This is a genomic window from Burkholderia sp. A2 (assembly GCF_001729305.1).
GTDB lineage: Bacteria > Pseudomonadota > Gammaproteobacteria > Burkholderiales > Burkholderiaceae > Burkholderia > Burkholderia sola.
In genome coordinates, this window is the sequence record NZ_LZXX01000092.1 from 1 (window position 1) to 111,432 (window position 111,432).

Sequence of the window (111,432 nt, forward strand, 5' to 3'; positions counted from 1 at the left end):
TGCGATTGCAGACCGGTGTGCGAATCGCGAATCGTCGACAGCAGGTCGTTCGAGCGTTGTTCGAACGTCGACGCCTGTGCAGCAAGGTCACGCGTCGTTTGCGCCAGCGCGTCGCAGATTTCCTGCTGACGGCCCGCACTATGCGCGCCCGCACGCTGCCATTCGTCGCCCAGCTTCGCGGCCATCGCGGCCAACGAATCGTTCCACGCCGACAGACGCTCTTCGTCGCGTGCGGCGAGTTGCGATTGCAGACCGGCATGCGACTCCTGCATCGCGGCGAGCGTCGCGGCCGAATGGCGTTCGAACGTCGCGGCGGCCTCACCCAGCGCGCGCGCATGCTGGCCGGCCAGCGTCTCGCCAACCTGCTCCTGGCGCGCCAGCGCGTCGCGCCATGCGTCCGACAGGCGGCCTTCCGTCGATTCGAGACGCGCCGCGACGCCGTCGAGCAGAGCCGACGAACGCTGCGCGAACGTGTCGGTGAACTGGCCGAGCGTCGTCTGCAACTGCTGCGCGACGGCGTTGCCCGCCTGACGTTGTTCGTCGATCGCGCGGTTCCAGACAGCCGTCACGTTGCCGGTGGTCTTCTCGAAGCCGTCCGTCAGACCGTCGAGCTGACGCTGCACCGCGCCCGTCACGGTATCGCGCAGCGCGGCCATCTCCTGCGCGAGCCCCGCCATCGTCGCGGCGACGACCGGCTGCAACGCGGCACCGGCCACGCGCGCGCTTTCGGCGGCGCTTTCCTTCAGCGCGTCGCCGACGTTCGACGCCAGGCCCGCATACGCCCGCTCGGTCCGGTCGAAAAACGCCTGCTGGCTTTCGAGCTGACGATCGTGCAACGCGACGCTGCGCGCCTCGAGCGTCGTCATCATCGTCTGCAACCGGTCGACCAGCGCCGGCATCACGTCGGCCTGCCGCTGCAGCAGCCGGAACGATTCGTCGCGCTGGTGCGCGGACGAATGCACGCGCAGCGTCGTCGCGATCTTCGCGTCGAGCTGCTGGGCCGCGTCGATCCGCTCGCGGCGCACGAGCGCGGACAACAGCCCGAGCATCGCGGACGTCGCGACGCCGGCGATCGACGTGCCGAACGCGAACCCGAGCCCCTTCACCGGCGCGATCAGCGACGCGCGGATCGCATCGAGATCGGTCGCGCTTTCGAGCGCGGCGCCCGTGCCCTTCAGCGTGACGACCATCCCGAGCAGCGTGCCGAGCATGCCGAGCAGCACCAGCAGGCCGACGAGGTAAGGCGTGAGCGCCGGGCCCGGCAGCGCGACGCGCGCGCCTTCGACGCGGGCGCGCACCGCGCCGCGCAGGCCCGGATGCAGCGTGTCGAGCCACGTGTCGAGCTTCGCGGGCGGCTCGGTCAGGCCGGCGACCGCGCGCGACAGCGTGGCGGTCGCCTGCCGGTAGCGCAGTAGCTCCCATGCGCCGGCGACGTAGCACGCGCCGATCAGCAGCGTGACGGCCGCCGCCAGCGGGTTCGACGCGACATAGCCGGCACCGATCCAGCCCACAGCGAGCAGCCCGGCGACGAAGACAACGAGATCAAGGCGAATTCTGGACATAGCGTGTTGATTAGCAGGTGCGAAGGGCCGCGAGCAGCCCGTCTACCGTTTGAAACCGGACTTCGAGTTCGGCAAGCAGGATGCTTTGCATCTCGTCGCGAAACGTATCGAGCCATGCGCCGGGCACGATCGCCGCGACGGTCGGGGTATCGGCCACCGGGCCTTCATCGGCCGGAGCCGATGCGTCGGCGGCGTCGGGCGCAGCAGCGACCGCAGCTTCGGCCTCGGCCAGCGCCTGCCGCTCCGCTTCGCGCAGCCGCGCGAAGCGCGTGCCGAGCAGCGCGGGCACGGCCGACAGCAGGCTGCGCTCGCGCGCGCCGAGCACGCGCTCCATGATCGTGTCGAGCGTCGCGAGCCGCGCCATCCCGGACGAGCGCGCGGCGAGCGCGACGCGCAGGCGGCCGCGCAACTGGCCGATCGCCGTTTCCATGTCCTGCTGGAGGGTCAGATAACGTTGGCGAAAGTCCGCGAAATCGGCCGTATCGGCGGCCGGCGGCGGCAGATCGCCGGGCCGGCGCCGCGCCCGCTGCCGGTTGGTGGCCGTGATCGCCTGCGCGAGGTCGTGGCGCACCCGCGCGCAGTCGCGCTCGGCGTCGTAGCCGCGCACGCCGGCCGCGACGCCCGGCGGGCTCGCATTCAGCGCGGACGACAGCGTGATCGCGTCGGTCCAGCCGAGCCACTGGCTCAGCCGGTCGGACAGCGTCTGCCGGGATTCCGCGACGTCGGCATCGGCCAGGCGCGCGAGCAGCCGGACGAGCGTCGGACCGCTCAACGCCGGGCGCGGAGATGCTTGCACCATGCTGCAAACCGTCAAAAAAGGCAGCAGTTTACACGTCGTCGGGCGCTGGACCGCCAGAATCGGGGAAGCGGCGCGGTCCGGCGTGCCGCGCGACAGACGGGAACGCCCGTCACGCAAGGCTCGGCGGGCGGTGGGAGGGGCGGGAAACACGGTCGGCGGCGGCCGGCGAGCGGCCGCGCCATCGGGAAGTCATGCGTCGTGTGTGTGCAGTGCCGACCCGGCATGAACGACGAAGGGGCCGAGCCGCCGCGACGGGTGCGGGCATTCCGCAAGACGCGCCCGACCATGGCCGAACGATGAACCGGTAATCATGGAATTCGGGACGCCGGCGGGCGCTCGGGCGAGCGGCCGGGGCGGTTTCCGCCGCTAACCGGCGACGGCCATGGCCGGCCGCCGCCACGTGCCGATAAAGAAGCGCTCAGATCCCCGCTTTCGGCGCATTCAGGATCAGCCGCAGCCCGAGCAGCGTGATCGCGCCGGCCGCGATGCGGTCGACCCATTTCTTCGCGCGCAGGTAGAGTTCGCGCGGCCGGCGCGTCGAAAAGCACAGTGCGACGAGCGTGTACCAGCCGAATTCGACCGCGAACACGAGCGGCGGCAGCACGAGGTAGCACCACAGCGGCGGATGCTGCGGGAGCAGCGCCGCAAAAATGCTGCCGTACCAGATAGCCGTCTTCGGGTTGCTGAGCTGGGTCGTGAGGCCGGTCCAGAACGACTTGCGCGCGCTGCCGCCGGCCATCGCCTGCGGATCGTCCATCGCGATCGGCCGGTCGGCGCCGCGCCAGATCTTCGACGCCATGTAGATCAGGTACACGCCGCCCGCGACCTTGAGGCCCACATACAGCCATTCGACGGCCTGCAGCAGCGTGTAGAGCCCGGCCAGCGCGACGCCGCCGAACACGATGCCGCCGATCCCCATGCCGAGCGCGGTGGCGAGTCCGTCGCGGCGCGACAGCCCGATCGAATTGCGGGCCACCAGCACGAAGCTCGGCCCCGGAATCATCGCGCCGAGAAACAGCGCAGCCAGGATGGCAAGTACGGCAGCCGATGCGGTCATCGAAGTCTCCTTGATCAGCGACGCCGCTGCGCCGGCGCCTGCGTGTCGTTTCCGACGGTCGGAGCGCCGATTCTGGCACGCTTCGCGCATGGCCGAAAGCGGCCGTGCGCTGCTATGCTGGCCCTCTTTCCCGTCATTCCGCGCCGCCCCATGATCGAGATCCGCGCCGCCCGCCATCCCGACGCTGCCGCCGCCGTCGCAGCGATCTTTCGCGAGTACGTCGCGGGCCCGACCGCCAGCGTCGAATTCCAGGACTATGCGCTCCGAAATCCGGCGTCTGGCGCTGAATTTCCCGGGCGCGATCTGTAACGCCGCGCGGCTGATCGTCATTCATCTTTTCGACCGGACCGCCCGCCATGCGCGCTCTTCGCCTTTCCATCCTGCTGCTCCCACTGCTCGCGGCCCTCTCGTTCGGCGCCCGCGCCGACACCCTGCCGAAGTCGATCGCCGCGCAACTGCCGCCCGGCTACCAGCCGCTGCTCGCGCAAGCCGGCCCCGATCTCGACAACGGACGGCACAGCTTTCTCGTCGTCGTGCATCGCGCGGTCGACACGCGCGATCAGCCGTCGCCGCGCCCGCTGCTGATCTATGAAGAACAGGCCGACCGCACCTACCGGCTCGCCGCCCGCAACGACCAGGTCGTACTGCGCGCGAACGAAGGCGGCCAGTGCGATCCGTTCGATCCTGAAGACGCGGCCGACAACGGCTTGTCGGTGAAGGGCCGCTATTTCACCGTGCAGAACTTCGTCGCGTGCGGGCAGCACTGGACCGACTACATCACGTTCCGCTACGACCCGCGCACGCGCGGCTGGCTCTTTTCGAACCGGATCGTCACCGAATCGTTTCCGCTCGACGACAAGCCCGACCACGTCACCGTCACGCGGGCCGACGCGCACCGGCCGGTGTCGTTCGGGCAGTGGAAACGCAACGACTAGCCGCCCGGTACGCATCCACGCCCGCGGCGGTGCCGGTTTTCAACGCGACGCGCGGTCCGCCCGCCGCTCGCGGCGTCCGGCCAACAGGTCTACCATAGGCGCTCGTCGCCCGCGCGACCGCCGGCACGGCATGCGGCTTGCGCCTACCCCTTTCCTCGTTGCCCCCGCACAGGAGGACGTCATGACGCAACACTTCGATGCGATCGTCATCGGCACCGGCCAGGCCGGGCCGCCGCTCGCCGCGCGGCTCGCCGGCGCCGGCATGAAAGTCGCGATCGTCGAGCGCGGCCGCTTCGGCGGCACCTGCGTGAACACCGGCTGCATCCCGACCAAGACGCTGATCGCGAGCGCGTACGCCGCGCAGCTTGCACGACGCGCCGGCGAATACGGCGTGTCGGTCGGCGGCCCCGTCACCGTCGACATGAAAGCGGTGAAGGCGCGCAAGGACCAGATCTCGGGCCGCTCGAACCACGGCGTCGAGCAATGGGTGCGCGGCCTCGACAACACGACCGTCTTTCAGGGTCATGCCCGCTTCGAACGCGCGAACGCGGTGCGCGTGGGCGATGACGTGCTCGAAGCCGAACGCATCTTCATCAACGTCGGCGGACGCGCGCAGGTGCCCGCGATGCCCGGCCTCGACTCGGTGCCGTACCTGACCAACTCGACGATGATGGACGTCGACTTCCTGCCCGACCATCTCGTGATCGTCGGCGGCAGCTACGTGGGGCTCGAATTCGGCCAGATGTACCGCCGCTTCGGCTCGAAGGTCACGATCGTCGAGAAGGGCACACGCCTGATTCGCCGCGAGGACGAAGACGTATCGCAGGCCGTGCGCGAGATCCTCGAAAAGGAAGGGATCGACGTGCAACTCGACGCGAACTGCCTGAGCGCGCGCCGCGACGGCGACGGCATCGTCGTCGGCCTCGACTGCGCGGGCGGCGGCCGCGAAGTCGCGGGCTCGCACCTGCTGCTCGCGGTCGGGCGCGTGCCGAACACCGACGATCTGGGGCTCGACCGCGCGGGTATCGACACCGACGCGCGCGGCTACATCACCGTCGATGAACAGTTGCGCACCAACGTGCCGGGCGTCTGGGCGCTCGGCGACTGCAACGGGCGCGGCGCGTTCACGCACACCGCGTACAACGACTACGAGATCGTCGCGGCGAACCTGCTCGACGACGATCCGCGCAAGGTGTCCGACCGCATCACGGCCTATGCGATGTACATCGATCCGCCGCTCGGCCGCGTCGGCATGACGCTCGCGGAAGCGAAGCAGACGGGCCGCCGGCTGCTGGTCGGCACGCGCCCGATGACGCGCGTCGGCCGGGCGGTCGAGAAAGGCGAGAGCCAGGGCTTCATGAAGGTGATCGTCGACGCGGACAACCATGCGATCCTCGGCGCGTCGATCCTCGGCGTGACCGGCGACGAGGTCGTGCACGGGATCCTCGACGTGATGGCCGCCGGCGCGCCGTACACGACGATCAGCCGCGCGATGCATATCCACCCGACCGTGTCCGAGCTGCTGCCGACGCTGCTGCAGGACCTGCATCCGGTCGAGTGACGCACGGCAGGCGGGCGGCCGCGACGTGGAGGGGTGTTCGCCACGGCGCGCGCCGCCCGTCAGCTTTCGAAATACCGCGGCCGGTCGATATCGGCCAGCAGCCGCGGCTGCGTCGGCGCCCAGCCGAGCGATGCCCGCGTGCGCTCGCTGGTTGCGGGCGCATCCATCCCCGCAAATATCGCGAACCAGCCGAAGTGCTCGCCGGCCTCCGCCGCCGACTTCGCGACGACCGGCACGTTCAGCCGCCGGCCGATCACCTCGGCGATCTCCCGGAACGGCACGCCCGTATCGTCGACTGCGTGATAGCGCGCGCCGGCCGCGCCGCGTTCGATCGCGAGCCGGTACACGCGCGCCGCGTCGAGCCGGTGCACGGCCGGCCAGCGGTTCGCGCCGTCGCCGACGAACGCCGATGCGCCCTTCTCCCTCGCGAACGCAATCAGGCGCGGCACGAAGCCGTGATCGCCGTCGCCGTGCACGGACGGCGGCAGGCGCACGACCGACGCATGCACGCCGCGCGCCTCGAGCGCGACCGCGGTCGCTTCGGATGCGCGCGGATAGTGCGCCGACACCGGCACGTGCGGATCGTCCTCCGTCGCCGCGCGACCGGGCGCGACGAGCGCAAGGCCGGACGTGACGACGAGCGGCCGCGCCGAGCCGGCGAGTACCGCGCCGATCGTCTCGATCGCGCGGCGGTCGAGTTCGCAGTTCTGCGCGAAGCGCGAGAAATCGTGATTGAATCCCGTGTGGATCACCGCGTCGGCGGCGTCGGCGCCGCGCGTCAGGCTGTCGAGATCCTCCAGCGACCCGCGATGGACGTCGGCCCCGACCGCGGCGACCGCCGCCGCGGCCGCATCGGACCGCGCGAGCCCGAGCACCGAGTGCCCGGCGGCCACGAGTTCGGCGACGACGGCCGAGCCGATGAATCCCGACGCTCCCGTAACAAAGACACGCATGTTCAGCACCTCCGGATGAAATGGAGGCTTACTATCTGTCGATGGCCGCTCGCGGTGAAGTCGTGACGGTTTACTAGTAAACGAACTAACAGGATATGGCTGACGCTCCCGACAATCTGCTCGGCGCGTACCTGCGGGACCGCCGCGAGAAACTCGACCCGGCCGCGCTCGGGCTGCCGGCCACGCGCCGCCGCACGCCGGGCCTGCGGCGCGAGGAAGTCGCGCAGCGCGCGCACGTGAGCGCCGCGTGGTACACGTGGCTCGAACAGGGCCGCGGCGGCGCACCGTCGGCCGACGTGCTCGACCGGCTCGCCCGCGCGCTGATGCTCAACGACGCCGAACGCGAGCACCTGTTCCTGCTCGGCGTCGGCCATCCGCCCGAAGTGCGTTATCACGCGCCGGCCAGCGTGACGCCGCGCCTGCAGCACGTGCTCGATTCGCTCGACGCGAGCCCCGCGATCATCCGCACCGCGACGTGGGACGTCGCCGCGTGGAACGACGCGGCGGCCGCGACGCTCACCGACTATGCGACGCTGCCGCCGGCCGCGCGCAACATCCTGCGGCTGATCTTCGTCGACGCGGGTGTGCGCCATGCACAGCCGAACTGGGAGCGCGTCGCGCGGTTCGCGGTCGGCGCGTTTCGTGCGGACGTCGCGCGCAGCGGCGCGACCCGGAGCGTGCAGGCGTTCGTCGACGAAATGCGCGCGACCAGCGCCGAATTCGACGCGATGTGGCGCGACCACGATATCCGTACGCACGACGAAGGCACGAAGGAGATTCGCCATCCGCAAGCCGGCCGGATCGCGCTTGAATACTCGGCATTCTCGGTCACCGGCAGCCCGGACCTGAGCCTCGTGATCTTCACGCCGGTCACGCCGGCCGACCGCGCGCGGATCCGGGAACTCGTCGGGGCCCGCGAACAGGCCCGCGCGGCGCAGGCGCCGGCTGTGTAACCGCGCACGGCTTTCTCGCGCGCCTGATTCAGAGCGGCACGTATCAGCGGATCAGGCAGGAATCCTTCCGATTCGATATCGCCCCCTGACGAACGTGCGCGAAAAACGCAAAGGGGCGTCGCGCACGAATGCGCGACGCCCCTGGTTCGCTCACGGAAAGTGCCGACTATGCCGCGCGCTGCAGCAAATCCGTGGCGAAAGACTTCGCATGCGCGACGGCTTCTTGCGCGTCGCCGAATACGCCGAGCTGATCCCAGTGCTCTTCGGCCGCGTAGGTGCCTTTCACGGCGAGCGCCCGCTGGACGCTCAACTGCGCCGCGTATCGACCGTCATCCAGCGGCCGGGCCGTCGCGACGACCTTGTGCGGCGGACTGGCCCGCTCCGGCTGAACCAGCTCGACAGGGCCGCTGACCGTGCCGACATTCATCAACTCGTTTCGGGTGTTGCAGTCCGGGCAGTAGAAGCACCAGCCCGCCCCCTCCTGATGGGGCCTGACCTGCCCGCGAGCCAGCACGGCACGACATTCGACGTTTTCGCAGATGAACGGCATCGCAGTCTCCGGAGTTGTTTGACGGAAATCCTAGCATGTCCGACGGCGGTCAACCATCGGCGTCCGCATGATTGCCGCACCGGAGGTTTCGGTTGGTTACGTGCGCGGCAGGGTAAGCGCGCCGCGTTTCGCTGCGCTGCAAAATCGGCGCTTTCCCGCCGGATCGCGCCGACGCGTCTGCTCGACATCGCCCGCGATAAACTGTCGGCCCGACACCGAACCGAGAAAAGCTCAATGTTGATCCGCGTTGCAACCCTGGCCGATGCCGTCCCGCTTGCCGAATTGAAGCGCGATACGTTTCGCGAAACCTTTCTGCAGGACGGATTCGGCATCGACTACCCGCCGGACGATCTGGCCGAGTACGAAGCCCGCACCTACTCGGTGGCAGCGATCACGAAGCAGCTGGGCGACCCGCAGTGCCGCACGTGGGTCGCGGAAGGCGACGGCGGCACGCTGGTCGGGTATGCGCACGCGGGGCCGTGCAAGCTGCCGCACCCGGAAGTGGCGGACGGCTCGGGCGAGATCCATCAGATCTACCTGCGACGCGGCACGCAGGGAACCGGCGCCGGACGCGCGTTGTTCGACACCGCGCTCGCGTATCTCGCCGCGACGCGCCCCGGCCCGGTATGGCTGGGCGTGTGGTCGGGCAACGCGAAAGCCATCGCGTTCTACGAGAAGGCGGGTTTCAAACGTGTCGGTACGTACGATTTCAAGGTCGGCGAATCGACCGATCTGGAGTTCATCTACCGTCGCTGATCGTCGCTTCCTGTCGACACCGCATCGGTGCGACACCCACGAATACAGTTGATCGACGACGGCGTAAACGACGTTTTTCCCTCGTTTCGAGTCAAACGACACAATTCGACGGTCCCCCGGTAAAATCCGCCATTCCGGGGTTATCGATCAATCGCTTCGTCATGCATCGAATTGGATTCTTCGTTTGCCGCGGCTACGATGCGCTCGATCTCGGGGGACCATTGTCGGCCTTCAATCAAGTCGCCACGGCCGCCGGCCACACACCTTACGATCTTCACGTCGTCTCGCCATCCGGCGGCCCGATTCCCGGCAATACCGGCCTTTCGATCGACACGAAGCCGATCGGAAGGCGTGCGTTCGACACCGTCGTGTTCGTCGGCGGCAATATCGCACGGATGCAGACATCGGACAATATCGCCGCCGCGAGCAAACTGGCCGCCAAGGCGTCGCGCGTCGCAAGCGTGTGTACGGGCGCATTTCTGCTTGCTGAAACCGGCGCGCTCGACGGTTTGAGAGCGGCAACGCACTGGCGCTACGCCGCGCAATTGCAGTCGCGCTTCCCTCGCACGCGGGTCGACGGCGACAGCATCTATGTCGTCGACGGCCGCGTCTGGACGTCGGCGGGCATCGCGTCCGGCATCGATCTCGCGCTCGGCATGATCGAACGAGACATGAGCACGGAGATTGCGCGCGAGGTCTCGCGGCTGCTGGTGGTTCCGTATCGGCGGCCCGGCGGGCAGTCGCAGTTCTCCGCGATGTCGCAGATGGAGCCGGAATCGGATCGCATCCGCATCGCGCTGAATTTCGCGCGGGAACATCTGGCCGAGACGTTGCCGGTCGAGCGGCTCGCCGATGCGGCAAGCCTGAGTGTGCGGCAGTTCGGGCGCGCCTTTCGCCGGGAAACCGGTGAAACGCCCGCGAGGGCCGTCGAGCGCCTGCGCGTCGAAGCCGCGAGGCTGCGCCTGCAGGGCGGCAGCGAACCGATCGAGCAGATTGCGCTGGCGGTCGGCTTCACCGATCCGGAACGGATGCGCCGCGCCTTCATCAAGCTGCTCGGGCATCCGCCGCAAGCGATTCGACGCGAGAGCAGATCGAACGCAGCGCGCTGACCGACCGCCGGCCGATCAGCGCGCTGCCGGGTCGACGTCTCGCCAACGGGTGATTGGCGCGCGGCTACGCCACGCGCCATTTCGCCGGACGTCGATAATCGTCGTCAATCCTTGACGCTCGGGTAAGCGTTCCACATGTCGCGATGCAGCTTCCACGTGCCGCCCTGCTTCAGGAAGACGAGCGTCTGCTTCGCGCGGACCTTGAGCTTGCCGTCACCGTCGCGAACTTCCGCATCCGATACCTCCGTCACGACCCGGTCATCACCGTAGAACTCGTAGTTGCCGAACGATACGGTGCCGGGCTTCGATCCCGCATATCCGTTCGTGAAGTAGTCGGTGATCGCGCGGCGGCCGATGACCTTGTCGCCTCCCGGCGGCAGGAGCGCGCCGTCGTCGGTATAGAGGCGACCTATCGCGTCGTAGTCGCCTCGCGCGAACGCATCCGCCCATCGCGCGTTTTCGGCCTTGATGGCCGCTTCCGGCAGGCGTTGCGCACCGCCGGCGACAGCCGGCGCCGTGAATGCAAAAAAGGACACGCACGCTGCGAGCGCAGCCGTACAAAGATGAATCTGTCGCATCGAATGAATTCCGAATCGGGTTTGAATTGAAGAGGCGGCGACGCTGCACGCGTCGCCGGCAAGCGCGTCAGCGGACGCCGGGAACGCGTGCGAGTCCCTTTGATGCGCCGGGCAGCTTCTTGTCGACCATCGCGACGAGTTCGGGCCGAGCATCTCTCGGATGACCGGAGTGGAACGGCGGGTCGGGATCGTATTCGACGACGAGTTGCGTGTATTCGGCAGCCTGCCGGCCGCGCAGCTTCGCCGCCACGCGCAGCGCGAAGTCGATGCCTGCCGTCACCCCGCCGCCGCTCATGAAGCGGCCGTCGTCGTCTTCGACGAAGCGATCGGGAACGGGAATCGCGCCGTATTCGGCCAGCTTGTTGACGAACGCCCAATGGCACGCGCTGCGCTTGCCGTTGAGCACGCCCGTCGCGGCGAGCACGAGCGAGCCGTTGCACACCGACGTCACGTGTTTCGCGCTTTCCGCCAGACGCCGGATCTGCGCCTGATACGCCGGTCGCATCGGCGCCGACAAATCGGAGCCGCCGGGCACGAGGATCACGTCCGTCTTGTCGATGTCGGCCAGCCGTTCGGTCTTGCCATACACGACGCCGAATTCGAGCGTCACGTTGCCGCCATCGAGGCTCGCATAGCGAACGTTCGTATTCGGCAGCCGGTGGAAAATCTCGCTGGGGCCCGCGAAGTCGAGCAGCGTGCCGCCGTCGTAATTGACGATCAGGATGTCGAGCGGCGCGTTCGGCGCGAGCAGCCCGGCGCTGCCCGCCTGCGCCGGCGCAGGCGTGGCGTGCGCGAGCAACGCGCCGCCGCCCAATACGGCGCCGAGCGTGGCGGCGCTGCCGAACTTCAGGACATCGCGGCGCGACCGGCCTGCCCGCGTGAGTTGCCTGGCAGAGGCATGGTTATCGCTACTGTCGGTCAAGATGATTGCTCCTTGCACTTCGGCCCATGGGCGAGCGCAACCCCGCCGGGCCGGATCGAATAACCGCCACCGCGAACGGCGTGGCGGACGTGAAATCGGAATGAGGAGGAGCCGGGACGACGTGCCGGGCTCGGGAAGCGTGACGCGCCGGCTTAAAGCTGCGACGCACCGCCGTCGACGACCAGCTCGGTGCCGATGACGTACGAGGATTCGTCGCTGGCCAGATAAAGCGCCGCGTACGCGATATCGTCGGCCGTGCCCATGCGGCCCGCCGGATTCGCTTCCGCGAATTCGGCCTTGCGGTCGCGCACCCATTCGTCGGGCTTGCCCCACCTCGAAAGCAGCGGCGTATCGATCGGGCCGGGCGCGATTGCGTTGAAACGGATTTTCCGGTCGAGAAATTCATACGACCAGCTGCGGGCCAGCGATCGCACGGCGGCCTTCGCCGCCGCGGTCAACGAGATGCCATGCTTGCCCGTCTGATCGACGAACGAGGTATTGAGGATCACCGACGAACCTTCGCGCAAGTACGGCAACGCTGCCTGAAGCGTGAACACCACGCCCTTGACGTTGACGTCCATGATGTCGTTGTAGAGCGTGTCGTCGATGTCGTCGACGGCGGACGGGAAAGCCCAGCCCGCGTTGGCGAACACGACGTCCAGGCCGCCGAACGTCTCGTCGACCGCGGCGGCAATCGCGCGCATGTCGTCGAGTGACCGTACGTCGCCCTTGAGCACGACCGCATGCGCGCCGAGCTCCGCCTTCACGCGCTCGAATACGGCTTCGTCGCGCCCCGTCACCGCGACGCGCGCGCCTTGCGCAATGAACAGCTTCGCGGTGGCCAGACCGATACCGCTGGTGCCGCCCGTGATCAACGCCGATTTACCCTTGAGTCGCATCTTCCGTTCCTTTTCATGAGGTGAGTGAGCAGGCCTGATACGCGACACGCGATGGTGGTCGCATGCTTGTTCCGGCCTGATCGTTCACGTGCAGTATGGAACGGGAGGCGGATGTCTCAAAGGTCGTATAACCCTCGAAAAGCGTCATTCGAGGTGCGCAAGCCAGCGCCGCTAAGAAAACAAAAGCGCGCAGGGCCACTGGACCCTGCGCGCCTTGACCGGACGGGAATGGCTTGCGCACGCGAACCAATGAAACGGCAGCGCGCGACGCGGCTACACGGTTTTCCCCGATAACCCGTGCATCGGCCGCCGCAACGCGGCGTCGAACGGATTGGTGCGCGGTCCGATCGCATCGGCCTGCCGCCGCAGCAGTTCGACGACCATCGGCATCCGGTCGTCGCCGAGCCGCGACGCGAGCGTGCCGACGCTCAGCGCGCCGACCGGATAACCGGTGCGATCGAGGATCGGCACCGCGACGCCGGCCATCCCGTCGAGCACGCCGCTGTTGCGGCCCGCGTAGCCGAGCTGCCGCACGCGTTCGATCTCCGTGCGCAGATACACCTCGTCGAGCACGCCGTAGCCGCGGATGCGCGGCACGTTGAAACGGATCACTTCCTCGCGTTCGGCCTCGGGCAGGAACGCGAGGATCGCGAGGCTGCCCTGCCCGACGCCGAGCGCGATGCGCCCGCCGATGTCGCCGGTAAACGAGCGGATCGGAAACGGCCCTTCGCACAGGTCGAGACATACGGCGTCGAAGCCGCTCTTCACGAGCAGGAAGATGGTTTCGCCGAGGCTCGCGCACAGCCGCAGCAGCGCGGGCCGGCACAGCGTGCGCATGCTGCTCGGGTTGCCGGCCAGCGCGGCGAGCGCGAAGAAGTCGACGCTCAGCCGGTACAGCTTCGACTGCTCGTCCTGTTCGACCATCCCTTCGGCGATCAGCGATTGCAGGATCCGGTGCGCGGTGCCCTGCGTGAGGCCGACGGCTTTCGCCAGATGCGTGACGCGCACGCCGTCCTGCTGCATGCCGGCCAGCGCGCGCAGGATCGCGAACGCACGCTGCAGCATGCCGGTGCCCGGCGCACCGGCCGCATCGGCCGGGTCGACGGCGTCCTCGTCCGGGCGCGGCGTCCGTGCAGCCGGCGACGTTCCGGTCGAATGGGGTTCCTGCATGCCGGCTCTCCTCGACGATTTCATTGAACGGAATACGATAGACCCGATTGTCGTCCGGCCGAAAATCCGCGGGCATCCGGGTGTGCACGGGATTGACGCGCGCGTTTCACCGGTCGGCCGCCCTTCATCCATCGGAACGATTCGCGGGCGATTTTCGCGTTCATTCCATTGAATGGAATTTTTCAGAAATTCATCCCGTTCAGCAGAATTCGAAATTGACGCTCCGAAATATGGCTGGCTAGAGTCCGCGTCATCGGCGCACCGGCCATGCGGTGTGCGAACCCGGAGCTCCCCATGTCGTTTCTCACGCTTACGGATCTGACGAAAACGTTCGGCGAGCTCACCGCCGTCGCGGACGTCAACCTGTCGGTCGAGCAAGGCGAATTCGTGTCGCTGCTCGGGCCGTCCGGCTGCGGCAAGACCACCACGCTGCAGATGATCGCCGGCTTCGTCGACGTCACGCGCGGGCGCATCGCGCTCGACGGGCAGGACATCACGCACCTGAAACCGAACCGCCGCGGGCTCGGTATCGTGTTCCAGAGCTATGCGCTGTTTCCGCACATGAGCGTCGCGGAGAACGTCGGCTTCGGTCTCGACATGCGCGGCGTCGACAAGGCCGAACGCGCGGAGCGCATCCGCGCGGCGCTGGCGCTCGTGCGGCTCGACGCGCTCGCGCACCGCTTTCCGCGCGAACTGTCGGGCGGCCAGCGGCAGCGCGTGGCGATCGCGCGCGCGGTCGTGATCGAGCCGCCGGTGCTGCTGCTCGACGAACCGATGTCGAACCTCGACGCGAAACTGCGCGAGGACATGCAGTTCGAGCTGCGCGCAATCCAGCGCAAGATCGGCACGACGACGATCATGGTCACGCACGATCAGTCGGAAGCGCTGTCGATCAGCGACCGCGTGGTCGTGATGGAAGCCGGCCGCATCACGCAGACCGATACGCCGTACCGCGCGTACGAGCGCCCGGAGAATCATTTCGTGTCGCAGTTCATCGGCAAGGCGAACCTGCTGCCCGGCACCATCGTCGCGCACGACGGCCACGCGATCCGCATCGACCTCGGGCACGATCTCGCCGAGACCGGCCGCACCGCGCACCTGCCGCCGCGCGAGCGCGACATGCGCGTCGGCGATGCGGTGTCGGTCTGCATCCGCCCCGAGAAGCTGCGACTGTGCGCGCCCGACGCCGGCCGCTTCGCCGCGACCGTCACGAGCCGTTTCTTCCTCGGCAGCCAGTGGCTGTACCGCGTCGACAGCGCGCTCGGCGAAGTGCTCGTGTGCTGCCAGAACGAAGGCGCGGAGCCGCTCGCGGAAGGCGCGCCGGTCGGCATCGACTGGCACAGCGACGCCGTGCGCGTGATGCGCCGGGAGGCCTGAATGGGACAGCCTTCCCGCCCGCTCTCGACCGACGGCGCGCCGGCCGGGCTCGCGGCCGCCCCGGCAGCCGCCGACGCAATGTCGCCGCGCGCCGTCGGCGGCCACGCGCCGCGCGCGAGCTGGCGCGCCCACGCGCCGCTGTGGCTGATGTGCACGCCCGCCTTCGCGCTGTTCGCCGCGCTCGTGCTCGTGCCGCTCGCGATGACGTTCGTGCTGACGTTCTACCGCTTCGACCCGGCCACCGGCCCGATCGCCGCGTTCCAGTTCGGCAACTACGCGGAAGTGCTCGGCTCGTCGTACTTCCACACGATCTTCGCACGCACGTTCGGGATCGCCGCGCTGACGACCGCGATCTGCGTCGCGATCGGCACGCCGGAGGCGTACGTGCTGTCGAAGATGCGCGACCCGTGGCGTTCGCTGTTCCTGCTCGCGATTCTCGCGCCGCTGCTCGTGTCGGTGGTCGTGCGCGCGTTCGGCTGGAGCATGCTGCTGAACACCAGCGGCCTCGTGAACCAGGCGCTCGCGCTCGTCGGCCTCGGGCCGTACAAGCTCGAATACACGACGTTCGCGATCGTGATCGCGCTGGTGCACGTGATGCTGCCGTTCATGGTGATTCCGGTGTGGACCGCGCTGCAGCGGCTCGATCCGCAGACCGAACACGCGGCGCTGTCGCTCGGCGCGTCGCCGTTCACGACGCTGCGCCGCATCGTCGTGCCGCAACTGATGCCGGGCGTGCTGTCGGGCAGCCTGATGGTGTTCGGGCTGTCGGCGAGCGCGTTCGCGATTCCGGGCCTGCTCGGCGGCCGTCGGCTGAAGGTCGCGGCCACGGCCGTCTACGACGAATTCCTCGGCTCGCTGAACTGGCCGCTCGGCGCGACGATCGCGGTGCTGCTGCTCGCCGCGAACCTCGTCGTGATGCTCACCTACTACCGCGTGCTCGAACGCCGCTACGCGCGCAGCCTCGGAGGCGCATCGCGATGAGAAAGAACGGCCCCTTCGCCCTTGCCTTCCACACGCTCGTGATCCTGTTCGTGCTCGCGCCGCTCGCGATCGTCGTGCTGGTCGCGTTTACGCCCGACGAAACGCTGACGCTGCCGACCCGCGGCGTGTCGCTGCGCTGGTTCCGCGCGATCCTCGACTATCCCGACTTCGTCACCGCGTTCGTCAACAGCGTGAAACTCGCATTCGCGTCGGCGACGCTGTCGCTCGCGATCGCGTTGCCGGCCGGCCTCGCGATCGGCCGCGCGACGTTTCCCGGCCGCGCATTCCTGAACGGGCTGCTGCTGTCGCCGCTCGTGATCCCCGGCCTCGTGCTCGGCATCGCGCTGCTGCGCTTCTTCGCGCTGATCGGCGCGACCGGCTCGTTCGCGTGGCTGGTGCTCGCGCACATGATCGTCATCACGCCGTTCGTGATGCGGCTCGTGCTCGCGTCCGTCGCGGGCCTCGACCGCAGCATCGAGCAGGCCGCGTGTTCGCTCGGCGCGGACCCGTGGACAATCTTCCGCCGCATCACGCTGCCGATGATCGTGCCCGGCATCACCGGCGGCTGGCTGCTCGCGTTCATCAACAGCTTCGACGAGCTGACGATGTCGATCTTCGTCACGTCGCCGCAGACGGTCACGCTGCCCGTGCGCATGTACATGTACGCGACCGAATCGATCGACCCGATGATGGCGTCGGTGTCGGCGCTCGTCATCTTCATCACCGCCGGCGCGATGCTGCTGCTCGATCGCGTGTACGGCCTGAACCGCATCCTGATCGGCCAACATTGATGACGACTCCCGTTTCCCGTTCCACCGGCATCGCCGACGACGGCGCGCAGTTCGTGCGCATTGCCGAACGCGAGCGCGCCGCCGTCACGTTCACGCTCGACGGCCGCCCCGCGCACGCGCTTGCCGGCGACACCGTGCTCACCGCGATCCTCGTCGCGCAGCGTCGCGTGCGCGTCAGCGAATTCAGCGGGCAGCCGCGCGCGGGGTTCTGCCTGATCGGCGCGTGCCAGGACTGCTGGGTGCGCACCGAAGCCGGCGCGCGCGTGCGCGCGTGCTCGACGCCGATCGCCGAAGGCATGCGGATTCTCACGACCGCCCGACCGGCCGCGACCGGAGACGCATCGTGAGCGCCGCACTGCAACCGGTGATCGTCGGCGCGGGGCCGGCCGGCGTGCGCGCGGCCGAGGCACTCGTCGACGCCGGGCTGCGCCCGGTCGTGATCGACGAGAACGCGCGCTGGGGCGGACAGATCTATCGTCAACCGCCGGCCGACGCCGCGTTCGTGCGCGGCAAGCGCACACTGTACGGCTTCGAGGCCGCGAAGGCCGACGCGGTGCACCGGACGATGGCCGCGCTGCTGCCGCACGTCGACTATCGGCCGAACACGCTTGCGTGGTCATGCGGCATGGGCCGCGTCGACACGCTGCAGGACGGCCGCGAAGTGACGGTGCCGTACTCGCACCTGATCGTCGCGAGCGGCGCGACCGATCGCACGCTGCCCGTGCCGGGCTGGACGCTCGCGGGCGTCTATACGCTCGGCGGCGCGCAGGTCGCGCTGAAGGCGCAGGGCTGCGCGATCGGCCGACGCATCGTGTTCGCGGGCACGGGGCCGCTGCTTTACCTCGTCGCTTACCAGTATGCGAAGGCCGGTGCACACGTCGCGGCCGTCCTCGACACGAGCCCGCTGCGCCGCCAGGCCGCCGCCGCGCCCGCGCTGCTGCGCATGCCGTCGATCTTCGCGAAAGGGCTCTACTACAACGGCTGGCTGCGCGCGCATGGCGTCGCGATCGAAACGGGCGTCACGCTCGAGCGCGTGCTCGGCGACCAGCACGTGACGGGGCTCGCATGGCGCACCGCCGGCAACGACGCACAGCCCGCGTCGCCGCGCCTGCTCGATTGCGATGCGCTCGGCCTCAGCTTCGGCCTGCGCGCCGAAACGCAGCTCGCCGATCTCGCCGGCTGCCGGTTCGAATTCGACCCGCGCAATCGCGCGTGGCTGCCCGAACGCGACGCGGCCGGTCGCACGTCGGTACGTGGCATCTACGTCGCCGGCGACGGCGCGGGCATCGCGGGCGCGGACGCGGCCGAAGCGTCGGGCCGGCGTGCGGCGCTCGCGCTGCTCGACGATGCCGGCATCGCATCGCGCTCGCCGTCCGGCCAGCCCGGCGCGGCGGCGCTCGACCGCACGCTCGCCCGCATCGGCGCATTCCGCGCGGGCCTCGAGGCGGCGTTCGCGCCGCCGGCCGAACAGGTTGCCCGCTGCCCCGACGACACGATCGTGTGCCGCTGCGAGGAGATCGACGCGGGCACGCTGCGCCGCTGCGTGCGCGACGGCGCGGCGACCGAATTGAACCGGCTGAAGGCGCTGACCCGCGTCGGCATGGGCCGCTGCCAGGGCCGCATGTGCGGCGACGCGGCCGCGCTCGTGCTGGCCGTCGAAACCGGCCGGCCGCTCGCCGACGTCGGCCGGTTGCGTGCGCAACCACCCGTGAAGCCGTTTCCGATCTCGGCGGCGCTCGCGGGCGACGACGTCGCGGCGATTCCCGACGAGGCGCGCGATGAGTGAGATCCGGCATTACGACGTCGCGATCGTCGGTGGCGGCCTCGTCGGCGCGTCGGCCGCGCTCGCGCTCACGCGCCGCGGACTGCGCACCGGGCTGTTCGAGCGGCGCGACTGCGGCGCGCAGGCGAGCGGCGTGAACTACGGCGGCGTGCGCTGCCAGGGCCGCCCGGTCGAGCAATTGCCGCTCGCGCTGCGTGCACGGCGCATCTGGGATCGCCTGCCCGAGCTGATCGGCATCGACGGCGAATTCGTCGTGTCCGGCCACTTGCGGCTCGCACGCAGCGACGCCGATCTCGACGCGCTCGACGCATACGCCGTGCTCGCCGGCGAACACGGCTTGCCGCTGCGGCTGATGCGCGGCGGCGCGTTCCGCCGCCGCTACCCGTGGCTCGGCCGCGCGGCGCTCGGCGGCTCGCTGTGCGAGACCGACGGCCATGCGAACCCGCGCCTTGTGTCGCCCGCGTTCGCGCGCGCGGCCCGCGCGGCGGGCGCGGACGTGTTCGAGCACACTGCTGTCGACACGGTTCATCACGACGGCACACGTTTTCACTTGCAGGCGGGCGGCCGCGCGCACACCGCGACGTGGCTGATCAATTCGGCCGGCGCGTGGGCGAACACGATCGCCGAACGCTTCGGCGAGGCCGTACCGATGGAGCCGATCTACCCGAACATGTGGGTGACCGAACCGCTGCCGCCATTCATCACGCACAACCTCGGCGTGTACGGCGGCGGTGTCTATGCGCGCCAGGTCGCGCGCGGCAACTGCGTGATCGGCGGCGGCCGAGGCCGCGGCGACGGCGAGTTCGGCCAGCCGTCGGTCGACACGACGCGCGCGGTGATGCGCGATGCGTGCGCGCTGTTGCCCGCGCTGCGCGACGCACTGCTGATCCGCACGTGGAGCGGCGTCGAAGGCTGCACACCCGACCACAACCCGATCATCGGCGCGAGCCGGACGACGCCGAATCTGCTGCATGCGTTCGGCTTTTCCGGCGGCGGCTTCCTGCTCGCGCCGGGCGTCGGCGACGTGCTCGCCGATCTCGTCACCACCGGCGAAACCGTCACGCCACTCGATGCATTCTCGATCGGCCGCTTCTTCCCGCAAGCCGCGCCGACCGCCCCTTTCCGTCAAGAGGAGATCCAAAATTGACGTCCCCCTGCGCCTAAAGGCGAAGGATTCCCACAGCTGGCGATGCACGTCCGCATCGGAGAATGATCAGCGCAGCATTGGTATCACGATAATGTGCGACACCACATCTACAGCAAGCTCACTCTCTTATTCGCAGTCCTGCGATACCTTTCAGCCGCGTCGTGCTGTCTTTCGATTCGCACGCCGAGCAAGACTGGGTAGAACCGCTTCCTTCGACTTTCTTGAACGTGGCTCCGTGCGTAATCGCCTTGTAGCAGAGCTTGTCCCGGAAAGACGACCAGAACGCGTCGTAGACGCTTTTCGCCATCCTGGTATTGGCGAGTTTCGTGGCCGACACGAGCCCATTCAAGTCGAATCCGTCGATCACCTCTTGTTCCACTTGAGCGCATGCTTCCGCGTGTCGTTGCAGAGGTTCCAGACGTAGTTCTCTACGCGGCTCGTTCAGCAAACCGTCGAGCGACTTCACCCGGTAGCTGTAGACAAGAACCATACCGGTGATCTTAACCCGTGGAAGAAGCTGCCTGTCAACAGCAATCCTTTCACTCCTCGCCACACCCCCAAAGGAAGTCCCCTTGGGAGAAAGGCCGGGGTTTCCAGGAGTAAATTTTGATGAAACTGCTCGGAACGATCGCGGCGGCCGCCGCACTCTGCGTGGCAGGCGCCGCCGCGCCCGCGATCGCGCAAACGAAGACGATCTACGTCGGCATGAACGGCGGGCCGATGGAAAAGGCCTATACGAGCCAGGTGCTGCCCGACTTCGAGAAGGCGAACAACGTGAAAGTGGTGATCGTGCCCGGCACGTCGTCGGACGTGCTCGCGAAGCTGCTCGCGAACCGCAACAAGCCGCAGATCCACGTCGCGTTCCTCGACGACGGCGTGATGGCGCGCGCGGTGAGCCTCGGCGTGTGCCAGAAGCTCGACGATTCGCCGGTGCTGAAGGAGCTGTACCCGTTCGCGCGGATGAAGGACGACGTCGGCGCGGGCGTGCAGCTCGGAATGACCGGCATCGCGTACAACAGGAAGCTGTTCGCCGAGAAAGGCTGGGCGCCGCCGACGTCGTGGATGGATTTCGCCGATCCGAAATACAAGGGCAAGGTCGTGTTCCAGTCGGCGTCGAGCAGCACGTTCGGGCTGCACGGCTTCCTCGCGATCAACCGGCTGCTCGGCGGCAACGAGCAGAACGTCGAGCCCGGCTTCGGCAAGTGGGCGAGCACGGTCGGCCCGAACGTCGTCGAGTACATCCCGAACTCGGCGAAGATCTCCGAGATGGTGCAGACCGGCGAGGCCGGCCTGTTCCCGCTGACGCCGACCGGCGTCGGCGACCTGCAGGACAAGGGCATCCCCGTCGCGTATGCGAACCCGAAGGAAGGCCCGGTGCTGCTGCTCGTCGACCTGTGCGTGGTCGCGAACAATCCCGATCCGCAACTCGCGCAGAAGCTCGCGCAGTTCCTGCTGTCCGCGCCCGCGCAGACGAAGGCGGCCGAGGCCGGCAAGCAGATTCCGACCAACCGCCTCGCGAAGATGCCGGCCGCGATGCAGCAGAGCCTCGGTAACGTCGATGATCTGGTACGCAAGGTGACGGTGGTCGACTGGACCGCGATCAACGCGCGTCGCGCGCAGTGGGATACGCGCTGGAACCGGCAGATCGAGCGGTAAGGGGCGCAGGCGCGCGCCGGCACGGAGCCCGCGCACCACGACCATCATTTGCGGGAGTGATGACACTCCCCTTTTTCTGCGGATTTGACCGGGGAGCGGTGGGCCGACAACACTAGCCCGCAGTGCCGCACAAGACGGCACGCGCCCGCCTCCCCCTTCAGAGTCCGCCATGTACCCGACCGACACCGTGCAATCCCCGAGCGCCGCCCGGCCGCTCGCCGACCGGCAGCTACGCCGGATCGTCATCGCCTCCGTCGCCGGCAACGCGATGGAATGGTATGACTTTTTCGTCTACGGCACGGCCGCGGCGCTCGTGTTCGGCCACGTGTTCTTTCCGCCCGGCGCCTCGCCGCTCGCCGGCAGCCTCGCCGCATTCGCGGCGTTCGCGCTCGGCTTCGTCGCGCGGCCGCTCGGCGGGATCGTGTTCGGCCACGTCGGCGATCGCTACGGCCGCAAGGCGTCGCTCGTGTGGACGCTGCTGATCATGGGTGCGTCGACGTTCGCGATCGGCCTGCTGCCGACCTATGCACAGATCGGCCTGTGGGCGCCGGCCGCGCTCGTCGTGCTGCGCCTGCTGCAGGGCATCGCGTCCGGCGGCGAATGGGGCGGTGGCGTGCTGATGATCAGCGAGAACGCGCCGCCCGAGCAGCGCGGCTATTACGCGGCGTGGAGCCAGCTCGGCGTGGGCGGCGGCTTCGTGCTGTCGTCGGCCGCGTTTCTTGCCGCGCAGGCGCTGCCGGACGACATGTTCCGCACGTGGGGCTGGCGGCTGCCGTTCCTCGCAAGCATCGCGATCTTCGCGATCGGCATCTATATCCGCCGCCATCTGCCGGAAAGCCGCGACTTCGAGCAGGCCGGCAAGCGCGGCGCGCATACGCATTTGCCGATCGTCGAGTGCATCCGCCGCCATCCGAAGGAAATCCTGCTGGCGATGGGGCTGCGCGTGGCCGAGAACGGGGGCGCCTACATCTTCCTCGCGTTCTCGCTCGTCTACGGCAAGTACGTCGGGATTCCGAACGGCACGATGCTGACCGGCGTGATGATCGCGATGATCGTCGAGATGGGCGCGATGCTCGCCTGGGGCCGTTTGTCCGACCGGATCGGCCGCAAGCCCGTATACCTGATCGGCGCGCTGAGCCTCGTCGCATGCGCGTTTCCGTTCTTCTGGCTGCTCGACACGCGCGTGACGCCGCTCGTGTGGCTCGCGCTGACGGTCGGCACGGCGGTGAGCCACGGCGCGATGATCGGTACGCTGCCCGCGCTCGTCGGCGAGCTGTTCAGCACCGAGGTACGCTACTCGGGCGTCGCGCTGGGCCATGAAGTCGCGTCGATCTTCGCGGGCGGGATGTCGCCGCTGATCGCGACCGCGCTGCTTGCGCGCTATCACGCGTCGTGGCCGGTGTCGCTGTTCCTCATTGCGCTCGGCCTCGTCACGGTCGCGACGCTGTGCGTGATGCGCGAGACGCGCACCACGCCCCCCGACGGTTCGCGCGGCAACGAGGCATGACCACGCGACGCTCAGCGCCCGGCGTCGCGCCGCGCGCTGTCGAACGCCGGCGCCAGCCCGAGATGGTCGAGCAGCCGCGCGAATTCGCCGAGCCGCTGGCGCATGTACGCAGGCACGTCGACCGCCGCATAGTCGTGAAAGCCGGCGCCCGTGCGCACGCCGTCGCGCCCGGCTTCCATGTTGCGCACGACGCTCGCGGCCGGCGCGAAACGCGGGCCGATCTCGCCCGCCAGGTACTGCGACGCGTAGTACAGGATGTCGCAGCCGCCCCAGTCGATGAATTCGAGCAGCCCGAGCACCGCGAAGCGCGGGCCGAAACCGGTGCGGATCGCGGTGTCGATGTCCTCGGCGCTGGCCACGCCCTCCTCGACCATCCGCGCGGCCTCGTTCATCGCGAGCGCCTGGATGCGCGGCACGATGTAGCCGGGCGCCGGCCCGCAGATCACCGGCTTCTTGCCGACGCGTTCCAGCAGCGCCGCGAGCGCGTCGACGACGGCCTGATCGGTCGCATCGCCGCGGCTGACCTCGACGAGCGGCATCAGCAGCGCGGGATTCAGCCAGTGTGCGTTCAGCATTCGCGCCGGGTGCGCAACGTGGCGCTGCAATTCGGTGACGACGAACGTCGACGTGGTCGACGCGATCGTTGCGTGCGCATCGACGTGTTCGCCGAGCCAGCGCAGCGCGTCGGCTTTTGCATCGAGCACTTCGGGCAGCGCTTCGAACACGATATCGGCATCGCGCACCGCATCGGCCGCGCCGTCCCGCGCCACCAGTGCGATACGCGCGACGACGGCGTCGGCCTGCACGGCATCGATGCGGCCCAGCGCGAGCTGCGCATGCAGCGGCCGGGCGATCTCGTCGCGCGTGCGATCGTCGAACGCGCGACGGCCGGCCGCATCGCGCGGCTTGAAATCGATCAGCGTCACGTCGAGGCCCGCGAACGCGAACACGAGCGCGATGCCCTGCCCCATGCGTCCCGCGCCGAGCACGTGGATGCGCGTCACATCGGCGGCGGCCTTCATGCCGCGTACCCCACGTCGAGCAGCGCGCGCAGCGCGTCCTTCGACAGCGCCGCGAGCCCGAGCCGCTCAAGCGTGCGGCCTTCCGCATACAGGTCGCGCACCGCGACCACGCTCGCGACGCTCAGCAGCCCCTGCGCGACGGGCGTCGGCACGCCGGCCCAGCGCCCGCACGACACGATGAACGACAGCCCGATCCGGGTGTCCTCGAGCATGTAGCGATGCGTGCGCAGATCGATCTTCTCGCGCCAGTCGCCGCTATCGGTCAGCTTGCCGTGCGCGCCGCGCCCGTACATCCATTCGTCGCCGTCGGTCGCGTAGTGATCGGCGAGCGGGAAATGCGGCGCACGGTAGCCGAGCGCTTCGCGCACCGCGATGCGTTCGGCGTCGAGCGCGTTCGTCACGCGGCGGATCGACGGCTGCGTGCCTTCGTTGTGGATGTCCCACGCGTCGAAATGTTCGAGCGGCCCGGCGTTCATCAGGATCAGCGGCGGATGGATCACCGGGCCCGCATTCATCAGCGCGCCGGACAATGCATCCTCGACCGGCTCGACCGACGGATAGCCGGCGCGCAACACGTCGAACGCCCAGCCGGCTGCGTTCGCCGGCCACACGCCGGTCGGCAGGCGCGTCGCGTACGCGCTGATCACGACATCGTTGTCGCGATGCTTGCGCACCAGGTACGGCAGCGTGCCTGTTTCGGCGAACGCAACGCGCGAACGGTTACCGGCGTCGGCCGCCGCGCGGGCGAACACGACGCTGCCGAACGTGCCGGGCGGCAGGAACACGACCTGGCCGTCCTCCAGCAGCGGCGCGACCTGCGCGGCGAGCGCGTCGTGCGACGTGGCCGGCAACGGCACCACGACGAGCCGCGCGCCGTGCAGCGCGGCGGGCAGATCGTCGGTCAGGCGGATCGCGCCCGGCGCATCGCCGAGCGGCACCGCGCGCTTGCCGCGATAGTCGGTGACGTTCAGCACGCCAAGCGCGCGCAGCCGCGCGTGCGGCTCGCGATCGCGCCGCCACCACGTCACGTCGTGGCCTTTTTCGAGCAGGTCGATGGCCGCCGCATGGCAGCCGTGGCCGCCGCCCAGAACACATACCTTCATCGTCTTCTCCTGGTGATCGAGTACGTCCGAGACTACGCGGCCGCCTGCGCCGCGTCGCTTCAAAACACGCAACGACGCGCCCGTTCGCGCAACGCAATCGCGAGGCCGCGCAAGCCGACGCGCCCCTGCATCCGCTACGAGGTCTATCAATGGACATCGCCCTTTCCCGCCATGCGCCGAACCGGCTCGGCACACTGCACGCCCCCGACGAAGTCGAACGCGCGGTCGCGCACCGGCTCGGGCCGCACCGGATGGCCGCGTGCGGCCGCGATCCGTTTCGCGCGGAGCTGTACGAAGTGCCGCTGCGTCACGGTGCGCTGCTCGAACTCAGCTACGGACGCGAAACGCGCATCGAATTCGGCGACGACGCCGATCACTTCCTGTTCCGGCTGACGCTCGCCGGTGCGTGCGAGCTGCAGGCCGGCAGCGTCGTCGCGCGCGCCGGCCCCGGCGAGTTGACCGTGTCGTCGCCCGCGCTCGCGAGCCGCCTGCGTACGAGCCCCGATTGCCGCAACCTCGTGCTGCGGCTCGAGCGCGGCGCGCTCGAACGCAAGCTGCAGGACATGCTTCACGCGCCGCTCGCGCGACCGCTGCAGTTCGACGTGGCAGCCGGTGGCGCCGGCGCGGGCGGCGCGCTCGTGCTGCCGACCTTCGAATACCTGTGCCGGCTGGGCGCGCAGCCGGGCATCGGCACCGCGTCGCCGGTGTTCGGCGCCGACCTCACCGCGTGGCTGATGTCGCTGCTGCTCACGCACCTGCCGCACGCTTACAGCGACGCGCTGCTGCGCGGCACGCCGCCGCTGCCGGCCCATGTGCGGCGCGCGTGCGCGCATGTCGATGCACACCTCGGCGAACCGCTCGCGCTCGCCACGCTGGCGGCCGTCGCGGGCGTCGCGCCGCGCACGCTGCAGCATGCGTTCCGCGCGTTCCTGCACACCACGCCGGCCGCGTACGTGCGCGAACGCCGGCTCGCCGCCGTGCATGCGGCGCTGCAACGCGGCAACGCGCGCAGCGTGACCGACGTGCTGATCGCGCACGGCATCCATGGCTTCGGCCATTTCGCGAAGGCGTATGCGCGGCGTTACGGCCACGCGCCTTCCGTCACCGCGAGGCAGACACGATGACGCTCTCCGCTTCCGGCCGCCCGGCGGCCCCGGCCCGCCCCGAACCCGCGCCGCACGACAGCGACTCCGCCGACGGCCTGCGCGTGCAGGATCTCGATCTCAACCTGTTGAAGACGTTTCGCGCGGTGTATGAAGAGCGGCACGTCGGCCGCGCGGCGCTGCGGCTCGGCGTCACGCAGCCGTCGGTCAGCTACGCGCTCGGCCGGCTGCGGCTGATGTTCCGCGACGCGCTGTTCGTGCGCACCGGCACCGGCGTCGAGCCGACCCCGCGCGCGCAACGGCTCGCGATCTCGGTCGACAAGGCGCTCGCGATCCTGCAGGACGTGCTCGACGAAGGCTCGCGCTTCACGCCCGACAGCACGCAGCGCGTGTTCCGCCTGCACATGAGCGATTTCGCGGCGAGCGCGTTCCTGCCGACGCTGCTCGGCGCGCTCGACCGGCGCGCGCCGGGCGCGGTGATCGAGACGCTGCACGTCGACGAATGCCAGCTCAACGTCGCGCTCGAATCGGGGCGCATCGACTTCGCGCTCGGCCATTTCGCCGATGCGTCGAGCCACTTCCAGCGCACCGCGCTGCTGCACGAGCGCTGCGTGCTGCTGATGCCGCGCCGTACCGCGCAGCGCGCAGGGTTGCCCGACGGTTTCGTGCTCGACGGCACGGCGCCCGATGCGCTGCGCTTCGTCGCGGTCACGTCGCATCCGCAGTCGATGCAGCTGCTCGAACGGCACGAACTGATGCCGCGCGTGCGGGCGGCGCTGCCCGACTTCATGGTGGTGCCGGCGCTGCTGCAGGACGGCGATTACGCGCTGATCCTGCCGGAAACGATCGCGATCACGTTCGCGGCGCGCCAGCCGTGCGTGCTGTACGAGATCGCCGGCGCCGGCGAATGGGCCGTCAACGCGTACTGGCATCGCCGCTTCGACGCGGACCCCGGCCATCGCTGGCTGCGGGCGCTGCTGCTCGAGCTGTTCAACATCGGCGAGCAGGCGCCGTTCGATGCGTGGCTCGCGCCGCAGCCGCCCGCCTGCGCGTAGCGGCGCGGGCGGGCCCGCCGACACGCTCAGAACGACGTGAGAATGCCCGCGACGAGCGAGCTCGCGGTCGCGCCCGGCTTCGCCACCGCGACACCGCCGCCCGCCGCGCCGTTGACGACGAAGCGCGCATGCGCGCCGTTGCGCACCATCGCGGCGCCCGTGTACAGCACCGTGCGCTTCGACAGCGGGTAGTCGAAGCGGATGCCGTACGAATCGGCATTGCCGTCGCTATCGGCCACCTTCCGGTAATGGCCGACGCTCAGCAGCAGCGATGCGCGGCCGATCGGCACCGTCGCGCTGAGTTCGACGATGTCGCTGTGCGGATACGCGCTCTGGCTGTCGATCGCGGTCGCGACGTCGGGGCCGCCGCGATGGCGCATATACAGCGCGGCGATCTTCACGACGTTGAAGTCGTACGAAATCGCACCGAGCGTGTAGTTGCCGTTCGCGGCCGTGCTCGTGGCGCCGAGCGTCGATGCGGCGACCGGGCTGAACTTCTGCTGCATGGTGTCGACGTCGACCGACAACCCGCCGCGCACGTAGTTGATGCCGGCGCCGTACGTATCGCCGAGCGTCGCCGGCTGCCCGGCCGCGCCGTTGGCGCCGCGCGCGGCCATCGCACGCAACAGGAAGCCCGCGTAGCGCGGCGACGTGTAGCGCATCGAGTTGCGCACGCGCAGGAACGCGGGCCCGACGAAGTTGTTGGTCGCGTTGCCCCATGCGAGCCCCGCGCCGAGGCCTGGCAGGCTGTACGTGACGAGCGTCGTATGCAGGATCGTGTACAGCTCGCCGAACTGCACGCCGCCGAACGGCCCCGTGATGCCGACCCACGCTTCGCGGCCGAACAGCGCGCTGCTGTTCGACAGCGCGCCGCTCGCCGCGTTGAAGCCGTCCTCGAGCTTGAAGATCGTCGCGTAGCCGCCGCCGAGATCCTCGACACCCTTCAAGCCCCACTGCGACGCCCACAGGTTGCCGCTGCCCATGCGCGTCACGTGGTTCGGCCCGGCGTTCGCGTATTCGATCGCGGTGTCGATGCGGCCGTAGAGCGTCACGCTCGATTGCGCGACGGCAGGCAGCGCGTTGCACGCGAGCAGCGCGGCGAGCGGTACGGCAAGCCGGAAGGCCCGCCCGTTCGAATGGTTCATCTGCGTCGTCCCGTAGAAGTTGCGGCGCCTGTCGGCATCGCGCCGCTTGATGTGAAGCGCGTTCGCTTTCAGATACGAACGCTGCCGATCAAAACCGGCCCGAGTCTAGGAACGACAATTTCGGACGTCGACGCAATGCGCTCTATAACGCTTATAGACGCGCCGCATGACGCGCACGGGCCCCGCCGCACGCGCGCTGCGCGGCGGGCCGCGCGCACGGCCTCGGTGTTTTCTTTATCCGGGTCGGTAGATGTCCGTGTGGCGCGGCTGTCACTCCGGCTATGGCGGCCGAATTTGGCCGACTACGCTGCGTCACCGATCGTGTCATCCGCACGCTTTCGCGCCCGCGACGGCGCCCGGCCCGCGAGGCCGATGCCGCGCTTTTCCACCGCCCGCTCCTGGAGAACCCGCATGTCCGCATCCACGGCCCGCGCTGCCGACGGCAAGCGCTATACGTACGAATGGTATGTCGTCGTCATCTGCATGCTCGCGTACATCTTTTCGTTCGTCGACCGCCAGGTCCTCGTGCTGATGATCGAACCGATCAAACGCGACCTGCACCTGTCCGATACGCAGTTCAGCTTGCTGAACGGCTTCGCGTTTTCGCTGTTTTATGCGGTGATGGGGCTGCCCGTCGCGTATCTCGCCGACCGCTATGCGCGCCCGCGCATCATCTCGCTCGGCATCGCGCTGTGGAGCGTCGCGACCGCCGCGTGCGGGATGAGCCAGCACTTCGTGCAGATGTTCGTCGCGCGGATGGGCGTCGGCGTCGGCGAGGCCGCGCTGTCGCCCGGCGCGTATTCGATGCTCGCCGACTACTTCCCGAAGGAGAAGCTCGGGCGCGCGATCGCCGTGTATTCGCTCGGCTCGTTCATCGGCGGCGGCATCGCGTTCCTGATCGGCGGCTACGTGATCGCGCTGCTCAAGCACGCGAGCGCGTTCACGCTGCCGGTGGTCGGGCAGGTGCATGCGTGGCAGGTCACGTTCCTGATCGTCGGGCTGCCGGGCATCCTCGTCGCGCTGCTGTTCGCCGCGACCGTGCGCGACCCGCAGCGCAAGGGGCTCGCGCAGGATCGCTCGGGCGCCGTGCGGCGCGTGTCGATGCGCGATTCGCTGCGCTTCGTCGGCATGCACCGCGCGACCTTCGCGTGCCACTACCTCGGCTTCTCGTTCTACGCGATGACGCTGTACTGCCTGCTGAGCTGGACGCCCGCGTTCTATATCCGCCGCTTCGGGATGACGGCCGTCGAAGCCGGCTACACGCTCGGCATCGTGCTGCTGGTCGCGAACACGGCCGGCGTGTTCTGCGGCGGCTGGCTCAACGACTGGCTGCTGCGGCGCGGCCGCGGCGATGCGCCGATGCGTGCCGGCGCGATCGGCGCCGCCTGCATGGTGATTCCCGCGACGCTGTTCACGCAGCTCGACAGCCTGCCGGCGTCGCTCGCGATGCTGGTCGTCGCGATGTTCTTCGCGTCGTTCCCGATGCCGACGTCGACCGCCGCGATGCAGACGCTCGCGCCGAACCAGATGCGTGCGCAGATCTCCGCGCTGTTCCTGCTCGTGTCGAACCTGATCGCGCTCGGGATCGGCACGACCGTCGTCGCGCTGTTCACCGATCGCGTGTTCGGCGCGCCGGCCGCGGTCGGTCATTCGATGTCGATCGTCAACGTCGCGGCGGCGACGCTCGCCGCGCTGCTGCTCGCCGTCGGCTGCCGCCACTATCGCCGCAGCCTCGAGCGTGAACGCGGTCATGCATCGGCATCGGCTTCGGCTGATGCTGCCGTCGACGGCGGCAACGCCATTGCCGCTCGCTGAAGTCGCGCGGTTCACCAATTGCGTGGTCGGCGCACCGGCCGCGCGATTGCCGCCCCGCTGAGCGGCGACGATCGGCACGCCTACCATCATCCATATCACTTATCCCAACATCACTTTTTAATCGATTTGATTTATGCGACGCCCGTCCCTATTCTCGACTGCATGACGGCGCGGGGCTCTGCCGCGCCGCGTTCTTCTACCCCACGGAATTTCCCCATGCAAGCGAACCGCCACCAGGTCCGGATCGACGCGCTGATCGACGCGGCGCAGGACATCCGCTGTTTCCGGGTCTCGCGCGTCGACGGCCAGCCGTTCGACGCGTACGAACCGGGCGCCCATATCGATGTCACCGCGCCGTCCGGCATCACGCGGCAATACTCGCTGTGCGGCAACCCCGACGAGCGCGGCAGCTATCTGTTCGCGGTGAAGAAGGAAGCGCAGTCGCGCGGCGGCTCGCGTTCGCTGCACGATGACGTGAGCGTCGGCGCCGAATTGTCGATCGGCACGCCGCGCAACCTGTTTCGTCTGGCCGATGACGCGAGCGAGCACGTGCTGGTTGCGGCCGGCATCGGCATCACGCCGCTGCTGTCGATGGCGTATGCGCTGCGCCAGCGCGGCGCGCGTTATCGACTGCACTATTTCGCGCGCAGCCGCGACCATGCCGCCTTCGTCGACGAACTGTCCGCCGAACCGTTCGAATCGCACGTGACGTTCCATTACGGCGTCGAGCCCGATGCACTCGCGGCCGAACTCGGCCGCTGCATCGAGTCGATCGACCTGGAAGCGCATGTCTATACGTGCGGCCCCGGGCCGTTCATGGATGCCGTTGTCGCAGCCGCGGCCAGGCGAATCCCGGAAAACGCGATTCATCTCGAACGCTTCGCGGCGGAGCCGTCCACATCCGTCACCACCGCGGACGCCGCGCCGGCAGAGGGCTTCGAAGTGCGCCTGCAACGCAGCGGCCAATCGGTGCGCGTCGCGCCCGGTACGTCGATCGTCGACGCACTTGCAAAGATCGGCGTCGAAGTCGATACGTCATGCGGCGAAGGCGTATGCGGCACCTGCATGGTGCCCGTCATCGACGGCGAACCCGATCATCGCGATCACTGCCTGAGCAAGGCCGAGCGCGCGAGCAACACCGTGATCTGCTGCTGCGTGTCGCGCGCGCGCTCGGCGGTGCTCGTGCTCGATCTCTGATGCGCCGAGCACGCCGACGTGCTGCCGCACGGATCCACTGATTGACTGACGGAAGGCGCCCGGGCGATGAACATTCAGCCACGACGGTAGCATCACGCGCGAGCCGCCTGCCGCACACCGCCGATCGTCATTCGTCGAAACGCTCGACGATTTCGGCGAGCAGCGCGCGCATCCACGCATTGCCTTCGTCCTCGTGGAAATGCTCGTGCCAGTGCATCGTCACCGGCGCGGGCGGCAGCGTGACCGGCAGGTCGTACAGGCGGAATGCGTTGTCGCGGTTCAGGATCTGCGCGAGCCGCCTCGGCAGCGTCGCATACAGATCGGTGACCGACAGCACACTCGGCAGCGCGACGAAGTGCGGCACCTCGAGCGCGATGTTGCGCCCCACGCCCTGCGCGCGCAACGCGTCGTCGAGTGCGTGGTGGCTATGCTCGACCGATTTCACGTTGACGTGCGCGGCGCGCACGAACTGCTCGAGGCTCAACGCGGCCGCCGCCGGCAGCCCGCGCCGGCGCCCCGTCATGCACACGTAGGTTTCCTCGAACAGCACCTGGTGGCGCGTACGCGGCATCAGCTCCGGCAGGTTGCCGATCGCGAAATCGAGCCGGCTCGCGCGCAGCGCCTCCTCGATCTCCTCCACCGGCAGCGGCTGCACGCTCAACGTCACGCGCGGCGCGCGCTCGCGCAGCGCCTGGCAGATCGCCGGCAGGTACGCCATCTCGCCGGCATCCGACAGCGACAGCCGGAACGTGCGCGTGCTGGTGGCCGGATCGAAGCGCTCCGCATAGCGCAGCGCGACGCGCACCATGTCGAGCGCCTTGCCGACGATGCCCGCGAGTTCGAGCGCGACCGGCGTCGGCTGCATGCCCGAACGCGTGCGCACGAACAGCGGATCGTCGAACAGCGTGCGCAGCCGGCCGAGCGAATAGCTGACGGCCGGCTGCGACAGCGCGAGCCGCTCGCCGGCCTTCGTCAGGCTGCGTTCGTCGACGATCGCCTGGAATACGCGCAACAGGTTCAGATCGAGATGATCGACCGATGTCATCGTGACCTCCATCATTTGCCGCATTTATTTGATTATCAATTTTAGATCAATTTGACCGATATGCGACAGAAGACGAGACTCGTCTCCGGACGCTGCGCACGGCGCGGCCCGATTTTCGCGACTCTTTCCCCACGACGACGATGAGCGACATTGCCTACCAGACGATCGACACCCGCGCCTTGCAGGGTCTCGCGCAGCCCGACCGCATCGCGCCCGCGATGTATCACGATCCCGCGCTGTTCGAAGCCGAGCTCGACCGCATCTTCTACCGCACCTGGATCTGGGTCGCGCACGAAAGCGAACTGCCGAACCCGGGCGACTTCATCACGACGACGATCGGCCGCCAGCCGGTGATCGTCGTGCGCGACAAGACCGGCGAGATCAACGTGCTGCAAAACCGCTGCCGCCATCGCGGCGCGACCGTGTGCGAATCGCACAAGGGCAACGCGAAGGGCTTCACGTGCCCGTATCACAGCTGGTCGTACGCGCTCGACGGCACGCTGCGCGCGCTGCCGTACGGCGACGGCTACGAAGGCGTGTGCGACAAGGGCGACCTGCCGCTCGTGAAGCTGCGCGTCGGTGTGTACCAGGGGCTCGTGTTCGCGAGCTTCAACGACGCGATCGAGCCGCTCGAGGATTTTCTCGGCGGCGCGAAGCCGTGGATCGACCTGTTCATGAAACAGGGCGCCGGCTACCCGATCAAGGCGAACGGCGAGCACAAGTTCAAGTTCAAGGGCAACTGGAAGATCCAGCTCGAGAACACCACCGACCTCTATCACTTCCCGGTCGTGCACAAGTCGTGGATGAAGTCGATCGACGACGAGACGGCCGCCGCGATCACGAGCTTCATGACGAGCGAGGACGCGTTCTGCCGCGCGCTCGGCAACGGCCACAGCCTCGCGGTGCTGATGCCCGAACTGATCGATCTCGACGACGACGACGGCGCACCGCTGCCCGAACGCTTCGCGCCGCTCGCGGCGAAACTCGCCGAACGTCACACGCCCGAGGAGGTGCGCCGTATCGTGCGCTCGCTGATGGGCGTCGGCTTCAACCTGAACCTGTTCCCGAACCTCGCGCTGTCGATGGCGTTCTTCCGCGTGCTGCGGCCGATCTCCGCGAACGAAACCGAGATCCGCCACGTCGCGCTCGCAATGGATGGCGGCCCCGACGAAGCGAACCGCGAGCGGCTGCGCATCCACGAGCACTTCCAGGGCCCGTTCGGCTTCGGCAGCCCCGACGATGCGGAAGCGTGGGAGCGCGTGCAGCGCGGCGCGCAGGCGGGGCCCGACGTGCCGATCCTCGTGAATCGCGGGCTGAACCGCGAGACGACCGCCGCGAACGGCGAAAAGACCGCGCATGCGACCGACGAGACCGGCATGCGCGAAGCCTACCGGCAATGGCGCAACATGATGGAGCAGCAATGATGGACGACCGCAACGCCCTCTTTTCCGAGCAGACCTTCGCCCGCGCGGTCGAATTCGTGTGGCGCGAAGCCGAGATGCTCGACCGCCGCGACTACCGCGCGTGGCTCGACCTGTGGGACCCGGCCGGCCACTACGTGGTGCCGATCGATCCCGACGCGACCGATTTCGCGGCGACGCTGAACTACGTGTTCGACGACCGGGACATGCGCGAGAAGCGCGTGCAGCGGATGGTGTCCGGCTATTCGGCGTCGGCCACCGACGCGGCGCGCACGGTGCGCACCGTGTCGCGCTTCACGCGGGAAAGCGGCAGCGCCGATACCGTCGAGCTGAAATCGGCGCAGGTCGTGGTCGCGTACAAGCGCGGCGTCGCGACGCTGTTCGCGGCCGACGTCACGCACAAGCTGCACGTCGATGCCGAAGGCGAGATGCGGATCGCCGAAAAGGTCGTGCGCCTGATCGACTCGACCGAAGCGCTCAGCGCGATCGGCTTCCTGCTGTAAGCCGCGGCCGGTTCACCGTCGCCAACGCAACGGTGAACCGGGCACCTTCACCTGTGAGCGGCTGCCGGTTCGCCGTCTCCCGCGCAAAGGTGAACCGGTCACCTTCACCTTTCCGGACCCTCATGCCCACACTCGAAGTTTTCCTGCCGGCCGGCCACGACGACGCACGCAAGGCCCAACTGATCGCAAGGCTCAGCAACGCGACCGTCGACGCGATCGGCGCACCGATCGAATCCGTGCGCGTGCTGCTCACCGAGCTGCCCGCGACGCATATCGGCCTCGGCGGCCGCAGCGCCGCGGACGGCGCGCCGCCGTCGCTGCCGGTGATCGTCGCGATCCTGATCGCCGGCCGCACCGACGCACAGAAGCGCGCGCTGATCGCCGCGCTGTCCGATGCGGGCGCGGACGTGCTCGACGCGCCGCTGCAGGCGACGCGCGTGATCATCAAGGACATTCCGAACACCGACTTCGGCATCGGCGGCCAGACCGCGCGGGCGCTGGGGCGGTGACCATGCGTCGCGCGTCGCCGCCCCGCCGCACTGCGCCCAAGCGGTTGCGCTTACCCGTCGGCGAGCGGCAGCGTCACGCGGCAGTCGAGCCCGCCGCCCGCGGCCGGGCTCGCGGCGATCCGCCCGCCGTGGCGCGTGACGATGCTCTTGCACAACGACAACCCGATTCCGTTGCCGCCCGCCTTCGACGACGAGAAACCGTCGAACAGCCGGTCGTGCGCGCCGGCGTCGATGCCCGGCCCATTGTCGATCGCATGCAACTCCGCATGGCCGGCCACGTTCGCGGTGCCGAGCGTCAGCGTGCGCGGCACGCGCTCGCAACCGGCGAACGCCTCGATCGCATTGAACGCGAGATTCAGGATCACCTGCCCGATCAGCACGCGCTCGCAGCGGATCGGCAGCGGCGCGTCAGCCTGCACGATCGCCACCGTCACGCCGGCCTCCTTCGCGCGCAGCTCGATGAAGTACGCGACGTCCGCGAGGATGTCGCGCAGGTCGGCCCGCGCGACGACCGGCTCGCGCTTCACGATGAATTCGCGCACGCTCTTGATGATCAGCGCCGCATGCTCGGCCTGCCGGTCCGCGCTGCGCAGCCCCCAGATCGCGTCGTCGACGGCGCCGTTGCCGTTCAGCCGCCGCACCGCGCCTTCGATGAAATTGCGCACGGCCGCGAGCGGCTGGCTCAGTTCGTGCGCGATCACGGTCGCCATCTCGCCCATCGCGTTGTAGCGGCCCGCGTATTCGAGCATCCGCGCCTCGGCGCGCCGCGCGTCCTCGATCGCGACTTCGTCGCTCACGTCGCGAAACTGCACGAGCAGCCCGTCGAGATCGCCTTCGATCTCGACCTGCCGGCACAGGATGCGCAGCCAGCAGGCGGAGCCGTCGCGCCGCACGATCCGGTAGCGCTGCGGCGCGGACGGGCACGCGGACGGCGCGTCGCGCAACTGCGCGACGAGCCGGTCTCGATCGGCCGCGGAGCAATAGTCGAGTACCTCGCCGAGCGGCTCGTCGGGCGCGAGCCCGAGCACGCGGCGGCCCGACTCGCTGATGAACTGCACGCCGCCGTGCGGCGTCACGACCGCGATGCCTTCGTCGAGATCCTGCATGAACTCGCGCAGCCGCGCCTCGTAGCGGCGCAACTGCTGGCGGACCGCCTCTTCCGCGCTGATGTCGCGGAACTGCACCATCACGACGTCGCGCCCGCGCAGCGGCACGTAGGTCGCGGTGGCCTCGGACAGCATGTCGACGCCCGTACGCGAGCGATAGCACCATTCGTACACCTGCGGGCCGTCGACGAGCGCGCGATCCCATGCGCTCACCGCGATCTCGCGCCGGTACTTCGGCTCGGGGCGCGTCATGTCCGGCGCCTTCAGCGGCAGCAATTCCTCGACGGAAAAGCCGAGCGCGATGCACGCGGCGCGATTCGCCCATACGATCGCCCGGGTGCGCGCGTCGTGCAGCAGCACGCAGGTGGTCAGCGCGTCGAGCAGCCGGTGGAAATCGTCTTCGTCGGGAAAACTCATGATCGGATTCGGAGGAAGGCGCGCGGCATCGCGCGGCCGGAAACCCAACATAGCACCGGCGCGCGCCGATCGCATCTGAAGATTTCTTTAGGCCGGCACGGAGCGTCACCAGTCGCGCGGCCCAACGCACCAATTGCTGCGTGTTTTCGGCGTTTCTAGACTGGCTGCACAGTCTTGCCCCCGCAACCGACACCGGAATCGCCCCATCCCCAGGAGACTTTCATGCCGCAAGCCGCCCTCGCCATCGAATCCGCGCCGACCTCGCCGCGCGCGGCCAGTCCCGCGGCCGCGCCGTTGTCGCCGCTCGACGCGGTGATCGAAACCGTCGCCGCGCGCCGCGACGAATTCGACCGGCTGTCGCACGTGCCGCGCGACGTGATCGCGCTGTTCAAGCAGGCCGGCATCTATCGCGCGGGCACGCCGCGCCGCTTCGGCGGCGATGCGCTCGCGCCGACCGCGTTCCTCGACATGATCGAACGGATCGCGACCGCCGACGGCTCGGCCGCGTGGGTCGCGAGCTTCGGCTCCGCGAACGTCTACCTCGCCGCGCTGCCGCTCGACACGCAGGCCGAGCTGTACGCGAGCGGCCCCGACCAGGTGTTCGCGGGCGGCCTGTTCCCGGTGCAGCCCGCGCAGGCCGCGCCCGGCGGCTGGCGCGTGAACGGCACATGGAAATTCGCGAGCGGCTGCAAGGGCGCCGACTGGCTCGGCGTCGGCATCGCCGTGCCGGGCGCGCAGGACGCCGCGCCGAACAAGCCGCGCACGGCCGTGTTCCGTGCCGCGGACGTCGAGATCGTCGAGAACTGGAGCGTGGTCGGCATGCAGGGCACCGGCAGCCACGACCTGCGCGTGAACGACCGCTTCGTGCCCGAGGCGTGGACCTTCGTGCGCGGCGGCGAACCGACCGTCGACGAGCCGCTGTACCGCTACCCGACCGTCGCGTATGCGGCGCAGGTGCTGGCCGTCGTCAACCTCGGCCTCGCGCGTGCGGCGCTCGACGTCGTGAACCGGATGTCGGGCGGCCGCCAGACGACGACCGGCGCACCGCGTCTCGCCGATCGCGCGTATTTCCGCATCGAGCTCGCGAAGGCCGAAGCGCAACTGCGCTCGGCGCGCGCGTTCTTCTACGACGCGACCGATTCGGTGTGGCAATCGATCCTCGCCGGCAACCCGGTGACGCCCGACCAGGTGAGCCTGCTGCGGCTCGCGGCCACGCAGATCGCCCGCGAAGGCGCGAGCGTCGTCGAACGCGCGTACCGCCTCGGCGGCACGGCGGCGATCTACCGGTCGCATCCGCTGCAGCGGCTGCTGCGCGATGCGATGGTCGTCACGCAGCACGCGTTCCTCGCCGAAGGCAACTTCGACGGCGCGGGCGCGGTCTTCACCGGCGTCACGCCGTTTCCCGGCTATCTGTAACCGGCATCGCCCGACACTTTCGCTGAACGCGCATGCACCCGCCGCGCCGTCGCCGGCCGGCTCATGCGCCCGACCGATTCCTCTGGAGAACCCGATATGTCCGATTCGAATCCGCTGCCGCTGCGCGTGCTGTTCTGCTGCGGCGTGTCGCAGAATTTCTTCGACCTGCCGCGCGAGAAGATCGGCGAAGTGTGGCAGGCGTACGGCGCGATGCTCGCGGCCGTCGAAGCGATGCCCGGCGTGCGCGTGCTCGGCGTGATGGACGACGACCGTCTCGTGGTCGGCCAGGCCGACGGCGCGCCGTGGACCTTCTACATCATGGCCGACGTCGCCGATTTCGACACGACGGTCGCCGTGTGCAACCTGTACCGCACGACGCCCGTCGGCGAATACAACCTGTGGCGCTACGGCAAGATCGAGGCACGTGTCGGCCGCGCGCTGACCGTGCCGCCGGCCGCGAAGCCCGCGACGTGAGGCGCGCGATGACCGATCTGTCTCCCGCTGCGGTCGACGTGCTCGCACGGCGCGTCGCGGCGCTCGACGCCGAGCGCGCGGTGCGCGCGACGATCGCGCGCTACATGGCGCTGTGCGACGTACCCGAAGCGGCAGGCGAAGGCCCGTCGCTGGCCGAGCTGTTCACGGCCGACGCCGTGTGGGAAGGCATCGGCCCGCAATACGCGCGGAAATTCGGCCGCCTCGAAGGCCCGGCCGCGATCGTCGCGATGCTCGGCCGCTATCTGCCGCCCGACCCGCATTTCTCGGCGAACCTGCACTTCCTGACGTCGGAGTCGATCGAGATCGGCGCCGGCCATGCAAGCGCGCGCGGCCGCTGGATCATGCTGCAGGCGTCGCGCTACGCGGACGGCTCGGCCGAGCTGATCGCCGCGCGGCTGACGATCGATTTCGCACCGGCCGCCAACGGCGCCACCTGGCTGATCCGCCATTTCCGCACCGAACGCGTGCTCGACGGCCCGTGGCCGCTCGCCGCCGCGCCACGGTCCTGATGTTTCCCGCTGCTTTCGCACGATACCGACCATGACAGGCTTCATCGACACCTTCACGCCAGGCGGCCCCGGCCCGACGATCGCGATCAAGGACACGATCGACATCGCGGGCCATCCGACCCGCGCGGCGAGCCGCGCGCTCGCCGATGCGCCGCCTGCCGCGCAGCATGCGGACGTGGTCCGCCTGCTGCTCGACGCCGGCTGGCAGATCGCCGGCAAGGCGAACATGCACGAGCTCGCATTCGGCATGACCGGCATCAACGACTACACGGGCACACCCGTCAATCCGCAGGACGCCACGCGCATTCCGGGCGGCTCGTCGAGCGGTTCCGCGTCGCTCGTCGGACTCGGCGCCGTCGACGCGGCGCTCGGCACCGATACCGGCGGCTCGATTCGCGGGCCGGCCGCGTGCTGCGGCGTGGCCGGGCTGAAACCGACGTTCGGCCGCGTGTCGCGGCGCGGCGTCGCGCCCGCGGACACCACGCTCGATTGCGTCGGGCCGTTCGCACGGGAGATCCGCACGCTCGTCGCGGTGATGGCCGCGATCGCTCCGGGCTTCGAACGCGCGCAAGCAGAAGCGTCCGCGGCAGGCTGCACGATCGCGCAACTCGGCGTCGACGCCGATCCGGCGATCGCCGCCGCGCTCGACGCGGCCGTTCGCGCGTCGGGCCTGCGTTCGCATACGGTCGTGCTCAATGAAATGCCGGCCGCGTTCGCGGCGGGGCTCACCGTGATCAACGCGGAAACGTCGCGCGCGTTCGGCCATCTGGTCGCGACCGGCAAGCTCGGCGCCGACCTCGATACGCGATTGCGTGCGGCCGCAACGACCGCGCCTGCGGCATTGAAGGAAGCCGAAGCCGTGCGCGCACGCTTCACCGCGCAGGTCGATGCCGCGCTCGAACACGCGGACGTGCTGGTGCTGCCGACGCTGCCCGCGTTGCCGATCACGCTGCAGCAGGCACGCGACGGCGTCTCGGTGATCGCGATGTCGTCGCTGATCCGGCCGTTCAACCTGAGCGGCCATCCGGCCCTCAGCCTGCCGCTGCCGCTCGCCGGTTCGCGGTTGAAGGCCGGCTTGCAGATCGTCGGACGCAAGGGCGCGGACGAACGGGTCTGCGCGATCGCGGCACACTTCGAAGCGGCGTTGGCCGCATGAACCACGATGCGGGCGCCGCCGCCACAGGCGTGCGCCCGCGAACCACGGAACTTTCACACCATGTCAGACCGAGTCGTTCTCGTCACCGGCGCCGCGCGCGGGCTCGGCGCCGTCATCGCCGAACGCTTCCATGCGGCCGGCTATCGCGTCGCGCTCGCCGACATCGCCGCCGACGCCGTTCACGCGCATGCGCGCGAGCTCGACCCGAGCGGCGAACGCGCGATCGCGCTGCCGCTCGACGTCACGTCGAAACGCGATTTCGAAGCCGCGCGCGATGCGCTCGTCGTGCGCTGGGGCACGATCGACGTGCTCGTCAACAACGCGGGCGCATCGAAGGTCGTGCCGGCGATGGAGATCACGGCCGAGCAGTTCGACCAGGTGATCGACGTGAACCTGCGCAGCGTGCTGTTCGGCTGCCAGGTGTTCGGCCAGTATTTCGCGCAGCGCGGCGCGGGCCGCATCGTCAACATCGCGTCGCTCGCCGGGCAGAACGGCGGCTCGGCGACGGGCGCGCACTATGCGGCCGCGAAAGGCGGCGCGCTGACGCTGACCAAGGTGTTCGCCCGCGATCTCGCCGCGCACGGCGTGACCGTCAACGCGATCTCGCCGGGCCCGCTCGATCTGCCGATCGTGTACGAAAGCGTCGCGCCGGAAAAGCTGCGTCAGGTGCTCGCGAGCCTGCCGGGCGGCAAGCTCGGGTCGGCCGGCTTCGTCGCGGACGCGGCCGTGCTGCTCGCCTCGGGCGACGCGCATTTCGCGAACGGTGCATGCTGGGACATCAACGGCGGACTGTACATGCGCTGAACGCGCAGCACCTCAGCGCGACGACGCCCCGTCGTCGCCCCACACGACCATCACGTCGCGCACGAGCGCGGCGATCGACGTCGCGCCGAGCTTCTCCTTGATGCTCGCGCGATGCACGTCGACGGTCTTCACGCTGATCGACAGATCCGACGCGATCTGCTTGCTGCCCTTGCCGTCCACGACGCCGCGCAGCACTTCCTTCTCGCGCGCGGTCAGCGCGTCGAGCCGCTGGCGCAGCGCGCGGTGGCGCTGGCTCACCGCATGCCGCTGCTGCGCGAGCCGCAGCGCGCGCTGCACGCGCTCGAGCATCTGCTGCGAGTTGTACGGCTTCTCGACGAAATCGATCGCGCCGTTCTGCAGCGCGCGCACCGACATCGGAATGTCGCCGTGTCCGCTGACGAAGATCACCGGCAGCGTCGCGCCGCGCGCATTCAGTTCGGCCTGCACGTCGAAGCCGCTTTTCTCCGGCATTCGCACGTCGAGCACGAGGCACGCGGGCAGGTTCACGTCGAAGCGCGCGAGAAAGTCGGCCGCGTTCGCGAACCCTTCGGATGCGATGCCGACCGATTCGAGCAACCACGCGAGCGACGTCCGCATGCCGCCGTCGTCGTCGACGATGTATACGATCGGTGCGGGTGACGTCATCGCGGGGGTCTCGCTGAATGTCGGTATCGGTATCGCACGCGCCGCGCGCAACGCCGCTGGCCGGCGTGTCGCGAGCGCCGCTCGCTGGGGGTGTGCGGCACATCATAACGAGCCGAAAACCCGCTGCAAACCCCTTCATCTGCCGCACGAACGCGCCATCACGGTTTTTTTCGCGCGCGATGGCGCGCATCTAGGTAGAACCTTTAGACACGTTGGCAGGAACGCCATCCCGATCGTCAATCGTGCGAATGGTCGGCTGCATTTTCGCGGCGTACGCTTGGATCATCGTCGGCCAAGCGATGCTGCATCGGCAGCGCCCGCGATCGCCGCTTTCGTCCAACCAGGAGCGCCCATGTCTTCCACGACCGATATCCAGCGACCGGCGCGCGTCGAGCCGACCGACGCGCAAAAGGCCTTCCGCCAGGCGATGGCCCATCTCGGCGCGGCCGTCAACGTGATCACCACCGCGGGGCCGCACGGCCGCTGCGGGATCACCGCGAGCGCCGTGTGCTCCGTCACCGACGCGCCGCCGACGCTGCTCGTGTGCCTGAACCGGTCGAGCGCGATGCATGCGACCTTCGAGCGCAACCGGCAGGTCTGCATCAACGTGCTGCCAGCCGAGCACGAGCTGCTCGCGCGACACTTCGCGGGGCTCACCGACCTGCCGATGGAACAGCGCTTCGCGTTGCCCGTGTGGGATCGCGGCGAACAGGACGTGCCGGTGCTGCGCGATGCGCTCGCGAGCCTGCAGGGCACGATCGCCGAGATGAAGGAAGTCGGCTCGCATTCGGTGATGTTCATCGAGGCGACGTCGATTCGCGTGCGAAACGACGGCGACAGCCTCATCTACTTCAGCCGTGCGTTCCATCGCGTGTCGCGTACCGCCTGCGTGCGGTGACGGGCGCTTGACTACGCGGACGTGCTGCGCAGCGCGCGCTGCCCGGCCGCGAATGCCGCGCCCGCGAACAGCGTCAATGCCGAATACACGAGCCCGCGCGCGAGCCCCGCACTGTCCGACACCCAGCCGATCGCAACCGGCCCCGCGATCTGCCCGAATGCGAAGACCGTCGTGAATGCGCTGATCCCCTTCGCCCAGCCGTCGGGCGGCAGGTTGTGCCGCACGAAGGCCGTCGTCGACGCGACCGCCGACAGGAACGTCGCGCCGAACAGCAAGCCCGATGCGAATGCGGCAGCCGGGTGCACGAGCAGCGCGGGCATCAGCGTCGCGACCCCGAGCAGTGCGTTGAGCACGGCGAGCGCCTGGCCGCCGCGCATCCGGTCGAGCAGCCCCGACCACAGCCGCGCCGACACGACGGTCGCGACGCCGAGCATCACGTAGAACGCGGCGACGACCGTGCCGCTCATCCCCGCGCCGCGCAGCAGCGCGACGATGAACGTCATGTAGCCGATATAGCCGACGCCGAACAGCGCATAGCCGGCCAGCGCGAGTGCGAAGCGGGCCGGGCTCGCGGTCGCCGCCTGTTTCGCACCGTCGGCCCGCGCGGCGGGTGCCGCATGTGCCTGCTCGATGCGGCGCGCGGCCGACACGGCTACCGCCGAGAACAGCACGCACGCCGTCGCGAGTGCGAACCATGCGGGCTGCCAGCCGTGCACGCGTGACACGAGCGTGGCCGGCACGAGCAGCGACGACGCGACGATGCCCCATCCGGTGCCGCCGTAGTAAAGGCCGAGCAGCAGCCCCGCATCGCGCGGCGACGCGGAAGCGAGCCGCGCGGCCAGCACGCCGCCGCTGATGAAGATCAACGCGCTGCCGCCTCCCGTCGCCAGCCGCTGCGCGAGCAGCGCGTGCATGTCCGACGTGAGCCCGCCCGCGGCCATCAGCACGGCGGTCAGCGCGCAGCCGGCCGCGAGCAGCGTGGCCGCGCGCCAGCGCCGCGACAGCAGCGGGAATGCGAGCGCGCCGATCAGGTAGCCGGCCGCGTTCGCGGTGTTCAGCGCGCCGGCCTGCGCGAACGTCCAGCCGAGATCCGCCTTCATCGGCGGCAGCAGCAGCGCATACGAAAAGCGCGCGAGGCCGAGCGCGATCGCGCTGCCGAGCGACAGGCAGATCGCGAGCCGCCACGCGGCCATGCGGCCGGGATCGGTTGCGCCGGCGTCCGGCCGCGAGCGGCCGGCACGCTCCGGTTGCGGCACTGCACGCATCGGGGTGTCTCCTTCGTTGTTCGATTCCGGGGCTTGCGCCGCCGTCGCTCGATCATACTGGAGCCGCCACGAAATCGGCACGCGCGGCAGCAGCACAACCGCGACGGCCGCCGCGCCCGGTTCCCGCTCCCCGACACGACGGCCGGAAAATGCGGGAGGCCAGCCGGCGCTGGCACGCGCTACCGCCCGAGTCCGGCCGCAAACGCCGCCAGCAGCGCGCGCCCTTCGGGCCATCCGGCCAGCCCGGACGCCGCGTTCAGGTGGCCGCGCGCGCCGAGCAGAAGCGGCGCCGCACCCTGTTCCGTTGCCCATTGGAGCGCGCGCCCCGACGGATCGTACGGATCGTCCGCGCTCGCGATGGCCAGCACCGGCAGGCGCCCGAACCTGCCGTTCGGCAGGTTCGCGAACGCCGCGGCGGCAACCGGAAAGCACGGTCCTGCCGGGTCGGGCACGGCCACGAGAAACGCGCCGCGCACCGCGCGCGCCGACACGGCATGCCAATGCGCGAACAACAGACAGCCCAGCGAATGACACACCACGAGCGGCGGCGCCCCGGCGTTCGCGACGGCCTCGTCCAGCGCGGCCATCCAGTCGGCCAGGTCGGGCGCGTCCCATGAAGCCGGCGCGATGCGCGCGGCGCCGGGCAACGCCGCCTCCCAGTGACTCTGCCAATGATCCGGTCCCGAATTGCCGATACCCGGCACGATCACGATCGCTCGATCCATCATTCCCTCCGTCAACTGAAGCCCAGAGTGTGACTACGCGTCCGTCGGCATGGAATGGCAAGTCATCGGTTATTGAGACAAAATGCCGATGAATCAACGGTACGGGAGGACCGTCATGCCGGACGAAGCACTCGATCGCCTGGATCTTGCGATCCTCGAAGCGCTGCAGGACAACGCGCGGACGCCGCTGTCGGAAGTCGGCAGGCGCATCGGGCTGTCGCAGCCCGCCACGTCGGAGCGCGTCAAGCGGCTGGAAGAACGCGGGATCATCGCCGGTTACGGCGCGCGGATCGATCCGGCGGCGCTGGGGCTGGGCATGATGGCCATCATCCGGCTCAAAACCACTCACGAGCACATCCAGCCGGCGCTGCGCACGTTTGCCGAGATGCCGCATGTCATCGAGGTCCACCGCATGACCGGCGAGGACTGCTTTCTGCTGAAGGTGCTGGTGCCGACCCCGGGCCAGCTCGAAACCCTCATCGACGCGATTGCGCGCTTCGGCGCGGTCACGACTTCGCTGGTGCTGCGCTCGGAACCGACGAAGGCGATCGGAAAGGCGCTGCTCGGATGACGTGCGGAGGTGGACCGACCGAGCGACGCGTGAAATCGGCACACCGGTTCGAGCACCGGGCGGTCGTGCATACGATTTTCGTGAACGACATAAATCGCATCAATCCGCTCAATTAAATTCAAATTAGAAATAACCGAATTAATTTCGCCGCCACCATTCCATTTTTCTAAAAAAATGACGTGCGATCTGTCGCTCGTTTTACCCATTTTTTCCAATATGTGGGCCGGGGATTCCCTTGTTTAGCACGTCTCGGCTAAAAACATTGCGACGCATTGCATTCGTAAATTCATCAGAATAATATCGACGCCACTCGCCCGGCATTCACAAAATTCCGAACGAGGAGCGGCAATGTTTTTGCCGCGCTTTCATGTTGAATCACTCATGTTCACCACAGGAGAATTGACATGCAGGAAACCCAGCAAATCGAATTGCTTGACTGGATGCAGGAAGACACGCACCCCGAGGCCGTCGACATGATGGTCGAGGACGCCGTGGTGCCGTTCGGCACCGCGCTCTGGCCGGTCTGAGCGGGCCACCCGTTCTCGCGGAGGGGCCTCGGCCCTTCCGCCGCTTCCGGAGATACGCATGCTGAACCTGCACCGCGCGCTCGGTTTTCACCCGGCGCTGCGCGACAAGCTGGCACGCGGCGAATCGGGAAAACTGCTGGTCGGCTATGACACCCGCAACCGCGACACCGCGTTGCGCGCCTTTTCCGCCCTGCCCGATTCGCTCGACGCGACCACCCTCTGCCTCGAAAGCACCGCGCCCGCCGACATCGCCGCCGCGCTCGACGACGCCGACCTGTTCGTGCTGCTGTACGACTCGTCGTGCCTGCCGACGCCGTCGCCGAGCGGGCCGCCATTTCTCGCCGCGATCCGCCCCGCGATCGTCGAACACTGGAGCAAATCGGTTTTATTCAAGGATTACGGCCCGCACCTCGACGAGGCGTTCGCCGAATCGCTCGACGACATCGCCGCGCGCAACGGCCGGCTGATCGAGGCCGCCGCACGCGCGTCGCAGATCCGCTTCATCGACGAAGCCGGCAACACGCTGACGGGCTCGCTCGCGCCGGACCAGAAATGGACGAGCGTGGACGGCATGGGCAACCTCGACGTCGTGCCCGGCGAGATCGCGACGCACGTGACCGACCTGAACGGCACCGTCGTGTTCAGCGGCACGTTTCTCGGCACGGTCCCGTTCGCGATCAAGTACAAGGTGGCCGAGCGGCTCGCGACGCTGCATGTCGAGCACAGCACGATCGTCGATTTCGACACCGACGATGCAGGCTTCCGGCGCGATTTCACGACCTATCTCGACCGGCACGCGAATCACCGGCGGATCGAGGAATTCGGCATCGGCACGAACCTCGGCATTCGCGGCCTGTACGGCCGCAACGCGGGGTTCGAGGAACGCCATCCGGGCCTGCATCTCGGCCTCGGCGGCGGCGAAAACGGCAGCCACCATCTCGACCTGATCTTCGCGCGCGGCACGCTCGCGCTCGACGAACGGATCGTGTTCGACGGCGCGTTCGCCGTCTGACGCGGCAGCGGGTTGCTCAGGCTTCGGCGGCCGCCGCGTCGCCGAGCCACTTGAACATCACGAAGCAGTCGACGAAGCCGAGCCGCGCGTGACGGTATGCGCGCGGCACCCGGCCGACGATCTCGAATCCCAGCTTCTGCCACAGCGCGACCGCGACCTCGTTCGTCGCGACCACCGAATTGAACTGCATCGCGAGGAAACCGCGCTCGCGCGCCACCTGCTGCGAGTGCTCGCACATCAGGCGCGCGACGCCGCGTCCGCGCGCGGCCTCGCTCACCATGTAGCCGCAGTTGCTCACGTGCTTGCCGGGCCCGGCCGCGTTCGCCTTCAGGAAATACGAGCCGAGCACCACGCCGTCCTCTTCGGCGATCCACGTGCAGAGCGGCGCGTCGAGCCACTGTGCGCGTGCGGCTTCCCGGGTCGGCTCGGGATCGAATGCATAGGTTTCCTGAGCAGCGACGATGGCGCGGTAGGTCGGCCAGAAGCGCGCGAAATCGTCGTCGGTCATCGGGCGAATCGTGATCATGCGGGGGCTCTCTCGTGAGGGTGATGTCGGCAGGGCCAGACGGGCGAACGAGCGATCGTACCGCGATTCATCGCGGGTCGCGTTATCGCTGCGCTGCGATACGCGACCGGCGGTGCGCCGTATCAGCGCTTGGACGCCTGACGGAAACTCGACGGGTTGACGAAGCCGGGCCGCACGGCCTGCCGCCGATTCTGATCCACGCTGACAGCCATGCAGTGCTGTTTTCCGACGTGCGGTGCACCGTCATGTGTTTCATCTGCAGGCGTTTTATCTACGCTCGGCGCAAGATACATTGCGCACGCTCGGTTTGCGTAGGGGTAGGTCGGGCCACGCAGACACGTCTGCATTGGCCGATTCGCGAGCGCTACTTCGTCTCAATCTGAACCGACTGAGTCCACGCCACCGCACGCCATTCATGCCTCCCCGACCACTCTGACAATCTGCAACAATCTACCGCCATTCCATCTCAATAATACGGCATTTCGCTACCTTCCTGCCTTATCATCAGCACCCCAAATTGATGGAGAAAACTGCGGAATGGCCAAGTAGAAGTGGTTCTCCCATCTGCCTGGTTCGACGTCGGTCGGCGCTTGCTGCCGTCAATTCTCGGCAACCGTGGGGCGGCGTCGAACATGCGACAACAAACACTAGCAAAGCGGGGAACTCCAATGAGAAAGGCGGCTGTCCGGGATAACGATCCGACGACAACACGCGGCTTCGTCATCGCAATTTCTTCGACGATTTACGACAAAGGAAAACGTGTCGCATTGAGCGGCGATAAAGCGACATGCGGAAATTGCGAGGGTACCTTCGAAATTATCGGATCCGGACAGGGCATGTCAGAAACCGGCCGAAACGTCGTGGTCGACGGTGACCGGGTAACCTGCCCATGCATGAAAAATCGCGTCATTGTAGGCCGCAACCCCGGGATATTTCTAAAGTCGTCGGGAAACGCGCCGCTCGCGGAATCGAGTTCCTTCCACCGGTGCCCCGCAGCGCCCGCACCGGCAGTTCACGACGAGCAGATCCGGTTGATCGATCGATTTTCCGGATGGCCGCTCGCCGACATCCGTTATCGAATCACGGATTCTTCAGGTCGGCTCGTCGAGGGACGGACCGACGAAAAAGGTCTGACATGCCGGGTCGAGACATCCGGTCACGACGTAATCGACATCGAGATATATCGGGGAACCTAACCAATGTGCAATAGAAATACGGATCCGCTGCACGACGACGGATGGGAATCCGTCGGCACCGTTGCCACGAATACGACAGCGGACTCGATCCGGGATATCGAACTGGATCTGACACCGATATGCCAAAACATGTCGAACAAAACATTCCGGTCATCGATCGTCCGACTTCGCGACATGGCCATTCCTTTGATTCGGGATCGCGTTGCCGGGCTGGCGCGATGGGACGACGCCGAGCAGTCGCGCGCACGGAAGTGGTTCGGCCGAAGCGACGACATCGCACGCGATACCCTGCGGCTCGGAATGCCGAAGCTGTTGGACGTCATGCAATCGCTCAAACCGGAGAACGTCATCAGGTGGGATCAGCAGAAACAACGAAACATCACGTGCACCGTCTTCCCGGACAACGGCCACACGGATGCCGCAGTATGCAAGCCCGATTCCGAGAAGCGTATCATCGCGATCTATTCGCGTTTTTGCACATCGCCGCCAGCGCAACGCTGGCGAGGATGCCAACTACTCACACTCATTCACGAATGCACGCACTTCGCGGATGTGTTCGACTCCACCGACGAAATGTATGGCGTGTCAATCGGTTTGACCTTCTGGGCACAATCCAATCCCGACAAAGCAATTCGCAACGCGGACAGTCTTGCGTGCTACGTCGGCTTCGACGGATAAGGAACTCGCGTGATGCGCCCCATTCTCTTTGCGCACCTGTCCGCGCTTTCGATATTCGTCGCAACACCGCTCGCATACGCATGCACGATTTCGACGGACATGGCGGATACGTTGCCGCTGAATTCCACCGACATCCCCAACAAGGCACGGATACGGATCGCTGAAATGGTTCTGGAGGCCCGCAACTGGCCGAACGTCGGTATTCGTGGAATCGTCTACGCAGGAGGTTACATCCGGGAACGGGATCCGGCCGCCCTCGCTCACCGGCGAGCCGCTGCACTGAAGACCTACCTTATTCAGCTGGGCATCGGTGAACAGAACATCTGGGTAGATACAAGGACCATCAAGCACCCGGACGTCGACAACGACGGACGCCTTTCGCTCAATCAGATTGCCGTGACGCTGGTCCCGATATGCGACGGAGGGTGCGAGCGCTTGTGCGCCGATCCGCGCGTGACGCCGACATCCCAGCCCATTCGCTAGCCCTGTCCCAACCCATACATCAACGAAGCGACCATGAACCCATCCAACGGCGCTGTATCGCATCACGACGCGGAAGTCGTCGAACTACGCACCGACCCAGAGCTTTCAGCCGCCTATTTGAACGTCGCGGCTGAATCGCTCGGCGATCCCGACAATCACGCCGCGGCCCTCCTCGCACTGCAAGCGGTCATCGAAGCAGGCAATCTTTCCCGTCTTCCCGCTGCTCGCCCGCAAACCTGAACGCCCCTCACGGCTGAACCATCCACACCAGCAGCATCTCATCCGGCGCGGCCGTCATCCCCGCCGGCGGATGCGCGATCGCCGGCTCGACCGCCAACGCGTGCGCGATCGCCGCCGCATCATCGATCGTCGTCGTGTGCACGATCGTCATCAGCCGCGCCGGCCGGCGCAGCGTTTCGCGATACAGCGCGCCATACCACAGCGGCCGCATGCCGAGCGCATCCTGCAACACGTACGGATAACGCCACAGCCGCAGCACGAAGCGGCTTTCCGGGTGGGCCGGATCGACGCGGACGAACACGCGCCGCGTGCTCTCGCCATGCGTATAGCGCGGCAGCACGGGCAGCGTATCGGCGGGCGCCTGCGGCAGCAGCCAGCGCAGCGCGGTGGCCGGCGACCACGGCGTCGCGCGCTGCCAGCCGGCCTGCGCGAGATGGCGGTCGAGCGTGTCCGACGTCGCGCTCCATTGCAGCGGCAGATATTCCTCGCGGTCGCCGCCGATCTCGGTGCGCCGCGCCGGCACGCGCTGCCACCCGCCGCGCAGCCACTGGTCGACGGTCATCGCGACCACATCGCCGACATGCGGACGCGCCGCGCGATCGAGCTGCCACTGCGCGGGCACCGTCCATACGCCGGCCGTCGCGAGCACGACGACGACCGCGACGAGCGCGCCGCGCGGCTGCACATGCTCGCGCACACGCCAGTATGCATAGGCGCCGGCGAGCAACGCGAACCATGCGAGACCGAGGCTCCACCCGCCCAGCAACCCCGACAACCAGGTATCGCCGACGTACAGCCGCGCGAAGCCGCCGAGCACGATCCACAGCACGACCGCCGTCACGACCGGAATGCGCCACGGCGCGGGCCGGTCGCGCGCCAGCACCCAGCCAAGGCCGCTGCTCGCGAGGATCGCGAAGGCGGCGTCGCCGTCCGGCAGCGGCACGTGCAGCGCGCCGGGCGGCAGGCTCGCGGGCGTCGCGCCGGGCGCGCCCGCACCGAACACCGGCACGAGCACGACGGCGACGCCGATCGTCGCGAGCCACCATGCGGCCGTCAGCCAGCAGCGATGGATCATCAACCAGACGAGAAACGCGGCCGCGACGATCAGCCCCGTGTCGTGTCCGTGCAGCACGGCGAACGCGCTCATCGCGGCGTCGGCGGGTGGCGTGCGCAGGCGCTGCAGGAACGCGTACAGCGCGATGTCCGCATGCATCAGCGGATCGTTCGCGACGACGTCCTGCACGATCCCCGCGAACAGCCACACGCAGCCGATGAACAACAGCGCGAGCACGGGCACCGCGCCCGGCAACCCGCGCAGGTACACGATCCCGTCGTGCAGCCGCGCGCCGAACCGCGGCCAGCGGTGCACGCACGCTTGCACGGCTTCGGCGAGCCCACGACACAACAACGGCCAGCCGCGCCGCAGCGCGACGCGCACGCCGATCCACACGAGCGCGACCAGCGCGGCCACGACCAGCAGGATCGCGGCGACCCGCACGCTGATCGCCGCGGCCAGCGCGGCCGACGCGCCGAACAGGATGCCAGGCGCGACGTGCACGGGCGCCCACACGAGCGCCGAGATCACGTTGACCGGATAGAACGACCGGCGCGGCAGCGTCGCGCAGCCAACGACGACCGGCACCACCGCACGCACCGGCGCGAGAAAGCGCGCGAGCACGATGCTCTTCATGCCGTGACGCAGCACGAATTCCTCGCCGCGTGCGTACGCGTTCGCAGAGCCGAAGCGCGCCCACGCACTACGGATCATCCCGCGGTAACGTCGTCCGAGTTCGTAGCTGATCCCATCGCCGATCACCGCGCCGACGGCCGCGACGCCGATCGTCGCCCATGCGTCGAGCGCGCCCGCGCCGATCAGCGCGCCGGCCGCGAACATCACGGCGCCGGCCGGCACGACCGTGCCGATCAGCGCGATCGCCTCGGCGCACGCGGCCACGAACACGATCGCCAGCACGAGCAGCGGATGCGCGCCGATCGCGCCGATCCACGCGTGGATCGTGTCGCTCATCGCACACTCCCGAAAGGTGCGGCCCGGTGCACGAACATCGGGCCGGCAGCGGCCTTGGATACGTTCATCGCGGCATGCGCACGCTCGCGCCGGCGTCGCAGGCCAGTGTCAATCGAACTCGTGTTGCCGCGCGTCGGCCTCGAGCGGCGCGTCGTGGTAGCCGACCGTCGCGATCTCGTGCAGGTAGCGCGCAAGAAACGCGCCGATCGAGCCGGCGGCCTCGTATTGATGCACATGACGGAACTCGTGGGTCAGCAGCCGGCGCGTGTCCTGCCCGCGCAGCACGTACACCGCATGACCGAGCGTGAGACCGATCGTCGCGGGTGACAGCAGCCCCGTGTCGCGGGCGATCGCGGCAAGCGTCGGCGTGTCGGGAAACGGCATGCGCTCGACCGCCATCACGCGAATCCGGTCCGGCTGCGCGACGCCCACCGTGCGCGCATCGTCGGCTTGCCCGGGCGTCAGCGGCGCGCCTAGCGCGAGCCCGCGCGCCGCCTCCGCTTCGGCCCAGGCGACCGCGGCAGGCAGGGCGGACGGCAGGATATCGGCCAGGTCGATCATTGCAGGGCTCCTCGGTTCGCGCGAATGGCATCGGGCACCAGTTTAGTCCCGAATCGGAACGGTTCGCGGAGCGGGCCCGCCGATGCCGCGCCGGCCCGCGTCGGGTGCAACGATCATCCGGGAATACCCTGATTCGCGCGGGCTGCGCATGATGCGCTTTCCAATGAATTATTTCGTTGCAGTATGCATTCCGTGATCGACGCTCCTGAAAATTTCGCGAACGAGTACCGTTTTCGGGTTCGGCGGAATATATTGGTCAGAAGAACGGCCGCGGCGACAACCGGACAGCAACGACGGCAACGCGCGGTGTCATCCCGAAGAGGACCGCTGGAAGATGATCAGGGTAATTCTGGCTGACGATCACGCAGTCATGCGGGACGGACTGCGTCACATTCTGGAGATGGCCGGCGGCTTCGAGATCGTCGGCGAGGCGAGCGACGGCGCGGGCACGCTCGCGCTGGCCGAGCGCGCGGCCGCCGACGTGCTGCTGCTCGACCTGTCGATGCCCGCGCCGACCGGCATCGAGCTGATCCGGCTGGTCAAGCGCCAGGCGCCGTCGCTGCGCACGCTGGTGTTGACGATGCACGCGGAAGCGCAGTACGCGGCGCGCGCGTTCAAGGCCGGCGCCACCGGCTACCTGACGAAGGACAGTGCGACCGCCGAGCTCGTCGAGGCCGTCGGCAAGGTGGCGGCGGGCGGCGTCTACGTGAGCCCGTCCGCGGCGGAGAGCCTCGCGCACACGCTGCGCGCGCCGGCTCACGCCCTGCCGCACGAGCGACTGTCCGCGCGCGAGTTCGACGTAATGCGCCGCATCGTCGCCGGTCAGACCGTCACGCGGATCGCGTCCGAACTCGCGTTGAGCGCGAAGACGGTCAGCACGTACAAGACGCGAATCCTCGAGAAGATGGGGCTGCCGCACGAAGCCGCACTGGTCCGCTACACGGTGCGCCACGATCTCGACCTCGGGGCCGACGACGCATGATGGCCGCCTTCCGCTTCCCGCCCGCGCCGCCGCCGTCGGATAACGACGATCCGGATACGTCGCGCCTGTTCATGTCGTCGCTGCCGCCGGGGCGGCGCGAACGGCGGCTCGCGCTCGCGACGGTACTCGTATCGGCCGTGATCTTCGCCGCGCTCGCGCCGTTCGCGGCGATGCCGCTCGCGCCGGGCTGGGCATTCATTCCCGTGTACCAGTCGGCGATCGTCGTCAACGACATGGTGACGGCCGGCCTGCTGCTCGGTCAGTACGCGATCCTGCGCGAGAAACCGCTGCTCGTGCTGGCGGGCGGCTATCTGTTCACGGCGTTCATGGCAGGCACGCACATGCTGACCTTCCCCGGCCTGTTCGCGCCGACCGGCCTGCTCGGCGCCGGCGAACAGACCACCGCATGGCTGTACCTGTTCTGGCATGGCGGCTTTCCGCTGTCGGTCGCCGCGTACGCGCTGCTGCGCGCGACGTCGCGCGGGCGTCCGGCTCCGGCCCCGGCCCCGCCGCGCCGCGCGGCGATTCCCGTCGGCCTCTGCATCGCCGCCGCGATCGGCGCGACGGCCGCGCTCGCGCTGTTCGCGACCGCCGGCCACGACCTGCTGCCGCGCATCATGAGCGGCAACCGGATGACCGCGACGATGACGAAGGCGATCACGGTCGTCTGGGGGCTGAACCTGGTCGCGCTGATGCTGATGTGGCGGCAGCGGCGCCGCCATTCCGTGCTCGACCTGTGGGTGATGACGGTGCTCGTCGCGTGGCTGTTCGACATTGCGCTGTCGTCGATGCTGAACCACGGGCGCTTCGATCTCGGCTTCTACGCAGGGCGCGCGTACGGCCTCGTCGCGTCGGGCGTCGTGCTGTTCGCGATGCTGTTCGAGAACGGCCGGCTGCACGCGCAGACGGTGCGGGCGCTGGCCGGCGCACGCTTCCAGCATCTGCTCGTCGTGCAGAAAAGCGCGCAGTTGAACGATGCGAACGAACGGCTCGAACAGCGCGTCGCCGCGCGCACCGCGCAGTTGAGCGCGTCGAACCGCGACCTGCGGCGCGAAGTCGAGGAGCGCGTGCGCGCGGAGCGGGCGTTGCAGGCGTCGCGCGAGGAGCTGCGCGAGATCGCCGCGATCAGCGCCAGCGCGCGCGAAGCCGAGCAGCGCCGCATCGCGCGCGAGCTGCACGACGAACTGGCGCAGTCGCTCGCGGCGCTGAAGAACGATCTCGAATGGCTGATCGATCGCGTGCCGCAGGACGACGCGTCGCTCGCACGCAAGATCGCGGCGATGCATGGGCTCGCGCGCGGCGCGGTGGCCGCGACGCGCCGCATCGCGTCGGACCTGCGCCCGCTGATGCTCGACGATCTCGGCTTCGCGGCGGCGATGCAATGGCTCGTGGAGGATTTCCGGCACCGTCACGGGATTGACTGTTCGCTGCACGTCGAGCCGCCCGAGCTGCAACTCGACGAGCCGTATGCGACCGCCGTGTTCCGCATCGCGCAGGAAGCGCTCGCGAATGTCGCCCGGCACGCGGCCGCGTCGCACGCGGACGTCGAGCTCGTGTACGGCAGCGAAGCGATCGCGCTGACGATACGCGACGACGGCGCGGGCTTCGATCCCGCGGTGCCGCGCAAGTCGGCTTCGTTCGGGTTGGTGGGGTTGCGCGAGCGCGCGTATCTGGTCGGCGGCACGCTGCGGATCGCGACGACGCTCGGCGAAGGCACGACGGTCGAGGTCGAGATTCCGCGGGCGCCGGTGCCCGTGGCGCTCGCGCATGGCGGGCACGGGAGTTCGCGGGGCTAGATGGAGGGCGGCGGAAGCCGCCGCACGACGACGACTTAGTCGACCGCCTTCGTCGAACGCGCCGCTTTGAGCATGCGCCCGAGTTCCGCGCGGACGATTGCCGCATCGATGTATTCGCCGGTCTGCCGTGCCTCGTCACGCGATGCCAACCCGCGTGCGACAAACTCGCGCTGCGCGGGGTGCGCAACGCCATCGCAGGACATGTTCCTCGTCGTCACTTTCTTCATTGCCGGCTCCATTCGTCGCATGTACACCGCATGGTAGCGCGCTCGATTACTTGCCGTCGAACCCGCACGCGGCGCCCGGTTTCAGGATCATCCGAAACCGGCCGACGCTGCGATAGCGCCGCACGCCATCACGCCCGCGCCGCGACCATTCCCCGCTCCGAGCGCGTCCACGCGACCAGCGCGCCGACGCCGAGCAGCGCGAGGCACACGATCGGCACGATCATCGGCCCGAACGCGGTGCCCGTCACCTTGCCCGCGAACGGCATCAGGTTCTGGCTGAAGAAGCCGCCGAGGTTGCCGATCGAGTTGATCGCCGCGACGCTCGCAGCCGCCCGCGCACCGGTGAAATAGCGCGGCGGCATCGACCAGAAGCACGGATACAGCAGCGGGATGCACGCGCCGCCCAGCACGAGCGCGATGAAGCGCAGCGGCGTCGACGGCAGCACGAGGCTCAGCAGGAAGCCGAGCGCGCCGAGCGCCGCGACGATCGCGATCGTACGCAGGATGCTCTTCGCGCGGCGCAGCTTCGCCGGCAGCCATACCAGCAGCACCACCGCAAGCGCCCACGGCAGCATGCTCAGGAAGCCGTTCGTCGTGCTCGACACGCCGAACGATTTCACGAGCGTCGGCAGCCAGTACGTGACGCCGTACAGCGACGTCGACATCAGCATGTAGGTGGCCGCGAACAGCATCACGCGCGGATCGAGCAGCGCCTTCCAAGGCTGACCGTGCTCGGCCTGCGCCGGCTTCTCGCGCTCCAGCGCGGCCGCGACGATCTGCTTCTCGCGCTCGTCGAGGAACGGCGCTTCGCGGAACGATGCAGGCAGCACGCGAAACACGACGATCGCGACGACCACGGCCGGAATGCCCGTCGCGACGAACACCCACTGCCAGCCCGCGAGCCCCCACACGCCGTTCAGGCTCAGCAGCAGGCCGCCGACCAGCGAGCCGAGCATGTTCGCGAGCGCGCTGCCGAGCGTGAAGATGCCGAGCACCTTCGCGCGGTAGCTCTGCGGAAACCACAGCGTCAGGTAATAGATCACGCCCGGATAGAAGCCGGCCTCGGCGATGCCGAGCAGGAAGCGCAGCGAGCAGAACGCGGGCATCGACGTCGTGAAGCCCATCAGCACCGTGATGAGCCCCCACGTCAGCATGATCCGCGCGAGCCACACGCGGGCGCCGTAACGATGCAGCGCGAGCGTGCTCGGCACCTCGAACAGCAGGTAGCCGATGAAGAACAGCGACGACGCGAGCCCGAACGCAGCTTCCGTCATCCCGAGGCTGTGGACCATCTGCAGTTTCGCGAAACCGACGTTCTGCCGGTCGATGAACGCGATCAGGAACATCACGACGAGAATGGGCAGCAGGCGCCGCGCCATCTTCGACATGATGCGCTGTTCTTCGGCGGACGCAGGGTCCAGGGTGTCGGTAGCGTTCACTTCAGGCTCCTTGGGTGATTCGGTTGCGTATCGGTTGAATCGGTTGAATCGGTTGAATCGGCGCCGCGCTTGACGAACGCGCAGGCGTCAGGTGGTTCGATGAATGGCATCGGATCGCGACCGGGCGGCTCAACCCGACCGGTAGTCGTCGAGCATCGGCGCGAACATCTCATGCCACGTGCGCGGCTTCGCCTTGATCGTGCCGGCGAGGGACAGGAATTCGACGTAGTCCATCAGTTGGTTCGGCCGCACCGAGAAACGCGTGTCGGGCGCGGCGAGCATCCGCATCACGTCGTCGTGCGACACGCCGACGCCCGACGACGCCGCATAGAGCGCGGCCGCCGCGCGCGGGTCCTGCGCGATCAGGCGATTCGCTTCGTCGAGCGCGCCGAGAAACGCGGCTGCGAGCACCGGCTCCGCATCGACGAGCCGCTTCGGTGCGAACACCACGTCGAGCGTCAGCGGGCCGAGCACGTCGACCGAATTCACCACGCGATGGATGCCCGGCTGCCGCAATTCGAGCGTCGAGAACGGCGGCGACGTGAAGTGCGCGGTCACACCGCTCTCGCGCCGGATCAGCGCCTGCATCGCCTGCGGATGCGGCAGGTTCACTGTGATCGAATCGAGCTGCGCGAAGTGCGTCGGGCCGAGCTGCCGGCTTGCGACCATCTGCAGCACGACCGCCGACAGCGACGTGCGGATGCCCGGCACCGCGATCCGGTCGGACGGCGTGAAGTCGCGCAGCGACACGAGGCCCGCGCGATTCGCGTTCAGCGACAGCGACGTGGTCGACAGCCCGCTGATGCCGATCACCTCGACGTTCGGAATGCCGCGCGCCCGCGCCCACAGCTCGATGAAACCCGGCGCGCCGGCGGCCGCGAAATCGAGCGTGCCGGCCATCATCGCGTCGTTGACGGAATTGCCGCCGTCGAGCAGCACCCATTCGACCGCGACGTCGCGCACGCCGCGGCGCGCCGCATGCCGCTCGAACAGCCGCTGCTTCTCCATCACGAGCAGGGGCAGGTACAGCACGCCATAGCCTTTCGAGATCCGCACCGTGCGCGGCTTCGCGCGCACGAGCGCCGGCGCCCCGAGCACGCCCAGCATGCCGAGACCGGCTGCGATCAACGCGCGGCGGCGCGGCAGCGTGGTCATGCACGCGCCGCCGTGCGGCGGACGGCCGGCGGCCACGCGCAAGCCGGCGTGGCGCCGCGGCGCGTTCGTCGTGCCCGTGACATGCTGCATGTTGCCGTCTCCATGAATATTTCTGGTATTAATGCCGTCCTTGCATCCCGCTTCCGGCTCGACACAGGTTATCGGCCGAGTCTGAGAAAATGCTGACATCCCGGCCCCGGGAAAACCCCTAACTCACCTACCTGCGAACGGCACCATGCGCATTCTCGTCGTGGAGGACGATGCCGAAATCGGCGCGGCGATCCGCAGCCGCCTGGCGCGGCTCGGCCACGCCGTCGATCTCGAAACCGACGGCGCGACCGCGAACGGGCTGCTGCGCGTCGAGCGCTTCGATCTCGTCGTGCTCGATGCGAACCTGCCCGGCATGGACGGCTTCACGGTACTGCGCAACCTGCGCGCGTCCGGCAGCACGACACCCGTGCTGCTCGTCACCGCGCGCTCGGCGATCGACGACCGCGTGAGCGGCCTCGGCCTCGGCGCCGACGACTACCTCGTGAAGCCGTTCGACTACCGCGAACTCGACGCACGCGTGCAGGCGCTCCTGCGCCGCAACAGCGGCCACGCGAACGACGTGCTGACGCTCGGCGGCCTCGTGATCGACCGCAGCAGCCGCCTCGCGGAACTCGACGGGCAGCCGCTGTCGCTGTCGCGCCAGGAATTCGCGCTGCTCGAAATCCTCGCGAGCCGTCCGCAGCGCATCTTCTCGAAGGAAGAACTGCTGAATCAATTGTTCAGCTTCGGCAACGAGCCGACCGCGAACGCGGTCGAGCAATACGTGACGCGCGTGCGCCGGAAGCTGCAGGGCAGCTCGGTCGAGATCCGCACCGCGCGCGGGATGGGGTATCAGATTGCCGCGCATTGACTGGTTCCCGAAGACGCTGTTCGGGCGCACGCTGCTGTTCATCGCGCTCGTCGTCGCGACCGGCGCGCTCGCGCTGGCCGCGATCGCGCGCTACTACGCAGGCGTCGCGGCCGAACGCGCATACGATCAGCTGCTCGCCGGCGCGTCGATCCAGGTCGCGGAAAACCTGTACGTGCAAGGCGGCGTGCTCGCGCTGAATCCGCCGGTGGCCGCGTTGTCGACGCTGTCGCGCTACGACCTCGTCTACTACAAGGTGGTCGATTCGCGCGGCGTGGTCGTGGCCGGCTATCACGATCTCGCGAGCCCCGCGACGCTCGCCGCCGCGAAACAGGGGCCCGCGTTCGCGAATGCCGTCTACCAGGGGCACCGGGTGCGCACCGCGACGATCGCGCGCTACATGCCCGAGGAAAGCACGCCGGGCTGGGCGCGCGTGACGGTTGCGCAGACAACCAACGCGCGTCAGCAGCTGACAAACGACATGAGCATCAAGGTGTGGACGCTGATCCTGTTGATGAGCGTGCTCGCGATCGGCGCGAGCGGCCTCGCGATCCGGCGCGGGCTGCGCCCGCTCGCGCAGATCGGCACGATCATCGCCGCGCGCGACCCGGCCGACCTGCGGCCGGTGGCCGTCGATACGCCGAGCGAAATCGACGCGATCATCGGCTCGATCAATGGCCTGATGCACCGCCTCGCCGAGCGGATCAACGCGATGCAGCGCTTCATCGCCGACGCCGCGCACCAGATGCGCACGCCGCTCGCTCGGCTCGACGCGCAGATCGAGCTGCTCGACGGCGAATCCGATCCCGCGCGTCACGCGGCGCGGCTCGATGCGCTACGCGCGACGTCGTCGGACGTCGGCCGGCTCACCGGCCAGTTGCTCAATCATGCGATGGTGATTCATCGCACCGAGGCCGTGCCGCTGCAACCGGTCGAACTCGTCGCGCTCGCGAAAGAGGTCCTGGGCCGCACGATTCCGCTCGCCGGCGAGCGCGACGTGGCCGTCGCGTTCGCGAGCGACGCGCCGCACGCATGGATCGACGGCGATGCGATCAGTCTGCAGGAAGCGCTGTCGAACGTGCTGCACAACGCGCTGCTGCACGGCCATGCGGACGACATCGTCGTGTCGGTTGCGACCATGGGCAACGCGGATCAAGCGGTGACGCTGACCGTCACCGACAACGGGCGCGGGATACCGCGCGAGCATTGGGACGCGGCGTTGCAGCCGTTCGTGCGGATCGCGCCGGACGGCAGCGAGCGACGTACGGGGTCCGGGCTCGGGCTCGCGATCGTGCAGGAAGTGATGAAGGCGCACGGCGGGCGCGTCGGGTTCGCGTTTCCCGATGCGGGCGGGTTCGCGGTGGTGCTGACGTTTCCGCGCGCGGCGACGACGCCCGCCGCAAGCGACGCTTAGGCAACCGCGGATCCAGCGCAGGCACGCCCGATCGAACGCCACCGGGTGGCGCGCGTTCAGTCGTCGCTGTTCCGATCGTCGTCGGCGTGGCGTTGCGCGTGTCGCGCAACCCGTTGATCCAGCTCGTCATACTGGCGGTCGCAGAACAACCGGCACAACGCATCGACGTCGACGCGCGTTCTCACGTCGATCGTGTCGACGTGCTGCTCCAGCTTGCCCTTGCCGATGCCGAAGAGCCCTTTCTTCATCCGCATGGACACCGCATTCAGCTGGAAGCCGTTCGAATGCGCATCCGTCAACGCAGTCACCCACAGCTCGCGCTGATCGTCGGCATGCTGCAGCACGAGCGCCGGGAGCGGGCCGTCCTGCGTCTCGTTCCATTCGACGTGCTGGGCCGCCCAAGGGAACGCATCGATCGCATGAACGAACGACGCGTAGTCGGTCGCGCCCTGCTGATCGAGCTGATTGAAATCGTAGCCGACTTTCTGGATGGAATAGGTCAACATGGCGCGGTGCTCTCCGTGGTGTCGATCGCGACAGAACGCCAATCTACTCCACATTTGACGACGGTTGGCAGCACCTGCTTGCGCCGCCTACGTCGCCACCGCCTCCCCACCGAGATACGCATCGCGCACGCGTTCGTCGTCGAGCAGCGTTTTCGCGGGCCCTTCCAGCACGACGCGCCCCGTCTGCAGCACATACCCGTAGTGCGCGATCTCCAGCGCGAGGCTCGCGTTCTGCTCGACCATGAACACCGTCACGCCTTGCTTGTTGATCGCGTCGATCAGCTCCAGCACCTTGTCGACGTAGAGCGGCGACAGCCCCATCGTCGGCTCGTCCATGCAGATCAGTTTCGGCCGCGCCATCAACGCGCGCGCCATCGCGAGCATCTGCTGCTCGCCGCCCGACAGCGTGCCCGCGCGTTGCGTCAATCGTTCACGTACACGCGGAAACAGATCGAGCACACGCTCGTAGTCGTCGGCCACCGCCGCACGATCGCCACGCGTGTATGCGCCCATCAGCAGGTTCTCGCGCACGCTCATGTCGCCGAACAGCCGCCGCGCTTCCGGCACCGCCGCGATCCCGCGCCGCACGCGCTGCGGCGTCGCGAGCGCGGTCACGTCGTCGCCGTCGAAACGCACGACGCCGCGACGCGGATGCATCAGCCCGAGGATCAGCTTCATCGTCGTCGACTTGCCGCTCGCGTTGCCGCCGAGCAGGCTGACGATCTGCCCGCGGCCGACTTCGAAATTCACGTCGAAATGCACCTGCACCGGTCCGTAGAACGTGTCGAGATGTTCGAGTTTCAGCAGCGCGTCGGTCATGGTCGTATCAGGCACGGAAGATTGCACGGTCATGCGGCCGCCTGCGCGGTGCGCTCGGCCGGTGTGCCGCCCGCGTGGCGGCGGCCGAGATAGGCTTCGATCACGCGCGGATCGTGCCGCACGTCGCGCGGCGCGCCTTCGGCGATCTTCACGCCGTTGTCGAGCACCATCACGCGGTCCGACACGCGCATCACGAGTTCGAGCTTGTGCTCGATCAGCAGGATCGTCAGCCCGCGCGCTTTCAGCGACTGGATCAGCTGCAGCATCTCGGCCGTCTCCGTCTCGTTCATCCCGGCCGTCGGCTCGTCGAGCAGCAGCAGGCGCGGATGCAGCGCGAGCGCGCGGCCGATCTCCACGCGCCGCCGGTTCGCATACGACAAGCTGTGCGCCGGATGATCGATGCGCGGCGTGAGCCGTTCGCCGAACCCGGCGACGATTGCGCGCGCCTCTTCACGCAATGCCGCTTCCTCGCGCCGCACCGACGCGGGCCGCACCAGCGCGCGCAGCACTTCGGCGGCCGCGCCGAGCGCCGGCCAGCCGGGCCGCGCCGCACGCAGCCGCGCGTGCGCGCCGATCAGCACGTTGTCGAGCACGCTCAGGTTGCCGAACACGCGGCCGTGCTGAAACGTGCGCGCGATGCCAAGCGCCGCGAGCCGCTCGGGCGCGGTGCCCGTGATGTCGCGGCCGTCGAACGTCACGCGGCCGGCGTCGGGCCGGTCGGCGCCCGCGATCAGGTTGAACAGCGTCGACTTGCCCGCGCCGTTCGGGCCGATCACGCTCAGCAGTTCGCCGTCCGCCAGCGTCAGGTTCGCGCCGTCGAGCGCGGTCACGCCGTCGAAGCGGCGCGTCAAACCCCGCACGTCGAGCAGGGGTCGAGTGGTCGTCATCGCATTCCTCCTCACACCGTGCCGAGCAGGCCCTGCGGCCGGAACCGGACGAGCAGCAGCAGCACGAGGCCGTAGATCAGCATCCGGTAGTCGGCCGCCCAGCGGAACAGCTCGGGCAGCCCGATCAGCGCGATCGCGCCGACGATGCCGCCGAGCACGTTGCCGAGCCCGCCGAGGATCGCCATCGTCAGCGCGAGGATCGACACCTGCGAATCGAAGGTCTGGTGATTGATGTAGCTGTACAGATGCGCGGCGATCCCGCCGCTCACGCCCGCCGCGACGCCGCCGACCGCGAACGCGATCGCCTTGTAGCGGTTCGGCGCGATGCCGTGCGCCCGCGCGGCGACGTCGTCCTCGCGCACCGCGCGCAGCGTGCGGCCCAGATGCGAACGCAGCAGCCTCACCTGCACGAGCGCGAACACGACGAGCACCGCGAACGTGAACCAGTACGCGGCGCGCGCGGTCGTCGCCCACGGCAGCGGCGCGATGCCGGTGATGCCGAGCGGGCCGCGCGTCAGGCCGTCCCAGTTCAGGATCACGAGGCTCACCACTTCGCCGATGCCGAGCGTCGCGATCGACACGTAGTGTCCGCGCAGCCGGAACGCCGGATAGACGAGCAGCGTGCCGAGCACGGCGGTGATCGCGCCCGCGCACGGAATCGTCACGGCCGGCGACCAGCCGAGATCCGACGACAGCAGCGCCGACGCATACGCGCCAATCACGAGCAGCGCCGCATGACCAAGCGAGATCTGCCCGACCGTGCCGGCAACGAGCGTGAGGCTCAATGCGAGCAGCCCGTACAGCCACGCATTGGTCAGCGTCTGCAGCACGTAAGGCGATGCGCCGAACCACGGCAGCACGGCCGCCGCCGCGATCAGCGCGACGAGCGCCGGGCGCGGCACGCGCACGGCTTTCGCGGCGGCGAGGAAGGTGCCCGTCATCGGCTCGGGCGGCAGCGCGCGGTTCGCGCTGAACAAGCCGTTCGGCCGCCACACGAGGAATACGATCAGCAGCCCGAACGCGAACAGGTCGCGATAGCTGGTGCCGAACAGCGCGACGCCGTAGCTTTCGACGAGACCGAGCAGCAGGCTGCCGGCGATCGCGCCCGGCACGTTGCCGAGCCCGCCGATCAGCAGCGCGACCACGCCCTTCAGCGTCGCCTGGAAGCCCATCGCCGGATCGATGCTGTTGTAGTACATGCCGACCAGCAGCCCGCTCACGCCGCCGAGCGCGCACGCGATCGCGAACACGGTCTGGTTCACGCGATCGACGTCGACACCCATCTGCAACGCGGCATCGCGATCCTGCGCGGTCGCGCGCACGGCCCAGCCGAGCCGCGTGAAGCGCAGGAAGCCGTACAGCAGCGCGGCCGCCGCGATGCCGATGCCCGCGATCAGCAGGTCGAGCGAGCCGAGCGTCGCGCCGGCGATTCGCACGTGCCAGTCGGGCAGCGGCGTCGGCACCGCGCGCGGGTCCGCGCCGAACGCGAGCTGCGCGAGCTGATCGAGGATGAAGCTGATGCCGATCGTCGCGAGCAGCGGCGCGATGCGCGCGGCATGGCGCAGCGGCCGCAGCCCGATCCGTTCGATCGCGATGCCGAGTGCGCCGCACCCGACCACGACCGCCGCGAGCGCCATCGGCAGCGGCAGCCCGAAGCGCGTCAGGCACAGCCAGCCGATGAACGCGCCGACCATGTACACCGAGCCGTGCGCGAAGTTGATCAGGTGCGACACGCCGAAGATCAGCGCGAGCCCGACCGCGAGCAGCGCGTAGATGTTGCCGACGATGAGGCCGTTGAGCGTGTAGTCGAGCCAGGAAGCCATCACGATGCGTCCGTCAGGTGCAGGCGGTTCATGTCGGGGTCAGCGCGCCGCGAGCTGCGGCTTCGCGCCGTCCCACAGCGCCCACTGCCCGTGCTTCACGACCAGATACACGGTGCGCGCGCCCGCGACGCGGCGCGTCTGCGGATCGAAGCGCACCTTGCCGAAGATCACGCTCGGCACGTCGCTGATCTTCGCGAAGCCGTCGTGCGCGGCCTGGCGCGTCGTGCCGTAGCGGCGCAGCACTTCAGCCGACAGGATCAGCGCGTCGTACGCGCGCGCGACGAATGAATCGGGATCGGCGTGGAATTTCGCGCGATATCGCTGCACGAACGCCTGCACCTCGGGGCGCGGTTCGGCCGGGAAGAAGTTCGATTCCGTATAGACGCCTTCGACGGCCGTACCGCCCAGTTCGAGGAACTTCGGCGAATACACGGAGCCCACCGCCGCGATCGGCAGCGCGACGCCGGACGTGCGCGCCTGGCGCACGATCTGCGCACCGTCCGCGTAGTACGAGATCAGCACGATCGAATCGGGCTTCGATTCGCCGATCCGCACGAGCGTCGAGCGGAAATCCTTCTCCGCCGGCTGGTAGCCCTCGGCCGCGACGACCTGCGCGCCGAGCCCCGTCACCGCCTTCGCGAAGATGTCCTTGCTGGTGCGGCCCCAGTCCGTGTTCAGGTACAGCACCGCGATCCGCTTGAAGCCGAGTTCCTTCACCGCATAGCGCGCGAGCAGCGGCTGTTCCTCCGCCTGGCTCAGCGCGGTGCTCCACAGATAGTCGCCGCCCTTCGTGAAATCCGGATGCGAATTCGTGAAGCCGAACTGGATCAGTTGCCCGCGCTGGTAGATCGGCGACGCGGCCATCGACGTCGCGCTCGAGAAGTCGCCGAGCTCGATCGCGATGCGCGGATCGGCGACGAACTTCTGCGCGATCGCCACCGCCTGGCGCGGGTCGCTGCGGCTGTCCTGGAAGTCGATCGCGAGCGGCCGGCCGTGAATGCCGCCGCTGCCGTTGATCTCGTCGAGCGCGAGATCAAAGCCGCGCTTCCACTGCTCGCCGTATTGCGCGTCCTGGCCCGTGAGCGGCCCGCTCACGCCGATCACCACCGGCTCGCCCGACACGCCGGCCGCGAGCGCGCCGCCCGTCGACAAGCCCCATGCGGCAGCGAGCGCCGCCACCGTGCCCAGCACGCGCCGCCATGCGCCGCGTGCGTCGTTCCCCGAAACGTTCATGCGTCCCCCAGCTTCCGTCAATCGAAAAGAGTGAGGGCATGTAACCATCGGGTTCGGGACGATCCAACGAAGTTTTGCGCATATCGATATCGCCTGCGGCGCGAAGCGGATGACGCTCATGATCGATCGTGGCTGCCCGCTGCCTCGATCGACATGCCGGCATGCATCGCATCGCGTTGATTCGATTGGCGTTTCGTTCTCGTCACCCCGCGCAGCCGGCGCGCATGCGCGCATGGCCGGCCGCCGCGACGCTCGCCTGCTTCGCAGTTTTCCCGCTGTCGATAGCAAAAATCATTATATGAATCGTGCATGCTCACGCCCCTACAATGCGCAAATCGCATCATCGGAACGCGTCATGGAGTTGCATCAACTCGAAGCCTTTTCCGCGGTCATGTCGGCCGGCAGCGTGACCGGCGCGGGCGAACTGCTCGGCCGCTCGCAGCCGGCCGTCACGCGGCAGATCCAGGAACTCGAAGCTGATCTCGGCTACGCGCTGTTCGACCGGCACGGCCCGCGCGTCACGCCGACGCGGCGCGCGTTCCTGCTGTACGAGGAAGTCGAACGCTCGCTGGTCGGCTTGCGCGCGATCGAGGCGCGGGCCCGCGCGCTCGGCGACGAAACCGCCGAACCCGTGCGCATCGCGGCCACGCCGTCGCTCGCGGCCACGCTCGTGCCGGCCGCGCTCGCCGCGCTGCCCGACGACGCGCATGCGCCGCACTACCAGTTGCGCAGCGAATCGGCCGAGCATGTCGTGCACGAGGTGCTGGCCGGCACGGCCGATGTCGGCGTCGTCACGCTGCCGATGGCGCATGCCGGGCTCGACGTGCACTGGATCGCGCAGACGCCGTGCGTCGCCGTGCTGCCAGCCGGCGATCCGCTCGCCGCGAAATCGCACATCGCGCTGCGCGACCTCGCGCGGCGCCGTATCGTGACGGTCGCGAACCGGCACCGGCTGCGCCAGCGGATCGACGCGGCATTCGCGGCCGCGCGTGTCGAGGCGCGCGTGTTTATCGAAACCAATGCGTCGCTGAATGCGGTGATGGCCGCGCGCGCGGGCATCGGGATCGGCATCGTCGATCCGGCTACCGGCGTCGCGCTGCCGGTGGACGGCGTCGTCGCACGCCCGCTCGACGTCGACATCCCGTTCGCGTTCGGCGTCGCGACGCCGGCCGGCAAGGCGCGCTCGGCGGCCGTCGATGCACTGCTCGACGCGCTGCGCCGCACGACGCGCGCGCTGCTCCACGACGTGATTTTTCACGACGCCGCCGCGCACGATGCGCTGCTGCGCGGCGACCGGCTGCGCACCGCCCGCACGGCGCGCCCGCCTCGACCGACCCGTGCACGCCGCACACGGCCGGAGGTCGCATGACGACCCAGCTCGACGCGCTCGAAGCACGGCTCGCGCAGGACCTGCGCTGGCTCGACCTGCCCGCGCCGTCGTGGGTGCCGCCACGTGAAGTGGACGGCGCGCGCGTGCTCGACGTCGCGATCGTCGGCGGCGGCATGGCCGGGCTCGCGGCATCCGCCGAACTGCGCCTGCTCGGCATCGACAACCAGTGCGTGATCGACCGCGCGCCGGCCGGCTACGAAGGCCCGTGGGTCACGTTCGCGCGGATGGAGACGCTGCGTTCACCGAAGCAGCTCGCGGGCCCCGCGCTCGGCCTGCCCGCGCTGACGTTCCGCGCGTGGTTCGAAGCGCAATACGGCCGCGACGCGTGGGATGCGCTGTACAAGATCCCGCGCCCGCAATGGATGGACTACCTGCGCTGGTATCGGCGCGTGCTCGACCTGCAGGTGCGCAACGACACGACGCTCGTCGCGCTGCGTCCACGTGAGGACGGCCTGCTCGCGCTCGATATCCGCGCAAACGACGAAGGAGACACGCTGCTCGCGCGGCACGTCGTGCTCGCGACCGGCCGCGACGGCCTCGGCGGCCCGTACGTGCCGCCCGTCGCGCAACGCGCGCCGCGCGCACGCTGGGCCCATTCGTCGGAGCCGATCGATTTCGCCGCGCTCGCGGGCAAGCGCGTCGGCGTGGTCGGCGCGGGCGCGTCCGCGTTCGACAACGCGGGGACCGCGCTCGAAGCGGGCGCCGCGCGCGTCGACCTGTTCTTCCGCCGCGCGGATATTCCGCGCATCAACAAGCTGACCGGCATTGGCAGCCCGGGCCTCGTGCACGGCTACGCCGATCTCGACGACGCGACGAAGTGGCGCTTCATGCACTACGCGCTGACGTCGCAGACGCCGCCGCCGCGCGACAGCGTGCTGCGCGTCTCGCGTCACGATCATGCGCATTTCCATGCGGGCAGCCCGATCGAGACGCTCGCCGACCACGCGGACGGCCTCGACGTGACGACGCCGCGCGGCCGCTACACGGTCGACTTCCTGATCTTCGCGACGGGCTTTCATTCGGACTGGACGACGCGCGACGAATTCGCGTCGTTCGGCGCGCACGTGCGGCGCTGGAAGGATCGCTATCGACCGGACCCGGCGCTGGGGCTCGACGAGCTCGCCGAGTCGCCCGATCTCGGGCCCGCGTTCGCGTTTCAGGAGCGCGAGCGCGGTGCGTGCCCGGCCGTCACGCGCATCCATTGCTTCAATCATGCGGCGAGCCTGAGCCACGGCAAGCTGTCCGGCGACATTCCGGCCATCAGCGCGGGCGCGCAGCGGCTCGCGCGCGGCATTGCGAGCCGGCTGTTCGACGCCGATCGCGACCGCCACTACGACGCGCTCGTCGCCTACGCGAATGCCGAACTGCAAGGCGATGAATGGCGCGATGCCGGCGCCATCGGTCACTTTGACGACGAAGGAAAACCGAAACGATGACTGACTCCATCACGCCGGCCGCCGTGCCGGATACGATCGATGCGGCGGCCGGCCTCAGGGAAGGCGACGCCGTCGCCACGCTGCGCCGGGCACGCGGCAAGGTGCTGCTGCATACGCAACTGAGCGAAGCCGCGCTGTTCGATCCCTCCCTGCCCGATCTTTCGCCGGTCGAGCGGCTGCATGCGGCACGGTATGTCGCACGGCAGTCGAATGCGCACGCGCTGGCCGACATCTATCGCACGCGACTGCTCGACGCAGGCGGCACGCTCGACGACATCGAACGCGCCGATGCCGACGCGTTCGATGCGCTGCCTCGCCGCCTCGGCGCGATCCTGCTGCATGCGAAGCGCCTGACGCACGCCCCGGTCGACGCACGCGCGTCCGATCTCGACGCATTGAAATCGGCCGGACTCACGACGCCCGCGATCGTCGCGCTGTCGCAGCTCGTCTCGTTCGTCGCGTATCAGTTGCGCGTCGCCGCCGCCGCGCACGCACTTCAGGCACGTGCCGCCAAGGAGGCTGCATGACGACTGCCACCCACGGCTTCACGTTCGACACGCTCGGCTGGCGCGCGTGGCTCGACACGGTCGCGCTCGACTCAGCGACGCCCGATCAGCTCGCGGTGCTCGAAGCGAGCCACCCGCAGGCGAAGACGTCCGACTATTACCTGCTGCTCGTCCATCTGCCCGAGATCCTGCTGCAGCGCTCGGGCGTGTTCAACGCGATCATGTACGGCCCCGGCGGGCTGTCGCGCGCCGAGCGCGAACTGGCGAGCACGGCGGTGTCGCGCGTGAACGGCTGCGTGTACTGCGCGTCGGTGCACGCGCAGCGCTTTACGCAGCTCGCGAAACGCACCGATGCGATCGAGCAGGTGTTCGACGATCCGGCGACGGCCGGCACGACGGCGCGCGAACGCGCGATCGTCCGCTATGCGATCGCGTTGACCGAACGCCCCGACGCGATCGATGAAAGCGACATCGCCGCGCTCGAAGCCGAAGGGCTCACGCACGAGGAAATCCTCGACCTGTCGCACGCCATCGCGATCTTCGCGTGGGCGAACCGGCTGATGCTGACGCTCGGCGAGCCGGTGTTTCCGGCGCCGGCGGCCAGCGCCTGACCGCACGCAGGAACGTGGCGCGGCCCTGCCCGCGTCACGCCTTGTGCGTCGACAACGAGATGCTCGTCTCGGTATTGGCGATCCCCGTTCGGCAACCGCGCGCGATGGCGCAGAAATCGGATCAGCGGAAAAGCGTCGCGACGTGGTGTCGCACGCCCGAATGAAACCGGCTTCGACGTCGTGCGATGAGCGGCGCGACCGCGACCGAAACCGGACGCTTCGATCCGCGAACGAGATCGAAGCATCCCGGACTGCTCTCAATCGCCCAACAGCTTCAACCCGGCCGGCAGCGTTTCGCCGAACACGCGCACCGTATCGGCTTCGTCGAACGCGACCGCTTCACGGACCCTGTCGATCCACGCCGCCGATGCGCTCGCGGCCGACAGGCGCTTGATGACGGCCTCCCGCGTATCGTCCGGTAGATCGCGTGAGCGATCACCCGTCATCCGCGCAATCTGTGCAGCCGCGAACGCAGCCGGCTCCACCTGTTTCCAGTCGAGCGCGAACAACGCGTCGAGCCAGCCGATGACGATTTCCGCCGGCACGACACTATGCGCGCTGCCATAGAACGGCCGGCGCGCACCGATCCGCCCGAGCGCCCACGCGCACAACGCACGTTCGGCCGGCTTCTGCAATTGCGCGATCAGGCGCTCGGCCAGCTCGACCTTGCGCTCGACAGGCAGCCGCTCGAGCGACGCGGACAACCGCGTCATGTCGGCCGGCCCGACCTTGGCCGGATCGAACGGCAGCTTGCGCCGCTTGTCGTCGGACGGTTCGAGGAACGCGATCGCGTCGCGCACCTGCGTCTGCGCATCGTCGTCGAGGCCGCCGGCCACGCGCCGCCACAGCGTCCACCACTCGGACCACACCTGCGCGTCGGTCACGTATTGAATGCCGTCGTCGAACAGCGGCCACAGCTGCTCGATCCGCCATGCGTCGAGCGGATGGCCGAAGCCCGGACGCAGGCAATACCCGGCGAGATTCAGCCACGCGCGCTCGTGATCGGCCGAGCGGCGCCGCCGCCGCGCCCGCGCGAGCAATGCGTCGAACAGTTCACGCGCGAGCGCGACGTCCCAGTCTTCGCGCGCGCCGAGTACCTGTTCGAGTTGCGCGCGCAACCGGCGCGTCTCCTTCGGCGTGACGCCCGCGGCCTTGCTGCCGAACGAGCGCTCGATCAGCTCGATCGCCTGGTCGAGCCGCGGATGCCGGCTGGGCGAGGCATTGTCGCCGTGAACCGGCGCATCGCCGCGCAACTGGAACTCGAGCCGCCAGCGGCGCGCCGCATCGTCGGTCGCGATGCAATGCATTTCGAGCGTGCCGACCTCGGTCAGCGACGCAGTGAGCTTCACCGGCGTTTCGCGCGCGTCGCCGCCCGCCTTCGCGTCGACGACCGTCGCGATCGGCGGCAGCCGCACGAAATCGCCGCCGTCGAGATCGACGAGATCGCCGGGCCGGTACTTCGTGTCAGCGACCGTCGACACGAGGTGAAAACGCACCGGCTGCCCGAGCTGCAGCGCGAACGTGCGATCGTCGAGCCGGATCTCGCGGCCTTCTTCCGCGCCGCGCGGCAGCAGACAGACGCCGCGTGCGGCAGCCCCCTCGGCGCCATCGTCGAGCACGAGGAAATAGCTGCGCGCGGAGCCGCCGCCGATGCGCGGCGCATGGCCGGCACGCGCGAGCCCATAGGCCACCGCGCCGCGCGCGACGGCCACGTCCGGATGCGCGTTGTGCAGCACGTCGAGCGGGGCGCCGCGCCACGCACCGAGCGTCTGCGCGAGACGGCCGGCGAGCGCGCCCGCGCGGAACACGCCGCCGTTGAGCAGCAGCGTGTCGGGCAGCGGGCCTTGCGCATGACGGTTCAGGAACGCGGCGACGTGGCGCGTGACGGCCGGGTCGCTCGCATACGGCAAGCCGAATTCGACGATTGCCGCGCGCGCACGGCGTGGCAATTCGCCGGCCTCGACCTGCGGAAAGAACCCGTCGACGACGACCTGCTCGACTTCCTGCCGCGTCAGCTCGGCCGAGCGCGCGCCGCCGACGAGCTTGCTGCCCGCGCCGAGCAGCGTGACGGTGACGGACGCCGGCGCGTCGTCGCCGAGCAACCGCTCCTTCGCCGCGCGGCAGCGCTCGACGAGCTGCGACAGGCTCGCGGCCGACAGCCGCGTGCCGGGCTCGGTCAGCCGCGATTCGACCAGGCGCGCGAGCGCGAGGTCCATGTTGTCGCCGCCGAGCATCAGATGGTTGCCGACGCCGACGCGCGTAAAGGTCGGCTCGCCGTCGTCGCCCGGCGCGACGTCGACGAGCGTGAGGTCGGTCGTGCCGCCGCCGACGTCGCAGATCAACACGCGCCGCGGCGCGGCGAACGTGTCGCGCAACGTCGCGCGCTGGCCGTACAGCCAGTCGTAGAACGCGGCCTGCGGTTCTTCGAGCAACCGCAGCGCCGGCAGTTTCGCGCGTCGCGCGGCCTCGACGGTCAACGCGCGCGCGCCGTCGTCGAACGACGCGGGCACCGTCAGGATCACGTCCTGCTGCGCGAGCGGCGCATCGGGAAAGCGCGCGTCCCACGCGTCGCGCACATGCGCGAGATAGCTCGCGCTCGCATCGACCGGCGATACCTTGTCGACGCCGTCGGCCGCGCCCCACGGCAGGATCGCCGCGAGCCGGTCGACCGACGCGTGCGACAGCCAGCTCTTCGCGCTCGACACGAGCCGGCCCGGCACCTGCGCGCCGAGCGTGCGCGCGTAGCGGCCGATCACGGCCGGCGGTGCATCGGTCTTGGCCGATTGCGCATTCGCCTTCGTGTTGGCCTTCGGATCGGCCGCCCACGGCAGCCGCAGCGCGTCCGGCGGCAGCTCGCCCGCCGCCGGGTGATAGCGCACCGACGGCAGCAGCGGCTGCGCGGCCACCGCGCCGGGGCCGACCAGTTGCTCGACGTCGAACACGCGGATCGCGTCGGAACCGGCCTCGACGTACGCGACGACCGTATTGCTCGTGCCGAGGTCGATGCCGACCGTATAACGCTTCATCGCGCTCAGGCGGCGCCGCGCACGTCGAACTCGACCTTCCAGCGCTCGTTCGTGCCGCTCGGGATCGCCTCGAGTTCGAGCGTGCCGGCTTCGGTCACGCGCGCATGCAGCTTCACCGGCACGACTTCGCCGACGGTGCGCCCTTCGGCGGGCAGCGTCGCCTGGATTTCCTCGAGCTCCTGCAGCTCTTCCGCCGACCAGTAGTCGAGCAGCGTGCCGACCTGATCCTGACGGCGCACCGACGACCCGAAGAAGCGGAACTGCACCGGTTCGCCGACGACGAGGCCGAACTCCTGCGGCGGCAACGCCGCGTCCGCCCCTTCCTCCATCCCGAACGGCGCGACGCACAGCGCCTGCACCGGCGGCTCCAGCCCCGGCACCGCGGGCATCGCCGATTCGATCGCGACGTAGTACGCACGTGCCGTGCCGCCGCGAATGCGCACGCCGCGGCCGCGCTTCACGTAGCCGTAGTACGCCGCGCCGCGCGCGACCGCGAGATCGAGATCCGCGCCTTCGAGCAGGCGCGCGGGCGGCGCGCCTTCGGCGGCGAGCCAGCCGTTGAGCGTGTCGAGCACGCGCTGCGTGAGCAGCGTCGACTTGAACACGCCGCCGTTGAACAGCACGGCGGTCGGATGCAGGAACGTCGCGCCTGGCGGCAGCGTGCGCTGCACGCCTTCGAGCGTGTCGAGCGCCGCGACCTGGCGGCCGAGAAACGCCGCCAGATGGCGTGTGATGCCGGCGTCCTGCGCATACGGCAGGCCGAGCTGCGTCAGGCCGACGCGCGCGCGGCTCACCGGGCGCGCGGCCGCATCGACTTGCGGGAAGAAGCCTTCGAGGATCGTCTGCGTCAATTCCGCGCGCGTGAGTTCGGTGCGGATCGACCCACCGATCAGCTTCGAGCCGCGGCTCGGCACGACGAGCGGCACCGCGTCGGTCGTCGGGTCGGACAGCAGCGTTTCCTTCGCCGAGCGGCACGCGTAGGTCAGCGCGCGCAGTTGCCACGGATCGGCCTGCGTGCCCTGCTGCGCGAGCTTGCGTGCGACCACGTGCGCGAGCGCGAGGTCCATGTTGTCGCCGCCGAGCAGGATGTGCTCGCCCACCGCCACGCGATGCAGTTCGAGATTGCCGTCGCGCTCGACCACCGCGATCAGCGACAGGTCGGTCGTGCCGCCGCCGACGTCGACGCACAGGATCAGGTCGCCGACCTGCACCTGCTTGCGCCAGCCGCCTTCGCTCTTCTGAATCCAGCTGTAGAGCGCCGCTTGCGGTTCCTCGAGCAGCGTCATCCGCGAATAGCCGGCGGCGCGCGCGGCCTCGGCCGTCAGTTCGCGCGCGGCCGGATCGAACGACGCGGGGATCGTGACCGTCACGTCCTGGTCGGCGAACGGCGCGTCCGGATGCGCGTGGTCCCATGCTTCGCGCAGGTGCGTGAGATAGCGGATCGAGCTTTCCAGCGGCGACACGCGCGCCACTTCCGGCGGCGCATCGCTCGGCAGGATCGCCGCGCGGCGATCGACGCCCGGGTGGCACAGCCAGCTCTTCGCACTCGACACGAGGCGGATCGGCGTGCCGGCGCCGCGCGTGCGCGCCATCTCGCCGACCGCGAACGCGCGCGAGGCCGTCCACGGCAGCGTCAGGTCGCCCTGCGTCAGCTCGCTTTCATGCGGCAGGTAGAGGAACGACGGCAGCAGGTCGCGCGATTCCAGCGCGCCCGGTGCGGTCAGCTGCGCGATCGGCAGCACCTGCTGCACGATCTTTTCGCCGTCGCTCGTGCTGCTGTCGACGTACGACAGCGCGCAATGAGTCGTCCCGAGATCGATACCGATCGAATAGCGCGGATCGCTCACAGTTCCACCTCCGCCGGTGCGATGACCGATGCGTCGTGGCTGCCCGTCAGCTTCGGCAGGCGCACGTCGGAAACACGCCAGCCGCGATGGCTGACGGTGCCCGTGAACGGCGCGGAGCCGACCACGTTGCCCGTCACGCGCACGGCCGTCGCGTCGAAGCCGGCCGGCAACGTCACGCGGCTGCCTTCGGCTTCGTCGCGCACCGGCACGATCGTGAAGTGTTCGCGCAGCGCGGCGCGGCAGCCGTCGTGCACGAGGCGCGCGGCCGCGCCGATGTCGGCGTCCGCGTAGCCAGCGATGTCTTCCTCGACGAAATCGATGAAGCGCGCATCGCGTTGCAGCAGGCCGAGCAGTTGCAGCGCCGCCTGCGGGCTCGCTTCGCGCAGCTCGGGCGCCGGCGCCTTCACCGGCGCGGGTGCGACGGGCGCGGCAGCCGGCGTCGGGACCGGCGCGACCGGTGCCGGGGCGCCATCGCGCACGCGCAGCACGCCGGCCGCGAACTCGCGGTTGCCGAGCACGGAGAAGAACGTGCCGACGGCCAGCGACAGCCGGCCGAAGAAGGACAGGTTGGATTCGGGCATGGGGTCTGGACTCCTGTGGGCTCGCGGCAGGGCGAGCGTTTCTTGCCTGGGCGCCGGGTGGCGGCGTGCGGCATGCGCACTGCCGCCGCCCGGCGCGTGATTCGAACGCGCCCTCGCGGGTGCGGAAAACCCGTATTTTGCCCTGTGGCGGGCGAACCGGGCAGAAGTTGGGGGACAGAACGTGGCGGCGTGACGGTTTCGATCGCGCCGGCGCGCGCCGAAGCGTGCGTTATGTGCGTACTGCGGGCGTGCTGCGCTGCGTCAGCGAGGCTTGCGCAGCCGCGCCGCCTTCGCCTCGAAATCGTGCGACAGCATGCCGAGCGTGACTTCGCCGAAACGCGCGAGCAGCGCTGCTTCGGCGTCCTTCAGCGCCGCCGACAGATGCGCGTTGACCGCCTGTTCGACCAGGCATTCGGGCGCGTCTTCGGACACCAGATCGGAAAACAGCGGCGGCTCGCCCACCGCGCGATAGACGTCGAGCAGCGTGATGTCGTCGAGCGCGACGCTCAGCGCCCAGCCGCCGCCGTGCCCCTTTTCCGACTGCACGTAGCCGCAATCGCGCAATCCGCCGAGCAGGCGCCGCACGACGACCGGGTTCGTGCCCAGCATCGTCGCGATCGTCTCCGACGTCAGCGGGCCGTCGGCCTGGTCCATGTGGATCAGCGCATGCAGCATGCGCGACAAACGACTGTCGGTTCTCACGGGCGGGACTCCCCTCTCTCGAAACTTCTGAAGTTGCATGAATGATACCATCGCCCTATCATGCAACCTCTCGTGTTTCATGAGTTGGCCGCCATCGGAGCACGTCTGTCCGTCATGCAGGTTCGGAAAGGAGGGGATGTATGAATGCCCATCATGAAGTGATCGTGATCGGTGGCAGCTTTGCCGGGCTGTCGGCCGCGATGCAGCTGGCACGCGCACGCCGCCGCGTGCTCGTGATCGACGCCGGCCGGCCGCGCAACCGCTTTGCCCAGCATGCGCACGGCTTCTTCGGACAGGACGGCAAGCCGCCTGCCCAGATCGTCGCCGAAGCGAGCGCGCAGCTTGCCGCATATCCGACCGTGCAGCGCATCGACGGCGACGCGCGCAGCGCAGAGCGCGACGCGAACGGACGCTTTCACGTGACGCTCGCCGACGGCAGCCGCGCGAGCGCCGACCGGCTGATTCTCGCGACCGGCATCCGCGACGAACTGCCCGCGCTGCCGGGGCTCGCCGAACGATGGGGCATCAGCGTGCTGCATTGTCCGTACTGCCATGGGTATGAGGTGAGCGGCCAGCGGCTCGGCGTGCTCGCCACGCATCCGCTGTCGGTCCATCAGGCGATCCTGATTCCGGACTGGGGCCCGACGACGTGGTTCACGCAGCGCGTGGTCGAAGCGAACGAAGAGGAAGCCGCATTGCTCGCTGCCCGCGGCGTGCGGATCGAACGCTCGCCGGTCGTCGAGATTCTCGGCGACGCGCCGCGTATCGACGCGCTGCGGCTCGCCGACGGGCAGGTCGTGCCGATCGACGCGTTGTTCGTCGGCGCGCGCACCGGCATGGCGAGCGACCTCGCGCAGCAGCTCGGCTGCGCGTTCGACGAAGGGCCGCTCGGCGCCGCGATTCGCGTCGATGCGTGGAAGCAGACGAGCGTCGCGGGCGTATATGCGGCCGGCGATGCGTCGAGCCCGATGACCAATGCGACGTTCGCATCGGCATCGGGGGTGGCGGCTGGCGTGGGCGCACATCGATCGCTGATTTTCGGATTGGATGCGTAGGCGGGCGGGAAGCGACGCGTCACATCGGGCGACGGCGCCGGGCGCGTTGCGGCCGCCCCGCGCCACGTCGATGGCTTCGCCGCGCGATCTGCGGTTTAATGCTCGACACCCTCCGCATTAAGAGCCATGAAATGCTCGACCTCGACGACCTTCGACTCGTCCGCGCGATCGGCACGTCGCGCTCGCTGGCCGCGGCAGCCCGGCTGCTCGACCTCACGCCGCCCGCGGTCACGATCCGCCTGCAACGGATGGAGGCGCGCCTGAACGCGAGGCTCGCCGTGCGGCAGCCGAAAGGCATTGCGCTGACCGACGAAGGGCAGCGGCTGTACCAGGAAGCCGTCGGCATTCTCGAGCGCGTCGAGGCGCTGCCGGTCAGCATCGCGGGCGACCACGGCGACGTGCAGGGCACGCTGCGCGTCGTCGCCCCGCTCGGCTTCGGCCGCAAGTACGTCGCGCGGATCGTGCGCGACGTGCAGCGTGCGCATCCGAAGCTCGAAATCTCGCTCCACCTGTCGGAAAGCCCGTTGACCAGCGCATCGGGGGCCGACGTGGTCGTCCATGTCGGCAGCCTCAGGTCGTCTTCGTGGATCGGCTATCCGCTCGCGCCCAACGAGCGCTTCCTGTGTGCGAGCCCCGGCTACGCGCGCCGCCTCAAGGACCTGAACCATCCGTCCGACCTGACGCGCTACGACTGCCTGTGCCTGCGTGAGAACGACGAAGACATCCCGCGCTGGCGCTTCTCGCCCGGTCGCGGCGTCAAAGGCGAATCGCGGCGGGCTACCGTCATCCGCGTCGCCGGCGCGCTGTCGTCCAACGACGGCACCGTCATCACCGAATGGGCGCTGGCCGGGCTCGGCATCGTCGAGCGTTCCGAGTGGGACGTCGCGCCGCTGCTCGCGAACGGCAAGCTCGTGCGCTTGCTGCCCGGCTGGAGCCTGCCGCCCGCGCCGGTAACGGCGCTGTTGCCGTCGCGTACCGGCCGCTCCGCGCGGCAGCGGGTGTTTCTCGACGCCGCGCGGCAGTTTCTCGATCCGCCGCCGTGGCGCGCCAACGCGTGAGCCGAGGCCACGCTCCGCGAGACTCGGCCGATTAAATTTCGCTTAATGACAAATTAGTTCCGCATTAAACACGCTGCGCGCCGACTGCCCTACAGTGTCCGCATCGGCAACCCCGCAATCGGACGCATCGTGGACCTTCACACCCTCAACACCCCGGCCGCCTTGATCGATGTCGGCCGCATGCAGCGCAACATCGCGCGCATGCAAGCGCATCTGGACGCGCTCGGCGTGCGGTTCCGGCCGCACGTCAAGACCACCAAATGCCGGCACGTCGTCGACGCGCAGATCGCGGCCGGCGCGCAGGGCATCACGGTATCGACGCTCAAGGAAGCCGAGCAGTTCTTCGCGGACGGCATCCACGACATCGTCTACGCGGTCGGCATGGTGCCCGCGAAGCTCGGCCAGGCGCTCGCGCTGCGCCGGCAAGGCTGCGACCTGAAGATCGTCGCCGACAGCCTGCCGGCCGCGCACGCGATCGCGGCCTTCGGGCGCGAGCACGGCGAACGTTTCGACGTGTGGATCGAAGTCGACGTCGACGGCCACCGCTCGGGCATCCCGCCCGAAGCCGACCTGCTGATCGACGTCGGCCGCGCGCTGACCGACGGCGGCATGCTGCTCGGCGGCGTGCTCGCTCACGCGGGCTCCAGCTACGAATACGACACGCACGCGGCACTCGTCGCGATCGCCGAACAGGAGCGCAGCCGCACCGTGCGGGCCGCGGAGCGCCTCAGGGCCGCCGGGTTGCCCTGCCCGGTCGTGAGTATCGGGTCGACGCCCACCGCGCTGGCGGCGGAACGGCTCGACGGCGTGACCGAAGTGCGCGCCGGCGTGTACGTGATGTTCGACCTCGTGATGCACAACATCGGCGTGTGCGACCTCTCCGACATCGCGCTGTCGGTGCTGACCACCGTCATCGGCCATCAGGAAGAAAAAGGCTGGGCGATCGTCGACGCCGGCTGGATGGCGATGAGCCGCGACCGCGGCACGCAGCGCCAGGCGCGCGATTTCGGCTACGGACAGGTCTGTACCGACGTCGGCGACGTACTCGATGGCTACCTGATGAGCGCCGCCAACCAGGAACACGGGATCGTGTCGCGAGCAGGCACGCCGGATACGGACATCGCGCAGCGGTTTCCGATCGGCACGCGGCTGCGCATCCTGCCGAATCACGCGTGTGCGACCGGCGCGCAACATCCCGAATACCAGGCCGTCGGCGATGACGGCGCCGCGCAAATGTGGCCACGCTTCTACGGTTGGTGAGCGAGATCCCGCTTCCATCCTGCATCCTTTGCGCATTGACTATTTGTCCATATTTGGACAAACTTTAAACACCCGATTTCGTCTCGTGCCGACCAGGCGCCCGCGACCATGCCGACCGACGCCCGCCTCCTTCTCCTCGACCGCGATGCCATCGAGCCCGCCCTGCAGGCCGGGCAAGTGATGGCGGCTGTCCGCGAAGCCTTCGTGCTGCACAGTCAAAGGGCCGGACGCGTATTCCCGGTCGTGCGCGAGAAACTGCACACCGGCGGCGTGTTCGGCATCAAGTCGGGCGACGTCGCCGGTCAGGACTTGCTCGGCTTCAAGGCCGCCGGGTTCTGGCCCGGCAACCGGGCGCGCGGCGGCGAGCCGCATCAGGCCACCGTCGCATTGTTCGATCCGGCGACGGGCCGGCCGCTGTGCATCATGGACGGCAACGCGATCACCACCGCGCGAACCGGCGCCGCGGGCGGCCTCGGGCTGCAACAGCTCGCGCGCCGCGACAGCACGCGGCTCTGCGTGTTCGGCACCGGCGTGCAGGCGCGCGTGCAGCTCGACTACGCGCTCGCGCTGCTGCCGCGGCGATGCACGGTGCAGTACGTGACCGTCAGCGGCGAGCCGGACCCGGCGTTCGAATCGCGCTTCGCCGACCGGTGCGCGATCGGCGTGGCGCGCGACCGCAACGACGCGGTCGCCCATAGCGACGTGGTGATCACCGCCACGCCGGGCGGCGGCGCGTTGTTCGACGCGGATGCCGTGCAACCCGGCACCCACCTGACGTGCGTGGGCGCCGATACCGCCGGCAAGCGCGAACTTCCGGCCGGCGTGCTGGCACGCGCGCGCATCGTCGTCGACGATCACGATCAGGCGCGCAGCATCGGCGAGTGCCAGTGGGCGCCGGATTTGCCGCGCACGGAAATCGGTGACATCCTCGCGGGTGCGGCATCGGTCGACCGTGCCGCGCACGAGATTACCGTCTTCGACATGACGGGGCTCGCGCTGCAGGACCTGACCGTCGCGCGCTTTCTGTATCGACACGCGCTCGAAAACGGCACCGGGGCCTCCGTTCCGTGGCCCTGGTAAAACGACTTCCCGCTTCCCACCGCCATGCGTCTCGCCAAAGTTTCCGCCCTCTCGTTCGACCTCGACGACACCCTGTGGCCGTTCGGGCCGTCCGTCGTACGGGCCGAGGCGACGCTTCGCGCATGGTTGATCGAACACGCGCCCAACACAGCAAGCGTGCTGCCGACGCAACAGGCACTCGCCGCGCTACGTGAGGAATACGAACGGTTGCGCCCGGATCTCGCCAGCGACTATCGCGCGATGCGAATCGGGTCGATCCGGCTCGCGCTGGAACGCGCGAACGAAGATGTCTCGCTGACCGAGCGCGCTTACGACGTCTTCTATGCGGCGCGCAATCGCGTCGAGTTCTACGAAGACGCGCTGCCGGCGCTGGCATGGTTGAGCGCGCGCTTTCCGTTGATCGCGGTCACCAACGGCAACGCCGATCTTCGGCTCACTGGCGGCGGCGAATTCTTCCGCACGACGCTCAGCGCGCGTGCATTCGGCTTCGCCAAGCCGGAACCCGAGATCTTCCACGCGGCGGCGGACGCACTCGGCGTGCGGCCGGCCGAATTGCTGCATGTCGGCGACGACTTCCATCTCGATATCGTCGGCGCGTTGAATGCGGGGCTTCAGGCCGCGTGGGTCGTGCGCGGGCCTCGGGCGGAGGAAGAACCGGCGCCGCAGCATGCGGTGACGCCGCATCTCAGGTTGCGCGATCTGGCGATGCTGTGCCGTGCGCTGGGTGCGCCCGATACGGTTTCGTGATCGTGGGGCGGGCGCGGCGCGTCACGCCGACGCCGCGCATGCCCCCCGTTTCGCTTTCACGCCGCCTTCCTCGCCTCCGCGATCCGCTGCGGCGCCTTCGGCCGCGCATACAGCCGTTCGAGATACGCGCGCAGTTGCGGAAACGGTTCGATCAAATGGCATTCGCTCGCCCAGTCGATCAGGTAGGCCGTCACGCAATCGGCGACCGTCAGCGTATCGCCGACGATGAACTCGCGCCCCTCGAGATGCGTGTCGAGAATCGCGGCCATCGTCGTGAAATCCTCGCGCGCCAGTTCGATATCGGCCGGCGAGCGCTTCTCCGGCGGATAGAGGAACGTGTGCCGCGTGATGCGCCACAGCGGCTGCTCGAGCTCCGTCACCGCGAACATGACCCACCGATACGCTTGCGCCCGCAACGCCGGATCGACGGGCAGCAGCGCCTTCTCCGGGTACTTGTCCGCGAGATACAGCACGATCGCGGCCGATTCGGGAATCACGAGGTCGCCGTCCACCAGCACGGGCACCTTGCCGGCCGGATTGAGTCGCAGGAATTCGGGGCGCTTGTGCTCGCCCTCGAGCAGGTTGACCGACACGAATTCGAAATCCGCATCCAGTTCCTTCAGCCCCCACAGCGCGCGCTGCGAGCGCGTGCCGGCAAATCCGTAAAGCTTCATCGCCAGTCTCCATCCATGAATGTCGGGAAAATGTCTGCATGCCGGACACGACGGATCGAACGAAGCGACGCGCGTCGCCCGGCATCACGCGTCGCTCACGCGCCGGGAATCGCCAGCACCGGCATCACGTCGACCGACACGCCCGGGAACAGCGTGAAATGCGGATGCCCCACGAACAGCGCGGCGGCCGCATCGTGCGACGCCGCCCGCACGACGGTGAAGCCGGTCAGCGCATTGGTCGTGTCGCGGATGCCGGCTGCGTCGATGCGCTTGGTCTTGCCGAGCGGCCCGCCCAGTTCGACGATCGCGTCGCGATGCCGGTCGACCCACGCATGCCATGCGGCGATGCCGTCGCGCTCGCGCGTGCGCCGCTCGTCGTCCGGCAGCGCGAGCCATGCCTTCATCGCCAGGCTATCCTGGCTCCCGAGAAATACGGCGAGATACAACTGTTGTTGCGCACTCATGCCTTCTCCTCCGATGACGGCGCGGCGGGCTGCCGCGCCTCGACCTTGACAAGATAGGTTGATATCAACACAATTGCAACATGGCACGAAAAGAAAAGCTTCCCTTCGAAACGACGCTGATGGTGCGCGATTGCTGCCTGTGTTTGCACATGCAGCGCGCGGCGCGCAATCTCGCGCGCATCTTCGACGACGTGCTGCGCCCGCTCGACCTCACCAACGGCCAGTTTTCGCTGCTGATGTCGTTGAACCGGCCGCAACCGGCCCCGATGAAATCGGTCGCGTCGCTGCTCGCGATGGACCGCACCACGCTCACGGCCGCGCTCAAGCCGCTCGAGCGGCGCGGCCTCGTCACGATCGTCCAGGATCCCGACGACGGACGCAGCCGCCTGCTCTCGCTGACGCCGGCCGGGCACGACCTGCTGGCCGAAGCGTTCCCGCTGTGGCAGCAGGCGCACGCCGAGATCGAGCGGCCGTTCGCGCCGGGCGAAGTCGACCAGTTGCGCGGCCAGTTGCGCGCGCTGTCGGTCGATCCGGACTCGCGCGACTGAGGCGGCGCGCGGATCGCGCTGCGGTGCTCGCGCGCACTTCCTGTCACGCGCTGTCAGCAGACATTGCGCAAGCCGGTCGCACCGCCCGATTCGGTGGCAATATCGCTCGGCACGACAATCGGTCCGCTATCCATCGGGAGACGAACATGGGCAACAACGAGAAAGGCGCGATTTTCCGGTCGCTTCACCGCGCGGGCCGGCCGCTCGCGCTGTTCAACGTGTGGGATGCCGGCAGTGCGCGCACCGCGGCCGACGCGGGCGCCGTCGCACTCGCCACCGGCAGTTGGTCGGTCGCGGCGGCCAACGGTTTCGCCGACGGCGAGCAGATGCCGCGCGCACTGATGATGGACGTGCTGGAGCGGATCGTGCGCGCGACGGACTTGCCCGTCACCGTCGATCTCGAAAGCGGCTACGGCGAGCGGCCGGAGGAAGTCGCCGAGACGATCGCGCTCAGCATCCAGGCCGGCGCGATCGGCTGCAATCTCGAAGACAGTTTTCCGGCCACGGGCGAACTGCGCGACGTCGACGAAGCGGCGACCCGCGTCGCGGCGGCCCGGCAGGCGGCCGATCGCGCGGGCGCCGACTACTTCATCAACGCACGCACCGACGTGTTCTTCACGGCGGCAGCCGATACGCACGACGAACGCTTGCTCGACGCGACGCTGGCGCGCGCCCGCGCGTATGCGGCCGCCGGCGCCGACGGCCTGTTCGTGCCGGGCCTGCGCGCGCCGGCGCTGATTCGCGCACTGACGGCCGCGTCGCCGCTGCCGGTGAACGTGATGCGCGTGTCGGAAACACCGACGATTGCGGAACTCGCCGATTACGGCGTGGCCCGCATCAGCCACGGGCCGTATCCGTATCTGCAGGCGATGAAAGCGTTGGCGGCGCTGGTCAAGCAAGGCGGGTAACGGATTCGCGGGGCGGGCGCCCTGCCGCACATCACACGACGACGTTCCGCATGATCGGCGCCCGCCTCCGCGCTTCGGTTGTCCCGCGCTTGCCGCGCGTGGGCCTCGCGCGCGGGTCGGCCGCATGAGCGACGACGGCGCGCGGCACCTGCTCGACGCGCATGCCCCGGCGCGCCGCCCCATGGTCAGGGTCTCTTGATGAAATCGATGAACGCGCGTAGCGCAGGCGGCACCAGACGTCGCCCGGGATAATACAAAAAGGGGCCAGGGAACGGTCGCCACCACGATTCGAGCACGGGTTCGAGCGCGCCGCTGTCGAAATGCGGACGCACCCAGTCTTCGAACAGATGCAGGATGCCCGTACCGGCGATCGCCGCATCGACCATCAGCTCCGTCGCGCCGCCGATCTGGACCAGCAGCGGCCCGGCGGCCGGCTCGACCCGCACGACTTCGCCGTCGCGCTCGAACTCCCACGGCGGCATCGCGCCGCTTGCGAAACGCCCGCGCAGGCACCGATGGTCGAGCAGGTCGCGCGGATGTTGCGGCCGGCCATGCCGGTCGAGATAGCCGGGCGCCGCCGCGGTCGCGAACCGCTGGATGCGCGGGCCGATCGGCACCGCGATCATGTCCTGTTCGAGCCGCTCGTCGTAGCGAATGCCCGCGTCGCATCCGGCCGCCAGCACGTCGACGAAACTTTCGTCGGCCGTCACTTCCAGCCGGATGTCCGGATACGCATCGAGAAAGCGCGGCACGATCGCCGGCAACACGAGCCGCGATGCGCTGACCGGTACGTTGAGCTTCAGCGTGCCGGCCGGTCGGCCCCGGAACTCGTCGATGCCGTCGAGCGCCGCCGCCACTTCGGTCAGGGCGGGCCCGAGACGTGCAAGCAGGCGCTCGCCGGCCTCGGTGGGCACGACGCTGCGCGTCGTACGGTGCAGCAGCCGCACGCCGAGCCGCGCTTCCAGCCGGCGCACGGCCTCGCTCAGCCCCGACGCGCTGAGGCCCGTCATGCGTGCGGCGTCGCGGAAGCCGCTCGCACGTGCGACGGCCATGAATGCGTTCAGATCGCCCAGGTCGGTTTGCATTGTTCGCCTTTTCGTACAACCCGTGCGAATTATGCCCGCTTATCGCGCAGACGCCCCGTCCTTATGCTGAATGCATTCATTCATCTCTTCGACAGGAGCAAGGTCATGCCCGATATTCGCCATACCGCCACCTTCAGGCTCGGCGATCGCCACGTCAAACGGATCGGCTACGGCGCGATGCAACTGGCGGGCCCCGGTGTATTCGGCCCGCCGAGAGATCGCGAGGCCGCGTTGAACGTGTTGCGCGAAGCCGTCGAATCCGGCGTCGACCATCTCGACACCAGCGACTTCTACGGCCCGCATGTCACGAACCGGTTGCTTCGCGACGCGTTGCATCCCTATCGCGAAGATCTCGTGATCGTCACCAAGATCGGCGCGCGGCGCGGCGACGACGCATCGTGGCTGCCCGCCTTCGCGCCCGACGAACTCGAACGGGCCGTGCACGACAACCTGCGCAACCTGGGGCTCGATGTGCTCGACGTCGTCAACCTGCGCATCATGTTCGACACGCACGGGCCGGCCGAAGGATCGATCGAAGCGCCGCTGACCACGCTCGCCGAGCTGCAGCGGCGCGGGCTCGTGCGGCACATCGGCCTGAGCAACGTCACGCCCGCGCAGGTCGCGCAAGGCCGGCGGATCTGCGACATCGTCTGCGTGCAGAACCACTACAACATCGCGCATCGCGGCGACGATGCGCTGATCGACGCGCTGGCCCGCGACGGCATCGCGTACGTGCCGTACTTTCCGCTCGGCGGATTCTCGCCGCTGCAGTCGTCGACGCTGTCCGGCGTCGCGGCCCGGATCGGCGCGACGCCGATGCAGGTCGCGCTCGCGTGGCTGCTGCGCCGCGCGCCGAATCTTCTGCTGATTCCGGGCACGTCATCGGTCGCGCATCTGCGCGAGAATCTCGCGGCGGCCGATCTCGATCTGCCGGCCGACGCGCTCGCGGAGCTCGACCGCATTGCGGGTGCCGGCGCCGCCTGACCGGCGCACGGTCGCCTGACAGCCCGTGCGACACGCGCCGCCAGGCCGCCAGGCCGGTCAGGACGCGACCACGCCGACCCGCTTCGGCACGCCGGTCACGATCGTCGCGACCGCCACCGCCAGCACGATCGCCGCGCCGACGAACACGCCCGCCGCGCCGTTCGCGTCGAACACGACGCCGCCGACGGCCGCGCCCGTCGCGATCGCAAGCTGGATCGCCGCGACGATCAACCCGCCCGCGCTCTCGGCCTCGTCGGGCACGGTGCGCGTGACCCACGTCGACCATGCGACCGGCACGCCGCCGAACGCCATGCCCCACAACGCGACCAGCACCGCGTCGATCATCGGCGCGCGGCCGAGCACGACGAGCGCGATGCCGAGCACGACCATCAACGCGGGCATGCCGATCAACATCGGCCGCAGCCGGTGTTCGAGCACGCGGCCCGCGAGCGACGTGCCGACGAAGTTCGCGATGCCGTAGCCGAGCAGGATCGCGGACAGTCCGTTCACGCCGACGCCCGCCACTTGTTCGAGGAACGGCCGCAGATACGTGAAGAACGCGAAATGTCCGGTGAACACGAGGATCGTCGCGAACATCCCGAGGCCGACGGTCGGCCGGCGCAGCACGTCGACCAGCGTGCGCAGCCGCGTCGTGCCGCTCGGCGGCATCGACGGCAGCGTGAGGGCCTGCGACACGAACGCGATGCCGCCGAGCGCGGCCGCGATCAGGAACACGTTGCGCCAGCCGATCAGATGGCCGAAGTAGCTGCCCATCGGCGCGGACGCGATCGTCGCGACCGCCACGCCGCTGAAGATGATCGACAGCGCGCGCGGCACCATCGCCGTCGGCACGAGCCGCATCGCGGTGGCGGTCGCCATCGTCCAGAAACCGCCGAGCGCGATGCCGAGCACGACGCGGCCGAACAGCAGCATGCCCAGGTTCGGCGCGAACGCGACGGCGAGATTCGACGCGACGAGCAGCACCGAGAACACGAGCAGCACGCGCCGCCGGTCGATCGTGCGCGTGAGCGCCGAGATCAGCAGGCTCGTGACGAGCGCGACCGTGGCCGTCGCCGTGACGGCTTGCCCGGCCACGCCTTCGGTCACGCCGAGGCTGTCGGCCATCGGCGTCAGCAGGCTCGCCGGCAGGAATTCGGCCGTGACGAGTCCGAACACGCCGAGCGCCATCGCGAATACCGCGCCCCAGGCCGGTTCGCGGGGGGCCGCCGTCGAGGCGGCCGAGGAGATTCCGGGATTCATGCGGGTTCCGTGTCGGTTAGGGAAAATACTGATGAGGGGCTATCGTAAGGAACAGCGGCAGGACGGTCTATGACATACAATCCGTCGTTATTGATCGTTCGTCCGAATCTCGCTATGTCCGAGCCGCTGCTTCCCCCGATCCCCGACGCGCACGACCTCGTCAGCGAGCTGCTGCTGGGGATGCGCCTGAGCGGCGTCCAGTACCGCCGGATCCAGGTTGCGCGGCCGTTCGGGCTGAATTTCGGTCATGCGCCGGGCCGCGCGCAGTTTCATTTCGTGGTGCGCGGGCCCGTGCTGCTGCGCGACGCGTCGGGCGAGACGATGCGGCTCGAGGCCGGCGACGCGATCCTGTTGCCGCACGGCGGCATGCACGCGCTGGTATCCGATCCGGACGTGCCGTGCCGCGAGATCAACGGCTTCGAGATCGCGAAGATCTGCGATACGGTCGCGTCGGTGGCATCGGCCGGCGTGTCGCCCGCGACCTGCGCGACGACGGAGCCGGGCGCCGGCGATGCGCTGATCTTCAGCGCGTGCATGGAGCTCGATCTCGGCGGCATGCAGCCGCTGGTCGGCACGATGCCCGCGTTCATGCACGTGGGCACGCTGCTCGCGCGCTACCCGGAGATCCGCCCGATGCTCGACGCGATGGAGCGCGAAGCGTGCACGGCGCGCGCGGGCTTCGCGGGCATCCTCGCGCGGCTCGCGGACGTGGTCGCCGCGTTCATCGTGCGCGGCTGGGTCGAATGCGGATGCGGCGACGCGACCGGCTGGGTGCAGGCGCTGCGCGAGCCGAAGCTCGGCCGCGCGATCGTCGCGCTGCATCGCGACCCGGGGCGCAACTGGAGCGTCGCGGAACTCGCGACCGAAGCGGGCGTGTCGCGCTCGGTGTTCGCCGAGCGCTTCCTCGCGGCGACCGGGATGACGCCCGTGCGCTACCTGACCGAGTTGCGGATGCGGCTCGCCGCGCAGTGGATCGCGCGCGAGGGCGAGACGATCGAAGCCGTGGCGTACCGGCTCGGCTACGGGTCGCTCGCGGCGTTCAGCCGCGCGTTCAAGCGCGTGGTCGGGCGGCCGCCGGGCGCGATGCGCGCCAAAGGCGACACGCACGCCGGCGTGTGACGTGTCACGCTTCGCGCGCGGCGCGGGGCGGCACAGGGCAAAGCGAACGCGCGCCGAGTCACGCCGGCATCGCTCGATCCGGCATCGCTCGATCCGGCGTCGCCCGAGACGATTGCGCTCAGCCGCCGGGCGCGTCGAGCTTGTCCACCAGCGCCGTCGCGCACTCCACGGCGAGCGCCGCGCACTGCTGCGCATCCACCGGCGCGCCGTTCGTCATCGCGCCTTGCACGATCCGGCCCAGCAATTCCTTCGACAGGTCGGCGATCTCGTGTTCCCGTTCCGTCATGGTCCTCTCCTGCACGTCGGCCGGCTTCGGCCTCTCGTGCGATCGCGCCGGGCGCGGCGTGCACCGCGTGCATCGCACCCGACTTTCAACGTTGCCTTGCCCGCACGACGATCTGCGCCTGCGTGTCGCGTTCGATGCGTTCGAGCGACGCGCGCAGCGCCGTGAACTCGTCGGGCGTGCAGACCTGTCGGCCGAATTCGGCCTTCATCCTCCTCTCGACCTGCACGACCCGCGCGGCCGCGTCGAATACGTAATGCGACGTGAAGTCGACGAAGCGGTCGTGCACGGCCGTATCCACCGGCAGGTCGGTCACCGCGACGTCGGCCGGCAGCGCGATCTGACCGGTCTCGTCGAACGTGCCGCCGACGCACGTCCACGGCTGCGTGCGCACGGGTTCGGCCAGCCAGCCCTCGACCTGCGTCGCGATGCCGCCCGTGAGGCTCGACAGCGCCGGCACGGCGGTCGTGCCGTCCGGCCACACGAAGTGATCGAGCGTGCCCGCATACGTCACGTCGAATGGCCCGTCCGTCGCGCGACGATCGCTCGTCGCGATCTGCGCGCGACCGCGCAGCCCGCTTTGCCGCAGGCGTTCGTTCGCGAGCTGCCGGATGCGGTCGGGCGCCGCACGGCGAAACAGCGTGCGTTCGAGCTCGGCGGTCCAGCCGTCGTCCTCGACGAGCGCGTGAAACCGCGCGGCGCCCGGTTGCACGGCATCGATCGCCACGCGCGCGGTGCGACGCTTCGACTGCGTGGCGGGCGTGCGCGACAGCACGCCGGTGTCGACGAGCAGCGCCGGCCGGTCCATCACGATCGGCGGCAGGTAGCCGAACGCGATGCCGGCCGTCGTGGTGTCCGCGTAGACGCCGAGATCGGGCAGCCACGTGATCGCGTGATTGATCGCGCCGCCGCCGTAACCGGGCACCGACGGCAGCGTGTACACGGAGCCGAGATTGATCAGCACCGGTTCGCTGCGGATGCCGACCGCCGCGAGCAACGCGCCGAACAGCGCGACGTGGTCCTTGCAGTCGCCGTAGCGGTTGCGCAGGATGTCCGTCACGCGGTGCGGCGCGGCGGCCGTCTCGCCGAGAAAGAGCGCGACGTAGCGCACGTTCGCCTGCACCCAGGCGTAGAGGATGCGCGCCTTGTCGCGCGGACCGGCGGCGTCGGCGGTAAGCGCGCGTGCGAGCTGCACGACGGCCGGATCGTTCGCGCCGGGGTCGACGGCCGCATTGCGGTAGCGCGCGGCGAACGCCGCATAGTCGGGCAGCGTGGACACCACGAGCCGGTCGCCGTAGGTCGGATAGCCGACTGAGCCGTTCTCGATCCGGTCGTATGGGCCGTGCCGGTAGTCGAATTCGTAGCGCGTGCGGCCGTTCGCCGTCACCGGCGGCAGCGCGACGTAGCCGCGCGCGTCCGCGTGCAGCGGCATGTCGGCCGGCAGGTCGAAGATCAGCCGCTGGTTCTCCACCGGTTCGCGCGACGGTTCGACGTAGTAGCCGAAGTAACCGGCGTTGACCGGCTTCGTGCGCGACTTGCGGAACGCGATGCGCGTGCTCGACCCGGCCTCGACGCCCGGAAACACGACCGTGCGCAGCAGCCCGTCCTGGAACGTCGGCGCGCCGGCCGAGCGCGGCTCCTGGACGTCGCGAATGCCGTCCGGACCGACCGGATGCGCGACGCCGTCGCGATCGATCGTCTCGGCCGCGACCAGGTCGACCTTCTCCAGGTTCTTGTCGAACCACACGTAGCGCTGCGCGATCGCGTCGATGCCGTTCGCATCGTTCGCGCGCAGGGTCGAATCGTCGTCTTCGTCGAGCGAGCCGTCGTGCTGGATCACGAATACATGGACGTCGCTGACGAGCGTGACGGGCGCTGCGTCGGCCGCAGCGCGTGAGTCACCCATGTCGCGCATGTCGCGCGTATCGGCCACGGCCGTACCCGCGCCGAGCGCCACGACGCACGCGCACAGGCAGCCGGTCCATCGGGAAGGAAAACGCACCACGTCGAAGTTCTCCGCGCGTTCGTTGCCGGACGCCAGCGCCGCGCGCCGGTGCGGCAGCCGTGCCTGCATGATGCGCACATGACGGCCGCCCGCGCCACCCGCGCGCGTGGCCGTCGTGCGGCCCAGTGTGGGCGACGTGCCGGCGAGCGTCAAGCCGCGCCATCGGACGGAGACATCGTGCCGATCGACGACGCTTTCGAGATCGGTTGACCGCGTGATTGCGCTCGCGTGGCTGGGCGTGATCGGGTTCGGCATCCTGCCGACGGCGCGGCATCTCGATGCGGCGGCATCCGGAACCGATCGGCACCGCGCAGCCATGCGCGCTGCGCGATCCCTGACACTAACGGCGAGACGAGGCGCCCCCACGTCGGTCGCCCGACCCACAACAGCCGAACTGCGCCCCGACGCCATTTTCGGCGCGTAAGCGACCGGCGATGCCGGCCGCGTCATCCCCCCGCGCCCGCTCCGCACCAGCCCCTCCTGTCCCGCCGACCTCGGCCCGTCGTTCGGCCGTCCGTCGTCCCCCACCGCTTCGCCCGAACGCGATCTCGCACGGTGTCCCGGTCGTGCGTTTTTCCCCGCAATTCGACATTTGTGCGCGCGCAACAATGGCGATGCCTCGCGCCAGGCGCCATGCAGGCACCCCGATTCCCGCATGGCGCCTGGCGCGGCGCGCTTTAAAAACCACATCTCACGAGGACATACCATGCAACTCCAATCTCATCCGGCATGCCGCCCGTTTTACGAAGCCGGCGAACTCTCGCAACTGACCGCCTTTTACGAAGAAGGCCGTAATGTCATGTGGATGATGCTGCGATCGGAGCCGCGGCCGTGTTTCAACCAGCAGCTCGTCACCGACATCATTCATCTCGCGCGCGTCGCACGCGACTCGGGCCTCACGTTCGACTTCTGGGTGACGGGCTCGCTCGTCCCCGAGCTGTTCAACGTCGGCGGCGACCTGAGCTTCTTCGTCGACGCGATCCGCAGCGGCCGGCGCGATCAACTGATGGCCTACGCGCGCTCGTGCATCGACGGCGTGTACGAGATCTACACCGGCTTCGGCACCGGCGCGATCTCGATCGCGATGGTCGAGGGCAGCGCGCTCGGCGGCGGCTTCGAGGCCGCGCTCGCGCATCACTACGTGCTCGCGCAGAAGGGCGTGAAGCTCGGGTTCCCCGAGATCGCGTTCAACCTGTTCCCGGGCATGGGCGGCTATTCGCTGGTCGCGCGCAAGGCGAACCGCGGCCTCGCGGAATCGCTGATCGCGACCGGCGAAGCGCATGCGGCCGAGTGGTACGAAGACCAGGGGCTGATCGACGAGACGTTCGACGCGGGTGACGCGTATCTGGCGACGCGCACCTTCATCGACGTGGCGAAGCCGAAGCTGAACGGCATCCGTGCGATGCTGCGCGCCCGCGAACGCGTGTTCCAGCTGTCGCGCTCGGAGCTGATGGACATCACGGAAGCGTGGGTGCATGCGGCGTTCACGATCGAGCCGAAGGACCTCGCGTACATGGAACGCCTGGTGATGCTGCAGAACCGGCGCGTGTCGAAGCTGCGCACGGTGTAAATGCGACGGGCGCCGCCGACGGCCGGCGGCGCCTTTTTCCGGAACGACGCTCAGGCGATCAGCCTGAGCTTTCTCGTCTCCGCGAGCCACGCCTCGAACGCCTGCGCCGGCATCGGCCGCGCGTAGTAGTAGCCCTGCGCGTGATCGACGTCGAGCTGCTTGAGGAATTCGGCTTCCGCATGCGTTTCGACGCCTTCGGCGACCACCGCGAAATTCAGCGCCTTCGCGAGCGACACGACCGAGTGCACCAGCGCCTGCGAGCGCGGGTTGCGGTCGATGGCCGTGATGAAGGTGCGATCGAGCTTGATCGCGTCGAGCGGCAGGCGCGACAACTGCGACAGCGACGAATAGCCGGTGCCGAAATCGTCGAGATGGATCTCCGCGCCGAGCTGGCGGAACTGCCGCATCAACCCGATAGCCGCCTCCTCGTCCTCGATGAAGCAGCTCTCGGTCAACTCGATGTCGAGCAGGCCGGGCTTCAGCCCCGCGCCGTCGAGAATCGACGCGAACTGATGGACGATGTTCATGTCCTGCAACTGCCGCGCGGACACGTTCACCGCGATCCGGATGCCGAGCCCCTTCGCCTTCCACGCGGCGGCCTGTGCGGCCGCGGTGCGCATCACCCAGCGCCCGAGCGGCGCGATCAGCCCCGACTCTTCCGCGAAACGAATGAACTCGATCGGCGCGACGAGCCCGCGATCGGGCGACTGCCAGCGGATCAGCGCCTCGACGCCGTGCACGTCGCCCGTCGCGATATCGACGACCGGCTGGTAGTACAGCACGAACTGCTCTTCCTCGAGCGCCTTGCGCAAGTTCGTGTCGAGCCACATGTACTTCGCGACCTTCTGGTTCATCTCGAGCGAGAACACGCGGTACGTATGCTTGCCTTCCTCCTTCGCGACGTACATCGCGGTGTCTGCGCAGCGGATCAGCGTCTCGAGCGAATCGCCGTGCTGCGGGTACATCGCGATGCCGATCGAGCAGCTCGTGTAGACCTCCATCAGCCCGAGATGGATCGGCGTGCGCAGCCGTTCGAGGATGATCTGCGCGGTCGCTTCGAGCAGCGGGCGCGTGCCGTGTTCGAACAGCACGAGGAATTCGTCGCCGCCGAGCCGCGCGAGCGTCGCGCCGGACGGCAGGCAGCCGTTGATGATCGCCGACACGTCCTGCAGCAGGCGATCGCCGGTGATGTGCCCGTAGTGATCGTTGACGCGCTTGAAGTTGTCGAGATCGAGGAACAGGATGCCGACCTGGCCGCGCGTATTGGCGTCGTCCTGCGCGATCGCCGCGTGGATGCGCTCGCTGATCGCATGGCGGTTCGGCAACCCGGTGAGCACGTCGGTGTTCGCGAGCTCGGTGAGCCGCTGCTGCGCGTTGCGCTCCTCGGTGATGTCGATGCCCGAGCAGATCAGGAACTGCTCTTCGACGCCGCTGCCGCTCTGCACGAACTTGTTGCGAAACTGGAACAGGCGCGGCCCGTTGACCGTGTTGATGTAGCGCTCGACCGCGAACGACTTGTTGCTTGCGAAGAAGCCCGTGATGTTGGTGCGCGACTGCGCGCCCTGCTCCGGGCTCATGAACAGCTCGAACGCGCTGCGGCCGATCACGTCGACCTCGCGCTTGCCGGTCACTTCCTCGCACAGGCGGTTGAAGCGCTGCACCATCCCGTTGCGGTCGAGGATCACGACGAGGGAATTCACTTCCGACACGACCTGCTCGGCGAACGCGAGCCCGTGCGACAGGTCGCCGGCAACGGACTCGGTATCGGAATAGGCGGACGCCGTGCCGGCCCAGTCGACCGTATTGACCTTCTTGCCGACGAGATGGAGGCTGACCGTGCTGCCGAACAGCACGATGTCGAGCACGAGGTGCGACGTGACGCCGGTCAGCGCGCGGATGCGCGCGGCCTGTTCGACCGTCAGCGCGACCGCGACGTTGGTCAGGCCGCGGACCGCGGCCAGTTCGAGCGCATTGCTGTCGCTGCCGAGACGCCAGCAGGGGCTGCGCGTACCGACGTGCGCCTCGAGCACCGCGCTATCGTTTTCGTCATCCATGGACACGCCCCGATCCAAAAAAAACGCACAGTGTAGACGGAGGCGAGTAAGCCCACCGCCTTCCCGGGCCGCGCAGCGCACGTGCCCGGCAGGGCAGCCGTGATTGCCGTGACAGCGGCCTCGTCCCGTACTTGTTTGCAGCTGATGCGACCGGCGTTCGCGCGTGATGCGCGCAGGTTCTGCCTTACGAATGATGAGAGCCATCTTATCAAATGACAATGAAGAATGGCACTCACATTTAGAGAAGAGTGTCAAGGAATCGGGACTCGATTGGCAAGCCGGACTTTTCATGATTGGCCGCTTGCGCGTGCGCGCGTGGCGCGGTGCGCATTGGGGGCGGCGTGCCGGGCCCCAGCGCCCCGCCGGGCGGGCGTTCGAGGCCGGTCCGTCGATATGGGGCCTGATCTTTCGGGAGCCCGTGGCGGCAGGGTCGAATCGGACGCCGTAATTCGCAGTTTCCCGTGTTTTTTGATTCCATTCGTGCGCGAATACGCGGTTTTATTCCACAGTTCGTTGCAATATTCTCCGCCCGCCCCCGTCGCACCCGGCGCGGCGCATCCGCGCCGGGTGCGCGGGTCAGCCTGCCGCGCCGTAGCCGCCGCCGCCCGGCGTTTCGACGACGAACACGTCGCCGGGCGCCATCTGCGCGCGCCCGATGTGGTCGAGCGCCTCGACCGTGCCGTCCGCCCGCTCGATCGTGTTGCGGCCGAGCGCGCCGGCTTCGCCGCCCGCCGCGCCGAACGGCGCGTGGACCCGGTTGTTCGACAGGATCGACGCGGTCATCGGCTCGAGGAAGCGGATCCGCCGCACCGCGCCGTCGCCGCCGCGCCAGCGCCCGCCGCCGCCCGAGCCCGCGCGGATCCGGTGCGAATCGAGCCGCACCGGGTAGCGCCATTCGAGCACCTCGGGATCGGTGAGCCGCGAGTTCGTCATGTGCGTCTGCACCGCGGCGACGCCCGCGAAGCCGTCGCCCGCGCCGCTGCCGCCCGCGATCGTCTCGTAGTACTGGTATTGATCGTTACCGAATGTGAAGTTGTTCATCGTTCCCTGGCTCGACGCGATGCAGCCGAGCGCGCCGTACAGCGCGTTGGTGATCGCCGACGACGTCTCGACGTTGCCCGACACGACAGCCGCCGGGTAGTCGGGGTTCAGCATCGAGCGAGCCGGCACGATCACGGTCAGCGGCTTCAGGCAGCCGGCGTTCAGCGGGATGTCGTCGCCGACGAGCGTGCGGAACACGTACAGCACGGCGGCCATGCAGACGGCCTTCGGGGCGTTGAAGTTGTTGTCGAGCTGCGCGGACGTGCCGGTGAAATCGATCTCCGCGCGGCGGGCGGCACGATCGACGCGGATCGCGACGCGAATCTCCGCGCCGTTGTCGAGCGGGTAGCGGTACGCGCCATCCTGCAGCGCACCGATCACGCGCCGCACGGCTTCCTCGGCGTTGTCCTGCACGTGCGTCATGAACGCGAGCACGACGTCGCGGCCGAACTGCGCGACCATCCGGCGCAGCTCGTCGACGCCCTTCTGGTTCGCGGCGACCTGCGCGCGCAGGTCGGCCATGTTCTGCTCGACGTTGCGCGCCGGATAGCGGCCGGATGCCAGCAGCGCGCGCGTCTCGGCATCGCGCAGCACGCCGGCCGACACGAGCTGCCAGTTGTCGATCAGCACGCCTTCCTCGTCGATATGGGTCGAATCGGGCGGCATCGAGCCCGGCGTCGTGCCGCCGATGTCCGCATGGTGGCCGCGCGAGCCGACATAGAACAGCGGCGCGTCCGAGCCGTCCGCGAACACCGGCGTGATGACCGTCACGTCCGGCAGATGCGTGCCGCCGTGGTACGGATCGTTCAGCATGAACACGTCGCCGTCGCGCATGCGGCCGCGGTTGCGCTCGATCACCGTGCGGATGCTCTCGCCCATCGAGCCGAGATGCACGGGCATGTGCGGCGCGTTCGCGATCAGGTTGCCGTCGCCGTCGAAGATCGCGCACGAGAAGTCGAGCCGCTCCTTGATGTTCACCGAATACGCGGTGTTCTGCAGCCGCAGCCCCATCTGCTCGGCGACCGACATGAACAGGTTGTTGAAGATCTCGAGCCGCACCGGATCGGCGTCGGTGCCGAGCGAGCGGCGCGTCGGCAGCGGCGTCGTGCGCGTCAGCACGAGATTGCCCTGGGCGGTCATCCCGGCGCGCCAGCCGGGCTCGACGACGGTCGTGCCGTTCTTCTCCGCGACGATCGCCGGGCCGTCGATCGTATCGCCGGCGCGCAGCGTGTCGCGCACGACCAGCACCGCGTCGTGCCACCGGCCGCCGGAATAAAAGCGCACGGCCGTGCGCGCTTGCGGCGCCGCGCCCGCCTCGCGCGGCGCGAGCGGCGCGATGTCGACCGGCGCATCCGAGCGGCCGATCGCCTCGACCGATGCGAGCTCGGCCACGAGGGGCGTACCGGGCATCAGGAACGCGTAGCGCTGCCGGTACGCAGTTTCGAACGCCTGCTGCATCGCCGCGACCGAGCCGGCCGGCACGTCGAGCGCGGAATCGGTGCCCTGGTAGCGCAGGTGCACGCGTCGCTCGGTCGCGATCCGCTCCGGCGGCACGCCCTGTTCGAGCAGCGCGCCGATGGCCTCGTCGGCCAGCCGGTCGAGCGCCGCGTTCAGCGCCGGCAGCGACGCATCGGTCAGCACGGCCTCGACCGCGCGCTCGCGCATCGCGGTCTGGTCGGCGAGGCCCATCCCGTACGCGGACAGCACGCCCGCGAGCGGATGCGCGAACACCTGTGTCATCCCGAGCGCATCGGCCACGCCGCACGCGTGCTGGCCGCCCGCGCCGCCGAACGTCGTCAGCACGTAGCGCGACACGTCGTGGCCGCGCTGCACGGAGATCTTCTTGATCGCGTTCGCCATGCTGCCGATCGCGATCTCCAGGAACCCTTCGGCGAGCGCCTCGGGCGTCTCGCGCCGGCCGGTCGCCGCGTGGATCTCGTCGGCAAGCGCCGCGAACTTCGCGACCACGCCGTCGCGGTCGAGCGGCTGGTCCGCATGCGGGCCGAACACGCGCGGGAAATGATCGGGCTGGATCTTGCCGAGCATCACGTTGCAGTCGGTCACCGTCAGCGGGCCGCCGCGCCGGTACGCGGCCGGCCCCGGGTTCGCGCCGGCCGATTCGGGCCCCACGCGCAGCCGCGCACCGTCGAAACCGAGCACCGAGCCGCCGCCGGCCGCGACGGTATGGATGCTCATCATCGGCGCGCGCATCCGCACGCCGGCCACCTGCGTCTCGAACGCGCGCTCGAATTCGCCGTTGTAGTGCGATACGTCGGTCGACGTGCCGCCCATGTCGAAGCCGATCACCTGGCCGAAGCCGGCCGCGCGCGCCGCGCGCACCATCCCGACGATGCCGCCGGCCGGGCCCGACAGGATCGCGTCCTTTCCCTGGAACGCGTCGGCGCGCGTGAGGCCGCCGCTGCTCTGCATGAACTGCAGGTTCACGCCCGGCATCTCGTGTGCGACCTGCTCGACGTAGCGGCGCAGGATCGGCGACAGGTATGCGTCGACCACGGTCGTATCGCCGCGCGACACCATCTTCATCAACGGCGACACCTCGTGCGACACCGACACCTGCGTGAAGCCGATGCGGCGCGCGAGCGCCGCCAGCATGCGTTCGTGCGCGGTATGGCGATAGCCGTGGATCAGCACGATCGCGAGCGCACGCACGCCGCTGTCGAACACGCGGCGCAACGACGCTTCGGCGCCCTGAACGTCGAGCGGCACGACCACGTCGCCGTGCGCGCCAACGCGCTCGTCGATCTCGACGACCGTCTCGTACAGCGCGTCAGGCAGCACGATGTCGAGATCGAACAGGCGCGGCCGGTTCTGGTATGCGATGCGCAGCACGTCGCGAAACCCGCGCGTCGTGGCCAGTGCGGTGCGTTCGCCCTTGCGTTCGAGCAGCGCGTTGGTCGCGACCGTCGTGCCCATCTTCACCATGTCGACGTGCGCGGGCGTGATCGGCTCGTCCGCCGCGAGGCCGAGCAGGTGGCGGATGCCGGCCACGGCCGCGTCGCGGTACTGCTCGGGGTTCTCCGACAGCAGCTTGTGCGTGACGAGCGTGCCGTCGGGCCGCCGCGCGACGATGTCGGTGAACGTGCCGCCGCGGTCGATCCAGAATTGCCAGCGCGCGGTGTCGGAGGGAACGGAAGAAAGGTGTCGGTCAGTCATGATGTCGGTCGATGCGTCGTTGATTCGAGGGACGAGCGCCGCCGCACGGCGCGCGTCGCGCGCCGTGTCACGGTGTCGAGGAAAGGGGAGGAAAAACGCGGGGCGGGGCGGGCCGCCCCGCCGCTGCCGTCGGTCAGGCGGCGTCGAGTTCGCGTCCGCGGGTCTCGGGCAGCGTCAGCGCGGCGACGATCACCACGCCGTACGCGGCGACCGCGAAGATGCCGATGCTCGTACCGAGCCCGTACTGCTTGGACAGCGCGCCGATCAGGAACGGGAACAGCGCACCGATCGCGCGGCCCACGTTGTAGCAGAAGCCCTGGCCGGAGCCGCGCACGCGGGTCGGGAACAACTCGGTGAGGAACGCGCCCATCCCCGAGAAGATGCCCGATGCGAAGAAGCCGAGCGGGAAGCCGAGCCACAGCATCGATGCGTTGGTCAGGTTCAGCGACGTGTACGCGAACGCGATCACCATCGAGCCGACCGCGAACAGGATGAAGTTCGGCTTGCGGCCGAGGCGGTCGGTCAGGTACGCGCTCGTCAGGTAGCCGACCCACGAGCCGAAGATGATCATCGCGAGATAGCCGCCAGTGCCCATCACCGTCAGGTGCCGTTCGGTCTTCAGGAAGGTCGGCAGCCACGTCGTGATCGCGTAGTAGCCGCCCTGCGCGCCGGTCGTCAGCAACGCCGCGCGCAGCGTCGTCGTGATCAGCTTCGGCGCGAAGATCTCGGTGAGGCGCGGCGCATCGGCCACTTTCGCCTGCGCGGCCTTCTCCTTCTCGTAGACGTCCGGCTCCTTCACGTAGCGGCGGATCGCGACGACCAGCAACGCGGGCGCGAGCCCGACGAGGAACAGCGCGCGCCACGCCTGCTCGGCCGGCAGCACCGAGAACAGCAGCGCATACAGGAGCGCGCACAGCCCCCAGCCGATCGCCCAGCCCGACTGCACGAGGCCGACCGCCCTGCCGCGATCGCGCGCGCGGATCACTTCGCCGATCAGCACCGCGCCGGCCGTCCATTCGCCGCCGAAGCCGAAGCCCATCAGCGCACGCGCCGCGACGAGCTGATGGTAGTTCTGCGCGAGCCCGCACAGCGCGGTGAACACCGCGAACCACAGCACCGTGAGCTGCAGCGTGCGCACGCGGCCGATGCGGTCGGACAGGATGCCGGCGATCCAGCCCCCGAGCGCCGACGCGAGCAGCGTGATCGTGCCGATGAATCCCGCGTCGGCAAGCGTGATGCCCCAGGTCGCGACGAGCGTCGGGATCACGAACGACAGCATCTGCGTGTCCATCCCGTCGAGCATGTAGCCGACCTTGCAGCTCCAGAATGCGCGGCGTTCGCGCGGCTGCGCATCCGCGTACCACGAGAACAGGCCGCTGCGCTCGCGGCTCGCGGGCTCGGCGGCGGGCGCCGCGAGGGTCTTGCTTTCCATGGTGGTGCTCCTGTCGTGATGCGTCGTCAAATGGCGTGTGGTGCGGTGTGTCGCAGGTGCGCCGCGTGCGCGGCGCTCGGCCGGTCAGAACACGGCCAGCGATGCGTTCGTGATGTCAGTCATCAGCATGTGGCCGGGCGTATGCGCGATCGCGATCGGCAGCTTCGCGTCCATCAGCGCGGTTTGCGGCGTCACGCCGCACGCCCAGAACACCGGCAGCTCGCCGTCGCGGATCGTCACCGCGTCGCCGAATTCGGGCGCGTCCAGATCCTCGATGCCGAGTTCCCGCGGATGGCCGATATGGATCGGCGCGCCGTGCACGCCCGGGAACCGACTCGTGATCTGCACCGCGCGGATCGCGTCGGCGCCGCGCAGGGGCCGCATCGACACGACCAGCTGGCCGCCGAAAATCCCCGCGCGGCGGTTCGCGATCGACGTGCGGTACATCGGCACGTTGCGCCCCTCCTCGACGTGGCGCAACCCGATCCCTTCGCGGGCAAGCATGTCCTCGAACGAGAACGAGCAGCCGATCGCAAATACGACGAAATCGTCGCGCCACAGCGCTTCGAGCGATTCGACGCGCTCGGTCAGGAGGCCGTCCCTATATACGTTGTAGCTCGGCACGTCGGTGCGGATGTCGAGATCCTCGCCGAGCGCGGCGATCCGGAACGCGCCCGGTTCGCCGACGCCCAGCAGCGGGCAGGCCTTCGGGTTCGCCTGGCAGAAGCGCAGGAAATCGTGCGCGTACGCGTCGGGCAGAATCGCGAGGTTCGCCTGGGCAAACGGGCCGCAATGGCCGGCGGTCGGGCCGCGGAACGCGCCGCGGCGCACGGACTGGCGAAATTCGGAAGGCGTCATGATGGTCGGTCGCAGATCGGGATGGCGGGGCGATGACGGTGGTGGGTCATCGGATATGGCGAAGAATAGAAAGGAAAAAATTTTGTCGCCAACGAGTTTTTTTGCGCCCGTTGTATAGAATTTCTTAACGACTCTGCGGGTTTTCCCCGGTCCCGTTCACTTTTCGTCGCCGGCAAGCTGCGCATCCATTGCTCGCCCGACCGCCATGAACACGCGTTTTCTCGAAACCTTCGTCACGCTCGCGAAGCTGCGCAACTTCCGCACAACGGCGGCTGCGCTGCACGCGACGCCGGCCGCGATCTCGCAGCGCGTGAAGGCGCTCGAGGACGAACTGCACACTATCCTCGTCGATCGCGACAGCCGCGCGTTCCGGCTCACGCCGAACGGCGAATACCTGCTCGGCTATGCGAAAGCCGTCGTCGAGGCGACGCAGGAACTGCAGGCCGCCGCGTCCGGCGAGCGCGCGCTGCGCGGCAAGCTGCGGCTCGGCGTGATCGAGACGGTCGTGCACAGCTGGCTGCCGCACTATATGCGGCGGCTCGCGGCCGACTATCCGCAACTGGAAATCGACCTGACCGTCGACGTCAGCGTCGTGCTGCAGCGCCGGCTGATGGCCGGCGAGCTCGATCTGATCATCCGGGTCGAGGGCAGCGACGAGGCGTCGGTCGTGTGCGACGCGCTCGCGAACTACCCGGTGCGCTGGATCGCGCGCGCCGGGCTGCTGCCGAACACGCGCACCGGCCTCGCACGGCAGGTACTGCGCCAGCCGATCCTCACCTACGGGCGCGGCACCGCGCCCCATCGCGCGCTGGAAGACATCGTCCGCACGCTCGCGCACGCACACGGCGTGCCGCTATCGGAGACGCGCATCACCGGGTCGCCATCGATCTCGGTGATCGTGCAACTGGTGCGCGACGGCTTCGGCGTCGCCGCGATTCCGGTGCTGTTCGTCGATGCGCTGATCGAGAGCGGCGAAGTCGTCGAGTTGCCGCTGCAGCCGTCGCCGCCGTCGATCGTCGTGTCGATGTCGCGACGGGCGGACGCGCCGCGGTTCGTGCACGGTGCGTCGATCGCCGCGCGGGCGGCGTGTCATGAATATTGCGAAAAAAGCACGCGGTTGCTGGTCGAAGCGCTTTGACTTTTCAGCGGCGAGCGACACACGTTCGACATCGCCGCGCGAATCGCCCACAATCGCGTTCGGCGCGTCGCCATATCGGCGCCGCGCATCGTGAATGACGGGCCGGCCGGCATTCGTCGCTTCGCATGATCGTGCACCACGAGAAGGCAACATGCAGATTCGCTCCGCTTCGTCCCGCCTGAACCTCGCGCGCGTCGTGATCGTCGCGCTGTATGTCGCGTCGCTGCTGCTGCCCGTCGCGGCCGAACCGCCGAATGCGGTCGGCGCGGTAAGCTGGTGGCGCGGCTACACGGTGCTCGCGCTTGGCGAACTCGCGATCCTCGACCTGCAATTCGCCTGGCTCGGCAATCCGCTGCTCGTCGTCGCGCTGCTAAGGCCGAGCCGTACCGTGTCGGCGCTGCTGGCCGTGGTCGTGGTCTTTGCGCTCGGCTGGCATACGATTCCGACCGACGCGAACTACGAAACGATCCGCACGTTCGGCGCCGGGTACTACCTGTGGATCGCGGCGATGGTGGGCGCCGCCGCGTTACCTTGGATCGACGGGCGCGAGCGGCAGGTGGGCGTGACACCGAGCCGTGCCGCCGGCGCCGTGGACGGGGTCGTACCGAACGGCGCCGTCACCGGCACCGGCGGCCCGGCCCGGGCGAATGCCGCGCCGGCATCGACGCGTCCGCCTGCCCGGCAGAGCGGCTGGACCGTGACGGCAACCGATACGCGCATCGAGTCGACCGATCAGACCGGGACGACACGCGGCATCACGCTGTCCGACCTCGGCGCGATCCTGATCGAAACCAACGACCAGGGGCCGTTCGTGTCGGATGTCTGGTGGGTCCTGTTCGATACGAACAAGCAGTTCGCGTGTGCCTTTCCGCAGGATGCCGAAGGTGCGAAGGCGGCGGTCGACCGGCTGCTCGACCTGCCCGGCATCGACCACCGCAAGGTCATCGACGCGCAGACGTCGATCCAGAACGCGACGTTCCCGATCTGGGAGCGTGCGGCGCGCGAACCGGCCACGCCGGGAGAAACCGGCGCGACCGCCTGACCGGCGACCGTTACGCGGATGACCCCGCATGCGGCGGCGTCAGCTTACCGTCGCCATACTCGCGCAGCACCTGCGAAATCACGACGCGATACCCGTCCAGCCAGCGCGCCTGCTTCGCCTTGGCCTCGAGATGCGCGGGATGCTGCATCAACTGCCGCAGCGCCGCCTCGGATTCCCAGTAGTAGACGTTCTGGACCAAGCCGGCTTCCGCGTTCTCCCACGTTTCCTCGCCGAGATAGCCGGGCGTCGCGCGCGCCATGTCGGCGATCTGCCGGTCGAGCCGGTGGAATTCGTCGTCGTACTGCCCGGCACGAAAAATGAAGGTCGACGCGTACATGCCGCTCACTCTGCCACGATTGAAAGAGCGCCAAGTGTAAGGCACGCGCGGCGTGCCGCGATCGTCACGCGGCGAGCGAAGCGGCGCCGACGCGATCGTCGAGCCACGCGTCGATGCGCGGCGCATCGTCACGCGTGGCGGCGGTGGGCGACGGCATGGCCGCGAGCGCTTGTCGCGCCCGTTCCAGCGCCTGCGCGAAGCCGCGCAATTCGTGCGTCGCCGGCCGGTCGTCGGGCCGTCGGCGCGCGAGCGCCGCTTCGACGTTCGCGCCGATCAAGGCCAACTGCGCGTCGATGAAGTCGATGCACAGCGCGCGGCAATGCGCGGATACCTGAGCGACGACGAGCAGCACCGGCACGATCGACACGGTCAGGTAGCCGCCGGGCGCCAGCCGCGACAGCGCATGGCGCACGCCCTGCCCGCCGTCGGTCAGCGACGCGAACACGGCGTCGCGCCACACCGCGCGCTCGAACACGAGCGCATCGCGATGCGCGTCGAGCGCCGCACGATCCGCGACCTGTCCGGCCGTCACCAGCGGAATCGGGAACGACGATTCGTTCGCGGGCTGCACACTTCCGGCCTCGACGATGCAGTTCGCGCCCAGCCAGGCCGCATCGTCGCGCCGTGCCGCAAGCACATGGCCCTGCAACCGGTCGGGCAGCATCGGATCGAGCGGCACCGCGCGGCAGATCGACGGCTTGTTCGCGTGCACGCCGCAGCGGCCGTCGTCGGCGAGTGCCGCGCAACGCCCCAGCGACGGATAGTCGTAGCCTTGCAGCGTCAGTGCGAGCCATTCGGGATACGCGCCGCCGCCGCGATGGAGCAGCCGGTCCGCCAGCGCATCGGCGGCCGCGACGTCGTCCGCATCGAGCGTGTGCTCGCCCCCGCCCGCCTGCCAGCGTTCGCCGATCCGCCGCTTCGGTACGCGACGAATCGTCAACGCGCCGACGAAGCGGTGCCGATGCCGGAACAGCTCGCGCAACGACAGCGCCGGCGCGCTGTTGCAGCAGCGGCCGCACGCGTTGCACGCGAGCAGGTAGGTGTCTACCACGGCCGCCGCACCGAATCCTGGTAGCGCGTGAGAATGAAGCGCGCGACGTCGTCCGAGTGATACGCGGCGACGAGCTGCGCGACCCACGGCTTCGCGCGATCGGCGTCGCGCACCGTGAGCACGTTCGCATACGGCGAGCGGGCGTCCTCGAGGCTGATGCTGTCGCGCGCGGGCTGCAGCCCGGCGCGGGCCGCGTCGTCGCTGTCGATCGCGACGAACGCGGCCGTATCGAGCGCCGCGTAAAGGCGGTCGCCGCGCAGCGCGACGAGTTTCAGCGCGAGCCGGTTGCTCGTCACGTCGCGCAGCGTCGCATGCAGCCCGGCTTTTTCGCGCAGCGTCACCAGCGTGTCGTTCTGCAGCAGCACGAGCGCACGCGCCATCCCGCGTGGATCGGCGGGCAGCGCGACCGTCGCGCCGGGTTGCAGTTCATTCAGGTTCTTCAGCTTGCGCGAATAGAACGCCATCGGCAGCGTGACGGTCGGCGCGACGGCGGTGAGCGCATAACCTTTCGCCGCGCGCGTGGCGCTCAGGCGCTGCGCATCCTCGAAGCTGGCCGCGTCGATCCGCCCGTCGGCCAGCGCCGTGTCGATGCGCGACGCATCGTCGAATTCGACGACGTCGACACCGAGCCCGCGCGCGGCGGCCACCCGCTTCACTTCGTCGAGGATCTGCGCATGCACGCCGCGCGTGACGCCGACGCGCACGGCCGGCGCCGACGCTTCGGCAGCCATCGTCGATCCCTGAGGCATCAGCACGCAGGCAGCCAGCAGCCACGCCGAAACGAATCGCCCGATATCCGTCGTCACGACGCATCCCTCAAGATCGTGCGAAACCCGATATGCGATGCGCCGAGATCCGCTTCCTGTTGTTCGCGCGACGATGCGCGATAGCGCACGCAGTAATCGCGCGAACACAGGAACGAGCCGCCCTTGATGACCATCGGCGTATCGTGCCGGTGCGTCGGCGGTGCAACGGCCGCCGTGTCGCCGTTCGTATGCGACTGATGCGGGCCCGTGTACGCATCCTTCGTCCATTCCCACGCGTTGCCGATCATGTCGTAAAGACGAAAGCCGTTCGCCGCATAGCAGCCGACGGGCGCCAGCCCCGCGTGACCGTCCTCGGCCGAGTCGAGCACCGGAAACGCGCCCTGCCAGTAGTTCGCGGCCGGCTTGCCCTGCGCATCGCGCGGCGCCGCATCGAGCGAGGCGTCGTCGCGGCCGGCCTTGCCCGCGTATTCCCATTCGGCCTCGGTCGGCAGGTCGCGGCCGAGCCAGTGCGCATACGCGAGCGCATCGCGCTGCGTGACGAGCGTCACCGGCAGGTTGCCGAGCCCGTCCACGTCGCTGCCGGGCCCGCGCGGATGCCGCCACGACGCGCCCTTCACCCACGACCACCATGCGAGGTCCCGCGTATTCATCTCGTCGCGCGTGGGCGCATGGAACACCGCCGCGCCGCCCTGTTGCTCGGCCTCGGTCACGTAACCGGTGGCCTGCACGAAGGCCGCGAACTGCGCGATCGTCACGTCGGTCTGGTCGATCCAGAAGCCGCCGACACGCGTCTTGCCGTCGCCGGCCGGACGCTCGTCCGCATAACCGCGCGTGCTGCCGAACACGAACGCGCCGCCGCGCAAGTGCACCATTCCCGCCTTCGGATCGTCGCGCCACTTCGCCGGCAGCCCCGAATAGCGCTTGCACTCCCGCTCCGAGCCGAGCGGCGCGAGCGCGCGGCCGCGATTCAGCGCGTCGAACGCGCCGCCTGCCGGCGCCGCCGGATTCGCATAGCCCACCGCGAACGCGGCAGCGAACAGCGTGGCGGCCAGCGCCGCGCCGATCGTCCAGAAACGCAACCGCATCGTGTCGCCTCGCGATCAGTAGTAGCCGCGCGGACGCAGCGGCTCGACGCCACCGACATTGCTCATGTAGGTCTTCCACTGATCGACCAGCGTGCCGATCACCGACGGGTTCTGCGCCGACACGTCGGTCGTCTCGCCACGGTCCGCCGCGAGATCGTAAAGCTGCCAGTGACCGTCGAGCGGGCCGAGCGGCGGCTCGGTCCACAATGCCTTCCAGCGACCGTCGGCGCTGCGCAGATACGCGCGGCCGTATGCTTCGTCGCCGAACGGCGTCGTATGCACTTCGCCCGTCGTCGAACCGGTGAGCACCGGCAGCAGCGACTGGCCCGTCACCGGATACACGTAGCGGTTGTTGTAAATGACCTTGCCCTTGTTCTGGTCGACGCCCGTCAGCGTGTTCACGAGCGGCGGCGCCGGTTGCGACGGCGGCGTGACGCCCGCGACCGCGAGGAACGTCGCCGTGTTGTCGGTCACGTGCGTGAATGCGCGCAGCGTCGGCAACGGTTGCGACTGGCCCGGCAGGTGCACGATCGTCGGCGTCGACACGCCGCCTTCGCCCGAATAGCCCTTCGTGAGCCGGAACGGCGCCGCGCTGACTTCGGCCCAGCGCAGCCCGTACTGCAGGCGCTGCGCGTTCTGCTTGCCGTTGTCGGTGCCGAGCGCCGAATAGGTGGGCTCCTGCGCGTTCGCGGTGTCGGTTGCGGTCGGGTCCGCGCCGGAATCGATCGGCCAGCCCTCCGCGCCGTTGTCCGACTGGAACATGATGAACGTATTGTCGTATTCGCCGATGTCCTTCAGATGCTGGATCAGGAGTCCGATGTTGTAGTCGAGGTTCTCGACCATCCCCGCATAGATCTCCATGTAGCGCGCCTGGGCCTTGCGTTCGGCCGGCGACAGGCTCGACCACAGCTTGTCGACCTTGCCGGTGCCGTAGTCGCTGTAGCCGTCCGCGGCCGAATGCACCGCGCTGATGTACTTCGCGTTCGCGGTGCCGTTGTTCGCGGTCGCGGGCGATGCCGCCGTCGTCTCCGGCAGCCCGTCGAACGGCTTGAAATCGGCGGGAATCAGGCCGAGCGCCTTCTGTCGTGCGATCCGCGCGTTGCGGATCGCGTCGTAGCCGGCGTCGTACACGCCCGCGTACTTGTGCAGCCACGGATCGGGCACCTGCAGCGGCCAGTGCGGCGACGTGTAGGCCGCGTACGCGAAGAACGGCTTGCCGTCCTGCTTGTTCGCATCGATGTACGAGATCAGCTTCTGCGTATAGAAATCGGTCGAATAGAACACGGCCGGGCTGCCGCCCGTACCGCCCGGTTGCCCGGGCTGGCCCGGCTGCACATAGCGGCCGTCTTCCGTGTAGTTCGACGAGCCGGCAGGCTCGTGCGCGAAGTGATTCGTCGCCGCGCCGCCGAGCAGCACGTAGCTGCGCTCGAAGCCCCACTGGTCGGGCGTCTGCCCGCTGCCCGTCGCACTGCCGACGATGCCCGAGCCGATGTGCCACTTGCCCGCGATATACGTGTGATAGCCGGCGTCCTTCAGCAGTTGCGCGAACGACAGCGCGCGATCGTTCAGATAGCCCTCGTAGCCGGGCAGCCCGCGCCGCTCGTCGGTCGGCACGCCCATCGTGCCTTCGCCGACGAGATGGTGATCGGTGCCCGACACCAGCATCGCGCGCGTGATCGCGCAGACGGTGCCCGTGTGGTGGTTCGACAGGATGCGGCCCGACGCGACGAGCGCGTCGAGGTTCGGCGTGTTGATCTCACCGCCGAACGCATGGATGTCGGAATAGCCGAGATCGTCGGCCATGATGTACAGGATGTTCGGGCGCTTGGCCGGGGGCGTCGCGCTGGCCTGCGGCGGCGGAGCGCTGTCGACGCCACCGCACGACGCGAGCGACACCGCGCCGGCAATCGCGGCGCAAACGACACGGAAACGAAAAGCATGCAACGGCGACGCGGACTTTTTCATTCTTGTTGACGCTCGATCTACGGGAGCGGCGATCTTAGCGTTGCTCGCGCAGCGCCCAAAGTCGGATTCGTCACATGCTAACGGGGTGGGGGAATATTGCGGTGCGCGTCGTCCGCCACGCGCCGCGCCGACATGTGTCAGCGGCGCTCGCCGCTCGCGTCGTCCGACGCCAGCATCTGCGGAATCTCGTCGACCAGCGCATCGACGACCACCCGCACCTTCGACGGCACGTGACGCGCCGCCGGCCGCACCACGAACACCTCGGCGCCCGACACGCTGTTGCTGTCCATCACGAGCGCAAGGCGGCCGTCGCGCTCGTACGGCGCCATCAGCCAGCACGGCAGCCACGCAAGACCCGCGCCGGCCGCAGCCGCATCGGCGATCGCCTGCAGGTCGTCCAACCGCAGCCGGCCGGCCGCGCGATGGTCGTGCACCGCGCCGTCCGCGCCGATGATCCGCCACGGCGTCGGCTGTCCGCCGCGCGAATACGCGATGCCGACGTGCGACGCGAGTTCGTCGAGCCCCGACGGCCGGCCGTGACGCGCGAGATACGCGGGCGATGCGCAGATGCCCATCCGCTGCACGCCGAGCTTCCGGCCGACCAGCGCGCTCGTATCGGCCAGCTCGCCAATGCGCACCGCCAGGTCGAAACCGTCGTTGACGAGATCGGCCACGCGGTCGCTGAACGACATGTCGATTTCGAGCCGCGGATGGCGCTCGACGAGGCGCCGCATGACGGGCGCCACGCACTGCCGTCCGAACAGCACGGGCACGCTGATGCGCACGCGCCCGGCCGGCTCGCGGCGGCCCGCGTCGAGCGCGGCCTCCGTCTCGCCCAGTTCGGCGAGCAGCCGCCGGCATTGCTCGTAATAGACGAGCCCTTCGTCGGTCAGGCCGAGCTGGCGCGTCGTGCGCTGCAACAGCCGCGCACCGAGACGGAGTTCGAGCCGCGCGACGATCTTCGCGACGGCCGAGCGCGTCATGCCGAGGCGCAGCGCCGCCGCCGCGAAGCTGCCCGATTCCACCACGTCGACAAATTCGGCGACGCCCCTCAGCCGTTCATCCATGCCGCTCCGCTCCCGTGCGATGACAGGGTTGTTTCCATGCCGGCGACAATCGTTGGCCGAATTCTCGCCAATGCGTCCACCCGCGCAACACTATGATAGTCCCGACTATCTCGAAAAAGGAGTCGACATGCATGCATGGCAAATCAAACCGGGCGACGGCATTGCCGGGCTCCGGCGCATCGACGCGACGCTGCGGCCGGTCGGGCCGACCGATGTCGTCGTCAAGATCCATTCGGCCGCGCTGAACTATCGCGATCTGATGTTCGCGCGCGGCGACTATCTGGGGATCGGTAAGGAAGCGCTGATCCCGGTCGCCGACGGCGCCGGCGAAGTGGTCGAGACCGGCCGCGACGTCACGCGCTTCAGGCCGGGCGACCGCGTGATCAACACCTACTTCCCGCGCTGGATCGACGGGCCGCCGACGCCGCACAAAGTGTCGGGTTCGCCCGGCGCACAATTCGATGGCGTGCTGGCCGAACGCTTCGTCGCCGACGAAACCGCGCTGGTTGCGATTCCCGCGCATCTCGACTACGACGAAGCGGCGACGCTGTCGTGCGCGGGCGTCACCGCGTGGAACGCGCTGTTCGTCGGCGGCGGATTGAAGCCCGGCGCGACCGTCGTGCTGCTCGGCACCGGTGGCGTATCGATCATCGCGCTGCAGCTCGCGCAGGCGACGGGGTTGCGCACGATCGTCACGTCGTCGAGCGACGCGAAGCTCGAACGCGCCCGTGCACTCGGTGCGGACGCAACGATCAACTATCGGACGACGCCCGAATGGCAACATGAAGTATTGCGGCTCACCGGCGGCGCGGGCGCGGATCTCGTCGTCGAAGTCGGCGGCCGCGATACGCTGCCGCGCTCGATCGCCGCGACGAAGCTCGGCGGCATCGTGTCGATCATCGGAGGCCTCAGCAGCTTCGGCGGGCCGGTACTCGATCTGCTGCCGCTGATCGGCGGCGTCAAGCAACTGCACGGCTTCATGGTCGGCAGCCGCGCGATGCTCGACGACGTCGTGCGGCTCGTCGACGCGAAGCGGATCGAGCCGGTGGTCGATCGCGTGTTCGGCTTCGACGAAGCGCCGCAAGCGTATGCGTACCTGCAATCGGGGCAGCACTTCGGCAAGGTGGTGATTCGCGTCGCGTCGTAACGCCTGAGGGCGGCACACGCCGCCCTCTCCCGCATCCTCCCTCTCCGTTCCCCGTCTTCCCGTCCAAAGCGCATTCGCGCAAATGCTTTTCCGAATCCGTTATTGGATCGCGCCGCCCTGCATTTTTATACTCGTCAGCACTCTCTGTTAAAGAGTGCCAGCCAATTTCGACAGAACAGCACAGGACGAAAAAATGAGCCTACGCCCCTTGCACGACCGCGTGATCGTGAAGCGACTCGACCAGGAAACCACCACCGCATCGGGCATCGTGATTCCCGATAGCGCCGCCGAAAAACCCGACCAGGGCGAAGTGATCGCCGTCGGCCCCGGCCGCAAGGACACGGACGGCCAGCGCATCGTGCCCGACCTGCAGGTCGGCGAGCGCGTGCTGTTCGGCAAGTACGCGGGGCAAGCCGTCAAGGTGGACGGCAACGAGTTTCTCGTGCTGCGCGAAGAAGACATCGTCGCGGTCGTCAATCAATAACGGAGCGCAATCATGGCAGCCAAGGAAATCATTTTCAGCGACATCGCACGGTCGAAGCTGACCGAAGGCGTGAACATTCTCGCGAACGCGGTGAAGGTCACGCTCGGACCGAAGGGCCGCAACGTCGTGCTCGAACGCAGCTTCGGCGCGCCCGTCGTCACGAAGGACGGCGTGTCGGTCGCGAAGGAAATCGAACTCGCGGACAAGCTGCAGAACATCGGCGCGCAGCTCGTGAAGGAAGTCGCGTCGCGCACCAGCGACGCGGCTGGCGACGGCACGACGACGGCCACCGTGCTCGCGCAGGCAATCGTCCGCGAAGGCCAGAAGTACGTCGCGGCCGGGCTCAATCCGCTCGACCTGAAGCGCGGCATCGACAAGGCCGTCGCGTCGGCCGTCGACGAATTGAAGAAGATCAGCAAGCCGACCACCACGAGCAAGGAAATCGCGCAGGTCGCGACGATCTCCGCGAACGGCGAGGAATCGATCGGCCAGCGCATCGCCGAAGCGATCGACCGCGTCGGCAAGGAAGGCGTGATCACCGTCGAGGACGGCAAGTCGCTCGCCGACGAGCTCGACGTCGTCGAAGGGCTGCAGTTCGATCGCGGCTACCTGTCGCCGTATTTCATCAACAATCCGGACAAGCAGATCGCCGAGATCGAAAACCCGTACATCCTGCTGCACGACAAGAAGATCTCGAACATCCGCGACCTGCTGCCGGTGCTCGAACAGGTCGCGAAGTCGGGCCGGCCGCTGCTGATCATCGCGGAAGACGTCGAAGGCGAAGCGCTCGCGACGCTCGTCGTGAACAACATCCGCGGGATCCTGAAGACGGTCGCGGTCAAGGCGCCGGGCTTCGGCGATCGCCGCAAGGCGCTGCTCGAGGACATCGCGATCCTCACCGGCGGCCAGGTCATCGCCGAGGAAACGGGCCTGACGCTCGAAAAGGCCACGCTCGCCGAACTCGGCCAGGCGAAGCGCATCGAGGTCGGCAAGGAAAACACCACGGTGATCGACGGCGCGGGCGATGCGAAGAACATCGAGGCGCGCGTGAAGCAGATCCGCGTGCAGATCGAAGAGGCGACGTCCGACTACGACCGCGAGAAGCTGCAGGAACGCGTCGCGAAGCTCGCGGGCGGCGTGGCGGTGATCAAGGTCGGCGGCGCGACCGAAATCGAGGTGAAGGAGAAAAAGG

Annotated in this window: 105 protein-coding genes and 1 pseudogene (1 of these 106 only partly in view); 57 read left to right on the forward strand and 49 right to left on the reverse strand. The window is 68.8% G+C overall.

What is annotated here, in order from left to right:
- The 3 genes from A9Z05_RS15435 to A9Z05_RS15445 form a co-directional block, all read right to left on the reverse strand.
- Window positions 1-1,562, reverse strand: a 1,562-nt coding sequence (locus A9Z05_RS15435) for a DUF802 domain-containing protein (RefSeq protein ID WP_141723421.1), incomplete at its 3' end; no start/stop codon positions are given.
- Window positions 1,563-1,572: 10 nt separating this feature from the next.
- Window positions 1,573-2,361 carry a DUF3348 domain-containing protein gene (locus tag A9Z05_RS15440; protein ID WP_069618847.1) on the reverse strand — a complete coding sequence of 263 codons (789 nt, stop codon included), beginning with the start codon at window positions 2,359-2,361 and terminating at the stop codon, window positions 1,573-1,575.
- Between the two features lie 418 nt (window positions 2,362-2,779).
- A complete protein-coding gene (locus tag A9Z05_RS15445) occupies window positions 2,780-3,418 on the reverse strand; it encodes a LysE family translocator (protein ID WP_027805824.1) in 639 nt (212 codons plus the stop codon).
- 114 nt (window positions 3,419-3,532) lie between these two features.
- Between A9Z05_RS15445 and A9Z05_RS37805 the strand changes: the two genes are divergently transcribed.
- The 3 genes from A9Z05_RS37805 (at window position 3,533) to A9Z05_RS15460 (ending at window position 5,914) form a co-directional block, all read left to right on the forward strand.
- Window positions 3,533-3,727 (forward strand): hypothetical protein, encoded by a 195-nt coding sequence (locus A9Z05_RS37805; protein ID WP_069618848.1) that lies wholly within the window; start codon window positions 3,533-3,535, stop codon window positions 3,725-3,727.
- 47 nt (window positions 3,728-3,774) lie between these two features.
- The gene (locus tag A9Z05_RS15455; RefSeq protein WP_069618849.1) at window positions 3,775-4,353 is read left to right on the forward strand and encodes a hypothetical protein; all 579 of its coding nucleotides are present in this window, start codon (window positions 3,775-3,777) and stop codon (window positions 4,351-4,353) included.
- A gap of 181 nt (window positions 4,354-4,534) precedes the next feature.
- Complete coding sequence (locus A9Z05_RS15460; protein WP_069618850.1) at window positions 4,535-5,914, forward strand: FAD-containing oxidoreductase; 1,380 nt, start codon at window positions 4,535-4,537, stop codon at window positions 5,912-5,914.
- 59 nt (window positions 5,915-5,973) lie between these two features.
- Here A9Z05_RS15460 and A9Z05_RS15465 read toward each other — a convergent pair whose 3' ends face one another.
- On the reverse strand, window positions 5,974-6,867 hold the full coding sequence (locus A9Z05_RS15465; protein WP_069618851.1) for an SDR family oxidoreductase: 894 nt from the start codon (window positions 6,865-6,867) through the stop codon (window positions 5,974-5,976).
- A gap of 95 nt (window positions 6,868-6,962) precedes the next feature.
- Between A9Z05_RS15465 and A9Z05_RS15470 the strand changes: the two genes are divergently transcribed.
- Window positions 6,963-7,820, forward strand: a complete 858-nt coding sequence (locus A9Z05_RS15470) for a helix-turn-helix transcriptional regulator (protein ID WP_069618852.1) — start codon at window positions 6,963-6,965, stop codon at window positions 7,818-7,820.
- A 166-nt stretch (window positions 7,821-7,986) separates the two neighbouring features.
- On the opposite strand, the gene A9Z05_RS15475 is transcribed toward A9Z05_RS15470, so the two are convergent.
- Window positions 7,987-8,370 (reverse strand): hypothetical protein, encoded by a 384-nt coding sequence (locus A9Z05_RS15475; RefSeq protein ID WP_069618853.1) that lies wholly within the window; start codon window positions 8,368-8,370, stop codon window positions 7,987-7,989.
- Between the two features lie 234 nt (window positions 8,371-8,604).
- Here A9Z05_RS15475 and A9Z05_RS15480 point away from each other — a divergent pair, with 234 nt between their 5' ends.
- Both A9Z05_RS15480 and A9Z05_RS15485 read left to right on the forward strand, forming a co-directional pair.
- Window positions 8,605-9,126: a GNAT family N-acetyltransferase gene (locus tag A9Z05_RS15480; RefSeq protein WP_069618854.1), complete on the forward strand. Its 522-nt coding sequence runs from the start codon at window positions 8,605-8,607 to the stop codon at window positions 9,124-9,126.
- Between the two features lie 161 nt (window positions 9,127-9,287).
- Complete coding sequence (locus A9Z05_RS15485) at window positions 9,288-10,235, forward strand: GlxA family transcriptional regulator (protein WP_069618855.1); 948 nt, start codon at window positions 9,288-9,290, stop codon at window positions 10,233-10,235.
- 104 nt (window positions 10,236-10,339) lie between these two features.
- Here A9Z05_RS15485 and A9Z05_RS15490 read toward each other — a convergent pair whose 3' ends face one another.
- The 4 genes from A9Z05_RS15490 to A9Z05_RS15505 all read right to left on the reverse strand — a co-directional run bounded on the left by A9Z05_RS15490 (window position 10,340) and on the right by A9Z05_RS15505 (window position 13,804).
- On the reverse strand, window positions 10,340-10,813 hold the full coding sequence (locus tag A9Z05_RS15490; RefSeq protein WP_069618856.1) for an SgcJ/EcaC family oxidoreductase: 474 nt from the start codon (window positions 10,811-10,813) through the stop codon (window positions 10,340-10,342).
- Window positions 10,814-10,880: 67 nt separating this feature from the next.
- Window positions 10,881-11,735, reverse strand: a complete 855-nt coding sequence (locus A9Z05_RS15495) for a DJ-1/PfpI family protein (protein WP_069618857.1) — start codon at window positions 11,733-11,735, stop codon at window positions 10,881-10,883.
- A gap of 152 nt (window positions 11,736-11,887) precedes the next feature.
- Window positions 11,888-12,634: an SDR family oxidoreductase gene (locus tag A9Z05_RS15500; protein ID WP_069618858.1), complete on the reverse strand. Its 747-nt coding sequence runs from the start codon at window positions 12,632-12,634 to the stop codon at window positions 11,888-11,890.
- A 273-nt stretch (window positions 12,635-12,907) separates the two neighbouring features.
- The gene (locus A9Z05_RS15505; protein WP_069618859.1) at window positions 12,908-13,804 is read right to left on the reverse strand and encodes an IclR family transcriptional regulator; all 897 of its coding nucleotides are present in this window, start codon (window positions 13,802-13,804) and stop codon (window positions 12,908-12,910) included.
- Between the two features lie 294 nt (window positions 13,805-14,098).
- Here A9Z05_RS15505 and A9Z05_RS15510 point away from each other — a divergent pair, with 294 nt between their 5' ends.
- The 6 genes from A9Z05_RS15510 to A9Z05_RS15535 are packed head-to-tail and all read left to right on the forward strand — an operon-like array spanning window position 14,099 to window position 19,883.
- Window positions 14,099-15,181, forward strand: a complete 1,083-nt coding sequence (locus A9Z05_RS15510; protein ID WP_069618860.1) for an ABC transporter ATP-binding protein — start codon at window positions 14,099-14,101, stop codon at window positions 15,179-15,181.
- A complete protein-coding gene (locus tag A9Z05_RS15515; protein ID WP_069618861.1) occupies window positions 15,182-16,162 on the forward strand; it encodes an ABC transporter permease in 981 nt (326 codons plus the stop codon).
- On the forward strand, window positions 16,159-16,953 hold the full coding sequence (locus A9Z05_RS15520) for an ABC transporter permease (RefSeq protein ID WP_069618862.1): 795 nt from the start codon (window positions 16,159-16,161) through the stop codon (window positions 16,951-16,953). The genes A9Z05_RS15515 and A9Z05_RS15520 overlap by 4 nt, the downstream gene beginning before the upstream one ends.
- Window positions 16,953-17,300 carry a (2Fe-2S)-binding protein gene (locus A9Z05_RS15525; protein WP_069618863.1) on the forward strand — a complete coding sequence of 116 codons (348 nt, stop codon included), beginning with the start codon at window positions 16,953-16,955 and terminating at the stop codon, window positions 17,298-17,300. The genes A9Z05_RS15520 and A9Z05_RS15525 overlap by 1 nt, the downstream gene beginning before the upstream one ends.
- Window positions 17,297-18,739 carry an NAD(P)/FAD-dependent oxidoreductase gene (locus A9Z05_RS15530; RefSeq protein ID WP_069618864.1) on the forward strand — a complete coding sequence of 481 codons (1,443 nt, stop codon included), beginning with the start codon at window positions 17,297-17,299 and terminating at the stop codon, window positions 18,737-18,739. The genes A9Z05_RS15525 and A9Z05_RS15530 overlap by 4 nt, the downstream gene beginning before the upstream one ends.
- Window positions 18,732-19,883, forward strand: coding sequence for an FAD-binding oxidoreductase (locus A9Z05_RS15535; RefSeq protein WP_069618865.1), 1,152 nt, complete (start codon window positions 18,732-18,734; stop codon window positions 19,881-19,883). Before A9Z05_RS15530 ends, A9Z05_RS15535 begins: the two co-directional genes overlap by 8 nt.
- A 13-nt stretch (window positions 19,884-19,896) precedes the next feature.
- On the opposite strand, the pseudogene A9Z05_RS15540 reads toward A9Z05_RS15535, so the two are convergent.
- Window positions 19,897-20,226: pseudogene (locus tag A9Z05_RS15540) on the reverse strand (zinc ribbon domain-containing protein); the annotation flags it as partial.
- Window positions 20,227-20,492: 266 nt separating this feature from the next.
- Between A9Z05_RS15540 and A9Z05_RS15545 the strand changes: the two are divergent.
- Both A9Z05_RS15545 and A9Z05_RS15550 read left to right on the forward strand, forming a co-directional pair.
- Window positions 20,493-21,539 carry an ABC transporter substrate-binding protein gene (locus A9Z05_RS15545; RefSeq protein ID WP_069618867.1) on the forward strand — a complete coding sequence of 349 codons (1,047 nt, stop codon included), beginning with the start codon at window positions 20,493-20,495 and terminating at the stop codon, window positions 21,537-21,539.
- 169 nt (window positions 21,540-21,708) lie between these two features.
- Window positions 21,709-23,046 (forward strand): MFS transporter, encoded by a 1,338-nt coding sequence (locus tag A9Z05_RS15550; RefSeq protein ID WP_069618868.1) that lies wholly within the window; start codon window positions 21,709-21,711, stop codon window positions 23,044-23,046.
- 11 nt (window positions 23,047-23,057) lie between these two features.
- Here the strand turns inward: A9Z05_RS15550 and A9Z05_RS15555 are convergent, their stop codons facing one another.
- Both A9Z05_RS15555 and A9Z05_RS15560 read right to left on the reverse strand, forming a co-directional pair.
- A complete protein-coding gene (locus A9Z05_RS15555; protein ID WP_069618869.1) occupies window positions 23,058-24,068 on the reverse strand; it encodes a 3-hydroxybutyryl-CoA dehydrogenase in 1,011 nt (336 codons plus the stop codon).
- A complete protein-coding gene (locus A9Z05_RS15560; RefSeq protein WP_069618870.1) occupies window positions 24,065-25,171 on the reverse strand; it encodes an NAD/NADP-dependent octopine/nopaline dehydrogenase family protein in 1,107 nt (368 codons plus the stop codon). Before A9Z05_RS15560 ends, A9Z05_RS15555 begins: the two co-directional genes overlap by 4 nt.
- A gap of 149 nt (window positions 25,172-25,320) precedes the next feature.
- Between A9Z05_RS15560 and A9Z05_RS15565 the strand changes: the two genes are divergently transcribed.
- On the forward strand, window positions 25,321-26,295 hold the full coding sequence (locus A9Z05_RS15565; protein ID WP_069618871.1) for an AraC family transcriptional regulator: 975 nt from the start codon (window positions 25,321-25,323) through the stop codon (window positions 26,293-26,295).
- On the forward strand, window positions 26,292-27,329 hold the full coding sequence (locus A9Z05_RS15570) for a LysR family transcriptional regulator (RefSeq protein WP_069618872.1): 1,038 nt from the start codon (window positions 26,292-26,294) through the stop codon (window positions 27,327-27,329). The genes A9Z05_RS15565 and A9Z05_RS15570 overlap by 4 nt, the downstream gene beginning before the upstream one ends.
- 26 nt (window positions 27,330-27,355) lie before the next feature.
- On the opposite strand, the gene A9Z05_RS15575 is transcribed toward A9Z05_RS15570, so the two are convergent.
- The gene (locus tag A9Z05_RS15575; protein WP_069618873.1) at window positions 27,356-28,474 is read right to left on the reverse strand and encodes a porin; all 1,119 of its coding nucleotides are present in this window, start codon (window positions 28,472-28,474) and stop codon (window positions 27,356-27,358) included.
- A 411-nt stretch (window positions 28,475-28,885) separates the two neighbouring features.
- Here A9Z05_RS15575 and A9Z05_RS15580 point away from each other — a divergent pair, with 411 nt between their 5' ends.
- Together A9Z05_RS15580 and A9Z05_RS15585 are read left to right on the forward strand one after the other, a co-directional pair.
- Window positions 28,886-30,289, forward strand: a complete 1,404-nt coding sequence (locus A9Z05_RS15580) for an MFS transporter (protein ID WP_069618874.1) — start codon at window positions 28,886-28,888, stop codon at window positions 30,287-30,289.
- Between the two features lie 216 nt (window positions 30,290-30,505).
- Complete coding sequence (locus A9Z05_RS15585) at window positions 30,506-31,486, forward strand: PDR/VanB family oxidoreductase (RefSeq protein ID WP_069618875.1); 981 nt, start codon at window positions 30,506-30,508, stop codon at window positions 31,484-31,486.
- Between the two features lie 127 nt (window positions 31,487-31,613).
- Here the strand turns inward: A9Z05_RS15585 and A9Z05_RS15590 are convergent, their stop codons facing one another.
- Window positions 31,614-32,531, reverse strand: a complete 918-nt coding sequence (locus A9Z05_RS15590) for a LysR family transcriptional regulator (protein WP_069619060.1) — start codon at window positions 32,529-32,531, stop codon at window positions 31,614-31,616.
- A gap of 140 nt (window positions 32,532-32,671) precedes the next feature.
- On the opposite strand from A9Z05_RS15590, the gene A9Z05_RS15595 reads away from it, so the two are divergent.
- The 3 genes from A9Z05_RS15595 (at window position 32,672) to A9Z05_RS15605 (ending at window position 34,964) form a co-directional block, all read left to right on the forward strand.
- Window positions 32,672-33,955, forward strand: a complete 1,284-nt coding sequence (locus A9Z05_RS15595) for a Rieske 2Fe-2S domain-containing protein (RefSeq protein WP_069618876.1) — start codon at window positions 32,672-32,674, stop codon at window positions 33,953-33,955.
- Entirely contained in the window at window positions 33,952-34,455 is a 504-nt protein-coding gene (locus A9Z05_RS15600; protein WP_069618877.1) for an aromatic-ring-hydroxylating dioxygenase subunit beta, read from the forward strand. Before A9Z05_RS15595 ends, A9Z05_RS15600 begins: the two co-directional genes overlap by 4 nt.
- Before the next feature lie 122 nt (window positions 34,456-34,577).
- Window positions 34,578-34,964, forward strand: coding sequence for a tautomerase family protein (locus tag A9Z05_RS15605; protein WP_069618878.1), 387 nt, complete (start codon window positions 34,578-34,580; stop codon window positions 34,962-34,964).
- A 50-nt stretch (window positions 34,965-35,014) separates the two neighbouring features.
- Here the strand turns inward: A9Z05_RS15605 and A9Z05_RS15610 are convergent, their stop codons facing one another.
- Window positions 35,015-36,562 carry a sensor histidine kinase gene (locus A9Z05_RS15610; RefSeq protein WP_069618879.1) on the reverse strand — a complete coding sequence of 516 codons (1,548 nt, stop codon included), beginning with the start codon at window positions 36,560-36,562 and terminating at the stop codon, window positions 35,015-35,017.
- Window positions 36,563-36,709: 147 nt separating this feature from the next.
- Here A9Z05_RS15610 and A9Z05_RS15615 point away from each other — a divergent pair, with 147 nt between their 5' ends.
- The 5 genes from A9Z05_RS15615 to A9Z05_RS15635 all read left to right on the forward strand — a co-directional run bounded on the left by A9Z05_RS15615 (window position 36,710) and on the right by A9Z05_RS15635 (window position 40,867).
- Window positions 36,710-37,903, forward strand: coding sequence for an acyl-CoA dehydrogenase family protein (locus tag A9Z05_RS15615; RefSeq protein ID WP_069618880.1), 1,194 nt, complete (start codon window positions 36,710-36,712; stop codon window positions 37,901-37,903).
- Between the two features lie 96 nt (window positions 37,904-37,999).
- Entirely contained in the window at window positions 38,000-38,377 is a 378-nt protein-coding gene (locus A9Z05_RS15620) for a hypothetical protein (RefSeq protein ID WP_069618881.1), read from the forward strand.
- Window positions 38,378-38,385: 8 nt separating this feature from the next.
- Window positions 38,386-38,907: a nuclear transport factor 2 family protein gene (locus A9Z05_RS15625; protein ID WP_069618882.1), complete on the forward strand. Its 522-nt coding sequence runs from the start codon at window positions 38,386-38,388 to the stop codon at window positions 38,905-38,907.
- A gap of 31 nt (window positions 38,908-38,938) precedes the next feature.
- Window positions 38,939-40,063, forward strand: a complete 1,125-nt coding sequence (locus A9Z05_RS15630) for an amidase (protein WP_069618883.1) — start codon at window positions 38,939-38,941, stop codon at window positions 40,061-40,063.
- 60 nt (window positions 40,064-40,123) lie between these two features.
- Complete coding sequence (locus tag A9Z05_RS15635) at window positions 40,124-40,867, forward strand: SDR family NAD(P)-dependent oxidoreductase (protein ID WP_069618884.1); 744 nt, start codon at window positions 40,124-40,126, stop codon at window positions 40,865-40,867.
- Window positions 40,868-40,879: 12 nt separating this feature from the next.
- On the opposite strand, the gene A9Z05_RS15640 is transcribed toward A9Z05_RS15635, so the two are convergent.
- Complete coding sequence (locus A9Z05_RS15640; RefSeq protein ID WP_069618885.1) at window positions 40,880-41,512, reverse strand: response regulator transcription factor; 633 nt, start codon at window positions 41,510-41,512, stop codon at window positions 40,880-40,882.
- A 352-nt stretch (window positions 41,513-41,864) separates the two neighbouring features.
- Here A9Z05_RS15640 and hpaC point away from each other — a divergent pair, with 352 nt between their 5' ends.
- Complete coding sequence (hpaC, locus tag A9Z05_RS15645) at window positions 41,865-42,410, forward strand: 4-hydroxyphenylacetate 3-monooxygenase, reductase component (RefSeq protein WP_069618886.1); 546 nt, start codon at window positions 41,865-41,867, stop codon at window positions 42,408-42,410.
- A gap of 11 nt (window positions 42,411-42,421) precedes the next feature.
- Here hpaC and A9Z05_RS15650 read toward each other — a convergent pair whose 3' ends face one another.
- Both A9Z05_RS15650 and A9Z05_RS15655 read right to left on the reverse strand, forming a co-directional pair.
- Window positions 42,422-43,675 (reverse strand): YbfB/YjiJ family MFS transporter, encoded by a 1,254-nt coding sequence (locus A9Z05_RS15650; protein ID WP_069619061.1) that lies wholly within the window; start codon window positions 43,673-43,675, stop codon window positions 42,422-42,424.
- A 179-nt stretch (window positions 43,676-43,854) separates the two neighbouring features.
- Complete coding sequence (locus A9Z05_RS15655) at window positions 43,855-44,400, reverse strand: alpha/beta hydrolase (protein ID WP_069618887.1); 546 nt, start codon at window positions 44,398-44,400, stop codon at window positions 43,855-43,857.
- A 115-nt stretch (window positions 44,401-44,515) separates the two neighbouring features.
- Between A9Z05_RS15655 and A9Z05_RS15660 the strand changes: the two genes are divergently transcribed.
- The 3 genes from A9Z05_RS15660 (at window position 44,516) to A9Z05_RS15665 (ending at window position 46,510) form a co-directional block, all read left to right on the forward strand.
- Window positions 44,516-44,971, forward strand: coding sequence for an Lrp/AsnC family transcriptional regulator (locus tag A9Z05_RS15660; RefSeq protein ID WP_069618888.1), 456 nt, complete (start codon window positions 44,516-44,518; stop codon window positions 44,969-44,971).
- A 404-nt stretch (window positions 44,972-45,375) separates the two neighbouring features.
- Window positions 45,376-45,498 (forward strand): hypothetical protein, encoded by a 123-nt coding sequence (locus tag A9Z05_RS37810; RefSeq protein ID WP_006479692.1) that lies wholly within the window; start codon window positions 45,376-45,378, stop codon window positions 45,496-45,498.
- Window positions 45,499-45,556: 58 nt separating this feature from the next.
- On the forward strand, window positions 45,557-46,510 hold the full coding sequence (locus A9Z05_RS15665) for a leucyl aminopeptidase (protein WP_069618889.1): 954 nt from the start codon (window positions 45,557-45,559) through the stop codon (window positions 46,508-46,510).
- Between the two features lie 16 nt (window positions 46,511-46,526).
- Here the strand turns inward: A9Z05_RS15665 and A9Z05_RS15670 are convergent, their stop codons facing one another.
- Complete coding sequence (locus tag A9Z05_RS15670; RefSeq protein ID WP_069618890.1) at window positions 46,527-47,036, reverse strand: GNAT family N-acetyltransferase; 510 nt, start codon at window positions 47,034-47,036, stop codon at window positions 46,527-46,529.
- A 668-nt stretch (window positions 47,037-47,704) separates the two neighbouring features.
- Between A9Z05_RS15670 and A9Z05_RS34765 the strand changes: the two genes are divergently transcribed.
- The 4 genes from A9Z05_RS34765 (at window position 47,705) to A9Z05_RS36210 (ending at window position 49,633) form a co-directional block, all read left to right on the forward strand.
- On the forward strand, window positions 47,705-48,232 hold the full coding sequence (locus A9Z05_RS34765) for a PAAR domain-containing protein (RefSeq protein ID WP_084044276.1): 528 nt from the start codon (window positions 47,705-47,707) through the stop codon (window positions 48,230-48,232).
- A gap of 129 nt (window positions 48,233-48,361) precedes the next feature.
- Window positions 48,362-48,910: a M35 family metallo-endopeptidase gene (locus tag A9Z05_RS15675; protein WP_256122002.1), complete on the forward strand. Its 549-nt coding sequence runs from the start codon at window positions 48,362-48,364 to the stop codon at window positions 48,908-48,910.
- 12 nt (window positions 48,911-48,922) lie between these two features.
- Complete coding sequence (locus tag A9Z05_RS15680) at window positions 48,923-49,393, forward strand: hypothetical protein (RefSeq protein WP_084044277.1); 471 nt, start codon at window positions 48,923-48,925, stop codon at window positions 49,391-49,393.
- Window positions 49,394-49,426: 33 nt separating this feature from the next.
- Complete coding sequence (locus tag A9Z05_RS36210) at window positions 49,427-49,633, forward strand: hypothetical protein (protein WP_256122003.1); 207 nt, start codon at window positions 49,427-49,429, stop codon at window positions 49,631-49,633.
- Window positions 49,634-49,640: 7 nt separating this feature from the next.
- Here the strand turns inward: A9Z05_RS36210 and A9Z05_RS15685 are convergent, their stop codons facing one another.
- Window positions 49,641-51,659, reverse strand: a complete 2,019-nt coding sequence (locus A9Z05_RS15685) for a VTT domain-containing protein (protein WP_069618892.1) — start codon at window positions 51,657-51,659, stop codon at window positions 49,641-49,643.
- Window positions 51,660-51,767: 108 nt separating this feature from the next.
- A complete protein-coding gene (locus A9Z05_RS15690) occupies window positions 51,768-52,220 on the reverse strand; it encodes a hypothetical protein (protein WP_069618893.1) in 453 nt (150 codons plus the stop codon).
- A 334-nt stretch (window positions 52,221-52,554) separates the two neighbouring features.
- Here A9Z05_RS15690 and A9Z05_RS15695 point away from each other — a divergent pair, with 334 nt between their 5' ends.
- The gene (locus A9Z05_RS15695) at window positions 52,555-53,202 is read left to right on the forward strand and encodes a response regulator transcription factor (RefSeq protein ID WP_069618894.1); all 648 of its coding nucleotides are present in this window, start codon (window positions 52,555-52,557) and stop codon (window positions 53,200-53,202) included.
- On the forward strand, window positions 53,199-54,998 hold the full coding sequence (locus A9Z05_RS15700) for a sensor histidine kinase (protein ID WP_069618895.1): 1,800 nt from the start codon (window positions 53,199-53,201) through the stop codon (window positions 54,996-54,998). The genes A9Z05_RS15695 and A9Z05_RS15700 overlap by 4 nt, the downstream gene beginning before the upstream one ends.
- 35 nt (window positions 54,999-55,033) lie before the next feature.
- Here the strand turns inward: A9Z05_RS15700 and A9Z05_RS15705 are convergent, their stop codons facing one another.
- The 3 genes from A9Z05_RS15705 to A9Z05_RS15715 all read right to left on the reverse strand — a co-directional run bounded on the left by A9Z05_RS15705 (window position 55,034) and on the right by A9Z05_RS15715 (window position 57,819).
- Window positions 55,034-55,225 (reverse strand): hypothetical protein, encoded by a 192-nt coding sequence (locus A9Z05_RS15705; protein ID WP_256122004.1) that lies wholly within the window; start codon window positions 55,223-55,225, stop codon window positions 55,034-55,036.
- Between the two features lie 128 nt (window positions 55,226-55,353).
- A complete protein-coding gene (locus A9Z05_RS15710; RefSeq protein WP_069618897.1) occupies window positions 55,354-56,664 on the reverse strand; it encodes an MFS transporter in 1,311 nt (436 codons plus the stop codon).
- A gap of 129 nt (window positions 56,665-56,793) precedes the next feature.
- The gene (locus tag A9Z05_RS15715) at window positions 56,794-57,819 is read right to left on the reverse strand and encodes an ABC transporter substrate-binding protein (RefSeq protein ID WP_069619063.1); all 1,026 of its coding nucleotides are present in this window, start codon (window positions 57,817-57,819) and stop codon (window positions 56,794-56,796) included.
- Window positions 57,820-58,054: 235 nt separating this feature from the next.
- Here A9Z05_RS15715 and A9Z05_RS15720 point away from each other — a divergent pair, with 235 nt between their 5' ends.
- The gene (locus tag A9Z05_RS15720; RefSeq protein ID WP_027782307.1) at window positions 58,055-58,720 is read left to right on the forward strand and encodes a response regulator transcription factor; all 666 of its coding nucleotides are present in this window, start codon (window positions 58,055-58,057) and stop codon (window positions 58,718-58,720) included.
- On the forward strand, window positions 58,707-60,131 hold the full coding sequence (locus A9Z05_RS15725) for a sensor histidine kinase (RefSeq protein ID WP_069618898.1): 1,425 nt from the start codon (window positions 58,707-58,709) through the stop codon (window positions 60,129-60,131). Before A9Z05_RS15720 ends, A9Z05_RS15725 begins: the two co-directional genes overlap by 14 nt.
- 56 nt (window positions 60,132-60,187) lie before the next feature.
- Here A9Z05_RS15725 and A9Z05_RS15730 read toward each other — a convergent pair whose 3' ends face one another.
- From A9Z05_RS15730 to A9Z05_RS15750, 5 genes are all read right to left on the reverse strand, one after another.
- Window positions 60,188-60,637, reverse strand: coding sequence for a hypothetical protein (locus A9Z05_RS15730; RefSeq protein WP_069618899.1), 450 nt, complete (start codon window positions 60,635-60,637; stop codon window positions 60,188-60,190).
- 87 nt (window positions 60,638-60,724) lie between these two features.
- Window positions 60,725-61,489 carry an ABC transporter ATP-binding protein gene (locus A9Z05_RS15735; RefSeq protein ID WP_069618900.1) on the reverse strand — a complete coding sequence of 255 codons (765 nt, stop codon included), beginning with the start codon at window positions 61,487-61,489 and terminating at the stop codon, window positions 60,725-60,727.
- Window positions 61,486-62,343: an ABC transporter ATP-binding protein gene (locus tag A9Z05_RS15740; RefSeq protein ID WP_069618901.1), complete on the reverse strand. Its 858-nt coding sequence runs from the start codon at window positions 62,341-62,343 to the stop codon at window positions 61,486-61,488. Before A9Z05_RS15740 ends, A9Z05_RS15735 begins: the two co-directional genes overlap by 4 nt.
- An 11-nt stretch (window positions 62,344-62,354) precedes the next feature.
- Window positions 62,355-64,166, reverse strand: coding sequence for an ABC transporter permease (locus A9Z05_RS15745; RefSeq protein WP_069618902.1), 1,812 nt, complete (start codon window positions 64,164-64,166; stop codon window positions 62,355-62,357).
- A 39-nt stretch (window positions 64,167-64,205) separates the two neighbouring features.
- Window positions 64,206-65,399 carry an ABC transporter substrate-binding protein gene (locus A9Z05_RS15750; protein WP_069618903.1) on the reverse strand — a complete coding sequence of 398 codons (1,194 nt, stop codon included), beginning with the start codon at window positions 65,397-65,399 and terminating at the stop codon, window positions 64,206-64,208.
- 355 nt (window positions 65,400-65,754) lie between these two features.
- Here A9Z05_RS15750 and A9Z05_RS15755 point away from each other — a divergent pair, with 355 nt between their 5' ends.
- Genes A9Z05_RS15755 through A9Z05_RS15770 form a run of 4 tightly spaced genes read left to right on the forward strand, consistent with a single transcriptional unit; the run spans window position 65,755 to window position 69,342 of the window.
- Entirely contained in the window at window positions 65,755-66,768 is a 1,014-nt protein-coding gene (locus A9Z05_RS15755) for a LysR family transcriptional regulator (RefSeq protein WP_069618904.1), read from the forward strand.
- Window positions 66,765-68,225, forward strand: coding sequence for an NAD(P)-binding domain-containing protein (locus A9Z05_RS15760; RefSeq protein WP_069618905.1), 1,461 nt, complete (start codon window positions 66,765-66,767; stop codon window positions 68,223-68,225). Before A9Z05_RS15755 ends, A9Z05_RS15760 begins: the two co-directional genes overlap by 4 nt.
- Window positions 68,222-68,752: a CMD domain-containing protein gene (locus tag A9Z05_RS15765; RefSeq protein WP_069618906.1), complete on the forward strand. Its 531-nt coding sequence runs from the start codon at window positions 68,222-68,224 to the stop codon at window positions 68,750-68,752. The genes A9Z05_RS15760 and A9Z05_RS15765 overlap by 4 nt, the downstream gene beginning before the upstream one ends.
- A complete protein-coding gene (locus tag A9Z05_RS15770) occupies window positions 68,749-69,342 on the forward strand; it encodes a peroxidase-related enzyme (RefSeq protein WP_069618907.1) in 594 nt (197 codons plus the stop codon). The genes A9Z05_RS15765 and A9Z05_RS15770 overlap by 4 nt, the downstream gene beginning before the upstream one ends.
- 257 nt (window positions 69,343-69,599) lie before the next feature.
- Here A9Z05_RS15770 and A9Z05_RS15775 read toward each other — a convergent pair whose 3' ends face one another.
- From A9Z05_RS15775 to A9Z05_RS15790, 4 genes are all read right to left on the reverse strand, one after another.
- Entirely contained in the window at window positions 69,600-72,368 is a 2,769-nt protein-coding gene (locus tag A9Z05_RS15775; RefSeq protein ID WP_069618908.1) for an Hsp70 family protein, read from the reverse strand.
- Between the two features lie 5 nt (window positions 72,369-72,373).
- Complete coding sequence (locus A9Z05_RS15780; protein WP_069618909.1) at window positions 72,374-74,215, reverse strand: Hsp70 family protein; 1,842 nt, start codon at window positions 74,213-74,215, stop codon at window positions 72,374-72,376.
- On the reverse strand, window positions 74,212-74,796 hold the full coding sequence (locus A9Z05_RS15785) for a DUF2760 domain-containing protein (protein ID WP_069618910.1): 585 nt from the start codon (window positions 74,794-74,796) through the stop codon (window positions 74,212-74,214). The genes A9Z05_RS15780 and A9Z05_RS15785 overlap by 4 nt, the downstream gene beginning before the upstream one ends.
- 261 nt (window positions 74,797-75,057) lie before the next feature.
- Window positions 75,058-75,498, reverse strand: coding sequence for an Rrf2 family transcriptional regulator (locus tag A9Z05_RS15790; protein ID WP_069618911.1), 441 nt, complete (start codon window positions 75,496-75,498; stop codon window positions 75,058-75,060).
- A 140-nt stretch (window positions 75,499-75,638) separates the two neighbouring features.
- Between A9Z05_RS15790 and A9Z05_RS15795 the strand changes: the two genes are divergently transcribed.
- The 5 genes from A9Z05_RS15795 to A9Z05_RS15815 all read left to right on the forward strand — a co-directional run bounded on the left by A9Z05_RS15795 (window position 75,639) and on the right by A9Z05_RS15815 (window position 80,698).
- Window positions 75,639-76,553, forward strand: coding sequence for an NAD(P)/FAD-dependent oxidoreductase (locus tag A9Z05_RS15795; protein ID WP_069618912.1), 915 nt, complete (start codon window positions 75,639-75,641; stop codon window positions 76,551-76,553).
- A gap of 98 nt (window positions 76,554-76,651) precedes the next feature.
- A complete protein-coding gene (locus A9Z05_RS15800; protein ID WP_069618913.1) occupies window positions 76,652-77,611 on the forward strand; it encodes a LysR substrate-binding domain-containing protein in 960 nt (319 codons plus the stop codon).
- 129 nt (window positions 77,612-77,740) lie between these two features.
- The gene (locus tag A9Z05_RS15805) at window positions 77,741-78,871 is read left to right on the forward strand and encodes a DSD1 family PLP-dependent enzyme (protein ID WP_069618914.1); all 1,131 of its coding nucleotides are present in this window, start codon (window positions 77,741-77,743) and stop codon (window positions 78,869-78,871) included.
- A gap of 108 nt (window positions 78,872-78,979) precedes the next feature.
- Complete coding sequence (locus tag A9Z05_RS15810) at window positions 78,980-79,951, forward strand: ornithine cyclodeaminase family protein (RefSeq protein ID WP_069618915.1); 972 nt, start codon at window positions 78,980-78,982, stop codon at window positions 79,949-79,951.
- Window positions 79,952-79,975: 24 nt separating this feature from the next.
- Window positions 79,976-80,698, forward strand: a complete 723-nt coding sequence (locus A9Z05_RS15815) for an HAD family hydrolase (protein ID WP_069618916.1) — start codon at window positions 79,976-79,978, stop codon at window positions 80,696-80,698.
- A 56-nt stretch (window positions 80,699-80,754) separates the two neighbouring features.
- Here A9Z05_RS15815 and A9Z05_RS15820 read toward each other — a convergent pair whose 3' ends face one another.
- Complete coding sequence (locus A9Z05_RS15820) at window positions 80,755-81,372, reverse strand: glutathione S-transferase family protein (protein ID WP_069618917.1); 618 nt, start codon at window positions 81,370-81,372, stop codon at window positions 80,755-80,757.
- A gap of 95 nt (window positions 81,373-81,467) precedes the next feature.
- A complete protein-coding gene (locus tag A9Z05_RS15825; RefSeq protein WP_069618918.1) occupies window positions 81,468-81,836 on the reverse strand; it encodes a hypothetical protein in 369 nt (122 codons plus the stop codon).
- 80 nt (window positions 81,837-81,916) lie between these two features.
- On the opposite strand from A9Z05_RS15825, the gene A9Z05_RS15830 reads away from it, so the two are divergent.
- Together A9Z05_RS15830 and A9Z05_RS15835 are read left to right on the forward strand one after the other, a co-directional pair.
- A complete protein-coding gene (locus A9Z05_RS15830) occupies window positions 81,917-82,384 on the forward strand; it encodes a MarR family winged helix-turn-helix transcriptional regulator (protein WP_069618919.1) in 468 nt (155 codons plus the stop codon).
- 146 nt (window positions 82,385-82,530) lie between these two features.
- On the forward strand, window positions 82,531-83,292 hold the full coding sequence (locus tag A9Z05_RS15835) for an isocitrate lyase/phosphoenolpyruvate mutase family protein (RefSeq protein ID WP_069618920.1): 762 nt from the start codon (window positions 82,531-82,533) through the stop codon (window positions 83,290-83,292).
- A 185-nt stretch (window positions 83,293-83,477) separates the two neighbouring features.
- Here the strand turns inward: A9Z05_RS15835 and A9Z05_RS15840 are convergent, their stop codons facing one another.
- On the reverse strand, window positions 83,478-84,377 hold the full coding sequence (locus A9Z05_RS15840; protein ID WP_069618921.1) for a LysR family transcriptional regulator: 900 nt from the start codon (window positions 84,375-84,377) through the stop codon (window positions 83,478-83,480).
- Between the two features lie 105 nt (window positions 84,378-84,482).
- Here A9Z05_RS15840 and A9Z05_RS15845 point away from each other — a divergent pair, with 105 nt between their 5' ends.
- Window positions 84,483-85,361 carry an aldo/keto reductase family oxidoreductase gene (locus A9Z05_RS15845; protein WP_069619064.1) on the forward strand — a complete coding sequence of 293 codons (879 nt, stop codon included), beginning with the start codon at window positions 84,483-84,485 and terminating at the stop codon, window positions 85,359-85,361.
- A gap of 57 nt (window positions 85,362-85,418) precedes the next feature.
- Here A9Z05_RS15845 and A9Z05_RS15850 read toward each other — a convergent pair whose 3' ends face one another.
- Window positions 85,419-86,621: an MFS transporter gene (locus A9Z05_RS15850; protein ID WP_069618922.1), complete on the reverse strand. Its 1,203-nt coding sequence runs from the start codon at window positions 86,619-86,621 to the stop codon at window positions 85,419-85,421.
- Between the two features lie 69 nt (window positions 86,622-86,690).
- Here A9Z05_RS15850 and A9Z05_RS15855 point away from each other — a divergent pair, with 69 nt between their 5' ends.
- Entirely contained in the window at window positions 86,691-87,740 is a 1,050-nt protein-coding gene (locus tag A9Z05_RS15855) for an AraC family transcriptional regulator (protein ID WP_069618923.1), read from the forward strand.
- A gap of 118 nt (window positions 87,741-87,858) precedes the next feature.
- Here the strand turns inward: A9Z05_RS15855 and A9Z05_RS36935 are convergent, their stop codons facing one another.
- Both A9Z05_RS36935 and A9Z05_RS15860 read right to left on the reverse strand, forming a co-directional pair.
- Window positions 87,859-88,026, reverse strand: coding sequence for a hypothetical protein (locus A9Z05_RS36935; RefSeq protein ID WP_176730213.1), 168 nt, complete (start codon window positions 88,024-88,026; stop codon window positions 87,859-87,861).
- Window positions 88,027-88,111: 85 nt separating this feature from the next.
- On the reverse strand, window positions 88,112-90,028 hold the full coding sequence (locus A9Z05_RS15860) for a DUF3857 and transglutaminase domain-containing protein (protein WP_069619065.1): 1,917 nt from the start codon (window positions 90,026-90,028) through the stop codon (window positions 88,112-88,114).
- A 706-nt stretch (window positions 90,029-90,734) separates the two neighbouring features.
- Between A9Z05_RS15860 and A9Z05_RS15865 the strand changes: the two genes are divergently transcribed.
- Window positions 90,735-91,598 (forward strand): crotonase/enoyl-CoA hydratase family protein, encoded by an 864-nt coding sequence (locus A9Z05_RS15865; protein WP_069618924.1) that lies wholly within the window; start codon window positions 90,735-90,737, stop codon window positions 91,596-91,598.
- Between the two features lie 50 nt (window positions 91,599-91,648).
- Here the strand turns inward: A9Z05_RS15865 and pdeR are convergent, their stop codons facing one another.
- From pdeR to A9Z05_RS15885, 4 genes are all read right to left on the reverse strand, one after another.
- Window positions 91,649-93,652 (reverse strand): cyclic di-GMP phosphodiesterase, encoded by a 2,004-nt coding sequence (gene pdeR, locus A9Z05_RS15870; protein WP_069618925.1) that lies wholly within the window; start codon window positions 93,650-93,652, stop codon window positions 91,649-91,651.
- A gap of 576 nt (window positions 93,653-94,228) precedes the next feature.
- Entirely contained in the window at window positions 94,229-97,867 is a 3,639-nt protein-coding gene (locus A9Z05_RS15875; RefSeq protein WP_069618926.1) for a hydantoinase B/oxoprolinase family protein, read from the reverse strand.
- A 133-nt stretch (window positions 97,868-98,000) separates the two neighbouring features.
- Window positions 98,001-99,299, reverse strand: a complete 1,299-nt coding sequence (locus A9Z05_RS15880) for an MFS transporter (protein ID WP_069618927.1) — start codon at window positions 99,297-99,299, stop codon at window positions 98,001-98,003.
- Between the two features lie 84 nt (window positions 99,300-99,383).
- The gene (locus tag A9Z05_RS15885) at window positions 99,384-100,157 is read right to left on the reverse strand and encodes a putative hydro-lyase (protein ID WP_069618928.1); all 774 of its coding nucleotides are present in this window, start codon (window positions 100,155-100,157) and stop codon (window positions 99,384-99,386) included.
- 205 nt (window positions 100,158-100,362) lie between these two features.
- Between A9Z05_RS15885 and A9Z05_RS15890 the strand changes: the two genes are divergently transcribed.
- The gene (locus tag A9Z05_RS15890) at window positions 100,363-101,295 is read left to right on the forward strand and encodes a LysR family transcriptional regulator (protein ID WP_069618929.1); all 933 of its coding nucleotides are present in this window, start codon (window positions 100,363-100,365) and stop codon (window positions 101,293-101,295) included.
- A 151-nt stretch (window positions 101,296-101,446) separates the two neighbouring features.
- Complete coding sequence (locus A9Z05_RS15895; RefSeq protein WP_069618930.1) at window positions 101,447-102,337, forward strand: hypothetical protein; 891 nt, start codon at window positions 101,447-101,449, stop codon at window positions 102,335-102,337.
- A gap of 10 nt (window positions 102,338-102,347) precedes the next feature.
- Here the strand turns inward: A9Z05_RS15895 and A9Z05_RS15900 are convergent, their stop codons facing one another.
- The 6 genes from A9Z05_RS15900 to A9Z05_RS15925 form a co-directional block, all read right to left on the reverse strand.
- On the reverse strand, window positions 102,348-102,674 hold the full coding sequence (locus A9Z05_RS15900) for an antibiotic biosynthesis monooxygenase (protein ID WP_069619066.1): 327 nt from the start codon (window positions 102,672-102,674) through the stop codon (window positions 102,348-102,350).
- Between the two features lie 64 nt (window positions 102,675-102,738).
- Window positions 102,739-103,725, reverse strand: a complete 987-nt coding sequence (locus A9Z05_RS15905; protein WP_069618931.1) for a YkgJ family cysteine cluster protein — start codon at window positions 103,723-103,725, stop codon at window positions 102,739-102,741.
- Window positions 103,719-104,474: a MetQ/NlpA family lipoprotein gene (locus tag A9Z05_RS15910; RefSeq protein ID WP_069619067.1), complete on the reverse strand. Its 756-nt coding sequence runs from the start codon at window positions 104,472-104,474 to the stop codon at window positions 103,719-103,721. Before A9Z05_RS15910 ends, A9Z05_RS15905 begins: the two co-directional genes overlap by 7 nt.
- A 53-nt stretch (window positions 104,475-104,527) precedes the next feature.
- On the reverse strand, window positions 104,528-105,577 hold the full coding sequence (locus tag A9Z05_RS15915) for a formylglycine-generating enzyme family protein (RefSeq protein WP_069618932.1): 1,050 nt from the start codon (window positions 105,575-105,577) through the stop codon (window positions 104,528-104,530).
- 15 nt (window positions 105,578-105,592) lie between these two features.
- Window positions 105,593-107,542 (reverse strand): arylsulfatase, encoded by a 1,950-nt coding sequence (locus A9Z05_RS15920; RefSeq protein WP_069618933.1) that lies wholly within the window; start codon window positions 107,540-107,542, stop codon window positions 105,593-105,595.
- Between the two features lie 137 nt (window positions 107,543-107,679).
- Window positions 107,680-108,609: a LysR family transcriptional regulator gene (locus tag A9Z05_RS15925; RefSeq protein ID WP_069618934.1), complete on the reverse strand. Its 930-nt coding sequence runs from the start codon at window positions 108,607-108,609 to the stop codon at window positions 107,680-107,682.
- A 127-nt stretch (window positions 108,610-108,736) separates the two neighbouring features.
- Here A9Z05_RS15925 and A9Z05_RS15930 point away from each other — a divergent pair, with 127 nt between their 5' ends.
- From A9Z05_RS15930 to groL, 3 genes are all read left to right on the forward strand, one after another.
- Window positions 108,737-109,756 (forward strand): NAD(P)-dependent alcohol dehydrogenase, encoded by a 1,020-nt coding sequence (locus A9Z05_RS15930; protein ID WP_069618935.1) that lies wholly within the window; start codon window positions 108,737-108,739, stop codon window positions 109,754-109,756.
- Window positions 109,757-109,949: 193 nt separating this feature from the next.
- Complete coding sequence (locus A9Z05_RS15935) at window positions 109,950-110,240, forward strand: co-chaperone GroES (protein ID WP_011694564.1); 291 nt, start codon at window positions 109,950-109,952, stop codon at window positions 110,238-110,240.
- Window positions 110,241-110,252: 12 nt separating this feature from the next.
- On the forward strand, window positions 110,253-111,432 hold the 5' portion of the coding sequence (groL, locus tag A9Z05_RS15940) for a chaperonin GroEL (protein ID WP_069618936.1). 461 nt of this gene lie beyond the right edge of the window; 1,180 of the gene's 1,641 nt are visible here — the first part of the coding sequence; the start codon lies at window positions 110,253-110,255; its stop codon lies off the right edge, out of view.

What these genes read in the sequence shown, in the direction of transcription:
- A9Z05_RS15505 (WP_069618859.1), bottom strand. Translation starts at nt 13,804, where the DNA reads ATGCAGGAACCCCATTCGACCGGAACGTCGCCGGCTGCACGGACGCCG.
- A9Z05_RS15580 (WP_069618874.1), top strand. Translation starts at nt 28,886, where the DNA reads ATGTCCGCATCCACGGCCCGCGCTGCCGACGGCAAGCGCTATACGTAC.
- A9Z05_RS15650 (WP_069619061.1), bottom strand. Translation starts at nt 43,675, where the DNA reads ATGCGTGCAGTGCCGCAACCGGAGCGTGCCGGCCGCTCGCGGCCGGAC.
- A9Z05_RS15610 (WP_069618879.1), bottom strand. Translation starts at nt 36,562, where the DNA reads ATGCGATCGGCGCGCGCCGGTGCTATGTTGGGTTTCCGGCCGCGCGAT.
- A9Z05_RS15800 (WP_069618913.1), top strand. Translation starts at nt 76,652, where the DNA reads ATGCTCGACACCCTCCGCATTAAGAGCCATGAAATGCTCGACCTCGAC.
- A9Z05_RS15845 (WP_069619064.1), top strand. Translation starts at nt 84,483, where the DNA reads ATGCCCGATATTCGCCATACCGCCACCTTCAGGCTCGGCGATCGCCAC.
- A9Z05_RS15480 (WP_069618854.1), top strand. Translation starts at nt 8,605, where the DNA reads ATGTTGATCCGCGTTGCAACCCTGGCCGATGCCGTCCCGCTTGCCGAA.
- A9Z05_RS15915 (WP_069618932.1), bottom strand. Translation starts at nt 105,577, where the DNA reads ATGCGGTTGCGTTTCTGGACGATCGGCGCGGCGCTGGCCGCCACGCTG.
- A9Z05_RS15460 (WP_069618850.1), top strand. Translation starts at nt 4,535, where the DNA reads ATGACGCAACACTTCGATGCGATCGTCATCGGCACCGGCCAGGCCGGG.
- A9Z05_RS34765 (WP_084044276.1), top strand. Translation starts at nt 47,705, where the DNA reads ATGAGAAAGGCGGCTGTCCGGGATAACGATCCGACGACAACACGCGGC.
- A9Z05_RS15550 (WP_069618868.1), top strand. Translation starts at nt 21,709, where the DNA reads ATGTACCCGACCGACACCGTGCAATCCCCGAGCGCCGCCCGGCCGCTC.
- A9Z05_RS15690 (WP_069618893.1), bottom strand. Translation starts at nt 52,220, where the DNA reads ATGATCGACCTGGCCGATATCCTGCCGTCCGCCCTGCCTGCCGCGGTC.
- A9Z05_RS15560 (WP_069618870.1), bottom strand. Translation starts at nt 25,171, where the DNA reads ATGAAGGTATGTGTTCTGGGCGGCGGCCACGGCTGCCATGCGGCGGCC.
- A9Z05_RS15745 (WP_069618902.1), bottom strand. Translation starts at nt 64,166, where the DNA reads ATGGCTTCCTGGCTCGACTACACGCTCAACGGCCTCATCGTCGGCAAC.
- A9Z05_RS37810 (WP_006479692.1), top strand. Translation starts at nt 45,376, where the DNA reads ATGCAGGAAACCCAGCAAATCGAATTGCTTGACTGGATGCAGGAAGAC.
- A9Z05_RS36210 (WP_256122003.1), top strand. Translation starts at nt 49,427, where the DNA reads ATGAACCCATCCAACGGCGCTGTATCGCATCACGACGCGGAAGTCGTC.
- A9Z05_RS15815 (WP_069618916.1), top strand. Translation starts at nt 79,976, where the DNA reads ATGCGTCTCGCCAAAGTTTCCGCCCTCTCGTTCGACCTCGACGACACC.
- A9Z05_RS15600 (WP_069618877.1), top strand. Translation starts at nt 33,952, where the DNA reads ATGATGGACGACCGCAACGCCCTCTTTTCCGAGCAGACCTTCGCCCGC.
- A9Z05_RS15760 (WP_069618905.1), top strand. Translation starts at nt 66,765, where the DNA reads ATGACGACCCAGCTCGACGCGCTCGAAGCACGGCTCGCGCAGGACCTG.
- A9Z05_RS15535 (WP_069618865.1), top strand. Translation starts at nt 18,732, where the DNA reads ATGAGTGAGATCCGGCATTACGACGTCGCGATCGTCGGTGGCGGCCTC.
- A9Z05_RS15630 (WP_069618883.1), top strand. Translation starts at nt 38,939, where the DNA reads ATGACAGGCTTCATCGACACCTTCACGCCAGGCGGCCCCGGCCCGACG.
- A9Z05_RS15830 (WP_069618919.1), top strand. Translation starts at nt 81,917, where the DNA reads ATGGCACGAAAAGAAAAGCTTCCCTTCGAAACGACGCTGATGGTGCGC.
- A9Z05_RS15585 (WP_069618875.1), top strand. Translation starts at nt 30,506, where the DNA reads ATGCAAGCGAACCGCCACCAGGTCCGGATCGACGCGCTGATCGACGCG.
- A9Z05_RS15785 (WP_069618910.1), bottom strand. Translation starts at nt 74,796, where the DNA reads ATGCCCGAATCCAACCTGTCCTTCTTCGGCCGGCTGTCGCTGGCCGTC.
- A9Z05_RS15740 (WP_069618901.1), bottom strand. Translation starts at nt 62,343, where the DNA reads ATGACGACCACTCGACCCCTGCTCGACGTGCGGGGTTTGACGCGCCGC.
- A9Z05_RS15555 (WP_069618869.1), bottom strand. Translation starts at nt 24,068, where the DNA reads ATGAAGGCCGCCGCCGATGTGACGCGCATCCACGTGCTCGGCGCGGGA.
- A9Z05_RS15545 (WP_069618867.1), top strand. Translation starts at nt 20,493, where the DNA reads ATGAAACTGCTCGGAACGATCGCGGCGGCCGCCGCACTCTGCGTGGCA.
- A9Z05_RS15765 (WP_069618906.1), top strand. Translation starts at nt 68,222, where the DNA reads ATGACTGACTCCATCACGCCGGCCGCCGTGCCGGATACGATCGATGCG.
- A9Z05_RS15865 (WP_069618924.1), top strand. Translation starts at nt 90,735, where the DNA reads ATGCAACTCCAATCTCATCCGGCATGCCGCCCGTTTTACGAAGCCGGC.
- A9Z05_RS15880 (WP_069618927.1), bottom strand. Translation starts at nt 99,299, where the DNA reads ATGGAAAGCAAGACCCTCGCGGCGCCCGCCGCCGAGCCCGCGAGCCGC.
- A9Z05_RS15515 (WP_069618861.1), top strand. Translation starts at nt 15,182, where the DNA reads ATGGGACAGCCTTCCCGCCCGCTCTCGACCGACGGCGCGCCGGCCGGG.
- A9Z05_RS15620 (WP_069618881.1), top strand. Translation starts at nt 38,000, where the DNA reads ATGTCCGATTCGAATCCGCTGCCGCTGCGCGTGCTGTTCTGCTGCGGC.
- hpaC (WP_069618886.1), top strand. Translation starts at nt 41,865, where the DNA reads ATGTCTTCCACGACCGATATCCAGCGACCGGCGCGCGTCGAGCCGACC.
- A9Z05_RS15490 (WP_069618856.1), bottom strand. Translation starts at nt 10,813, where the DNA reads ATGCGACAGATTCATCTTTGTACGGCTGCGCTCGCAGCGTGCGTGTCC.
- A9Z05_RS15605 (WP_069618878.1), top strand. Translation starts at nt 34,578, where the DNA reads ATGCCCACACTCGAAGTTTTCCTGCCGGCCGGCCACGACGACGCACGC.
- A9Z05_RS15930 (WP_069618935.1), top strand. Translation starts at nt 108,737, where the DNA reads ATGCATGCATGGCAAATCAAACCGGGCGACGGCATTGCCGGGCTCCGG.
- A9Z05_RS15635 (WP_069618884.1), top strand. Translation starts at nt 40,124, where the DNA reads ATGTCAGACCGAGTCGTTCTCGTCACCGGCGCCGCGCGCGGGCTCGGC.
- A9Z05_RS15565 (WP_069618871.1), top strand. Translation starts at nt 25,321, where the DNA reads ATGGACATCGCCCTTTCCCGCCATGCGCCGAACCGGCTCGGCACACTG.
- A9Z05_RS15575 (WP_069618873.1), bottom strand. Translation starts at nt 28,474, where the DNA reads ATGAACCATTCGAACGGGCGGGCCTTCCGGCTTGCCGTACCGCTCGCC.
- A9Z05_RS15875 (WP_069618926.1), bottom strand. Translation starts at nt 97,867, where the DNA reads ATGACTGACCGACACCTTTCTTCCGTTCCCTCCGACACCGCGCGCTGG.
- A9Z05_RS15840 (WP_069618921.1), bottom strand. Translation starts at nt 84,377, where the DNA reads ATGCAAACCGACCTGGGCGATCTGAACGCATTCATGGCCGTCGCACGT.
- A9Z05_RS15670 (WP_069618890.1), bottom strand. Translation starts at nt 47,036, where the DNA reads ATGATCACGATTCGCCCGATGACCGACGACGATTTCGCGCGCTTCTGG.
- A9Z05_RS15625 (WP_069618882.1), top strand. Translation starts at nt 38,386, where the DNA reads ATGACCGATCTGTCTCCCGCTGCGGTCGACGTGCTCGCACGGCGCGTC.
- A9Z05_RS15705 (WP_256122004.1), bottom strand. Translation starts at nt 55,225, where the DNA reads ATGAAGAAAGTGACGACGAGGAACATGTCCTGCGATGGCGTTGCGCAC.
- A9Z05_RS15525 (WP_069618863.1), top strand. Translation starts at nt 16,953, where the DNA reads ATGACGACTCCCGTTTCCCGTTCCACCGGCATCGCCGACGACGGCGCG.
- A9Z05_RS15500 (WP_069618858.1), bottom strand. Translation starts at nt 12,634, where the DNA reads ATGCGACTCAAGGGTAAATCGGCGTTGATCACGGGCGGCACCAGCGGT.
- pdeR (WP_069618925.1), bottom strand. Translation starts at nt 93,652, where the DNA reads ATGGATGACGAAAACGATAGCGCGGTGCTCGAGGCGCACGTCGGTACG.
- A9Z05_RS15750 (WP_069618903.1), bottom strand. Translation starts at nt 65,399, where the DNA reads ATGAACGTTTCGGGGAACGACGCACGCGGCGCATGGCGGCGCGTGCTG.
- A9Z05_RS15665 (WP_069618889.1), top strand. Translation starts at nt 45,557, where the DNA reads ATGCTGAACCTGCACCGCGCGCTCGGTTTTCACCCGGCGCTGCGCGAC.
- A9Z05_RS15890 (WP_069618929.1), top strand. Translation starts at nt 100,363, where the DNA reads ATGAACACGCGTTTTCTCGAAACCTTCGTCACGCTCGCGAAGCTGCGC.
- A9Z05_RS15755 (WP_069618904.1), top strand. Translation starts at nt 65,755, where the DNA reads ATGGAGTTGCATCAACTCGAAGCCTTTTCCGCGGTCATGTCGGCCGGC.
- A9Z05_RS15475 (WP_069618853.1), bottom strand. Translation starts at nt 8,370, where the DNA reads ATGCCGTTCATCTGCGAAAACGTCGAATGTCGTGCCGTGCTGGCTCGC.
- A9Z05_RS15925 (WP_069618934.1), bottom strand. Translation starts at nt 108,609, where the DNA reads ATGGATGAACGGCTGAGGGGCGTCGCCGAATTTGTCGACGTGGTGGAA.
- A9Z05_RS15615 (WP_069618880.1), top strand. Translation starts at nt 36,710, where the DNA reads ATGCCGCAAGCCGCCCTCGCCATCGAATCCGCGCCGACCTCGCCGCGC.
- A9Z05_RS15660 (WP_069618888.1), top strand. Translation starts at nt 44,516, where the DNA reads ATGCCGGACGAAGCACTCGATCGCCTGGATCTTGCGATCCTCGAAGCG.
- A9Z05_RS15825 (WP_069618918.1), bottom strand. Translation starts at nt 81,836, where the DNA reads ATGAGTGCGCAACAACAGTTGTATCTCGCCGTATTTCTCGGGAGCCAG.
- A9Z05_RS15920 (WP_069618933.1), bottom strand. Translation starts at nt 107,542, where the DNA reads ATGAAAAAGTCCGCGTCGCCGTTGCATGCTTTTCGTTTCCGTGTCGTT.
- A9Z05_RS15695 (WP_069618894.1), top strand. Translation starts at nt 52,555, where the DNA reads ATGATCAGGGTAATTCTGGCTGACGATCACGCAGTCATGCGGGACGGA.
- A9Z05_RS15520 (WP_069618862.1), top strand. Translation starts at nt 16,159, where the DNA reads ATGAGAAAGAACGGCCCCTTCGCCCTTGCCTTCCACACGCTCGTGATC.
- A9Z05_RS15715 (WP_069619063.1), bottom strand. Translation starts at nt 57,819, where the DNA reads ATGACCACGCTGCCGCGCCGCCGCGCGTTGATCGCAGCCGGTCTCGGC.
- A9Z05_RS15445 (WP_027805824.1), bottom strand. Translation starts at nt 3,418, where the DNA reads ATGACCGCATCGGCTGCCGTACTTGCCATCCTGGCTGCGCTGTTTCTC.
- A9Z05_RS15935 (WP_011694564.1), top strand. Translation starts at nt 109,950, where the DNA reads ATGAGCCTACGCCCCTTGCACGACCGCGTGATCGTGAAGCGACTCGAC.
- A9Z05_RS15640 (WP_069618885.1), bottom strand. Translation starts at nt 41,512, where the DNA reads ATGACGTCACCCGCACCGATCGTATACATCGTCGACGACGACGGCGGC.
- A9Z05_RS15590 (WP_069619060.1), bottom strand. Translation starts at nt 32,531, where the DNA reads ATGACATCGGTCGATCATCTCGATCTGAACCTGTTGCGCGTATTCCAG.
- A9Z05_RS15910 (WP_069619067.1), bottom strand. Translation starts at nt 104,474, where the DNA reads ATGCCTCAGGGATCGACGATGGCTGCCGAAGCGTCGGCGCCGGCCGTG.
- A9Z05_RS15685 (WP_069618892.1), bottom strand. Translation starts at nt 51,659, where the DNA reads ATGAGCGACACGATCCACGCGTGGATCGGCGCGATCGGCGCGCATCCG.
- A9Z05_RS15655 (WP_069618887.1), bottom strand. Translation starts at nt 44,400, where the DNA reads ATGGATCGAGCGATCGTGATCGTGCCGGGTATCGGCAATTCGGGACCG.
- A9Z05_RS15700 (WP_069618895.1), top strand. Translation starts at nt 53,199, where the DNA reads ATGATGGCCGCCTTCCGCTTCCCGCCCGCGCCGCCGCCGTCGGATAAC.
- A9Z05_RS15680 (WP_084044277.1), top strand. Translation starts at nt 48,923, where the DNA reads ATGCGCCCCATTCTCTTTGCGCACCTGTCCGCGCTTTCGATATTCGTC.
- A9Z05_RS15770 (WP_069618907.1), top strand. Translation starts at nt 68,749, where the DNA reads ATGACGACTGCCACCCACGGCTTCACGTTCGACACGCTCGGCTGGCGC.
- A9Z05_RS36935 (WP_176730213.1), bottom strand. Translation starts at nt 88,026, where the DNA reads ATGACGGAACGGGAACACGAGATCGCCGACCTGTCGAAGGAATTGCTG.
- A9Z05_RS15570 (WP_069618872.1), top strand. Translation starts at nt 26,292, where the DNA reads ATGACGCTCTCCGCTTCCGGCCGCCCGGCGGCCCCGGCCCGCCCCGAA.
- A9Z05_RS15465 (WP_069618851.1), bottom strand. Translation starts at nt 6,867, where the DNA reads ATGCGTGTCTTTGTTACGGGAGCGTCGGGATTCATCGGCTCGGCCGTC.
- A9Z05_RS15775 (WP_069618908.1), bottom strand. Translation starts at nt 72,368, where the DNA reads ATGAAGCGTTATACGGTCGGCATCGACCTCGGCACGAGCAATACGGTC.
- A9Z05_RS15470 (WP_069618852.1), top strand. Translation starts at nt 6,963, where the DNA reads ATGGCTGACGCTCCCGACAATCTGCTCGGCGCGTACCTGCGGGACCGC.
- A9Z05_RS15810 (WP_069618915.1), top strand. Translation starts at nt 78,980, where the DNA reads ATGCCGACCGACGCCCGCCTCCTTCTCCTCGACCGCGATGCCATCGAG.
- A9Z05_RS15730 (WP_069618899.1), bottom strand. Translation starts at nt 60,637, where the DNA reads ATGTTGACCTATTCCATCCAGAAAGTCGGCTACGATTTCAATCAGCTC.
- A9Z05_RS37805 (WP_069618848.1), top strand. Translation starts at nt 3,533, where the DNA reads ATGCTGGCCCTCTTTCCCGTCATTCCGCGCCGCCCCATGATCGAGATC.
- A9Z05_RS15835 (WP_069618920.1), top strand. Translation starts at nt 82,531, where the DNA reads ATGGGCAACAACGAGAAAGGCGCGATTTTCCGGTCGCTTCACCGCGCG.
- A9Z05_RS15455 (WP_069618849.1), top strand. Translation starts at nt 3,775, where the DNA reads ATGCGCGCTCTTCGCCTTTCCATCCTGCTGCTCCCACTGCTCGCGGCC.
- A9Z05_RS15820 (WP_069618917.1), bottom strand. Translation starts at nt 81,372, where the DNA reads ATGAAGCTTTACGGATTTGCCGGCACGCGCTCGCAGCGCGCGCTGTGG.
- A9Z05_RS15895 (WP_069618930.1), top strand. Translation starts at nt 101,447, where the DNA reads ATGCAGATTCGCTCCGCTTCGTCCCGCCTGAACCTCGCGCGCGTCGTG.
- A9Z05_RS15855 (WP_069618923.1), top strand. Translation starts at nt 86,691, where the DNA reads ATGACATACAATCCGTCGTTATTGATCGTTCGTCCGAATCTCGCTATG.
- A9Z05_RS15675 (WP_256122002.1), top strand. Translation starts at nt 48,362, where the DNA reads ATGTCGAACAAAACATTCCGGTCATCGATCGTCCGACTTCGCGACATG.
- A9Z05_RS15850 (WP_069618922.1), bottom strand. Translation starts at nt 86,621, where the DNA reads ATGAATCCCGGAATCTCCTCGGCCGCCTCGACGGCGGCCCCCCGCGAA.
- A9Z05_RS15900 (WP_069619066.1), bottom strand. Translation starts at nt 102,674, where the DNA reads ATGTACGCGTCGACCTTCATTTTTCGTGCCGGGCAGTACGACGACGAA.
- A9Z05_RS15720 (WP_027782307.1), top strand. Translation starts at nt 58,055, where the DNA reads ATGCGCATTCTCGTCGTGGAGGACGATGCCGAAATCGGCGCGGCGATC.
- A9Z05_RS15595 (WP_069618876.1), top strand. Translation starts at nt 32,672, where the DNA reads ATGAGCGACATTGCCTACCAGACGATCGACACCCGCGCCTTGCAGGGT.
- A9Z05_RS15510 (WP_069618860.1), top strand. Translation starts at nt 14,099, where the DNA reads ATGTCGTTTCTCACGCTTACGGATCTGACGAAAACGTTCGGCGAGCTC.
- A9Z05_RS15795 (WP_069618912.1), top strand. Translation starts at nt 75,639, where the DNA reads ATGAATGCCCATCATGAAGTGATCGTGATCGGTGGCAGCTTTGCCGGG.
- A9Z05_RS15485 (WP_069618855.1), top strand. Translation starts at nt 9,288, where the DNA reads ATGCATCGAATTGGATTCTTCGTTTGCCGCGGCTACGATGCGCTCGAT.
- A9Z05_RS15440 (WP_069618847.1), bottom strand. Translation starts at nt 2,361, where the DNA reads ATGGTGCAAGCATCTCCGCGCCCGGCGTTGAGCGGTCCGACGCTCGTC.
- A9Z05_RS15885 (WP_069618928.1), bottom strand. Translation starts at nt 100,157, where the DNA reads ATGACGCCTTCCGAATTTCGCCAGTCCGTGCGCCGCGGCGCGTTCCGC.
- A9Z05_RS15735 (WP_069618900.1), bottom strand. Translation starts at nt 61,489, where the DNA reads ATGACCGTGCAATCTTCCGTGCCTGATACGACCATGACCGACGCGCTG.